Source organism: Enterococcus thailandicus, assembly GCF_001886265.1.
Classification (GTDB): Bacteria; Bacillota; Bacilli; order Lactobacillales; family Enterococcaceae; genus Enterococcus_B; species Enterococcus_B thailandicus.
On record NZ_JXLE01000005.1, the window covers coordinates 57672 to 173014 of the forward strand.

The following is a 115343-nucleotide window of genomic DNA, read 5'->3' on the forward strand; positions in this document are numbered from 1 at the left end:
CGATGGAATTAGCAGTGACTGAAAAAAATATTATGAGCGTCAAGGTACCTGTGATGAACTTTCAATATGATGACCGACTGGGAGAAGCGCCGTTAGAATATGGCTATTTAAACTCCAATGCAGAACTAGATCAAGCAATTGAACAATTTACGAGTGTGTTGCCTAAACTGTTAGCATTAACGGAAATCGAAAAAACGTGTCAGTTGATGGCAAGCGAAATTGAAAAAACACGACGAAGAGTAAATGCTTTAGAGTACATGACGATTCCTCAGTTGGAAGAAACGATTTATTACATTCAAATGAAACTCGAAGAAAATGAACGTGCAGAAGTTACTCGTTTAATCAAAATCAAGGATATGGGAAGTAGCCATTCATAGTAGCTACAATTCCGCGTAAGCGAAAAAAGAGAGTTGATGAAAATCAAGTCTCTTTTTCTCAAAAATGAACTAGCACAAGACGAACAGGAAGGCAGTGAACTTGCTTGAAGACACGATTGATTCAACTTTTTCAAAAATTATCAGCGGTACAATTATTAGCTTTCGGTTTTTTTGCGCTGATTTTTACTGGAGGAAGCTTATTATCCCTGCCATTTTTTAGTCGAAGTGGGGAGGCAACCAACTATCTGGATGCGCTGTTTACAGCGACATCGGCGATTTGTGTTACCGGACTGACTACTTTAAATACTGTCGAACATTGGAATGGTTTGGGACAACTGGTTTTGCTGATTTTAATTGAAATTGGTGGATTAGGCTTTATGATGGTGCCAATTTTATATTTCATGCTTGCTCGAAAAAAGATTAGTTTGAGTACACGTATTGTGTTAAAAGAAGCGTTGAATTTAGAAAAAATGGCTGGTGTAACCGATTTGATGCTTTATATTTTTAAGTTTGCTTTAGTAATCCAGCTAGTAGGTGCCGTGGCATTATCAATCGTGTTTGTTCCTGAATTTGGTTGGATTAAGGGAAGCTGGTATGGTATTTTTCATGCTATTTCTAGTTTTTGTAATGCTGGATTTGATTTGTTAGGCGAGAGCCTGGTTGCACATCAAGAAAATAATTATTTATTACTCGTGATTTCAATATTGATTATTGCTGGTGGATTAGGGTTCATTGTTTGGCGTGACTTGTTGACCTTTCATCAAACGAAAAAAATCAGTTTACACTCAAAAATTGCTTTAAGTATGACGAGTATTTTGTTAGTAGGTAGTTTTTTCGTTTTTCTTTTTACGGAAAAAAATGGAGCAAACTTTTTACAAGGCAATTTTAGTAATCGGATAGTTAATACATTCTTTTTAAGCGTGACACCTCGAACGGCAGGTTATTCGTCGATTGATTATTCTAAGATGAGCCATGCTGGTTTGATCCTAACCATGTTTTTGATGTACATCGGTGGAACTTCTGGTTCAACTGCGGGGGGACTTAAAACAACCACTTTGGGTGTGTTGCTAGCGCAAATGCGTTCAATGTTTAAAGGGAGAACAAGAGCTGAAATTTTTGGACGTACGATACGACAACCAACTATTTTGCGTGCGTTGACTTTATTTTTTTTAACACTGACTCTTTGTGTGGTGGCAGTAATGATTTTATCAATTACAGAATATGTACCAGAAAAAATGGGGCTTGAATATATCGCATTTGAGGTCTTCTCTGCTTTTGGCACGGTTGGTTTGACAATGGGATTGACGCCAGATTTATCAGTTGTTGGGAAAATTTTGATTATGGCATTGATGTATACTGGGCGCGTTGGCGTGTTGACGATTGCTTTTTCATTGATGAAAAAAGTTCATCAGCAAGAAATAAAAATCAAATATCCAGAAGAAAGTGTGATGATTGGGTAAGTCAAATAAAAATAGTACTTTTTTGACGATACTCCAAACAAAAAAGAAACTGGGAAAAAATAAAAAAACCGTCGTTCTTAACACATTTCAAAAAAAACGCCTAAAATCAACGTTTTCAAAACGAATTTTAGGCGTTTTTTCTATCTAGGTTAGCTCTTTTTAAGTGAGTGGATTATCCACGAATAACTTCAATTTTGTAACCATCAGGATCGATAACAAAGTAATAAGAAGGAGCAGTTCCCGGCAATCCTTTTAAGTCAGTTATATTTAAACCAGCAGCTTGGTGTTTCTCATGTAATGCTTCCAAATCATCTGCAGCAATTGCAATATGGCCATAACCGTTTCCTAGATCATATGCTTCATGATCGTAGTTGTACGTCAATTCTAGTTCGTAATCATCTCCCGGCAAAGTTAAGTAAACAAGAGTGAACTTATTTTCTGGAAAATCACGACGGCGACTTTCTTCAAAGCCAAACGCAGTTTGATAAAATTCAAGAGATGCGTCAAGGTCTTTTACACGGACGCAAGTGTGTGCCATTTTCATAAATAAAAACTTCCTTTCTTTTTTATTCATGATAGCAAAGAATAACAAGAAAAATAAATATTGGTGCTTGTTCATGAGAAAACTCTCATGTAAAATAAAAAGAAAAAGGTGGGAAAATGAATGGATTATCCAGTTTTTGGAGAAAAGAAACAGTCAGCCAGCTATCAAACACGCTATGCTGCATATATCATTGTAGAAAAAGAAACAGAAATAGCTTTGGTTGAGGCACCAAATGGCGCATTTTTCCTACCTGGCGGAGAAATTGAGGGACAAGAAACCAAAGAAGAAGCCATTGCTCGTGAGATGATTGAAGAACTTGGCATCACGGTAGTCATTGATTGTTTCTTAGGACAAGCAGATGAATATTTTTATTCCAACTACCGCGCGACCTATTATTACAACCCTGGTTATTTTTATGTTGCTAAAAGTTGGGAAAAAATTGGGGAGCCTACTGAAACAACAAACCGTATTTGGTGGGTAACTCCTGCGGATGCGATTGTGAAGCTGAAGAGAGGTAGCCATCAATGGGCGGTTAAAAAATGGCTAGAGGACAAATATAAAGTTGAACAAGAAATTGAAACAAAAAATTAAAATCGTAAGTACAGAATTAAGTTGTTTAAAACTTCAACGTCTATTTTAGAAGATTTACTTAACAGATGGTTATTAAAAGTTTAGTTCTGGCTTGTGATTCATTGAGGAAAGTAAAAAAGTTGTGGCACAAAGGAGTTAACTTCAAGTAATAAGAACGTCGTTTCTAAAAACAACTTCACATAATTTTAGTAAGGGTAGATTTATTACTTGAAATTGCTTTAGGAACGCCATTTATTCAGCAAAAAAGGCTGTGACAATCCATTTGTCACAGCCCTTTTTGCTGATTCACCTTACTAATTTTTTGGGAATAGTAGTTGCTCAAATAAGTGATGCAGCTGGCTTAGTTTAGCACATATTTTTTGATTGCTTCAGCTACGCCGTGTTCTTCATTTGAAGCTGTTAGTGCGTTGGCTGCTTCTTTTACGATGGTTAAAGCATTTTCCATGGCTACTCCAAGACCAGCATATTCGATCATTGACAAATCATTTTCATTGTCGCCAATTGCCATGACTTCGTCTTGCTTGATGCCAAGATGTTGTGCTAAGTTTGCAACTGCGGCTCCTTTATTGGCTTCTTTATTCAAGACTTCAAAGTAAAAAGGTGCACTTTTAACCGTTGTATATTTATCACGAAATTCTTGAGGAAGACGCGCAATTGCTGCATCTAAGATTTCAGGTTCGTCGATCATCATCATTTTGACAATATTCATGTCAGGTGTCATTTCTTCAGGGGTACGATATTTCAACGGCATGTTTACAAGGCCAGACTCATGGACAGAGTAAGGGCTAATATCACGGTTTGGTGTGTAGATTGCTTTTTCATCAATTGAGTGTAAGTGGCTGCCAACTCGACGCGCCATCACTTCGATTTCTAAAAAGTCTTCGTGAGTCAATCCGTGACGCGCGATGATGTTTCCTGTTTTCGTTTGTTGAACTAAAGCACCATTATAAGTGATGACATAGTCTGTGTCTTTGAATAATTCTAATGCTTCGAGTTGTTCTCTGACACCAGGTAATGGACGACCCGTACATAAGACAATATTTACTCCTTGTTTGTCTGCTTGTTGAATTGCTTCTTTGACTTCCGTTGTTAATTCACGTTGATCATTTAACAACGTGCCATCGATGTCGATAGCGATTAATTTGATAGACATAATTTCCTCCAACATTTTTCTTACTTATTTTCAATTAGTGCGCCATTTTGAATGTGACTGGCAAATTCTTGATATGTTTCATCAAAGAGATCATAATGGTTTCTCAAAGTGGGATCAACCATTTCTTTTGGGAAGAAGAACCGTTCGTCACCTTGTTCTTGACCAGCTAAAGCAGCAACTAATTGGCTAACCTTGGATAATTCTATCAAAGTTCCGTCATTTCTCAAAATCTCAATTTGGGTACGATGTCGGTTTTGCTCTGGACGATAGAAATCATAAGGTAAATCATAACTAGAATTGATTGCGGTGTAGTACACAGGATTGTACCCCACTTTTTCAACTAATAGAGTGAGTTCTTCGATTAGTGGTGAGTTGCGATCACCGGAAAAAGTGGCAGATTTTAATGGTTTTCGATTTAAAAATCGTTTTGCTAAATCATTTAAAATCGGATCAGTTGCTTCTGTCCATTGTGTAAAATAAGTCCCTAATACGCCATCGTCAAGTTTCAAGTAATCATCTAACGTAAATGATTCAGCCAAGAAAGGAAGCAACAGTTGTGCATGCATTTCAAATGCAGCAGAGTCTTCCAAATAAAGTTCATGTGCCCGATGAAGTAGGTGTTCTAAAATGACTTCCATTCCACGAGAAACTGGATGGAAATAAACTTGAACGTACATTTGGTAACGACTAACAATGTAATCCTCCACAGCATGCATTCCATTCATTGAAAAGGCGATACCACCTTCGTAGGGACGAATCACTCGTAAAATCCTAGTCAAATCAAAAGTTCCATATTCAGTCCCTGTGTAATAAGCATCTCTCAATAAATAATCCATACGATCGGCATCGATTTGACTAGAAATCATTTGAACAACCTGTGGATTGGGGTACGTTTTTTGAATCACACTTGCAACTTTTTCGGGAAAGCCATCTTCCACTCGATTCAAGATTTGATAAACTTCTGTTTCTGGTGAAGTAATGATTTCTACGGTAATTGCTTCATGATCCGTATGGAAAATATGTTCAAAAGTATGTGAGTAAGGACCGTGACCGACATCATGAAGAAGTGCCGCGCAAAGCGTAACTAATCGTTCTTTGTCATCCCAGCCATTTTCACCAATTTTTTCTTTCGAGTAGTTCCGTGAAAAGATATCACAAATTCGTCGGGAAATTTCATACACACCTAATGAATGTGTAAAGCGACTGTGTTCTGCACCATGAAAAGTAAATGAAGCTGTACCTAATTGCTTAATGCGTCGTAGTCGCTGGACTTCTTTTGAGTTGATTAAGTCCAAAATAACTTGATGCTGTACATGGACATAATTATGGACAGGATCACGAAATACCTTTTCAATAGGAAGAACTTGGTATTTATAAGGAATTGTCATACTGTTGCTCCTTTAAGATAGAATTTCTGTCAGCCATTCGTGCTAGCTGTGTTTCCCATTCATCTGCTGAAATATAGTTTTGTAACCAATCAGTAGAAGAAAGGGGAATGAGAGGCACAGATTGCCCCATAAGGTTTTGAAAAGCAGTTGCTAAGCGGATTTTAACCTCAGAGACGGTCAATTGTTGCTGTAAAAGGTCGCTAAGATTCGCCATTTTTTCTGGTTTAACAGCAGGATAGCCATCTGTACCAAAAGCTTCTTTTAGTGAGACTTGATAAAAGCTTCGCATCAATTCGCCGCGTGCCTGTTGATTCCCATTGACGCTTAGATACATCATGACGGCAATCCCGTTTTTGATTCGGCGTTGTGCAATTCCAGCAAATTTTTTCCCAGAGATACTCAAATCATACGTTCCAGGACAATAGGAGTCAGAAATTTCAAAAGCTTCAATGGCTGCTTCAGGAAAAGCTTTTCTGGTCAAAGCTAACATTCGTTCGTAACCATCATCAATTGAAATTTTTTTATCATCTGTTTGTGGAAATAGCAAGGAAACATTCAAAATACCAGTATCAGAAACGATACCTAAGCCTCCTGAATTTCGTACGACAGGCGTATATCCCGCTTTGCGAATGGATTGAACACCTTCAGTAAAGAAAGGTGTGCGGGTATCTTTCATTCCAAAAATCACTGTTTTGTTATATTGCCAGAAATGAAGAAATGTTTGTTGCTGTTTCTTCGTTTCAGCGGTTAATAAATCGGTCAATGCAAAAGGGGAAAAGTCATTGCCCTGATAGATGTCTTGATCCAATAAAATAGGAGGATTCATTTCATCAACTCCTTGTTCAGTTAGTTCCCTTAGTTCTCTCCTAGTATACCTCAAAAACAGTCAGAAGTTTTTAGGTACGCTTCTTATTAGAAGAACTAACAGCGGCTAAAGAAGGGTGAAAAAAGCAAAAAGATAAAAAATATACAAGTTGGTTGACAAAATAGCAGAAACTGGGAACAATAAGCCTATGAGAAGTAAAGGAGAATGCGAGATGGATTTATCACAAGGAACACCGATTTCAATAAAACTACGTACAAAAGTGAAACAGCAAGGGGAAGTGCAAGACTTTTATTTTGATTTAACGGGTCAAATGGTAAAAATTGGTGATACGTTATACATACGGTATAAAGAAGTTCAAGAAGAAACAGGACAAGAAGTTCCTGTGACGATCAAAATCATTCCTGATGGTCATGTTCAGTTAATTCGTGCTGGGGAAATGCGAATGCGTCTAAAATTTGGCTACAAAGAACGTTTAGAAACAGCCTATAAGACACCTTACGGAATGATTTTGATTCAAACATTTACCAACGAACTGCATGTTAGTTTAAAAGATCGACCGGCCTCAGGAAATATTGTGATTGCTTACGATCTATTTATGAGCGAAGAAAAACTAGGTGAATATCATTTGACCTTAGATTTTACAGCATAATTTAAAAGAAAAGTTTGATTTTTTATCGTTGATTTTGTATGATAAGGGATAGACTGTGAAAGGACGTGTCCTGATTGGAAATTAGTGTATTTGAAGGTGCAAACAAAAACGAATTATCAATGATCGAAGTTGCACATGCGATTTTAGAACAACATGGTGATGTGATGGATTTTTCTGATTTAGTTAATCAAATCCAAAACTATCTTGGCAAAACAGATGGAGATATTCGTGATTCATTAGCACAGTTTTATACTGACTTAAATATTGACGGCAGCTTTATTTCTTTAGGTGACAACCGTTGGGGCTTGCGCTCATGGTATGCAATTGATTCAATTGATGAAGAAGTAAATCATGGAATTGACGAAGAAGATGAAGATAAACCTCGTCGCCGCAAACGCAAAAAAGTGAATGCCTTTATCAATGATGATGAAGATGCAATCGACTATAACGATGATGATCCAGAAGATACTGACTTGTCTGATGAAGATGACGATGATCTATTTGAAGATGATGATGACGACGATGAAGAAATCGCGGCGTACAACTCTGATTTACAAGAAATCGGTGCGGATGACAATAGCGACGATGAAGAAGTATTACCAGGAAACATTGAAGAAGACTTGAGCATTATCGAAGACGATGACGACGATGATGATGATGAGTATGACAATGAAGAATTTTCTGAAAAAACAGAGTAACGAATCTTTCGCTTGAAGAGCAATGCATTCTAATTGTAGAAATGTATAGAAAGATCAGGACCAACTAGCTGGGAAATAGCTGGTTGGTTTTTTTGTCGATGGTAAAAGAGAACAAACAGAGGCTGTGACAATACTTTTGTCACAGCCTCTGTTTCAATACATGATGTTTCAGACGCGACTTCCTCGAAAGTAAGTCGAAACTCCACAAGAAAAGGAGAAGCCAACTGCTTCTGTCATAACCTCTTCTTTTAAATATAGAAAGCAAAGATGTTTAAATTATGCTAAAATGGCTATTGAACGCGTCCTGAGGGAATCGAACCCCCGTCTCAAGAACCGGAATCTTACGTGATATCCACTACACTAAGGACGCAAGCACTGGCATAATTGTAACCAACCAAAAAATAATTTACAAGGGGATAAGGCAAAAAAATGAAATTTCAACAGAATTTTTCACAAAAACAACAACAAACGCAAAAATTGGCTATGACTCAGCAATTGCAGCAATCAATCCAAATCCTCCAATATAATAGTGAAGAATTATTAGCCTTTGTTGAAAATCAGGCGCTAGAAAATCCTTTGGTTGAAGTAGTCGAGCCTGAATGGCAACCGGACTACAAAAAAACAAGTAACAATTATGATGGAGAAGAGACAAGCTATCTTAATCAAATTCCTGATACAAAAGGCTCGTTGTTTGAATCATTGATCGATCAAGTACATTTGAATTATCGTGACACATTTTTACGTAAAATGATTTTATATTTGATTGAATACATTGATTTAAATGGTTTTTTGACAATTGATTTGGCCGATGCGTCCGAAGACACGGGTGCATCAGCAATCCAACTATTAGATGCATTGACGTTAATTCAACAACTAGAGCCGGCAGGTGTAGGTGCTAGAAATCTTCAAGAATGTTTGATGTTACAAACTGAAAGAGATGATTTTGCTCCAGCTTTAGCTTACATTGTTTTGGAAGAATGCTTTGATGAACTAGTCCAACGAAAATGGAAAGAGATCGCACAAAAATTTTCAATCGAACTTAGTGAAGTTCAAAAAGTATTTGATTATCTTCAAACTTTATCACCAAGTCCAGGTAGGATCTTTGACAACAGTAATGAACTGTATATCATTCCAGATGTGAAGGTTTTGGTTCATAGCAACAACGAAGTGCAAGTAGTTTCGAATCGAGCAAGTCAGCCGAATATTCGTTTTCAAGAAACCTATTTCAAACAAATGAATCAAAAAGCAGACAAAGAAACAGCTACGTATTTAAAAGAACGTAAGCAAGAATTTGATTGGCTAAAAAAAACAATGATGCAACGCGGTGATACTATTTTAAAAGTGGCACAAGTAATCGTTTCTCGCCAAAAAGAATTTTTCACCGATGTTAATCGACCAATCAAACCATTGACCTTAAAAGAAGTGGCTTCTGAAATCAATGTCCATGAATCAACTGTGAGTCGAGCTGTTCACGGAAAATATTTGGAAACAACTTTTGGCATTTTTGAACTTAAAAAATTTTTTACAACCCGCATAGCAAACAACAATACGACTGGGTCGGAAGATTTATCCACAGAAATGGCAAAGAAAAAACTACAAGAGTTAGTTGATCTGGAAGATAAAGCAAAGCCATTATCGGATCAAAAGTTAGTTGAACTTCTAAAAAAAGAAGAAGTTGTGATTTCCAGAAGAACCGTTGCAAAATATCGAGATCTTTTAGGAATCCCGAGTTCATCAAAAAGAAAACGGTATGATAAATAAAAAAAAGAGGGCTAGTAAAAGTATTTTACTTTTCTAGTCTTTTTTAGTTGAAAAGTTAGGAAGAAACTGTTAGACTAACGCATGTGAGGTTGAGGTTTTCCTTTTCATAAAAAAGAAAGTAAAACAATCAATTTTATTTTTTTGTCGTACATGGGTCGTTTTGAGTCTACATTGGACGTTTATCGTCCAACTAAGGAGATCGCTATGCTAGATGAATTGAAAATGATTGAGTCCGTTGCACCAGATATTATCGAAGTTCTTCAAGAACGCTATAAAATTTTACGTAATATTTATTGGATGCAGCCGATTGGTCGACGTAGCTTATCTGAAAGTATGGGGATAACAGAGCGAGTTTTGCGAACAGAAACAGATCTTTTGAAAAATCTTCAACTAATCGATACGTCAAAAAGTGGCATGACGTTGACCACGAAAGGTGAGGAAGTTTATCAAAGTCTTGAAAACTTCATGGATCAGCTTTTAGGAATGCATCAGACAGAAAAAAAACTGGCTGAGTATTTTGGCAATCAACGTTGTATCGTTGTTTCGGGGAATAGTGACGCACAATCAAAAGTGACAGATGCTTTTGGTGAAGCTTTAAATGAATCCTTGAACTTATTACTTCCAGAAGGTGAAAATATCATTGCCGTAATGGGAGGAACCACAATGGCTGTGGTTGCTGAACAGTTGACGAATTTGGAAAACAAGAAACGACATAACTTGTTTGTTCCTGCAAGAGGGGGAATTGGTGAGGCGGTTACCGTACAAGCGAATTCAGTTAGTGCCAGAATGGCAGCTAACACAAATGGGGATCATCGGGCATTGTATGTTCCAGAGCAACTAAGTTTAGCTACCTACAATTCTTTACTCAATGAACCATCTATTCAAGAAGTGTTAAACTTGATAAGTCAGGCAAATTGTGTTATTCATAGTATTGGACGTGCGTTGCATATGGCAGCCCGCCGAAAAATGACTGAAGAAGAGTTAATCATGTTGAAGCAGGCGAATGCTGTAGCGGAATCCTTTGGTTATTTCTTTAACGAAAATGGAGAAGTTGTTTACAAGGTTCCAAGAATCGGCATCGAACTGAAAGATTTAACACAGGTACCAATCATCCTTGCGATTGCTGGTGGAAAAACAAAAGCCAAAGCAATCCGAGCGTATATGAAAAATGCACCAAAACAAACGTGGCTGATCACAGATGAGGCCGCAGCAAATGAGATTTTAAAAGGGGTAACCCTTTAAAATAAAAATTTTTTTGATTTTCATAAGGAGGAAATCTTAAATGACAGTTAAAGTAGGTATTAATGGTTTTGGACGTATCGGACGTCTAGCGTTCCGTCGTATCCAAGATGTAGATGGAATCGAAGTAGTAGCAATCAATGACTTAACAGATGCTAAAATGTTAGCACACTTGTTAAAATATGACACAACTCAAGGACGTTTCAACGGAACAGTTGAAGTTCATGAAGGTTCTTTCAACGTTAACGGTAAAGAAGTTAAAGTTTTAGCTAACCGTAACCCTGAAGAATTACCATGGGGCGAACTAGGCGTAGACATCGTTCTAGAATGTACTGGTTTCTTCACTTCTAAAGCAGCTGCTGAAAAACATTTAACAGCTGGTGCTAAACGTGTTGTTATCTCTGCTCCTGGTGGAGACGATGTTCCAACAATCGTTTATAACACTAACCACGAAACATTAACTGGTAAAGAAACAGTTATCTCAGGTGCTTCATGTACTACTAACTGTTTAGCTCCTATGGCTAAAACATTGAACGACAAATTTGGTGTTGTTGAAGGATTAATGACAACTATCCACGCTTACACAGGTGACCAAATGACTCTAGACGGACCACACCCTAAAGGTGACTTCCGCCGTGCACGCGCTGCTGCTGCAAACATCGTTCCTAACTCAACAGGTGCTGCTAAAGCTATCGGCTTAGTTATCCCTGAATTGAACGGTAAATTAGACGGAGCTGCTCAACGTGTTCCTGTTCCAACTGGTTCATTAACTGAATTAGTAACTGTTCTTAACGAAAAAGTAACAGTTGACGAAGTTAACGAAGCTATGAAAGAAGCTGCAAACGAATCTTACGGATACAACACTGACGAAATCGTTTCTTCAGATATCGTAGGTATGACTTTCGGTTCATTGTTTGATGCAACTCAAACTAAAGTAATGACAGTAGGCGACCAACAATTAGTTAAAACTGTTGCTTGGTACGACAACGAAATGTCTTACACTGCACAATTAGTACGTACTTTAGAATACTTCGCTAAACTATAAGAAACACGTACGAGTGTAAATTTAAACAAGTACACTTAAAAGCGGGGAAGCAATCGCGCTTCTCCGCTTTTTTTGATAACAAGTTTATTTAGGAGGAAACAAAATGGCTAAGAAAACAGTAAAAGATATCGACTTAAAAGATAAAAAAGTTCTTGTCCGTGTTGACTTTAATGTTCCTTTGAAAGATGGCGTGATCACTGATGATACACGTATCAAAGCTGCTTTGCCAACAATCAACTACGTGCTTGAACAAGGCGGAAAAGCAATCCTTTTCTCTCATCTAGGACGTGTGAAAGCTGAAGAAGATAAAGCAGGTAAATCTTTAGCACCAGTTGCTAAACGTTTAGGCGAATTATTAGGTAAAGAAGTTACTTTCGTACCTGAAACTCGTGGAAAAGAATTAGAAGACGCAATCAGCAACATGAAAGACGGCGAAGTTGTTGTTTTTGAAAACACTCGTTTTGAAGATGTTGATGGTAAAAAAGAAAGCAAAAATGACCCAGAATTAGGTAAATATTGGGCTTCATTAGGTGATGTTTTTGTAAACGATGCTTTCGGTACAGCTCACCGCGCACATGCTTCTAACGTAGGAATCGCTTCAACTGGTATTCCAACAGTTGCTGGATTCTTAATGGACAAAGAAATCAAATTTATCGGTGAAGCTGTTGAAGAACCAAAACGCCCAATGATCGCAATCCTTGGTGGCGCTAAAGTTTCTGACAAAATCGGCGTTATCGAAAACTTGATTCCAAAAGCTGACAAAATCTTGATCGGTGGCGGAATGACTTATACATTCTACGCAGCAAAAGGAATTAAAATCGGTAGTTCTTTAGTTGAATCTGACAAAATCGAATTAGCAAAAGAATTGATTGAAAAAGCAGGCGACAAACTTGTATTACCAATCGACAACGTTTGTGCACCAGAATTCTCAAACGACGTAGAAACTCAAGTTATCGAAGGCGACATTCCTGATGGATTGATGGCTTTAGATATCGGACCTGCATCAGTTAAATTATTTGCTGATACATTAAAAGGTGCGAAAACTGTTGTTTGGAACGGACCAATGGGTGTGTTCGAAATGAGTAACTTCGCTAATGGTACAATCGGAGTTTGTGAAGCAATCGCAAACCTTGAAGATGCTACTACAATCATCGGTGGTGGGGATTCTGCAGCTGCAGCTGAACAACTTGGCTTTGCTGACAAATTTACTCACATCTCAACTGGTGGGGGCGCAAGTTTAGAATTGTTAGAAGGTAAAGAGTTACCTGGTCTAGCAGCAATTAACGACAAATAATTCACTTATATCTAGGTGTACACTTTGAAAAGAGTGTACGCTTAGCCTTGTGTTTTGAAAAAGAAAAAGGAGTGTGTGTTCATCATGCGTAAACCAATCATCGCTGGTAACTGGAAAATGAACAAAACTGCATCAGAAGCAAAAGCATTTGCTGAAGCAGTAAAAAACAAAATCCCTTCAAATGAAGTAGTTGATTCTGTTATCGGATCACCTTCATTATTCTTACAAGAATTAATGGCATCTGCTGAAGGTACTGAACTAAAAATTTCTGCACAAAACTGTTTCTGGGAAAACTCAGGTGCATTCACTGGTGAAACTTCACCAGCTGCATTAGCAGATCTTGGTGTTCATTATGTCATCATTGGTCACTCAGAACGTCGTGAATACTTCCATGAAACGGATGAAGATATCAACAAAAAAGCAAAAGCAATTTTTGCAAACGGCATGACACCTATCTTATGTTGTGGTGAAACTTTAGAAACATATGAAGCAGGAAAAACTGCTGAATGGATCGAAGGTCAAATCACTGAAGGTCTTAAAGACTTAACAGACGGTCAAGTAAGCAATATGGTAATTGCTTATGAACCAATCTGGGCAATCGGTACTGGTAAATCTGCTGATGCACAAATCGCTGATGAAATTTGTGGCGTTGTTCGTCAAACAGTTGAAAAATTATATGGTAAAGAAGTTTCAGAAGCTGTACGTATCCAATACGGTGGTTCTGTTAAACCAGAAAATATCGCTGAATACATGGCTAAAGAAAACGTTGATGGTGCTTTAGTTGGCGGAGCTAGCTTAGAAGCTGATTCATTCTTATCTTTATTAGACGCTGTAAAATAATTTTTGAAAATTTGTGAAAAAAAGCAATAAATGTTTGCACTTCATCACAAAATTAACTAAAATCGTATATGAGGGAAATCCCTTAGGATAAAAACAAACTCAAAGGAGAGACAAAACATGTCAATTATTACTGATGTTTACGCTCGCGAGATCTTAGACTCACGCGGTAACCCAACAATCGAAGTAGAAGTATACACAGAAAGCGGAGCTTTTGGCCGTGGAATGGTTCCTTCAGGTGCTTCAACTGGTGAATACGAAGCAGTTGAATTACGTGATGGCGACAAAGCTCGTTACGGTGGTAAAGGTGTTACTAAAGCTGTTGACAACGTAAACAACATCATTGCTGAAGCAATCATTGGCTACGATGTACGTGACCAAATGGCTATCGACAAAGCTATGATCGCTTTAGACGGAACTCCTAACAAAGGTAAATTAGGTGCGAACGCTATTTTAGGTGTATCTATTGCTGTTGCTCGTGCAGCTGCTGACTACCTAGAAGTACCTTTATACCACTACCTAGGCGGATTTAATACAAAAGTGTTACCAACTCCAATGATGAACATCATCAATGGTGGATCACATGCTGATAACTCAATCGACTTCCAAGAATTCATGATTATGCCTGTAGGAGCTCCAACATTTAAAGAAGCTCTACGTATGGGTGCTGAAGTATTCCACGCTTTAGCTGCAATCTTAAAAGGTCGCGGATTAGCAACTTCAGTTGGTGACGAAGGCGGATTTGCTCCTAACCTTGGTTCAAACGAAGAAGGTTTCGAAGTTATTATCGAAGCTATCGAAAAAGCTGGCTATGTACCTGGTAAAGACGTTGTTCTTGCTATGGATGCTGCTTCTTCAGAATTCTATGACAAAGAAAAAGGTGTTTACGTTTTAGCTGACTCAGGCGAAGGCGAAAAAACAACTGACGAAATGATCAAATTCTACGAAGAATTAGTTTCTAAATACCCAATCATCTCAATCGAAGATGGCCTAGACGAAAACGACTGGGACGGATTCAAGAAATTAACTGACGTATTAGGCGACAAAGTTCAATTAGTTGGTGACGACTTGTTCGTAACAAACACTCAAAAATTAGCTGAAGGTATCGAAAAAGGAATTGCTAACTCAATCCTTATCAAAGTTAACCAAATCGGTACTTTGACAGAAACTTTTGAAGCTATTGAAATGGCTAAAGAAGCTGGCTACACTGCAGTTGTATCTCACCGTTCTGGTGAAACAGAAGATTCAACAATCTCTGATATCGCTGTTGCAACAAATGCTGGCCAAATCAAAACTGGTTCTCTTTCACGTACTGACCGTATCGCGAAATACAACCAATTACTTCGCATTGAAGACCAATTGGGTGACGTTGCTGAATACAAAGGCGTTAACTCTTTCTACAACTTGAAAAATAAATAAGCAAACACGCTTGTTTACTTGATTGGAAAAGCCTGTGAGGAGAAATCCTTGCAGGCTTTTTCTTATGCAGTTAGGTTATTTATGAGGTATACCAATTTTTGCGTACTGCCGTTTTTCAAGTATTGCTAAGTACAAAAAGCGTCTAATTCGTCATACCTGGTGATTTAACTTTCTTCTGTTTTTCTTAAGAAAAGGGGCGTAAAAAATGCTATTTCAAGAAGGCGTAGAAGAATTTTTGTTGGATTGTCGGGTAAGAAATTTGTCTAAAAGGACGATTGAAACGTATCGATCCCAAATACGAGTTTTTAGTAGTTACATATTTTCAGAGTTCGAACTAGATAAGTTGGAAGAAATCAAGAAACCTCATGTAAAGAGCTTTATCTTATGGATGAAAGAAGAACGCAGTGCAAATTATATTAATCAGATTCTAAAAGCTCTCAGAACCTTCTATAAGTACCTTTTTACGGAAGAATATATTGATCGTAACTTTATGCTAGACATTCAATATTTGAAATCAGAGAAACGCTTAATCAATACTTTTAACGATCAAGAGGTAGCAGCGATGATTAGCTTCTACAATCACACAGGATTTGTGAATCAGCGGAATCGATTAATCATAGAAATTATGGCTGATTGTGGTTTACGTGCCGAAGAAGTCCGCTGCTTATCAAATGATAATTTCAAAGGAACCTACTTTCAATTAATGGGGAAAGGGCGTAAAGAACGGGTTGTTCCTATTTCGCAATATCTGCAATTGTCCATCAAAAAATACCAGAAAACGAAACGAGGTTACTTTAATAATTTGCGCAATTATCGTGAAATAGATGACTATCTTGTCGTCAATAAATCGGGCAAGAAAATAACTAATAATGTTCTTTTGGAGAAGATAGTCAAAGATGCAGCAAATGGAATTGGGGTCAGAGATGAAGTCAAACGAAGAAGCTGTCATAGCTTAAGACATTATTATGCACAGAAACTATTGAAGAGTGGTGTCAATCTTTATACAATTAGTCGCTTATTAGGGCACTCCAATATCAAGACCACGCAAACCTATCTCAATTCCTTGAGCGATGCGGATATTTTGGAAAATACAAAAGTCACACCATTGGAACGGTTATTAAGAGAGGGAAAGATGTGATGGGGATACAAATGATTGTTACGATGTCTAGACGGATTGCGATTGATTTGTATAAGGAAATCGCGAAGTTACGCTCTAACTGGCACTCAGATGATGATGACAAAGGACGGATCAAAATTGTTATGACAGGTTCATCCAGTGATCCTGAAAGTTGGCAACCATTTATTGGGAATAAAGAAGTGACACTTTATATCGCTTGAAACGTTGATTTTACTGCAATTAGCTAAAACTCATGAGACTAACGGAGACACAAAATGATTTGAATTGTCGCCAAAAATCCTCTCGCTGAATAGTTGTCGGTGGGAGGATTTCTTTTGGCTCTCGCTATATGGTGCAAGCATGTTTAATGCTATAATTTAAGAGATGAACTATTAAGGAGATGACTAGGATGGCAAAGGTTGAGCCGAAAATTTTTGACGAGTTGAAAACAGCTTTGGTATCTTTTGGCGACAAGTATTTTGTCGGGGAAGAATTGAACCGTTCCAAACTTACGGATGATTTGCGAAACTATGATGAAGCACTTTTGAGCAAGTTGTTTGAGGTGGATTTCATCAAGCAACATTTCATTAAGGAAGTGGCAGGGCAAAAGCTCTTTCAAATTGAGCAACTTGAGGAAGCCGTACTCTATAAAGACTATTGGGATACGAGCTACACCAAGTATGAAAACCGTGTTGGCTTGGCTTCAAAAGGAAAATTCCTACAAGATAGCCAAGATGTTGTCTTAGACTTTCCTTTCAAGGATGGCGTTTTGACTGCTTCAATGACTAAAGAAGATAATGAGGACGGCTATGATGACGCCTTCTTAAACGAGGTCATTGAGAAAGACGAGATTGACCGTCTATTTGACAAGAAAGTATTTGTCAATGTCAAACGCTTTGGCGATAATCAGACAGCACAGCACAGCACAGCGGTAGATAATGGGATTGTTTCTTTTGATAAGGAGAAAGACAATCTGATTATCAAAGGAAATAATCTGTTGGCGTTGCATACTTTACGAGAAAAATACACTGGTCAGATTAAACTTATCTATATTGACCCACCTTACAACACGGGTTCAGATTCATTCCTGTATAACGATAGGTTTAATCATTCTGCATGGTTGACCTTCATGAAAAACCGTCTTGAAATTGCCCGCGAGTTACTTACTGATGATGGTTATATCTTTATTCAGACTGACGACTCAGAGCAAGCATATTTGAAAGTATTGATGGATTCAATATTTGGTAGAAATCAGTATGTTAATACAATCTCTGTGTTATTCAAAAATATTGCTGGTGCTTCTGGTGGTGGTCAAGATAAGCGATTGAAGAAAAACATTGAGTATGTAACGATTTATTCTAAAAACCGGGAGTTATCACGGCCATTTAATTCCGTTTACGAATTTAAGAAAATTTCAAATTTGGTTCAGGAGATGCGTGAAGAAGGTGTGAGTTGGAAATACACTAGTATTCTCGTAGATTCAGGTACAGAAAAATATGTTGGCTCAACAATTGATGGTGCTGGAAACGAAATTAAATTATACAAACAAGAGAATCCAGTAATTAAGTCTATCAGCTCTCTTATGAAAGAGGAGAGTCTAACAGAGGAACAAGCTTACGACAAATACGGGAAATTTGCTTTTCAAACAGCAATGCCTCAAAGCTCTATCCGACCACGTGTGATGGAAAAGTGGCAAGAGCTTGGTTTAGGTGAAAATGACTTAATGTCAATTCGTTATGTTCCAAGAACAGGTAAAAATAAAGGAGTTGAATATCAACAATTTTACAAAGGAAATACTTTTAGACTTTTTGCTTGGCTAAAAGACGTATCTGAAGAAATTGATGGCACGTTATATAAGCGAGATGCACTTGGAACATTCTGGAACTTCGTCGGTGAAACTAAAAATGTCAATAAAGAGGGACAAGTTGAATTTCCAAATGGCAAGAAACCTGAACGATTACTTGGTAAGATTATTGAAATGGCAACTGAACCTAATGATCTCGTATTAGATTTCTTTGGCGGTTCTGGTTCAACTGCCGCAGCAACTTTGAAACTTGGAAGAAATTTTATCAGTATAGAGCAGATGGAATCTCAAGTTTCTTTAGAGATAGAACGATTGAAAAATGTAATAGATGGGTCAGACCAGAATGGACTAAGTTCAGACGTCAACTGGCAAGGTGGCGGTTCATTTGTCTATGCTGAATTGTTCCCTAAAAACATGGGCTACTTGCAAGACGTTATCCACGCTAAAGACCTTGAAGGATTGAAGTCAGTCTATGCCCGTATGCTCTCAGGTAATGACACGGATGAACCTGCTGACATTTCCTTCCGTGCTGACCTATCCAAGATTGATTGGTTACAAGGCTTTGATGAAAACAAACGTCTGCTTGTGAAACTGCTGGATAAGAATGGGCTTTACTACAACTATTCAGAAATTGATGATAACAACGTCCGAGACATGATTTCTGATGAGGAATACACCTTCAACAAGAATTTCTATGAGGGTGGTGACTAGCATGGCAAAAGCAAAGAAAACACCTGCTAACGCTCGTCAATTTCCTCTTGTGGATCAGGCAGAGCAAGCTGAAAAGGATTTGTTCAGTCAGCACCAAAGTTATGAAATCCCAGAGTATATTAACGGGAACTTGATTCATACGTTGCGTGCCTATCAGGATAAAGCTATCCGAAATTATCACTATACACAAACAGAGATTAAACCGAACCCTCAACATGTTCTTTTCAACATGGCAACTGGTTCAGGGAAAACCGACTTAATAGCTGGACTCATACTCTACCTCTATCAAGAACACGGCTATCAGAATTTCTTGTTTACCGTCAATACCAACTCGGTCTTGATGAAAACCAAGGATAACTTGGTTAATGAGAACAGTGAAAAGTATCTGTTCCAAAACAAGATTGAGATAGATGGCAAAAACATTTTCATTAAGCAGGTCGAACGCTTCCCACGGATTCAACAAGACAACACCATTTACATCAAGTTGTCTTCGGTTCAAAAGGTATCTGATGACCTATTTGTCTTGAAAGAAAACACCATGGGTCTTGCGGACTATGAGAATCAACCTGTGGCAGTATTGGCGGATGAAGCCCACCATTATTCTGCAAGTACCAAGTCTGAAAAAGAAGCTGAAAACACATGGGAGTCAGCGATTAACAAAATCTTACGGGCCCGCGATGACAAGGAACACAAGAACCTACTCCTAGAATTTACGGCTACCGTAGACTTTGACAAGGAAGTCATCTACAACAAGTATCGGGATAAAGTGGTCTACCGTTATCCCTTAAATCAATTCATGTTTGATGGCTACTCTAAGCAAGTAAAGCGGATTGAAACGTCCGCAAGCGACCAAGATAAAATGCTAAACGTGGTCTTGCTTTCTCAATTTAGGAAATATCGTGCCTATTCTGAGGGTGTCACTGGTACATTTAAGCCCGTGATTATGTTCAAGTCTGCAAAAGTTGCGGTCTCAATGGAAGCCAACAAGGTCTTTAATGAGCTGATTAAAAATTTGAATGTGGCGGATCTGTTAGCCTTCATCAAGCGTCAACAAGTTTTAGACAGCAATGACAGTTCAGCTTTGGAGCTTGCCTATAACTTCTATCTCAAGAATGAAGATGACCTCGCCAAAATCGTTCGTGAGATTAAGCAAGACTTCGACCCTCGGAACGTGCTAAACGCCAATGACACAAGCGGAAACATGCTTGAAAAGGGGCAGTATGAAGCTTTGAACACGCTTGAAAGTCCAAATAACCTCTATCGTGTTGTTTTTGCGGTTGCGAAACTGACCGAAGGCTGGGACGTTCTCAATCTCTATGATATTGTGCGGATTGAACAGGAAGCTGCGACAAACAAAAATGCCACAATGGTCGAAGCGCAACTCATTGGGCGTGGTGCTCGTTATTATCCGTTTGAATTGGATGGTGTGAAAAGCTATCACCGCCGTTATGATGGCGATAGTTCAAACAAACAGCTCTTCCTTGAGACCTTGCACTATCACACTATGAATGAGCCACAATACCTGAAACAGCTTGTCGGCTCATTGAAACAAATGGACTTGCCAACAGGTCAAGATAAAAAGAATCCACCCGTTGAAATCAAGGTTAAACCCGCTTTCAAACGGACGGAGACTTATAAAACAGGGAAAATCTACTACAACGAAGCTGAGGATGTGGCAGACGAGTGGTTTGATTCCATTGAAAAATACGGTATCAATCACAAGACCGATATTTCCAGAAGTCTGAATTATGGTAGCCGTGAGGTATCTTATCAAGCAACCGTTGCTTTGACTGAGACTAAAACAATCAGTATTGCTAAATTTGACGACCGTTATATCAAGAAGGCCATTCAACGTTTAGAGTTTTATCAGTTTGATAATTTGAAAAAGTATTTGCCGTTGGTTAATTCCATGAAAGACTTTATCTATGGCGAAAACTGGCTTAATGCAAGCAAGTTGAAATTGTTCTTAAACGTTCCCAAGGAATACAAATCAAGCGATATTACACCAGACGAAATTTTGAAGGTCACGATTGACCTCTTGAAAGAGTATGAAGTGAAATTTAAGTCTGGCTATGTTAAGAAGCGTGGTACAAACAAATTTATTGGCTATCCAATTAGCGAATACCTAACAAATTACAACAAGCGCGTTCCTGAATATGACACGGCGAACCTCTTGAATGAAGCAACTCAAAAAGTAGCTGTTTATGATATGGCTGAGGACTTCTATGTCTATGACCGTGCAATCGTCAATAAATTGGAATATGAGCTGATAGAGCGGATTAAAGCTCATGTGACGGAGTTGACACAGAAGTATCATAAAGCGGTCTACTTATTCCGTATGGATGAGAATATGCACCGTGAATCAGCTAAGAGTGAGAACCTTAAGTTACACCAATATGGCTCACGGATCAATCGTGCAGGCGAAACCGTGGAAATGCACTTGCAAGGCTTCCAACCTGACTTTATTCTGTTCCTTGAAGATAGCGACTTTTACTTCCAAATCTTTATTGAGCCAAAAGGAATGAGTGGTGAGAGGTTTGTTAGCGAACTTTGGAAACAAGACTTATTGCTGTATATGACAGACCACCAAGCTGAAATGGAATTTGAGGACGGCGTAGATAATGTCAAAATCAGCGGATTGAAATTTTATACAAAAGGCGATGGTCAGAAGACGATGCCTGAATTAATGAATACTGTTGGAGTGGACTATCGTGATGTTTTGACTGAACAAGTTGATTTGACCATGGTTGTGGAAGATACTCCTAAGAATAGTATTGGGGAGAGTGAGTAACTTGGTTAAAGTAGTCAAAGAAAATCCATATCCCAAAACTACTCAATTGATTTATTCGCAAGTTTCAGAACGCATTGATGAAAAATATAATACGTGGGCAGAACGCCAACCAAAACGTCCTGCAAAGGTGGATGTTTATTCCGATGCTAAACTCCTGGCTAATGTATTAGATTATCATATGAACTAATTACTCTCAAAATCGGTAGTTGCAGAAGGTGTTGTTGATATTTATGAATCTCTTGGGTTGGAAAAGCCTGATTTGTCCATTTTATCGGATGAATTTTAGCTGAAGTCCGTGCTTTGCCACAAAAGAATGTTGCGGTAACATTATTGGAACGTTTGTTACGTGGAAAAGTGAAATCTATTCAAAGAACGAATTTGGTTCAGTCTAAAAAGTTCACTGAAATGCTGAATGGTTCCATTGATAAATACAATAAGCGAACCATTGAAACATCGAAAGTCATTGAAGAGTTAATACAAATGGCAAAGGAAATGAGTGAGGCTGTTCAGCGTGGAGAGGACTTGGGGCTTTTTAGAGATGAGATTGCCTTTTATGATGCACTAGCAGACCACGAAACGGCTAAAGAAGTATTAGGGGATGATACTTTAAAAGCAATCGCCCACGAGCTGACTGTTGCAATCAAAAATAATATGAGTGTCGATTGGTCGGTTAGGGAAAGTGCCCGTGCCAAGATGCGAGTGACTGTACGTAGATTGTTGAAGAAGTATGGTTATACACCTGATTTGCAGAAGATGGCTGTAGATAAGATTGTGCAACAGGCAGAGTTGATGGCAAGTATGTTATAGGTAGCGTGGTTCAAAAACTTCAAAATATCGATGTTATTGAACCATGATACACTTTGACTGAAAACTAGGAATATTGTCATTTGATATCTGTTATGTAAAATGAGTATTTTATAAATCATTACCTGGATGGTGAAAGATAATGATTGCCTATCATTCAATACACACGGATGATGGTTTAAAAAAGATGTAGAAGCTATTTTTATCCAATTGATTAGATACGTCTGTTAGTTAGATGGGGATAGGTGGCCCAACATTTTTGGGGATACAGCAGTGTTAAAGCTGCATCTTGCAGATTTAAAAGAATAATATCTATAATCCTAAAGCAAAGTTTTTCATCTTATCGATGGTGAAATAGGGCTGGTCAGAAAACGACCAGCCTTTTTATGTGGGGGATAAATCCCCCACACTTATTAAGCTGTCCCCCTAAAGTGGGGACAGCTTGTTGATACTAATTATTGATATGGTTCGCATTAACTGGGCGTTGCACTCTAAATTTGCAAAATAAAAAAAGACTTTTTTTAGAAAAGACTTTTTTTAGAAAAGACTTTTGGGTATGAAATTTAGGTAGGCTTAAAAATGAAAAATAGGGACTTTTTGTGTATAATAGATGCTGTCGTTTTTTACGTGAAAAAGAGGTTTTGCGAAGTGAAAAAATTGTAGTTAACTAAATTTAAGTTAATTAGTTGCTCATTTTTACTACTCCTTTATACCTATAATTATTTTCCCCCCCGAAAAATAAATACAGGTATAAAGACGCAGTATATTTATGTGGATAGTTATCTAAATTTTAGGGGGATTTTGATTTAGTTACTTCGTAGAACTGTTAGGAGATGTTTATGGCAAAAGATGGAAGAAGAATGACAATGACATATTTTAAAAATCAAATTGATAGAGGAAAAAAATATGTAACTGTCGGAGATAGAAATTATTTCAAAAAAAATGGAAATTATCGATGGTCTGAGATTGAAAAACGTATTATTCAGGATTATGAATTTGTTTATCGGGTGCCAGGAACGACTGGAAAAGACTTAAGTATTATCTTAGGTAGTAAAAATAAGCAAAAAAAACTAATTCAAAATAATGGAAGTGGATCTCATAATGTAAAAAGCTATAATACTGATGCAACGGCTCTAATATGGGATTATATGATTGGAAGAACAAAAAAAGAGAGATATGCGAATAAAGATATAAGGGGATATACTGATTGGCAAATGACTCCTAAGAGATGGCTTATTGCAAGCGGTATTCTTTCACATTCAGTGAAGAATGAAGGGAGGTACAAGTACGCTAAAAGTAGATATTACTATGACAAGTTTTTTGGTAACGTAGAGTATAATGGAGCTAAGCAAGAAGCTATGAAATACTCCTATTGGGAATTTAAAGAACGCCATTTCAATGAGTTATTTAAAACGGTTAAAAGAAATTTAGAGAAACTTATTTCATTTGAGGAGGTATATGTTGGTTCAGAACCACCTTCTCAGGATGTATTGGAATTATGGCTAAAGGCTTTTAAATCGACATTTACATTTAAAGATCTTGATTATGAACTTGAAAAATTTAATGTTGAATTGTTATGTGCAAAGATTCATTACAGATGGCATGAATTGTCGTCAGAAAAAATTGAACAGTTTCTTGAGCTTACTGATATAGATCATGAACAGCTGACGGCTGAGGAATTAAAGGAACAAATTAGAGATTTTTGCTATTCTAAAGTGCAATCACTATATAAGCTCATTGATAAAGAAGCAAAACGTAAGAAATTTTACAAGTATGATCGTATAGAATTGAGCCATGCAGAAAAACAAAAAATTGATGAATTGAAGTCTGAATTTAAGATAAATGAAAATCCAACAAATGATTGGAGATATAGACTCATTTTGCATAATCGTTTTGGAATTACAATTGATTGGATTGAGTATGAAATAAATTTAAATCAGATAATTCAACATAAAAATAAGTATTATTTTGAGTTTGATGAACAGAAAGTTCATTTTCCTTTAGATCATGAGTTGAGAAGTCAATTAATGAAAAGAATGCAATTATTCTGGTTCGAAGACTTTCATAAAAAAAATATTGATAGAGTGTTTAATCATTTAAACATCTGTTTGGTAGATTTTAATAATAATGAAAGAATTTATCCGGATTTTGAGCACAACCGAATGGAATACCAATTAAGGAAAAGTGGTAAAGCAATTTCCTATTTTTGGCAAGAAGATTTACGACATTGTGATTTCGTTAAACATATAAACGTGGAAAACATTACTGAATATTATTCAGAAAAAAGAGACGATTTTCTAAATGGAGATTGCATGGATATAGTTTCCGCATTTTGTGATATAGAAGCCCTTTTTAATGAACTCCATTTAGACTTAAACATAGATTTTAAAATTGAAAATGATTCGATAGGGGAGTAACTTATATTGGAAATTGAAATGATTTGTCCGAAATGTAAAGAAAATGGATTTATACTGAATCACAAATATATAGATGTTATTGACGATTTAGAGAGCAATTACCCTAGCCATCGAGATGCATATGAAGAATTACGTAGACAGGGTATCCACCATAGTATTTGTAAAAATGAAAATTGCAATTTTATTGTAGATAGTATAGAAAATGTTGGTTATGACGAAAAAAAGAAAATAATGTTTTGGAAAAATACTGATTAATCTATTATTGGCTTTTATATAGCTATAAATGGGGAGTTCTCTGAAGAACTTCCTTTTTTATTGGTATATAAAAGATCTGTACTATAGAATTGAGTTATTTAGGTCATCAAAGCTGATATCAGTGAAAATGAGTGTCCAGAAAATTTGTTTAAATAGTAGTATTTCTTATAGAAAAAGTGTTCATAAACTCGTAACAAAATCTATGTTCAGTTATATTCTTTTAATCAAGTTATGTTACACTAGGGGTATCGAGGAGATGACATAATGAAAATAGGGTACGCTAGAGTATCAACTGGATTACAGAATTTAGATTTACAACTTGATAGTTTGAATAAATTTGGGTGTGAGAAAGTTTTTACAGACCATATTAGTGGAGCAAAAAGCCATCGTCCTGGATTGGAATCTGCTATAGATTTTGCTCGTAGTGGAGATGAGATAGTTGTTTGGCGGTTAGATAGATTAGGTAGGAATATGGAAGATCTAATTACTTTGGTAAATAGAATGAATGAACGAGGCGTGAGTTTTCATAGTCTCCAAGAGTCAATTACGATGGATAAATCCAGTTCTACGGGGCAATTAATGTTTCACCTTTTCGCAGCATTTGCTGAGTTTGAGCGAAATCTCATTTTGGAAAGGTCCGAAGCTGGGCGTGCTGCCGCCAGGGCGAGAGGAAGAGTAGGCGGCCGACCTGAAAAGCTAACTGGAAAGGATTTAGAGTTATTAAAAACTCTTGTTGACAACGGAACACCAATAAAAACGATAGCTGAAAAATGGAATGTATCACGTACAACAATTTATCGTTATTTATCCAAGATTGAATGAGTTCAACGATTATCAGCAATTGAAAGTTATCTTTATAAATAGTGTAGTTTCATGATTATTTAAACGTAACTTTAAATCTGTTGAATAGAATCAAGGAAGCATTGAGGTGGAGAATTGTGTTCGAAAGGCCTATCTACTTAAATAAGATGATACAGCTCAAAGATTCTGATGCCATCAAAATTTTGACTGGAGTTCGTGGTTCGGGAAAATCATCCTTAATGAAGCTATATAAAATACACTTGATCAATGAAGGGATACCAGATAGGAATATTGTCTATATGGATTTCGAAAGTTATGACTATCAATCTATCAACAATCAAGAGAGGTTAAGAACGGCTTTAAAAAAATTGAACCTTCAAATCCAAGATGGAATCTACTGGTTGTTTGATGAAATACAATTAGTAACTGGTTGGCAACAAGTGATAAATGATCTAAAAGCCATTTCTGATTGTGATGTTATGATAGCTGGCTCAAATTCTGATATCCTTTCAGAAGAATTAGATGGTGGCTGTAGTGAGATTACAGTTCATCCGTTGTCGTTCAAAGAATTTTTACAGGTGAAACAGATGTCATCAGATTCAAGGCCCATCGATGAAGTTTATGATGAATTTGAGAAGTATGGTGGGATGCCAGCAGTCTTGCTAACACATGACGAATCAAAAAACACAGCCCTTCAAGGAATATTTGCTAGTAGTGTTTTAAGAGATGTTGTATATAAATCATTTATCAAAGATTCAGCATCCTTAAAAGGTGTTATCAGTTTTTTGTTAACGAATATTGGCTCATTTTTGAATGCATCTAAAATCTCGAATACTTTGAATGATAGAGGAGTAGTAACTTCTGTCCCTACAGTAAGACGATACCTAAATCTCTTGGAAACAAGCTATCTGTTTGATAAAGTAAAGAAATATGACATTGAGAATCATGAGTATCTAAAAACAAATAGCAAGTATTTCATGGTTGATTCTGGTTTGAATAGAAGTACGTTTGGACAAGCTGCTGATAACATTAGTTCTATGGAAAGCATTGTATATATGGAATTAAAGCGACGAGGCTATCATGTTGATGTTGGCTATTTGGATAATAGAGAAATAGGATTTGTCGCTACACGGCTAGATGAGACTGTATATATTAGGAGCGTTTTTGATTTGTCAGAGGCTATTGATGCAACGAAAGTTTTCAATAAAATTAATGACAATTGTAAGAAGATGTTGGTTAGCAGCTATTATCAAGAGACGAAACAAGAGAATGATATCGAGATTAAATATATCGTTGACTGGTTATTAGAATAAATTATCAAGTAGCTTGTCCTATTGTGGAAGTAAGCTAATTTGAAGAAGCATAAAATAAACAGTGATAAAGTGATAGTTCCTTTTAGTGAGAAAGCAAATAGGGAACTACCACTTTTTATTTTGGTCATTTATCGGTTAATAATCGGTATTTGGAGGCTTCATTGTCAGAGGTAAGTTGTATTTAAACAGGATAATATACATATCGATTCTAGTGGAGGAGTTTTTATTATTTTACTGGAGATTTATAAAATCCACATTTTATAAATGGTAATTGGTTATTTAAACTAGTCGTAGCGTTGACTTGATTATTGTTTTGTATGGGTTTTTGTTAAATTTATATTTACTATAATCGTTATCTATATTATTCTTTAAATGTGCTAGCATGATTTTACCTAAAAAGAAAATAATTCGTATTAATAGTCTTCAGAAAAATGGGGGGATGATTTTCTCGAAAAGGCTCATTTTTTTATGCCAAGAATTAGGAAGTTGGTTTATTCACTCGCCATAAATATTTACTGGAGTTATGAGTAGTGTAAGAAATTGAAGTAGTAGATATCAGTAAGAAAGGTAGAAAGGAAAAACTAGCCATTGTGGTTCCTGATGAATTAATTAAAACGGTTACCAAAAGGATCCCCAATAAAGCTGGATTAAAACTTTCGATATGATGGTAAAACCTATGCAAATTGATTATGTATCTGATTTACATTTAAGTCATTACGTTTCGCTAAAAAAGAATCCGCAGAAGCAGTCTGATCAAGTCCAAGTATTTATTGAGAAATACTTTATTTCTAATTCCAAGGGTCAAGTATTAGTCCTAGCAGGAGATTATTCGGAGTACAACTTGCAAACTATTACGATGATTGAAACTTTTGCCTTGTATTATCGGCATGTATTGGTTGTCTTTGGAAACCATGATCATTATCTTACATCACAGTCGCAAAGGAAAAAGTATAATTACTGCTCAGAGAATCGCTTGTTAGAAATACAGAATCATTTTAGTGAAATTGATAATGTTCATATTCTTCAGAATCAAGTTATTACAATTGATAACGTAAAATTTGCTGGGACGAGATTATGGTACAACTTAACTTCACCAAAGAGCTTTGAGTTTTATAAAAATCAAAGTAATGACAGCCAATTTATTTTTTCTTGTCGGGATAATTCTACATCTGTTTGGAAGGAATATCATGATCAAGATTTGTCTTTCTATATTTCATTAGCTGATATTGATGTCATGGTTAGTCATATCCCTCCAGTTCAACCTATAAAGAGTTTATTTCCATTTAATGAATGTTACGTTTCTTCAGTAAATGATTTTAAAGCGAAACGATGGATCTGTGGTCATCAACATTTAGTTGATAGTTTTGAAAAAGAGGGAGTTGTCTTTTATATGAATGCGATTGGCTATCCTTGGGAAGAGAATGAATTAACTATTCAATCATTTACTATTTGAAAGTGGTGATCAATCAGTGAAGAGATACGATATTAAACCGAGTCATATCAAAAAAGTTGAAAATACCAATAAAGAGAATCAAGATAAGCAGCGTGATAAGTTGCTGGAGCGGATGAGAGCGAAGGAAAAAAATAGGTCAAAGTCAGAAGGTTCAAAAGGATCCTCTGATTCAATCAAGAAAGATACTAAGAAGATTTTAGACCAATCTAAGCAAGATGAGATAGTTAGACTTAATAATCAAATTTCTAAGTTAAAGCGCGAACTCAACAATTGTAAAAAGGAGACAGCAATCGAGAGGAAAAAATGTAGAATTGCAAAATCTAACTTAAAGGAACTCGAAAAAGCTTCTTCTGAACGTATGAATGATGTGTTAAAAGAAGCTGATGATATTAGAAAATAAGCTAGACATGAGCTGGAAGAAGCAACTCAATTATTGGAAGAATTGCAAGCTGCAGGTTGGGATCGTGATAATGATTCTATCAAGGAACTTGAATTAAGAAATGAAGCAATACTATTTTTAATACATGAGCGGATAAAGGCCAGTAAATATGTAAGTAAGGTTCAAAATCGTGAACAAAATTTCAATAAAAAAGTTAGAAATATTGAGAAAGAATTATCTGACTTAAAAAACAGCAAAATTGAGTATCAGAAGATAGTTACTCGGAAAGATCGACAATTTGAAAAATTGCAAAAGGAAAAAGATTTTCTGCAAGCTAGTTATAATAAATTACAAAAAAGTATTCATAGATTGAAAAGTACTAATGCACAAGATGTTATTCCAAAACTAATCCAACAATTAGATAGTCGTACTTTTCGAAGCTTTAATCAATTGAACACGCTGTTTGAGAAGTACCAATGGATATTTAAGTATAATTCACAGAAACCTAGTGATAATAAGTCTGATGTTCTATACGGATTTTTGGAAGTAAGAAAAGGCGATGCATTGTATTTTCATGATATCAACAATGAAATTATGTTATCAATTAGTGTCCATAAAGGATTTAAAAGAAAAGATTTATTAATAGATGGCATGGCAATCCAAGTATTTCGGAAATTGGAAAATCCTGACTTTGTCTCATTAGGATATTGTTACCCGATTGTTGAAAAAACTAACTCAAGCAAGAAAAACCAAAAAGAGAAAACTGATTTAAGGGCAGGAAAAGAGATAAATCATCCATTTGCTAATGAGAAAGTACAAAAATGGGCTGCTGAAATATCAATATTGGTAGTTGGAAACAAGCATGCAAAAGCTTTTGTTAATCAACTAGCTAAATATGTAAAAAGTGTTGAATATATTGATGCCTATGAAAAAGGAGAAAAATATACTTTTGAAAGGATTCGCTCTGTAGACTATTCTTTTATACTGTTGGACAGTGTTCCGCACACAATTTCAACATTTATTAGAACCTTTGATCCTTTAGAGAAGAAAATTCAGATCTTTAAACTTGCAAATCAGGAGGACGGCTTAATCCGATTGAATTATTTGTATTGGAACCAAGAGGAAGTGTAATGAATTGATTTATTAATCAGATTAAAAATGATTGGGGTTGCTTAAACTGGAGTACAAAAGCATCTTAAACTATTTTGACTATGATACAAGAGGAAATGAATTTAAAGAAATTTCAGAAATAAAAATGCGTGAAATTTTGGAAGACTACTATTTTACAGGAAAAACAATTAAAAAGATTATTGAAGAAAATCAGCTGAGAATAAAAAGTGGTGAGCTGTATAAAAAATTTCCCAAACTAACCAATAAGGCTACGTGTAAATATGATGAACAAAAAATATATTTAACTTTGCCAAGCAGAGAAAACTTTAAACATTTTTCAATTGACATAGAAAAGTTTGAATGTTCAGAATGTGGTCACCGTAACATGGTTGGATGCATGTGTAGAAACTGTCAGGATAGTTACCGAATGAAAATAAAGCAAGCATACTCTTTGGAAACAAAAGTAAGTTTAGAATCCTGTTGTTTGAAGGATAGGCTAGCTCTGGCGACATTATTGCAATATACATTTACAAATTCTTGTGAAGAGGAGATTGGACCAAGTAAACAATATTCAGAAATAGAGGATTCTGCCTTTTTTGATATGAGAATGGAACTTGAACGTCTGATAGCGAAAGGGATTATTGGCGTATCTGCTAGCAGTGATCTATCGTCCTTTCCTATAGATGATCAGTTTCCAAATAGTTTTTATTCTGACAGGGTGAAATATAAGCTTAACTTAGCGATGGAGGACGAGTATTATCTATTTAATTCTTTGAAGTACTTAACGAATACTGTACCAATGGATGACCAGGAAAAAAATGATATTTGGCGATATATTGTAGTTAATGAATTGATTAGATTGACGGAATATCAAATGGATAAATTTGATTTTTTATACCAGCACGAAAATGACAGGGACAAATTATTTAATCTTTTTAATCGACTGCTAGGAAATCTTATTCCAGCACAGATATATGCCCTGATTTGTTGTGGAGTTAGAAGAGCATATATTTCCAAAAAAGAAGCTGTTTGGGAAAATTACAAATACTCTCATGTTGATTTGATTATCGCTAACATCGAGCAGATCTTTTTACTGAAATTCAACAATTACGAAGAAATTAAAAGATATGATTATCCAAATGAAGTCAGACCAATACTCTATACCAAAATATATTTTGAACAAATTTTGTTAAAACCCAATTGGTTTGTTGAAAAAGTCCCTGATGTTGCTATAGGAGGAAATTAATGGAGTCTATTGGTACTAAATTGTATAAGTCATTAGTAGGAGAGTTAAATAATCAAATAATTAAATATCTTAAAGAACAATATCTGGAAGATTTTTCAATAGAGAGGATTGCTGAACGAGTAGTTGCTTTTAAAAAAGTTATTGAATCAGCAAATGAATCTGATGTCGGTATTGATAAGTGTAAGTTAATTATCAGTAAGGAAATAGATGACTTTGAAGAATCTAACGTTTATTGGCATATTTCTCTCATAGATGAAAATGATGATATGTATGCAATAGATTTTATTCCACTCATTGAACTATTGAGTTACCCTGTTGAAGGATATCAAGAAAATGTAGCGCTTATTGGGGATGTAATCTGGGAATTAACCTTTGATGGATGGATAGTGGAGGAGCAACAAAAACGAATATCTGAGATGAAAAAATGGTATGAGGAGTAGTGTAAACTCATTTTAGTTAAATAGACAAGTATTTCTAAAAAGAAATTTACACCTAGTTAGCAATACTACCCACTTTCTATTTTGAAGGGATTGTTGCACCAGTGCTGAAGTGATAATATTCTTTATATAATAGAAGAAAAAAATCACAGGTAAAGCTGACCGTATTGCTAAATACAATCAATTATTACGTATCGAAGACCAACTTGGTGAAGTTGCAGAATACAAAGGTTTGAAATCTTTCTACAACTTGAAAAATAAATAATTTTTATTAATTAACTATTTTTAGACGTGGGGCTTGCCCCACGTCTTTTTTTGTCCATAAAATACTAGGTAGTTAATTGTTTTACAAGCTGGTCGAATTTTTATATGATAAATAGCATCAATAAGTAGCTAAGGAGAGGAACAACATGCATCTTTTTTCAACGATCATCATCACATTAGTAGCAATCGAATTTTTTTATATTATGTATTTAGAGACGTTCGCAACGACATCAGCAACCACTGGACGAGTGTTTCATTTATCAAAAGAAGAATTAGCACGTCCGTCAGTAAATGTTTTATTCAAGAATCAAGGAATTTACAATGGATTGATTGGAGTGGGATTGCTTTATGCGACATATGTTTCTTCCGCAGGTAGTGAGCTAGCAAAGGTTTTGCTAGTCTATATTATTTTAGTGGCTTTGTATGGAAGCATAACGAGTGATAAAAAAATTATTATTACACAAGGCGGATTAGCGATTATTGCTTTTGTTTCACTCTTTTTTTAAGTTAAGTATTTAAAAATTCAACAGTTTTATTTATTAGAATGGTACAATAAAAATGTAGTTTACTTGAATTTTTTTAAAAGAAAAAATCAGTCTTGGTTAATTGATTGCATAGTGAAAAATCAAGGATAGCTGAGTGGTGGAGGTGATTAATTGATTATTATGTTGTATTTTATTTTAGTAATCGTGATTCTTGCTATTATTTTTAATGTTATTTCTTATTCTTATGCAAAAAAGTTGATTACGGTTGGTGTACAACGAGGTCATAACTGGTATGAAACAACAGGACACCTCTTAATGGATCCTGCAGCGACTGAAATTGTCGAAGCAAAACGACAACAGCTAGAAGAAGCGGCAGAATCTTTTTGGCAAACAGGTGTAACAGAAACAATCAAAAGTCACGATGGATTAAAACTAACGGGAAAATGGTTTGTTACAGATCGAAGACAAAAAAATTGGGTGATTTGTATCCATGATTACCGAAGCACGGGCAAGCGTGACATGTCTTTTGTTGGGAAAAAATATGCAGAACAAGGGTTTAATGTTTTGATTCCAGATTTACGTGCCCATGGCGAAAGTGAAGGAGAAATCATCGGAATGGGCTGGTTGGATCGTCTGGATTTGATTGCTTGGATTAAGCAACTGATGAAAGAATATCCGGATGCTTCGATTGTTTTACATGGCGGTTCAATGGGCGCTTCGACGATTATGATGGCTAGTGGTGAGAAGCTGCCTTCTTCTGTGAAAGGCTTTATCTTGGATAGCGGGTATGTTTCTGTCTATGCAGAATTTCGTTATATGCTAAGCAAGTTAACTTCATTTCCAAAGTGGTTGATTATGAGATATGCAAATTCTTACGCCCAAAAATATGCTGGTTATTCTTTGAAACAAGCATCTGCTACACGCCAACTAGGTAGTAATCATTTACCACTATTAATTATCCATGGTGAACACGATTATTTTGTGCCTGTTGAAGCAGCTTACACTGTGCAAAATGCAACAGCGGGGGAAAAAGAATTACTATTGGTTCCAAATACAGAGCATCTAGCGGCAGTATTGAATGAGCCAAAGACTTATTGGACTGTTGTGTTTTCTTTTATCAATGAACGAATTTTAGCTGGGCAATAAATCGTGTTGCATTCTTGAATGATGAGTTGTCAAACTACTAATTAATATAGAAGAAAAAAATTCGCAAAGTTTCCTATAAGCAATTTATATTTATAGTGAACTCCAAGTCAAAAATCTGACGGAGTAGTTACGTGTGATTTATTAAAAAAGAATACTTTATCTGACTACTCCTGTTTGCGAGGATAAATAGTTGCTGGTTTGAAGAGAGATTGTTAGAATGAATTGTACAAAAACACAAGTTATTTTAGGGGTGGTATGATGGGGCAACAGGTGAACAATGAACATTTTTCAACCGAAGAAGAATTGTTTGAAGCTGGTTATCGAAAATATTCGGGTGAAAAGATAGACATTTTTTATAACAAAGAGATTTGTATCCACAGTGGAAATTGTGTTCGCGGGAATGCAGCTGTTTTTGAAGTTGGTCGCAGACCGTGGATCATGCCGGATAATGCAAGTGCTGATGAAAGTAGTCGCGTTATTCAAACATGTCCGAGTGGCGCATTGAAGTTTATTCGAAAGGATGAAGTGTAAAATGGAAATCAAAGAAGAAAAAAATCGTTTTGCTTTATACAATGATGAACAACAAGAAATTGGAGAAATGACTTGGTCTGATGCTGGACCAGATATCATGATTATTGATCATACATTTGTCGAACCTACTTATCGTGGACAAAAATTAGCGGAAAAATTAGTGAATAGCGGTGTTGAATTAGCTCGTCGCGAAGGTAAAAAAATTATTCCACTATGCCCATTTGCTAAAAAAGAATTTGATACAAAACCTGAATATGGAGATGTATTACGCAAATAAATAGAAACAAGTAGAAGAGTTACGTTTGACGTGACTCTTTTTTTTGAATAGATTGTTGAAAGTCGATTTTCATGAGGAGTCTAAACGTATGGAGCTAGCGTTGGAAAGAAAACATTGCTATTTGCGATGAAACATTGGAAGATAAAGTTTTTCGATGTTTCCCAAAAAATTCTCGCAACAAGCCATAGATCAATAAAGTAATGGGAGCTATTTTATCAGACTGTTCACTAGTTTGTAGGAATGAGATGCTTTGCGCCATAATTTTATTCACGGTGTCACCAAAGCAACTTCGCAAAATGATTTATAATTGTTCAAAAATATGAAAAAATACTTTTATCAGTTGCTTCTTATTTTTTCGAGGCTTGAAGCTACAATCTTCTTTTATAACCTTATTTTGAATTTATTTTCATTCTATGGTAAAGTTAAAGAGATGATATTTTTCAAAGAAGGAGGAGCTGAAGCGTATGTATAATTTAATTTTAGGGATCGTAATTGCCTTATCAATCGTCATGATTATCGCAATTATGATGCAGCCAAGTAAACAAAATAGTGCAGCGAGCGCATTTACTGGTGGAGCGGATCAGTTGTTTGGGAAGCAAAAAGCACGTGGCTTTGAAGCCGTGATGCAACGAACAACTGCTGTGCTGGGAGCCGTTTGGATGATTTTATTATTTGTCCTAGCGTTTTTATCTTCAAACTAATCAAGAAACCTCTCGCCGATTTGCGAGGGGCTTTTTTTATTGGTGGAGCAGGTGAAAACAAGAAGTTTCTGAGTGCAACTATGTTAAAATGAAGAGCGAGAGGTGATTGAATTGAAAGGAAGTTTACCAAAATCATTTTATGCGGAACATGGAGAGAAAGCTGTTTTACTTTTGCACGCATATTCAGGTAGCTCAAACGATGTCCGAATGCTTTGCCGTTTTTTAGAAAAAGCAAATTATACTGTTTATGCACCGATGTTTTCGGGACATGGAACGTTGAATCCAGAAGATATTTTACATCAAGACGCCACAACTTGGTGGGAAGATGCGAAAGCAGCACTCGCGTTTTTAAAAGCAAATGGCTTTCATGAGATTGCTGTTTTTGGTTTGTCTATGGGTGGTATTTTTGCGACAAGACTACTTGAAGAAGAAAATGTGATTGGAGGCGGCTTTTTCTGTTCACCAATTTCACCAGTAGAAACGAATGTACCAGAAAACTTTCTCATTTATGCACAACAAGTATTGAATATCGCAGGACTGTCAGAAACAGAAATTCAGCAACAACTTGAAATTTATCGTCCCTTAGTTAAGGAACAATTAACAGATATACAAGAACAAGCAGCTTATGCAAATGAAAAGCTGTCAAAAATTCAAGCACCAATGTTCCTAGCTCAAGCAGGTCAAGATGAAATGATTGATCCAATGGGTGTTTATGAAACGGCTCGTCGTTTGAATAAACAGCGAGTAACGCTTCAATGGTATCCAACCAGTAAGCATGTGATTACGGTTGGAAACGCTCGGCGGGAGTTAGAACGAGATGTCTTAGAATTTTTAGAGAAATTACCCTGGAATGAGGAAAATAAATGACAAAAGAAACAATTAAAGAAAAAATTATTTTTTTTATGGAAAGTAGCCGTAAAAAAAGCTTTTCAATGGAAGAAATTGCAGAAGGCTTAGGCTTTCAAAAAAGTGAAGACTTTAAATTATTAGTTCAAACAATTGCACAAATGGAAAGAGAGCAGAGCATCGTTTTTAATAAGAAAGGTAAAGTGAAATTACCATTACAACCATTATTGATTGAAGGAACATTTCGTGGCAATGAACGTGGCTTTGGTTTTGTAACGATTGATCCCGAAGAAGATGACATCTATATCCCGAAAGAATCAACTGGTTATGCAATGGACGGAGACACTGTAGCAATCGATATTATTAAAACGGCAGATACGGCACTTGATCGAGGAGCTGAAGGAAAGATTGTTGAAATCCGAAAACGTGGAACAACACAACTCGTTGGTGAGTTCGTCGCTTATTCACCTGAGGAAGAAGCAGAAACGGATCTTTATGGTGTCGTGATCCCTAAAGATAAAAAATTAACAAAGTTTAAGGTGTATGCAGCTGCAGAAGGAATCCGCCCAGTAGATGGAAGTATCGTGATTGTAGAATTGACCCATTACCCAGAAAATGGCTATGCTACTAGTTTAGAAGGAATTGTCAAACAAGTAATTGGCCATAAAAATGACCCTGGTATGGATATTTTATCAATCGTTGTAGCAAACGGAATTCCAACAAAATTTCCTGATGATGTAGTGGCAGAAGCAGATAAAGTTCCTGATCATATCAATGAAAAAGATTTGGTTGGTCGACGTGATTTACGGGATCAATTGATTGTAACGATTGATGGTGAAGATGCAAAGGACTTAGATGATGCAGTAACTGTTCGCAAACTAGCAAATGGAAATTACTTTTTAGGCGTTCATATTGCAGATGTTTCTTATTATGTAACACAAGGAAGCCAGCTGGATCGAGAAGCTTATGATCGTGGAACAAGTGTCTATTTGACTGACCGTGTGATCCCAATGATTCCACAACGATTGTCAAACGGAATTTGTTCATTAAACCCACATGTGCCAAGATTGACGATGAGTTGTGAAATGGAAATTGATTCAAGTGGGCACGTCGTTAGTCATGAGATTTTCCAAAGTGTTATTCAAACAACCGAACGAATGACTTATACTGCCGTGAATGAAATTTTAGAAGATGAAGAACCTGAAACAATGAAACGTTATAAACAATTAGTGCCAATGTTTCAAGCCATGAAAGAACTACACGAGATTTTAGAGAGTATGCGGATTCGCCGTGGGGCTATTTCTTTTGAAGATCGCGAAGCGAAAGTGTTAGTGAATCCAGAAGGACATCCATTGGATATTTTGCTGCGAACACGTGGTGTAGGGGAACGCTTGATTGAATCATTTATGCTTGCTGCCAATGAGACAGTGGCGCAACATTATCATGATCTTCATTTACCATTCATCTATCGAATTCATGAACAACCTAAGGAAGAAAAAATGCAACGCTTCTTTGACTTTGCTTCAGCATTAGGAATCCTAGTTAGAGGGACAAAAGGTACGATTACGCCGAAAGACTTGCAAAAAGTAATCGAAGATGTGGAAGAAAAGCCTGAATCTGCGGTAATTAATACGATGTTGTTACGAAGCATGCAACAAGCTCGTTATTCAGAAGAAAACTACGGTCATTATGGCTTAGCAGCAGAGTACTACACACACTTTACTTCACCCATTCGCCGTTATCCAGACTTGATTGTTCACCGTTTGATTCGTTCTTATGGTGAAGATCGTAGTGAAGAAAAACAAGCAATCTGGTCTGCAGAACTTCCAGACATTGCTGAACACAGCTCAAAAATGGAACGCCGAGCAGTGGAAGCAGAACGTGAAGTTGATGCAATGAAAAAAGCAGAATACATGATGGATAAAGTCGGGGAAGAGTTTGATGGCATCATTAGCTCAGTGGTAAAATTCGGTTTGTTTATTGAACTACCTAATACAATCGAAGGTCTGATCCACATCAATGACTTGAAACAAGACTATTTCCACTTTATTGAAAATCATTTAGCATTAGTTGGCGAACGAACGGGGCTAACATTTAAAATTGGGCAAAAGGTCCGCGTCAAAGTGGTCAAAGCAAGTCCAGAAGAACGAGCAGTTGATTTTGAGTTAGTTTCGGCAGAAGAAGTGCCCCAACTTGAACGACCAAAAGCAAAACAAAAAGGGAAAGCATCAGGCAAACAAAATCAAAATCGTGGACGCAAAGCAGCTCCACGAAATAAAAAAGTAGGCGGGAAGAGAAATGACTTCCAGCCTGCTAAGAAAAAAGGAAAAGGTGGTAAAAAACCTTTCTATAAAGGAATTAAGAAAAAGAAAAAATAAGATAGTTTGGGGGAAGTAGAATGCCAAAAGGCGAGGGAAAATTAATTGCACAAAATAAGAAGGCTCGCCATGACTACTCGATTATTGACACGATGGAAGCAGGCATGGTTTTACAAGGGACTGAGATCAAATCGATTCGAAATAGCCGAATCAATCTAAAAGATGGATTCGTACGTGTTCGAAATGGCGAAGCCTTCCTATATAATGTCCACATCAGTCCGTATGAACAGGGAAATATTTTTAACCACGATCCGTTGCGGACACGCAAACTACTTTTGCACAAAAAACAAATTGCCCGACTAGTTGGTGAAACAAAAAATGCAGGGGTAACAATCGTCCCATTAAAAGTGTACATCAAGAATGGGTACGCCAAAGTTTTGATTGGTTTAGCTAAAGGGAAAAAGTCCTACGACAAACGAGAAGATTTGAAGCGTAAAGATGTCGATCGTCAAATTGATCGGACGTTGAAAAATTTCTCCAGATAATTTCAATATCCTTTTTCGCATATTCGGTGCTTTTACTTTTACTTAGTGATAAAATTTGGTAGCATTTAATCTGATAAAGCACGATTACTAAAGGTTTTCCTAGAAAATCACCATCATAATTTAAGTGAAAACTTCATCAAATTAGACTGAAACGAAAAAGTGTCTAATTTTCATGAAAATGTTTTGTATTTTCTGTTTCATGGTGGTATGATACCGATTGGTTATGATCAGATTTTTTCAGAGAAACCAAATGCGCACTTGAAAGTTATTTCATGTGAATTTCAGGGAAAAGAGAAAAGAGGTGAAATGAATTGGATGAACGCTCGCTAACGTTCCACATTGGACCTGTGTGGTTTGATGGTACTGTTTGTATGATGGTGTTATTGACTTGTCTAATCGTTTTCTTTCTAGTGTACTTCTTTACGCGTAACTTAAAGATGAAACCAACTGGAAAACAAAATGCGATTGAATGGGTAATTGATTTTAGTCGAGGAATCGTTACAGATAACTTGCCTAGAAAAGAACTAAGTAATTTCCATTTACTTGCATTTACCTTATTCTTATTTGTATTTATTGCAAATAATATCGGTCTAATGACAAAAATCGTATTACCAGATGAAACGACACTTTGGAAAAGCCCAACAGCTGACCCATTTGTGACATTGACCTTGGCATTTATGATGATTTTACTTACACATTTGTTTGGGGTAAAACGATTTGGGTTGAAAGGCTATTTTGTAAATTCATTCTTGAAACCGTATAGTTTCATGTTACCAATGAAGATCATTGAAGAATTTACAAACTTATTAACACTTGCTTTACGTCTTTATGGGAATATTTTTGCGGGGGAAGTTTTGCTAACCTTGATTGCAAAAATGATGACAAGTCTAGGGTGGCTATCCTTGCCATTAGCGATTCCATTAGAGATGATCTGGATTGCATTTTCATTGTTTATCGGAAGCATCCAAGCATTTGTCTTTGTCACTTTATCGATGGTTTATATGAGCCATAAGATTGAAGTAGAAGAGTAATATTTATTTAAGTAATTTACTATTTATTTTAGGAGGAAAAAATATTATGAATTATATCGCAGCAGCAATCGCAATTTTAGGGGCAGCAATCGGTGCCGGTTATGGTAATGGTAAGGTAATCTCAAAAACAATCGAATCAATGGCTCGCCAACCTGAAATGTCTGGTCAATTACGTACAACAATGTTTATTGGGGTAGCCTTAGTTGAAGCTGTTCCTATTCTTGGTGTGGTTATCGCTTTAATTCTAGTATTCATGTAGAAAGAAGTTAAGTACTATATTATTCTCATTGAAACTAGAGAGACCTCAAAGAAAGGAAGGCTAGCTTATGCTGAATCAATTGGCAATTGCAGAAGTTGGCAATCCGATGTTAGGTAATATCATCGTTGTCAGCGGCTCATTTTTGATCCTACTTGCTCTTTTAAAGCATTTTGCTTGGGGACCAATTAGTGAAATTTTGAAGAAACGTGAAGATAAGATCGCCAATGATTTAGATTCTGCAGAACAATCTCGCATCAACTCAGCGAAAATGGAACAAGAACGCGAACAACAATTGTTAGCTTCTCGCTCTGACGCAGCTGAAATTATTAAAAATGCGAAAGAAAGTGGAGAACTTAGCCGCCAAAATATTTTGAAGGATACACAAGATGAAGTTATTCGTCTAAAAAACAAAGCTAAATCGGATATCACGTTAGAACGTGACAATGCGTTAAACTCTGTTAAAGACGATGTTGCTGATCTTTCACTTCAAATTGCGGAAAAAATCTTGAATAAAGAATTATCTCCAGAAATGCATGAATCATTAATCAACCAATATATCGAAGGTCTAGGTTCTTCAAATGAAACTAGATAAATATACTGTCGGTAGACGCTATGGAAAAGCTTTGTTTGAACTGGCGATCGATTCAAACAAGAGTGAAGAAATCTATCAAGAACTGTTGAGCTTACGTAAAATTTATGAAAAAGTCCCTGAATTAGGGGAAGTGCTCAGTGATGCTCGTTTAGAACCACATGAAAAACGACTTATCATGGATAAGTTGATTAGTGGCTATGACGGTGTTGTTAAGAACTTTTTAGAAGTGGTCTACAATTACAATCGGATGGATGATCTGTTGTTCATGATTGACGAATATGAACATCGTTATAATGAGAATAATGGATTATTACTTGGAACAGTAAAAACTGCCGTTCCTTTATCTGATGAACAGTTAAAAAAATTAGAACAGAATGTAGCAAAAACAATGAACTATCAAACAGTTGAATTAGAAACAATCGTTGATTCTTCTATTCTTGGTGGCGCAATTGTTGAAGCCGACCATCGAGTGATCGACGGCAGCATTCGGACGCAATTGGAAACAATGCGTAATCAATTAAATAGATAGTACAAAGAGGTAGGTGAATCGAATGGCCATCAAAGCAGAAGAAATTAGTGCCTTGATTAAAGAACAAATTGAAAATTATCAAAGCGTGCTTTCAGTTGAAGAAATTGGTACTGTCACATACGTCGGTGACGGGATTGCTCGTGCGCATGGATTGGAAAATGCAATGAGTGGTGAGTTGCTTGAATTTTCAAACGGCTCATACGGAATGGCGCAAAACTTAGAATCAAATGATGTAGGGATTATTATCCTTGGTGATTTCGAATCCATTCGTGAAGGTGATAAAGTAAAACGTACAGGTAAAATCATGGAAGTTCCAGTTGGAGATTCTTTGATTGGACGTGTCGTGAATCCTTTAGGTCAACCGATTGATGGACTAGGAGAAATCGTTACCGATAAAGCTCGTCCCGTAGAAGCAATGGCACCAGGTGTTATGCAACGTAAATCAGTTAATGAACCAATGCAAACAGGTCTAAAAGCAATCGATGCTTTAGTACCAATTGGTCGTGGTCAACGTGAATTAGTTATCGGTGACCGTAAAACAGGTAAAACATCCATTGCAATTGATACAATTATCAACCAAAAAGGGCAAGATATGATTTGTATCTACGTTGCGATTGGACAAAAAGATTCAACTGTACGTACACAAGTTGAAACATTGAAAAAATATGGCGCTATGGACTATACAATCGTAGTCAATGCGGGTGCTTCTCAACCAGCACCATTACTTTACATTGCACCTTATGCTGGTACAGCGATGGGTGAAGAATTCATGTATAACGGCAAACATGTTTTGATTATCTTTGATGATTTATCAAAACAAGCTGTTGCTTATCGTGAACTTTCACTACTACTACGCCGTCCGCCAGGTCGTGAAGCATATCCAGGGGATGTTTTCTACTTGCATTCACGTTTGCTAGAACGCGCAGCAAAATTAAGTGATGAATTAGGTGGCGGTTCAATGACTGCTTTGCCATTCGTTGAAACACAAGCAGGAGATATCTCTGCATATATTCCAACAAATGTTATTTCAATCACTGATGGACAAATTTTCTTAGAAAGTGATTTGTTCTACGCAGGAACACGTCCAGCCGTTGATGCTGGGTTATCTGTATCCCGTGTTGGTGGTTCTGCACAAATCAAAGCAATGAAAAAAGTTGCCGGAACGCTACGTCTTGACTTAGCAAGTTACCGTGAACTTGAAGCATTTACGCAATTTGGTTCAGATTTGGATGCAGCGACACAAGCTAAATTAAATCGTGGTCGTCGTACTGTAGAAATCTTGAAACAAAAATTACATGCACCACTTGCTGTAGAAAAACAAGTAGTCATTTTATATGCATTGACGCATGGTTTCCTAGACAGCATCCCAGTGGATAGCATTCTTGACTTTGAAAGTGAATTATTTGAATACTTGGATACAAATCATCCAAATATCTTTGAAATTATCCGTACAACACAAGATCTTCCAGAAGAAGATGAGTTGAACAGCGTAATCAAAGAATATAAAGACATTTTCTTAGCTTCTAAAGGTAGTACATCCTCGACAGAAGACAAATTGAAATCCATTCAAAATGCATAGTGAGGTGAGATGAATGGGTGCTTCACTAAATGAAATTAAGACACGTATTGCTTCAACGAAAAAAACAAGTCAAATTACGCGTGCCATGCAAATGGTTTCTGCTTCAAAGTTAACGAAGTCGGAAGCTTCATCTAAGAAGTTTCAGGTCTACGCGAACAAAGTGAGAGAAATCGTTACGCATTTAACAGCAACCCAATTAAGTGATATTGCTTCTTCAAACACAAATAATGACATTAATTATAACTCAATGTTGATTAGTCGCCCTGTTAAAAAGACAGGCTATATTGTCATCACAGCTGACGGTGGTTTAGTTGGCGGTTATAATAGTTCAATTTTGAAACAAACGATGTCTATTTTGGAAGAAGATCACCAATCATCCGACGAGTATGTGATGATTGCAATTGGTGGTACTGGCGCAGACTTTTTCAAAGCTCGTGGCATTGACCTTGCGTATGAATTACGTAACTTATCTGACCAACCAAGTTTTGACGAAGTTAGAAAAATCGTAAACATGGCTACAACAATGTATCAAAATGAAGTTTTTGACGAATTATATGTGTGCTATAACCACCATATAAATTCATTAACTAGTCAATTTCGTGTAGAAAAGATGTTACCAATCTCAGATTTAGATCCAGAAGAAGCAACAAGCTTTGAGCAAGAATATATTTTTGAACCTTCAAAAGAAAAAATCTTAGCTCAATTATTGCCTCAATATGCTGAAAGTTTGATTTATGGTGCGATTGTAGATGCTAAAACTGCCGAACACGCAGCAGGCATGACTGCAATGAAAACAGCAACTGATAATGCTGCAAACATTATTGATGACTTGACGGTTTCTTATAACCGTGCAAGACAAGGGGCTATTACCCAAGAAATTACCGAAATTGTTGCCGGAGCTTCGGCACTAGAATAGTATTGAGATTGGAGGAAAAAAGATGAGTTCAGGCAAGATTGTTCAAGTAATCGGTCCCGTTGTCGACGTGGAATTTTCTTTAGACCAATCCTTACCAGATATCAACAACGCTTTAGTTGTTTATAAAAAAGATGAGAAAAAATCAAAAGTTGTTCTTGAAGCAACCCTAGAACTAGGTGACGGTGTAATCCGTACGATTGCGATGGAATCAACAGACGGTTTACAAAGAGGGATGGAAGTTGTCGATACAGGCAAAGCAATCTCTGTTCCAGTTGGTAAAGAAACATTAGGTCGCGTATTCAACGTATTAGGGGATACAATTGATTTAGAAAAACCTTTCCCAGAAGATGCTGAAAGAAGCGAAATTCATAAAAAAGCACCTAATTTTGATGAATTAAGCACAAGTACTGAGATTTTAGAAACAGGGATCAAAGTTATTGACTTATTAGCTCCTTACCTTAAAGGTGGGAAAGTTGGTTTGTTCGGTGGTGCCGGTGTTGGTAAAACCGTACTGATCCAAGAATTGATCCACAATATCGCACAAGAACATGGTGGTATTTCTGTGTTTACCGGTGTTGGTGAACGTACACGTGAAGGGAACGACCTTTACTATGAAATGAAAGATTCTGGCGTTATTGAAAAAACAGCGATGGTGTTTGGACAAATGAATGAGCCACCAGGTGCGCGTATGCGTGTTGCCTTGACTGGTTTAACAATTGCTGAATACTTCCGTGATGTTGAAGGTCAGGACGTATTACTATTTATTGATAATATTTTCCGTTTCACACAAGCTGGTTCAGAAGTATCTGCCTTACTTGGCCGTATGCCTTCTGCCGTTGGTTACCAACCAACTTTAGCAACAGAAATGGGTCAATTACAAGAACGTATTACTTCAACGAAAAAAGGTTCAATCACTTCCATCCAAGCAATCTATGTACCAGCCGATGACTATACTGACCCTGCGCCAGCTACAACATTTGCTCACTTAGATGCAACGACCAACTTGGAACGTAAATTAACTGAACAAGGGATTTATCCAGCGGTAGATCCACTTGCATCATCTTCAAGTGCACTTGCACCGGAAATCGTTGGGGAAGAACACTATAAAGTCGCTACTGAAGTCCAACACGTTTTACAACGTTACCGTGAATTGCAAGATATCATTGCAATCTTAGGGATGGATGAATTATCTGATCAAGAAAAAGTTTTAGTTTCTCGTGCACGTCGAATTCAATTCTTCTTGTCACAAAACTTTAACGTTGCAGAACAATTTACTGGTCTTCCAGGATCATACGTTCCTGTTGAAGAAACAGTTAAAGGTTTCCGTGAAATCTTGGAAGGTAAATATGACGATCTTCCTGAAGAAGCTTTCCGAAGCGTAGGTCGAATTGAAGATGTCGTTGAAAAAGCGAAAAAACTAGGCTACTAGAAAGGGGTGCCCCATGGATCAATTTTTAACAGTTAATGTGGTAACACCTGACGGCTTGGTCTATGATCACCATGCAGCAATTGTCGTTGCACGTACAACTGCTGGAGAATTGGGGGTTTTACCGAAACATGCTCCAATTATCGTTCCTTTAGCCATTGATGAAGTTCGCATCAAAAGAACGGACTCTGATACGCACGTTGACTGGATTGCCGTTAACGGAGGAATCATGGAAGTTCGTGATAATCTAGTTTCAATCGTCGCAGATACTGCGGAACGTGAGCGCGATATTGATGTTTCTCGTGCTGAAAGAGCAAAACAACGAGCAGAACGCCAAATCGAAGAAGCAAAACAAAAAGAAGATACGAATGAATTGAAACGTGCAACTGTTGCATTACACCGTGCAATCAATCGGATTAATGTTTCTAAGCACACGTAGATTCAAATGAACTTATTTTTTGATAAAAACTGTGCCAAAGTCAGTCCTTGATTTTGGCACAGTTTTTTTAATTGCATTTATTTTATGTAAAAAAGGCACAGTTATTTTTCCTTTTAGAAAATTTATGGTATTATCGTTTTATTGAGTTTACAGTAAATAGATGCAAGAAAGGACGTTATGATGCAAGTCTATGGAATTGACGCGATTATTCGAATTGTGAGTCATTTAGCGTTTATTTATTTAGCTTTTTGGTCTTTGCGTTCTTTGCGTACAGAAACGTTTTTTAAATATATGCAGAATACTACGCAAATCAGAATGGTAATTGTCTTTTTTTCAATTTTTTTAGGATACACTGCCAGTAATTTTTTTCTAGAAATCATAGCGTTATGTCGGAATCTTTTTGTTAGTATCTAATTTCAAAAAAGGGTACTATTTTAAAAGAAGAAATGCTATAATAAAAAAGATTTTGAGTAAGAGTATGCTCATTGGAATTTTTTTGGGGGGAACAACATGGAAGAGATCATCGTACAAGGTGGCAATCAATTAACAGGAACTGTCAAAATTGAAGGAGCTAAAAATGCTGTATTACCAATTTTAGCTGCTAGTTTATTAGCGGAAGAAGGAACAACAACATTAACAAATGTTCCAATTCTTTCAGATGTATTTACAATGAATCAAGTGATTCGTCATTTGAATGTAGATGTTGACTTTGATGAAGATCAAAATCAAGTGACACTTAATGCGTCAAGACAATTAGAAATCGAAGCGCCTTATGAATATGTTAGTCAAATGCGCGCATCAATCGTTGTTATGGGCCCATTGTTAGCCAGAAATGGTCATGCAAAAGTGGCAATGCCTGGTGGCTGTGCCATTGGCAAACGCCCAATTGATTTGCATTTAAAAGGATTCCAAGCGCTAGGCGCGAAGATTATCCAAAAAAATGGTTATATCGAAGCAATCGCTGATGAATTGATTGGTAATACTATCTACCTAGACTTTCCAAGTGTAGGTGCAACACAAAATATCATGATGGCTGCTGTGAAAGCAAAAGGTACGACGATTATCGAAAACGTTGCTCGTGAACCCGAAATTGTTGACTTAGCAAATATCTTAAATAAAATGGGTGCCAATATTTATGGTGCTGGTACAGAAACAATGCGTATTGAAGGTGTGGAGCATTTACATGCAGTGACACATTCAATCGTTCAAGACCGTATTGAAGCAGGAACATTTATGGTCGCCGCAGCAATGACAGAAGGAAATGTTTTAATTGCTGATGCAATCTCTGAACACAATCGTCCTTTGATTTCTAAGTTAACAGAAATGGGTGCGACGATTACAGATGAAGAAGGCGGCGTTCGTGTTGTTGGACCAAAACATGTATTACCAACTGACGTGAAAACAATGCCTCATCCTGGCTTTCCAACAGATATGCAAGCACAAATGACAGCCATTCAAATGGTTGCTGAAGGCACAAGTGTCGTAACTGAAACAGTCTTTGAAAATCGTTTCCAACATTTAGAAGAAATGCGTCGTATGAATGCGCACGTTAAAATTGATGGGAATGTTGCAATGATTGAAGGGGCACATGAATTACAAGGTGCAGAAGTATATGCTACGGATCTACGTGCTGCTGCTGCGTTGATTTTAGCTGGATTAAAAGCAAATGGTGTGACACGTGTTCGTAATTTGAAATATTTAGATCGTGGCTATTATAATTTCCATTTGAAATTACAACAACTTGGTGCAAATGTTGAACGTGTTGAAATGGATCAAACACCAACAGAAAAAACTGCACAAACTATCGCTTAAGGACGTGTTTGAATGAGTAACCATCGTTATATTTTAGTCAGTTTGATGAAGATTTTAATTGTAATCATCTTACTTTTTCTTCTTTTTATTGCCGGTACAATGATTGGTTACGGCGTAATCGGTGGCGGAAATCCTTTCCGAGTTTTCCAACTTGATTTGTGGCTTCATATTCGAGACTTTTTTAACTGAGATCTAAGGGGTTGTGGCAAACTTTTGTCGCAGCTCCTTTTTACATAGAATGATTAGTGAGGCAGAGTAGATGAAAAAATTTCTGATTTATTTAGTAAGAGGCTATCAACGATTCATTTCGCCAGCATTTCCACCGAGCTGTCGGTATTATCCAACGTGTTCGAATTACATGATCCGTGCGATTCAAGTACATGGGGCTGTGAAAGGAACATTGATGGGAACAGCACGAATTTTACGTTGTCATCCTTTTGTAAGAGGGGGCATTGACTATGTGCCAAAGAACTTTAAATTAACAAGGAATACAGTCGACAAAGAACAGCCAGATTATGAAGGAAAAGAGTAAAAGGGAAAAGTTTACTCTTTTTTGTCGTTGAAAGGAGAAAGGTTACCGATGATCGAACAATTAAAACCAAATGAACTTCCTTGGGATTTGCTATTGGATGCAGATCCTGAAAAAGAAAAAGTTCTTGCTTATCTTGAGCAAGGAGAAGGAATTGTTTGGAAAGATAATGGAGAAACGCTAGGGGTCTTGATTTTTGTCGCAACAAAAAACGAATTTGAAATCATGAATGTTGCAGTAGCACCACAAAGTCAGGGAAAAGGAATCGGTGGCTTATTATTAGAAGCTGCATTCCGACAAATCATTGAAGAAGTAGACAGTCAAACACAAATCATCATTCGTACAGGCAGCATTACTTCTGCTGCTCTACATTTGTATCAAAAGAAGGGCTTTAGCGAAATTTCCCGAGAAAAGGATTATTTTATCAAAAACTATGCAGAGCCCATTTATGAAGAAGGTATTCGATTAAGAGATCAAGTGACCTTAGCCAGAACGATTCAATCGCTTCGCTAGAATTCCCTAACCATTTACGGAAAAGGCTTTCAAAAATATAAGGATTGTTTTACAATATTTTTAGGAAGCAAAAAGGAGCGAAAATAGTTATGGGAATTCTTGTATTTGATTTTGGTGGTTCGGCAGTAAAATATGGTTATTGGAATGGCCATCAGTTAGAAGCAACCAACCAATTTCCAACACCTGGTACTTGGGAAGAAATGAAACAAAAATTAAGTGAAACATACCAAGCGTTTGCTGAAACAAACGCAATTGAAGGCATTGGTATCAGCGCTCCCGGTGTGGTTAACAGTGAGCGTCAAATTATTGAGGGAATTAGTGCGATTCCTTATATTCACGGATTTAATATTTTTAAAGAATTAGAAGAATTATTTGGATTACCAATTACCATTGAAAATGATGCGAATTGTGCTGGAATGGCAGAATTTTATGAAGGTGCAGCGCGCAATTACCAAGATGTTGCATTTGTTGTTATTGGGACAGGAATTGGTGGTGCAATGTTTACGAAGGGACAAATGAACAAAGGTGCTCATCTTTATGGTGGCGAGTTTGGGATGATGTTTTTAGATGGTGATCAAACATTCAGCCGCTTAGGAACTGCTGTGCAGATGGCTTGGCGTTATTGTGAACGTTTAGGTTTAGACAAGATGACCTATTCTGGAAAAGAAGTATTTCAACTGGCTGAATCAGGTGATGTGATTGCACAAGAAGAAGTGGAAAAATTTTATGATTACTTGGCAAAAGGACTGTTCAGTATTCAGTTTTCATTTGATCCAGAAGTGATTGTGCTCGGTGGTGGGATCTCTGCAAAAGAGGGGCTGATTGATGAATTGAATCAACGCATAGAAAAATTAATGGACAAGTTGGATCTACACGATTTTGTTCCAGAAATCTTATTATGTGACTATCGAAATGATGCAAATTTAGTTGGCGCTGCTGCGAATTACTATGCTCGAAGTCAAAGAGAAGCATGAAAACGAAAAGAAATGAAACAAAAGAATGATTGTATGCCCTGTTGAGTAAACAGGGTATATTTTATTGTGGAGAGTATGCTAAAATAGGTGGGAGGTGAGAATGATGTCAAAAAAGAATAAAGATATTGAAGTACGAGTGGAAGAAATCCAAAAAGTAATTAATGGCAAAAATTATGAGGTTACTCAGTTATTTATTGGTAAAAAAAATATTGGTGAAATTTTAGCATATGGCCCAAAAGAATTCGAAATATTTTTCGGTGAAGAGGATTTTGGGAAAGAAAAAAGTCTTGAAAATGCGATAGAAACAGTAATTCGCCATTGGAATTTACAAGACTAAAAAAATATCAAAAAAGTTTTCAATAAAGGGTTGCAAAAATCTGTGAAATTAGGTATTATAACTAAGTCAGGTTGATACATACCTTTCGGAGGAGTAGCGAAGTGGCTAAACGCGACGGANTCTCAATTTGAGAAAAGAGTAATGAGCTTCTTTCACTCTGGAGAGTTGTCCGAGAGGCCGAAGGAGCATGATTGGAAATCATGTAGATGGTGAACGCTGTCTCAAGGGTTCGAATCCCTTACTCTCCGTTAGTAATATATCTGGCCCGTTGGTCAAGCGGTTAAGACACCGCCCTTTCACGGCGGTAACACGGGTTCGAATCCCGTACGGGTCATACAATTGAATTTGGAGGTTTAGCTCAGCTGGGAGAGCATCTGCCTTACAAGCAGAGGGTCAGCGGTTCGATCCCGTTAACCTCCATAATGAACTGGTTCCGTGGTGTAGGGGTTAACATGCCTGCCTGTCACGCAGGAGATCGCGGGTTCGATTCCCGTCGGGACCGTCATTATTTATTCAATTGATGTAATTTCATATGGCGCGGTAGCTCAGTTGGTAGAGCAACGGATTGAAGCTCCGTGTGTCGGCAGTTCGATTCTGTCCCGCGCCACCATGGAGGAGTAGCGAAGTGGCTAAACGCGACGGACTGTAAATCCGTTCCTTAGGGTTCAGTGGTTCGAATCCACTCTCCTCCATTTTATTAATAGGGGTATAGTTTAAAGGTAGAACAGCNATGAAATGGACGTTTACGAGATAACAGCTTCTGTTATCTCGTTTTTTTTTGCTTACAGTGTCTTGCTTCTTGAAGTATTTGAAGAATTAGGCTAGAGTTAAATTAGGCACTTAAATGGAAAGGGTGAAGAGAATGAAATGGAAAGAAAAAGTCGATGAAACTGCTGAGAAAATATATGATTTGGTTAAATCCGGAAAATATGATGTAGAAGTCGGACTTCCAAAAAATGCAAAAAAAGCAGTCCAAATCAAGTCAAAACGTCCAACCAATCATACGAAAAAATGGTTAGCAAAAAACCGCTAATAATAACAAAAAACTGCCAAACGCTAAAAAAAGCGGCTTGGCAGTTTTTTGTTATCTTTCGACTTCGATTCCTAATACAGTTAGGTGACCGTTTCCTACTAATTTTACGACTAAAGCAGCCAATTGTTCTGCCGACATGTTCGTGTCACTAGTAATCCACCAGTGAAGAGTCCCGATAAAAATCGAAGTCATGTATTCGATGATAAAATCGATGGGCACTTCAAGTTCATTTTCTGTAATTTTCAAGCGATTGAAGATGTTTGCGTATTTATTGTATAAAAGTTCTTCTAGTTTTTTACGCAAAAGCTCGTTGGATGAACCGTCCATGATGGTCAAAAAGAAAGCTTTTCTTTCTTGGATATTTTTGTAAATATTCGTCAGTGCAGCAATGATTTGTTTGACTTTGATCCGGTTGCCATGAACAAGTTGTTCCAAATCTAACACAGAGGTAAAGGCGTTGATCGCCATTTCAAAAATTTGTTCGTAGAGATCTTGTTTGTCTTTAAAATGAGCATAAAAGGTCGCACGATTAATCATTGCTTCATCGGCAATATCTTGCACGGTCACGTTATCATATCCTTTTTCTTCCACCAAGCGAATAAATGCCTCGATAATCATTTTGTGTGTTCGCTTCACTCGAAGATCAATTTTCTTAACCATAAAAAATTCCTCACTTGTTATTCGACATTTTTGATTTGTTTGTTGCTTATCTCACAAATAGGGGGTGTTTGCCAGTTGCAAAACCAATAAATTGTTCCTAAAATATACATAAGTAGTATAACAGACACTTTGTTAGATAATCAACAAACTGTCTGTTTGAGGAGGGTGAAGAACAGATGAACTTACGAGCGGGAATTGACGTTGGGTCTACGACTGTCAAATTAGTATTACTAGATGAACGAAATCAAACAATTTTTTCTAAATATGAACGTCATTATTCAGATGTCAAGAAAGCAACAGCTAAGACTTTACGTGAAGCACAAGCCTTGGTTCAAAACCAACCAATTGCAATGGCAATTACTGGATCAGGCGGTATGGGACTTGCCGATGTATTGAACATTCCTTTTGTTCAGGAGGTGATTGCGTGTACACGCACGGTCGAAGAAATAATTCCTGAAACAGATGTGGCGATTGAATTAGGTGGAGAAGATGCGAAAATTACTTTTTTTGAAGGTGCACTGGAACAACGTATGAATGGTAGCTGTGCTGGCGGGACAGGTGCATTTATTGACCAAATGGCTGTTTTGTTGAAAACTGATTCAAATGGTGTGAATGAGCTAGCCAAGGAATATCGGCAAATCTACCCGATTGCTTCACGGTGTGGCGTGTTCGCTAAAACGGATGTACAGCCATTGATCAATGAAGGAGCAGATAAAGCGGATATTGCAGCGAGTATTTTTCAAGCTGTAGTAAATCAAACAATTGCTGGATTGGCAGCTGGACGAAAAATTAAAGGCAAAGTGGCATTTTTAGGTGGTCCACTGTACTTTATGTCAGAATTACGCAAACGATTTGTTGAAACGTTAGACATTGCGCCAGAAAATGTCATTTTTCCAGAAAATCCGCAGTTATTTGTGGCAATGGGTGCCGCGTTTTACGCTGAAGAAGCACGAGTGACGACAATTGAGGCTTTACTTGCTGCTTTGGAAAATGGTAATCAAGCACAATTGACCCCGTCAACTACGTTAGCTCCGTTGTTCGAAGAAGAGGTAGATTTGACCGCTTTTCGCGAGCGTCATGCACAAGCGACTGCTTCAGAAAAATTACTTTCAGAACATCATGGTGTAGCATTTTTAGGAATCGATGCAGGTTCAACAACGACAAAAGTTACCTTGATTAATGAAGAAGGGGAGATTCTCTTTTCCTTCTATGGTAATAATGAAGGCCAGCCTTTAGAAACAACGATGAAAGTGCTAAAAGAATTATACAGTCAATTACCAGAAGACGTTTTTATCGGAAAAGCAGCAGCAACAGGTTATGGCGAATTATTGATTAAGAATGCTTTAAAAGTTGATATTGGTGAAGTGGAAACGATGGCGCATTACAAAGCGGCAAATTTTTTCCAACCTGGTGTTGATTTTATTTTAGATATTGGTGGTCAAGATATGAAAGCCATGACGATCAAAGATGGTGTGCTTTCTTCAATCCAATTAAATGAAGCCTGCTCTTCTGGCTGTGGTTCATTTATTGAAACATTTGCTAAATCATTGAATTATGATGTACGAGATTTTGCGAAAGCTGCAGTGGAATCCAAAGCACCAGTTGATTTAGGTTCTCGCTGTACAGTCTTTATGAATTCGAAAGTGAAGCAAGTTCAAAAAGAAGGTGCATCTGTAGGAGATATTTCTGCTGGGTTGTCTTATTCTGTTATCAAAAATGCTATTTATAAAGTAATTAAGATTCGTAGACCAGAAGATCTTGGCGAAAAAATTGTTTGCCAAGGTGGAACTTTTTATAACGAAGCGGTGTTACGCGCATTTGAATTGATTAGTGGACGCGAAGTTGTTCGTCCCTCAATTGCTGGACTGATGGGGGCTTACGGAGCAGCGCTGATTGCCATGGAAAATTATGCGTTAGGTGAAGAAAGCACCATTTTGTCAGAAGAAGAGCTTGATCACTTTACTGCAGAAAAGGAATTTACGCATTGCGGTTTGTGTGAAAATAACTGTATGTTAACAGTTACGTTATTTTCTGATGGTCGCCAATTTATCACGGGAAATCGCTGTGAACGTGGCGCTCGAATCAAGATCAAGAAGGAAGATAAAAAAGTTAACCTAGTCGATTATAAGTATCGTCGTTTGTTTAAATACCGTCCATTACGTAAGAAAGAAGCAGTCAATGGTGTGATTGGTATCCCTCGAGTCTTAAATATGTATGAAAACTATCCTTTGTGGCATACTTTCTTCACTGATTTAGGATTCAGAGTAGAATTATCCCCACGCTCAAACAAAGAATTATACGAGCAAGGAATGGAAACAATTCCAAGTGACACAGCGTGTTATCCAGCTAAAATCACACACGGGCATATTCAAGCAATGATTGATGCAGGTATTCCACGAATTTTCTATCCGGGCGTTGTCTTTGAACGACAAGAATCAACTGAAGCGGATAATCATTTCAACTGTCCTATTGTCCAAAGTTATCCAGATGTTATTAAAAATAATGTGGATGACATTCGCGATGGTAAAGTTGATTATCGGAATCCATTTATCAACTTAGCGAACGAATCGGCAGTAGCAAAAGTCTTACATCAAACTTTTGCGGATTTTGATTTTTCGGAAGAACAGATTGCGAAAGCGTTGCATCATGGGTATGAAGAATTAGCAACGTTTAAGGAAGATATTCAGAAAAAAGGTGAAGAAACCTTATTGATGTTGAATCAAAAAAATGAGCGGGGAATTGTTATCTCAGGTCGTCCCTATCATTTAGATCCAGAAATCAATCATGGAATCTCAGAAGTAATTACGCAAGAAGGTTTCCATGTCTTGACAGAAGACAGCATTTCTCATTTAGGTGACGTTGGGAATTTACGCGTCGTGAATCAATGGGTGTACCACTCACGGCTATATGCGGCTGCACGAGTTGTTGCAAAATCAAAAAATCTTGAATTAGTTCAATTGAATTCATTTGGTTGTGGCTTAGATGCCGTAACAACAGACCAAGTCGAAGAAATCATGGAGCAATATGGAAAAATCTATACAGTTCTAAAAATTGATGAAGGTGCAAACCTCGGAGCAATTCGTATTCGGTTACGATCCTTAAAAGCAGCAGTCAATGAACGAGCCAAGCAAAATTTTGTTCCAGTCAAACGATTTGAAGAACCAGAAAAAATCGTCTTTACAAAAGAAATGAAAGAAAAACATACTTTATTGTTGCCAATGCTTAGCCCAATTCACCAATCTGGCTTAGTTGATGTCGCGTTAAACGCTTCTGGTTACAATGTTGTCTGCTTACCAGCAGAGGATAATGAAGCAATCAATGTTGGACTGAAATACGTGAACAATGATGCGTGTTATCCAGCAATCATCTCCATTGGTCAACTAGTGGAAGCCTTGGAAAGTGGTAAGTACGATTTGGAAAATACAAGTGTGATGATGACTCAAACTGGTGGTGGTTGTCGTGCGACAAACTATATTCCATTACTTAGAAAAGCGTTGAATGATGCTGGATTTGGAAATATTCCAGTTGTTTCAGTCTCAATGGGGAACAAGGGGGTTGAATCAAACCCTGGATTTAAATTCACGTTTCCAATGTTGAAACGTTTGGCGATTGCCTTTTTATATGGTGATTTGTTTGAAAGAGTCGTCTATCGTACGCGCCCTTACGAGTTAGAAAAAGGGACAGTCGATCGGTTACATGAAGAATGGCTACAACGAGTTGAAAAAAATGTTCGGAATGGCTCCTTAACGTTGTTTAATAGCAATATGAAAAAAATTGTCAAAGCATTTGATACCTTACCGATTTCTGATGTGAAAAAGCCAAAAGTCGGAGTCGTTGGAGAAATATTAGTTAAGTATTCTCCAACTGCTAATAACGATATTGTTCGCTTACTCGAAGCAGAAGGTGCAGAAGCGGTCGTTCCTGATATTGTTGGTTTTATGAACTATTCCTTATACAACCAAATTTGGAAATATGAAAATCTTGGGATGGCTAAACAAAGTAAGTTGCTCGCGCAATTTGCGATTCGGATGATTGAAATGATTGAAAAACCAATGGATAAAGCCTTGAGAAAATCAGAACGATTTGATGGAATCCAGTCAATTCAAGACTTAGCAGAAGATGCAAGTAAAATTTTGTCCATTGGAAATCAGACAGGTGAAGGTTGGTTCTTAACAGGAGAAATGATTGAACTGTTGAAGCATGATGTGAATAACATTGTTTGTATGCAACCATTTGGCTGTTTGCCTAACCACGTAGTTGGGAAAGGAGTCATCAAAGAATTGCGTCGTCAATATCCTAAAGCAAATATTGCAGCGATTGATTATGATCCGGGCGTTTCGATTGTCAATCAATTAAATCGCATTCGTTTAATGATGGCAACAGCTAATAAAACATTAGCAAAAGAAACGATCTCCTAAACAACTTAACTGTACCAAAAATAAAAGAGGAAAGAGTAGGTTTAAAACTTACTTTTTCCTCTTTTTCTTAAGGAAAACAAGCTGAATGGTTTCAATTACCTAACGGAGAAAATCCTTTTTTTGTTGAGAATCAGGTATATACCAGTTATAATAAAGAAAACGAAAGGAAGGATGAAATCAGATGTCAAATCAGTTACCCGTATATATACAAATTCATGATCAATTAAAAAATGAGATTGAACAAGGGGTCTGGAAAATCGGTGACCGCCTTCCCTCTGAAAGAGAATTGGCTGTGAAATTTAATGTGAGTCGAATGACTTTGCGCCAAGCAATCCAAAATTTAGCAGATGAAGGGATCTTAGAGAGAAAAATTGGTTCTGGGACTTATGTTGCGCGTGAAAAAGTTCAAGAGAAAATGTCTGGAACAACTAGTTTCACCGAAATTATGGAGTCACAAAATCGAGTACCTTCTAGTCGAACGGTTTCTTATTTCTTAACATCACCTAGTTCAAGTGAGATGGAAAAATTACAATTAGAGAAAGAGGACGTGATTCTTCGAATGGAGCGCATTCGTTATGCAGATAACGTGCCAATCTGTTTTGAAGTTGCTAGTATTCCACAGAAAATCATTGACGGCTATAGCAAATCAGAAATTACAGAATCTTTGTATCGAACGTTAGAAGAAAAAGGTGGAAAGAAAATTGGGCATGCAAACCAAACGATTTCTGCTATGTTAGCTTCAGAACAGATTTCTGAATACTTAGAAGTCAAACGTGGGGACGCAGTTCTACGATTACGACAAGTTTCTTATTTTGAAGAAGGAACACCGTTTGAATACGTACGTACGCAATATGTTGGTAACCGATTTGAATTTTACCTAGAAAAATAAAACAAGCTGAAACAATTCGTTGTTTCAGCTTGTTTTATTTTTGCTTATTTTTTATTTAGTGTGATGAGTTTTTCGTGATAAGAAATTGGTCCTTTTTCAAAAGTGACTTGTCCATTCAATAGTTCAGTGACAGTTGCTTTAAACTGTGAGATGTCTGTTTCATCAACCATACAAACAACAATTACTTGATCAGTATAACGAGTTTCCTTGACAGTCACTTGTTGTAGCTCAAGAAAATTTTCTAGCTTTCCTAATTGAGGATAGGTAATGGCAACGGCGAGTTCTTGTTGTAAGGTACCTTCAACAATACCAACCTCAGTTAGACCGTGAGAAACAGCCTGTGTGTAAGCACGAATCAGTCCACCAGCACCTAATTTGATACCACCAAAATAACGTGTGACAACGGCAACGACATTGATGAGTTCATTCTTTTTTAAAACTTCAAGCATGGGGATGCCAGCTGTTCCGCTTGGCTCTCCGTCATCACTACTGCGTTGAATCTCACTTTTGTCACCAATGACAAAAGCACTACAGTTATGATTTGCTTTCCAGTGTTCCTTCTTGACTGCTTGGATAAACGTTTTGGCTTCTTCTTCAGTCGTCACGCGTTTAAAGGAACAAATAAATCGGGATTTTTTTATTTCAATTTCACTTTGGCCATCTTCTTTGACCGTTAGATAACGTTCAATCATTGTTTTACCTCATTTCAAATGAAGAGTTACTTTCTTTAGTATATGAAAAATCTTTTGATGTTTCAACTTCCGAAATGGTTGCGCAAATGCTGGACTATGCGATAATAAAGGAAAGGTAGGTGAAGTTGGGAATGAAAGAACGTGTGAAAAAATATGATGCTATAACCCACTACATAAAAAATAATGGTGGTTCGCAAATTACTTTGACGTTTACTCAAATGGATGAGTTGTTATTTCCTAACAGTGGGCTTCCAAAGTCTGCCAGACAGACGACGGATTGGTGGGCAAATGATTACCGTCATCCGGAAAAAGGTGCTTACGGTTGGTTGAATGCAGGGTATGAAGTTGTTGTTGTTAATTTGGCAAAGGAATATATCGTGTTCAATCAATTAGTAAAATCAAGTTGGTTATTCGATTAGTTAACCGTATTCAGAAAACGTTGACAATTGTTATCTTTTAGCTATAATAGGTTCATAGGGACGAGAAAGCGGTTACGTTCCTTGGCTTAGAAAAGGGGAGATTAACAATGTCAAAAAAAACAATTATGCTTGTCTGTTCAGCTGGTATGAGTACGAGCTTATTAGTAACTAAAATGGAAAAGGCTGCGGAAGCACAAGGGTTAGATACAGACATCTTTGCAGTATCAGCTTCTGATGCAGATAATCATTTAGCAAGCAAAGACGTTGATGTTTTATTATTAGGCCCACAAGTTCGCTTTATGAAAGGCGATTTTGAGAAGCGCGTTGAGCCAAAAGGAATTCCATTAGATATCATCAACATGGCTGATTACGGTATGATGAATGGTGAAAAAGTGTTACAACAAGCTTTGACATTAATTGGTGATAAATAAAGAGTACTGACGAATTAAAAAGTGTGAGGTTTTTTCATTTTGAAAATGCCTCGCACTTTTTTTGCGTATCTTTTTTTAGGGAAGCAAAATGCCATATAAAACAGTTTGGGGAAGGCGACTATTAACGAGAGAAGTCGCCCAACTACCAAAAGAAATACTGAATCAAGCCACCTATCAACGAATTGCAGGTATAGTAAAACAAAATAAACAGATTGTTTGTCAACGATGTGGAAGAACTACGCAGCAACAAGAAGCCAAGCTAAATGAAGAAGACTATTATTGCCCACATTGTTTGCTTTTGGGGCGAAACGATACGACCCAAGAATTATGGCTGTTTGAACAGCCATCACTGTTTCCACGCCAAATAGTTTTTACTTGGGAGCAAACATTGACGACAGAACAAGCCAAAATCGCTCATCGTTTGACTACGCAGGTAACGGATCATCATTTAATCTGGGCAGTGACCGGTGCTGGTAAAACAGAAATCCTGTATCCACTTCTGCAATTGTTGCTAGCAACTGGGAAACGAGTTGCGATTGCTTCACCGCGGGTGGACGTGTGCCAGGAACTATGGCTACGTTTTACTGCAGTTTTTCCAGAAGAAAAAATCATTTTACTTCATGGAAAACTGCAGATTCCCTATGCGTTTAGTTCCTTCGTTATTTGTACGACTCATCAGTTGTATCGTTTTTACCATGCGTTTGATTTGCTAGTGGTTGATGAAATTGATGCGTTTCCTTATGTTAACGATCAAGGACTTCGGTATGCAACAGAAACAGCAAAGAAACCTGAGGGACAATTGATTTATTTGACGGCAACACCGGATGAACGTCTGTTAAAAGATATCAAACGAACGTTTCAGATTCATTACTTACCTCTGCGTTTTCATCAACGATTGTTACCTGAGCCTCGACTCATTTTCTGGAATAATTGGCGCCGATGCTTAAACAAACGAAAAAAAATGGAACCATTAATCAAAGCAATCCAAAAACTAGTAAAAAAAAATCATGTCTTATTGTTTTGTCCAAGTATTGAGTTGATGAATGAGTTGCAAATGAAATTAGCAGAGTGGTTACCAACAATTAAAATTTCATCTGTATCTTCAAAAGATGAAAAGCGTCCAGAGAAAGTACAAGCGATGCGGCAGCAAAAATATGATGTGCTTTTAACTACTATGATTCTTGAACGAGGTGTTACCTTCGAAAATATTTCAGTTATTGTTTTAGGGGCAGAACATGAAGTTTTTACGAAATCTTCATTGGTCCAAATTGCTGGTCGAGCTGATCGCAAGGGAGAATTCAGTAATAGTCAAGTCTGTTTCTTTTATCATGAAAAAACGAGTGCAATCAAAAAAGCGGTGAAAGAAATCAAAAGGATGAACAAAGCGGGGAAACTCTTACAATGAAATGCTGCTATTGTCAAAAATCAATCATTAAAAATTTAACCATTAAGGAACTTCTTCAACCGAAAAAATCGAGTGAACTTTGTTGGCAATGTGCCAAACTATTTACTCCTTTGTCCACAGTAAACAGTTGTGATGGTTGCCAAAAAAGTTTGTTAGAGAGTGAGAAACAATTTGCACAAAGTCAAAAAACATTTTGCACGGATTGTCTTTACTGGAAAAATCGTTACCCGACATATGATTTTTGCCATAGAAGTTTTTTTCAATATGATGAAGCGATGCAAGCTTGGTTCCAACAATACAAGTTTATTGGAGATGTTCGCTTGGCTAAAACGTTTGAAAAGCAGTGGCAAAGTTTACCAAAAAGATTTCCGGATTATCTTTTTTGTCCGATTCCATTATCAAATGAGCGGTTGGCACAACGTGGATTTAATCAAGTGAGTCAGATGTTGACCGAGGCTAGGGTGACTTTTCAGTCATTGCTTGAACGAGTCAAACATCAGTCGACTCAAACACAACATTCTCGGGAAGAAAGACTGGCAATGCCTCAGCCGTTCGCTTTAGGTGTTGAGCCGGAGCAAATCAAGCAATGTAAAATTTTATTGATTGATGATGTGTATACAACAGGACAGACGTTATTTCATGCTGCGGCTTGTCTTGCAGAGCATCAACCAACTAAAATTCGGACGTTTTCTTTAGCACGATAAAAGAAAAACTAAAAAATACGTGAAATTGGTAGCGATTTAGTTTGCAAATAGATTAGAGTTCGATATAATATAAATAAGAAGAGGGAAAGAGTGGTCCTTCTCCTTCTTGATTGTGGTAGACGAAAGGGGTAATTTTTATGTTTAGATATAATGTACGCGGCGAAAATATCGAAGTAACTGAAGCGATTCGTGACTATGTTGAAAAAAAAGTAGGCAAGTTAGAACGTTATTTCAGTGATGCACCCGATGCTACAGCCCATGTAAACTTAAAAGTTTATACTGAAAAAACAGCAAAAGTGGAAGTAACGATTCCATTACCTTATCTTGTATTACGTGCGGAAGAAACTTCACCAGATTTATATGCAAGTATTGATTTGGTTGTTGATAAATTAGAACGTCAAATTCGCAAATTTAAAACAAAAATCAACCGCAAATCTCGTGAAACGGGCATGAATACTGCAAGTGCTGCAGTGTTATTCAATGAAGAAAATGGTGAAGGCGAAAACGAATCTGAATTAGATATCGTTCGTACAAAACGTTTGTCATTGAAACCAATGGATAGTGAAGAAGCTGTCTTACAAATGAATATGTTAGGACACAATTTCTTTATCTTTGAAGATGCTGAAACCAATGGTACAAGTATCGTTTACCGTCGTAAAGATGGAAAATACGGTTTAATTGAAACTGACTAAAAATAACTATTTTTTAAACCCTTGTGGTGTCTGATTAGATACCACAAGGTTTTTTTTACATAAAGAAGCTGTATTTTTATTAAGAATAAAGAAGTTCAGAGAATAATATAGCTAAGATATTTCAATTATCTATAAGTAATGATAAAATGGATAGGAGAGTCTACATAAGCGAGATGGATACTGCAGAAAAAGGAGATTATACAACGAATGGCCAATTTTATACGTTCAATCATTGAAAATGATAAAAAAGAACTAAAACGTTTAGATAGCATTGCTAAAAAAGTTGAATTACACGCTGATAAAATGGCAGCTTTAACTGATGAGCAATTACAAGCAAAAACTGATGAATTTAAAGGTAGATATCAAAAAGGTGAAACTTTGGACCAACTATTGCCAGAAGCGTTCGCCGTTGTTCGCGAAGCAGCGAAACGTGTCTTGGGCTTATACCCTTATCACGTCCAATTGATGGGTGGGATCGTTCTTCATGATGGGAACATTCCAGAAATGCGTACTGGTGAAGGTAAAACGTTAACTGCGACTATGCCAGTGTATTTAAATGCATTGTCAGGTGAAGGGGTACACGTTGTTACAGTAAATGAATATTTAGCAACCCGTGACTCAACTGAAATGGGAGAACTTTATAACTTTTTGGGACTTAGCGTTGGTTTGAATATCAATTCTAAATCAGCTGATGAAAAACGTGAAGCGTATAACTGTGATATTACTTATAGTACAAATAATGAATTAGGATTTGACTATTTGCGTGACAACATGGTTGTTTATCGTAATCAAATGGTTCAACGACCATTGAACTATGCGATTGTCGATGAAGTGGATTCAATTTTGATTGATGAAGCAAGAACACCATTGATTATTTCAGGACAAGCAGAAAAATCAACTGCTTTATACACAAGAACAGATAACTTCGTTAAACGTTTGAAGGAAGAAGAAGATTATAAAATCGATGTTCAATCAAAAACCATTGGGCTAACTGAAGCGGGAATCGAAAAAGCAGAGGAAACTTTTGGATTAGAAAACTTATATGATCTTGAAAATACTGCTTTGACACATCACTTAGATCAAGCATTGCGTGCTAACTACATCATGTTACTTGATATTGATTATGTGGTTCAAGACGGAAAAGTCATGATCGTTGACCAATTTACTGGTCGTATCATGGATGGACGTCGTTACTCTGATGGGCTTCACCAAGCAATCGAAGCAAAAGAAGGCGTGGAAATCGAAGACGAAACAAAAACAATGGCTTCAATCACATTCCAAAACTATTTCCGTATGTACAAAAAACTTTCTGGGATGACTGGTACTGCGAAAACAGAAGAAGAAGAATTCAGAGAAATCTATAACATTCAAGTTATTCAAATTCCAACGAATCGCCCAGTTATTCGTGATGACCGTGCAGATTTACTTTATCCAACATTGGAAAGTAAATTCCACGCAGTTGTTCAGGATATCAAAGACCGTTATCGTAAAGGACAACCAGTCTTGGTAGGTACAGTTGCGGTTGAAACATCTGAATTACTATCAGATATGTTGAACCGTGAACGGATTCCACATGAAGTATTGAATGCTAAAAATCACTTTAAAGAAGCTGAAATTATTATGAATGCTGGTCAAAAAGGTGCAGTTACGATTGCTACCAATATGGCTGGTCGTGGGACAGATATCAAGCTAGGTCTTGGTGTACGTGAATTAGGTGGTTTAGCTGTTATTGGTACAGAACGTCATGAATCTCGTCGTATCGATAATCAGTTACGTGGACGTGCTGGACGTCAAGGAGACCCAGGTATGTCACAATTTTATCTTTCATTAGAAGATGATTTGATGAAACGTTTTGGTTCAGAACGAATCAAAGCTTTCTTGGATCGGATGAAAATTGGGGATGAAGATGCGGTTATCCAAAGTAAGATGCTAACGAAGCAAGTTGAGTCTGCTCAAAAACGCGTAGAAGGAAATAACTATGATACGCGTAAAAATGTCTTACAATATGACGATGTGATGCGTGAACAACGTGAAGTAATCTATAAACAACGTCAAGATGTAATCATGGAAGAAAATAGTTTGTCTCAACCATTGATGAATATGGTCAAACGAACAATTAGTCGAGTAGTAGATGCACACACACAACTAGAAAAAGAAAACTGGAACCTTGAAGGAATCGTCGATTTTGCGGGGAATGCAATTGTCCACGAAGACAGCATCAGCGTGAAAGATCTTGAAGGAAAAACACCAGATGAAATGAAAGTTTATTTAAATGAGTTAGCACAAGACGTGTTTAATACAAAAGCCAACCATTTAAATGGTCCAGAACAACTCTTAGAATTTGAAAAAGTTGTTATCTTACGTGTGGTTGATTCGAAATGGACAGATCATATTGATGCAATGGATCAATTACGTCAATCAATTGGGTTACGTGCGTATGGACAAAATAATCCGTTAGTTGAATATCAAACAGAAGGATACAAAATGTTTGAAGATATGGTCGGCGCAATTGAATATGAAGTAACTCGTTTATTCATGAAAGCTGAAATTCGCCAAAATGTTCAACGAGAACAAGTTTCTCAAGGTGAAGCTTCACATGCCACCGAAGCAAGTGCGGAAGAAAAAAGTAATACAAGTGCAAAAAAACAACCAGTTCAAGTGAATAAAGTTGGACGAAATGATCCTTGCCCTTGTGGAAGTGGAAAGAAATACAAAAACTGCCACGGAAAAAATGAAGCATAATCATTTTTAAATAGAAAGAAGCTGGTGAGAGAAGTTCTTTTTAGAAAGAATTTGTCTCACCTTCTTTCTGTTATCTTTAGATTCTGGTAGACTAGAAAAAGAAGTGAAAAGAAGACGAAAACGATTGTCCAGAGAAAGAAGGAAGCAAACATGGAAATTTTTGAGATTCGTAATTTGTTAGCTGACATGCAAGAGAAGGTCACAAGCTTTAGGGGGTCTCTTTGACTTAGATCAGCTGGAAGAATCGATTGCACAAGCTGAGTACAAAATGGCTGAACCGGGTTTTTGGGATGACAGTGTTGCTGCGCAACAAGTAATTAATGAAAATAATGCGAATAAAGAAGCTTACGACCAATTTCATTCTTTAGCAGGTGAATTGGAAGAGTTAGAACTTTTGACGGAGTTATTACAAGAAGAACCAGATGCAGAAATGCAAACAGAGCTGGAGACACGGTTACATGCATTAAATGAAAAAATGAATACGTATGAGTTAGCCATGTTACTTGATGGACCGTATGATCGAAACAATGCTATTCTGGAATTACATCCTGGAGCAGGCGGTACGGAATCACAAGATTGGGGCAGCATGTTGTTACGCATGTATACACGTTGGTCAGAACAGCATGGGTATCAAGTGGAAATCTTGGATTACCAAGCGGGAGACGAAGCTGGAATCAAGAGCGTCACTTTGTTAATCAAAGGGCATAATGCATTTGGTTATTTGAAATCTGAAAAAGGTGTTCACCGGTTAGTTCGAATTTCACCGTTTGATTCAGCTAAAAGACGTCATACTTCGTTTTGTTCGGTAGATGTCATGCCTGAACTGGATGAGACAATTGATATTGAGATCAATCCAGATGATTTAAAAATTGATACGTACCGTGCCAGTGGAGCTGGTGGACAACATATCAATAAAACAGAGTCTGCTGTGCGAATCACACATATCCCAACTGGAACGGTGGTTGCAAGCCAAGCACAACGTTCTCAGTTAAAAAATAGAGAGCAAGCTATGGGCATGTTGAAGGCGAAACTTTATCAACTTGAAGTAGAGAAAAAAGAACAAGAAGCTGCAGCTTTACGTGGTGAACAAAAAGAAATTGGCTGGGGTTCACAGATCCGTTCCTATGTATTCCATCCTTATTCAATGGTTAAAGATCACCGCACAAATGCAGAAACTGGGAATGTTCAAGCGGTCATGGACGGTGACTTAGACTTATTTATTGATGCTTATTTAAAAATGCATCTGGTATAACATTAGTGGATTATTATTTAATTGACATAAAATTGTAAAATTTTGCAAGCAACTTGAAACATTGCCATGCTATAATGGCTGAAGACTGAAAAAGATATGGAGAGAATGCCATGATTGAAATGAAGGATGTAATGAAGAAGTACTCCAATGGTACGACTGCCATCCGCAATCTCTCGGTCGTTATCGATCAAGGAGAATTCGTTTATGTAGTTGGACCATCAGGAGCAGGAAAATCTACATTTATCAAATTGATGTACCGAGAAGAAAAAGCAACTAAAGGAACATTGACTATTGCAGGACATGATTTGATGGCTATCAAAAATCGTGAAGTTCCTTATTTACGCAGAGAAATTGGAATCGTCTTCCAAGACTATAAATTATTGCCGCGAAAGACTGTTTATGAAAATGTAGCTTACGCTATGCAAGTAATTGGTCGTAAACCACGTGAAATTAAAAAACGTGTGATGGAAGTTTTGGATTTAGTTGGTTTAAAACATAAAGTACGTGTTTTTCCAAGTGAATTATCTGGTGGGGAACAGCAACGTGTTGCGATTGCGCGCGCGATTGTAAACACACCAAAGGTTTTGATTGCAGATGAACCAACAGGTAACTTAGATCCTGAAAATTCATGGGAAATCATGAAACTTCTTGACCGCATCAATGCACAAGGAACGACAGTTGTTATGGCAACACATAACAGTACGATCGTAAATACAATTCGTCATCGGGTAATCGCCATTGAAAACGGCCGAATTATTCGAGACCAAGCGGAAGGGGAATACGGATACGATGATTAGAACCTTTTTCCGCCACTTATTAGAAAGTATCAAAAGCTTGAAACGTAATGGCTGGATGACTGTTGCCTCAGTTAGTGCGGTAACAATCACTTTAGCACTTGTTGGTATTTTTATGGCTGTTATTATGAATGCAACTAAACTTGCACAAGATATTGAAGGAAACGTAGATGTTTCAGTTTTTGTTGATATTGGTACAAAAGAGGCGGATATCAAAAAATTAGGAACAGAATTAGAAAAGCTTGACCATGTTGAAAAAGTATCTTTTTCAAGTAAAGACCAAGAATTGAAAAAAATCCAAGCAGCAATGGGTGATTCATGGAATTTGTTTGAAGGAGATAGCAATCCTTTATATGATGTATACGTGGTAAGTGCAACAGAACCTTCTTACACCAAAGATGTCTCAAAAGAAGCGGCAAAATTGTCTAACGTTTACCGAGCAGATTACGGTGGCACTTCTTCAGACCGAATCTTTGAAATTGCGGGAGCTGTTCGTACATGGGGATTAGCAGCAGCAGCGTTGCTATTATTTGTTGCTATGTTCTTGATCTCTAACACGATTCGAATTACAATTTTATCTCGTCAAAGAGAGATTCAAATTATGCGATTAGTTGGAGCAAAAAATGGCTATATTCGTTGGCCGTTCTTCTTAGAAGGCGGTTGGATCGGTTTGATTGGAGCAATTATTCCAATGTTGATTTTAACATTTGGTTATCGTGAAATTTTCCAATTGGTTAATCCATCGTTACTACGCTCGAACTATTCCTTGTTGCAACCAGCTGATTTTGTTTGGAAAATCAATGTTTTGATGACTGGTATCGGCGTAATCATTGGTTCTTTAGGATCGACGATCTCAATGAGACGATTCTTGAAAATTTAATCAATCATTCAAAGTAAAAGAACATTGTACTCATGAAAAGTGGGTGCAATGTTTTTTTGTTGTGTCGAAAAGAATACTGAAAAATGGTGGATTGAAGCGTGTTCTTTTTTCTCTTTACTTTAAAAAAAAACTTGGTTATGCTTAGGAGGTTAGAAAATGAAGAGGTGAATCCATGAAGGTGATTGTTGATAATTTTTTTACGATCATTTTGATTGCGAACATTTTATTATCGTTAATCATTGTGTTTCGTGAAAGAAGAGAAACAGCACAGACATGGGCTTGGTTACTTGTGTTGATGTTTATCCCGATTTTAGGATTTATTCTATACATTTTTTTTGGTAGGGGAATTTCAAAAGACAAAATTTTTGATTTGAAGATGCAAGGAAAAATTGGGATGAATTTGGAAATTGAAGAAGATAAACGTGCATTAAAACGTGGATTGTATCCCCATCCACCAACAGGACAAGCCGATGTCAGGCAACTGATTTATATGTTGACTGTTTCAGAAGGAACATTATACACGACGCAAAACGAAGTTACGTTGTTTACAGATGGTCGTGAAAAATTTGATGCGTTGATTGATGATATCAATCATGCACAAAATCATATCCATCTTGAGTATTATATTTATCGAAGTGATGATTTAGGCGTAGAACTGCGAGATGCATTGATTGTTGCAGCACAACGAGGCGTAAAAGTGCGGGTTTTATTAGATGCTTGGGGATCGACGCAGGTTTCACTAAGTTTTTTTGATGAATTAAAGAAAAACGGCGGAGAAGTCGCATTCTTTTTTCCATTATTTGTTCCATACATCAATCCGCGAATCAATTATCGAAATCATCGAAAAATCGTTGTAATTGATGGACAGATTGGGTATACAGGTGGATTTAATGTGGGGAATGAGTACTTAGGTTTGGTCAAAAAATTTGGTTATTGGCGTGATAATCATTTAAGAATTTATGGCGAAGCTGTCTACAGTTTACAAAATCGATTTTTGATGGACTGGAATTCTCAACACACAAATGAAGTCAGCTATTCGCCCAATTTTTTCCCAATGATTGATTCAACAGGGGAGATGGCTGTTCAAATCGTAACCAGCGGGCCGGATTCGGAACACGAACAGATCAAGATGACCTATTTAAAAATGATTTCTTTAGCAAAACGAGAAATTTTGATTCAGACGCCTTATTATATTCCCGATGGTTCGATTCATGAGGCACTCAAGCTAGCTTTGCTGGCAGGCGTCAAAGTTCATTTGCAAATTCCCAATAAACCTGACCATCCATTGGTTTACTGGGCAACTTATTCTTTTGCAGCAGAACTGATTGAGTATGGGGCAATCGTTGAAACCTACGAGAACGGGTTTATTCATGCGAAGACGATGATTATTGATGGTGGTGTCGTTTCAGTTGGATCGGCAAATATTGATGTTCGCTCTTTCCGTTTGGATTTTGAAGTCAATACGCTAGTTTATGATGAACGAATGGCTTCGCAAGTACGTAAAGCATTTTTTGATGACTCAAATGTATCGAAACAATTAACCAGAGAAATTTATGAAAATCGAGGAACGGTAATCAAACTTAAAGAAGGCTTAGCGAGATTAGTCTCACCGTTACTTTAAGAAGAATAAGCAAAAAGGACTTGAAGCATAAATCATTGATTTATGTTCCAGGTCCTTTTTTATCGGGGTCACTTCTGAATAAACTCAGAAATGAAGAAAACGTCTCAATCTACTTTCATGAACTTTGGGGTATTTCTTGTTTTTTGGGGAAAGCAAGAAATAAGTTCACTCAAGTCTTTATTCAAGAGACACATTTCAGAAATAGTATAGCATAGTCAAAAATAATGAGATAGTTTTATTTTTATTTTATCAAGAATAACTCATCAATTCGTTATTTAATGATTTTGATTCATTTTCAATAAACAAGGAAAATGTTAGAATAAAATTACTTTATGACTAAAGGAGATTTTTAATGAAAAAATTAAAATTATTATTACCAGTATTGGGATTAGCCGTTCTTTTATCTGGATGTGCGAAATGGATTGATCGCGGGGAATCAATTACAGCGGTAGGTTCTTCTGCATTACAACCGCTAGTTGAAACGGTCGCAGAGAGCTATCAAACAGAAAATCCTGGAAAATTTGTTAATGTCCAAGGTGGCGGCAGCGGAACGGGATTATCTCAAGTTCAATCTGGTGCTGTGGACATCGGTAACTCTGACTTATTTGCGGAAGAAAAGTCTGGGATTGATGCAAAAGCTTTAGTAGATCACAAGGTTGCTGTCGTTGGAATAACACCGATTGTGAATAAAAAAGTGGGCGTTTCAGCTATTTCCATGGAAGAGTTAAAAAAACTATTTACTGGTGAAATCAAAAACTGGAAAGAACTTGGTGGAAAAGATCAAGCAGTGGTTATTTTAAACCGAGCTTCTGGAAGTGGAACCCGTAGTACGTTTGAAAAATGGGTATTGGATGGTGAGTCTGCAATCCAGGCACAGGAACAAGATTCAAGCGGCATGGTTCGCCAAATTGTTGCCGACACACCGGGGGCAATCAGTTATGTTGCCTTTTCTTATGTAACAGACGAAGTAGCAACGCTTAAAATCGATGGCGTGGAACCAACAGATGAAAATGTGACAACAAATGAATGGACCATTTGGGCATATGAACATATGTATACAAAAGGAAAACCAACGGAGTTAACGGATGAATTTTTAGCGTATATTCTTTCAGACGAAATTCAAAATAATATCGTTGGCGAATTAGGCTATATTCCAGTTTCACAGATGAAAGTGGAACGTGATTGGGAAGGAAATATCATTTCTGAATAACCTTTACAAAAAATTTACAAACTTAGCGAAACTTTTACATGTTATTAAAACCAAATTGATGTTTGTTTTGTACACTGAACAAGTATGTTAAACCTGAGCAAGGGGGAGTCATCTGTGGAGGATGTAAAAAAAGTATTATTAACAAAATCGAAGCGTTCAAAAATGGAGCAACGTGGAAAATTTATTAGTTTTCTTTGTATCGCTTTAATTGTTTTAGTGGTATTAGCTATTTTTTATTTTGTTGCAAGTAAAGGGTTAGCGACTTTCTTTGTCGACAAAGTGAATGTGTTCGACTTTTTATTTGGGACGAGTTGGAATCCAAGTCAAGTTGGTCCAGATGGAAAACCGATGGTTGGGGCATTGCCAATGATCACAGGTTCATTTATCGTGACATTTTTATCTGCCATCATCGCAACACCATTTGCTATTGGTGCTGCAGTTTTCATGACGGAAATTTCGCCGAAAAACGGAACAAAAATTTTACAGCCAGTAATTGAGCTGTTAGTTGGTATTCCATCAGTCGTTTATGGTTTTATCGGTTTATCTGTGATCGTGCCGTTTGTTCGTAACGTCTTTGGCGGTACAGGGTTTGGAATCTTAGCCGGAACATTTGTCTTGTTTGTTATGATTTTGCCAACAGTAACAACGATGACTGTAGATGCATTGAAGTCTGTTCCTCGACATTACCGAGAAGCATCATTAGCTTTGGGAGCAACGAGATGGCAAACGATCTATAAGGTAGTTCTTAGAGCAGCTGTACCTGGAATTTTGACAGCAGTTGTTTTCGGAATGGCACGTGCCTTCGGGGAAGCTTTGGCGATCCAAATGGTGATCGGGAATGCAGCGTTGATGCCAACTAGCTTAACAACACCAGCTTCAACTTTGACTTCGATTTTAACAATGGGAATCGGTAATACGATCATGGGCACGATTGAAAATAATGTGTTGTGGTCCTTAGCATTGATCCTATTATTGATGTCATTATTCTTTAATATTGTTATCCGCATGATTGGTAAGAAGGGAGCCTTAAAATAATATGAATGCAAAACGTTCCGATAAAATCGCAACTGGTATTTTATATACCGTTTCTGGAATCATTGTCTTGATTTTGGCTGCTTTGTTACTATATATTTTAGTGCGTGGAATTCCTCATATCTCTTGGTCTTTCTTGACTGAGCCATCAAAAGCTTATCAAGAAGGTGGCGGTGTAGGTATTCAATTATTCAACTCGATTTATTTATTATTGATTACAATGATTATTAGTTTCCCTTTATCACTTGGTGCGGGAATTTATCTATCCGAGTATGCAAGCAAGAACTGGATGACAGATGTGGTTCGTACTTCTATTGAAATTTTGAGTTCATTACCTTCTGTCGTAGTTGGTTTGTTTGGTTTCTTGGTCTTCGTTATTCAGTTTCAATATGGTTTTTCCATTTTGTCTGGTGCGTTAGCGTTGACTGTCTTTAATTTGCCACTTTTGACAAGAACAGTGGAAGAATCATTACAAGCTGTTCATTACACACAACGAGAAGCTGGTTTAGCTTTGGGCTTATCACGTTGGGAAACAGTTTTAAAAGTCGTAGTTCCAGAAGCAACACCTGGAATTCTAACGGGTGTAATCTTAAGTTCTGGAAGGATTTTTGGGGAAGCGGCTGCTTTGATTTACACAGCAGGACAAAGCGCGCCAGCTCTTGATTTTAGTAACTGGAATCCACTAAGTGTTTCAAGTCCGATTAGTATCTTCCGCCAAGCGGAAACATTGGCTGTTCATATTTGGAAAATCAATACTGAAGGAACGATGCCAGATGGCGCTGCTGTGTCAGCCGGAGCATCTGCCGTATTGATCATTGCAGTCTTGCTCTTCAACTTTGGGGCACGTGCGATTGGGAAACGGTTATACCGTAAAATGACTTCAGCCTAAGGAGAAGAAGAAACTATGAAAGAATACAATTTGAATGATACAAATATCATCACGATGCCTCCTGAAAAGAAGATTGCTTTACACACTGAAGATTTACATGTTTGGTATGGTGATAACGAAGCAATCAAAGGTGTTGACTTAGAATTTGAAAAAAATAAAATCACTGCATTAATTGGTCCTTCTGGTTGTGGGAAGTCAACTTATTTACGTTCGTTGAATCGAATGAATGATGGTATTGCAAACACAAAAATCACTGGGAAGATCATGTATAAGGATGTTGATGTCAACGCACCCCAAGTCGACGTTTATGAAATGCGTAAACGAATCGGTATGGTGTTCCAACGTCCGAACCCATTTAGTAAATCCATTTATGAAAATATCACGTTTGCTTTGAAGCAACATGGGGAAAAAGACAAGAAGAAGCTAGATGAAATCGTTGAAACTAGTTTGAAACAAGCTGCCCTGTGGGAACAGGTCAAAGATAACCTTGATAAAAGTGCTTTAGCCTTGTCAGGAGGGCAACAACAACGTTTATGTATTGCTCGTGCGATTGCAATGAAACCAGATATTTTATTACTGGATGAGCCAGCAAGTGCATTGGACCCTATTTCTACTGGGACAGTTGAGGAAACGTTGGTGAACTTAAAAGAAGATTTTACCATCATCATCGTGACACACAACATGCAACAGGCTGCGCGTATCAGTGACTACACGGCATTCTTTTACTTAGGAAAAGTAATCGAATATGATCAAACGAAGAAGATATTTACTAGACCGAAAATTCAAGCAACCGAAGATTATGTGTCCGGTCATTTTGGTTAAAACGGAGGCTTCATTATGACAAAAGAAATTATTTCATCAAAAGATCTTCATTTATATTATGGAAAAAAAGAAGCTTTAAAAGGAATTGACTTAAGTATCAACCAAGGTGAGATTACGGCGATGATTGGTCCTTCAGGTTGTGGAAAGTCAACCTACCTGCGTTCATTGAATCGAATGAATGACTTGATTCCTGGTGTAACGATCACCGGAAGTGTGCTGTATAAAGGAAAAGATATTTACGGTCCTAAAACTGATACCGTTGAACTACGCAAAGAAATCGGCATGGTATTCCAACAGCCTAATCCTTTTCCTTTTTCAATCTATGAGAACGTTATTTATGGATTGAAACTAAAAGGCGAAAAAGACAAAAAAGTGTTAGATCAAGTAGTTGAAGAAAGTCTAAAAGCCGCTTCAGTTTGGGATGATGTGAAGGATAAACTGCATAAGAGCGCTTTGTCTTTATCAGGTGGACAGCAACAACGAGTATGTATCGCACGTGTCTTAGCAGTCAATCCAGAAATTATTTTACTAGATGAACCAACAAGTGCACTTGACCCTGTTTCAACTGGAAAAATTGAAAGTATGTTGTTAGAATTGAAAGAGAACTATACGATGATTATGGTCACACATAACATGTCACAGGCTTCTCGTATTTCAGATAAGACAGCTTTCTTCTTAGATGGTCATTTAATTGAATTCAATGATACAAAGAAAATTTTTATGAATCCAGAAAAGCAAGAAACAGAAGATTACATCTCAGGACGATTCGGATAAGGGGGAAATAAAATGCTACGAACGCAATTTGAAGAGGAATTATTAAATCTTCATAATCAATTTTATGAAATGGGTATGATGGTAAGTAGTGCGGTGCATAAGTCTGTTCGCTCTTATGTGAAGCATGACAAAGCCCTGGCACAAGAAGTAATCGAAAACGATACAAATATCAATGATATGGAAATTCGTTTAGAAAAGAAAAGCTTTGAAATGATTGCTTTGCAACAACCAGTAACGACAGACTTGCGCATGATTATTACCGTTATGAAAGCAAGTTCTGATTTGGAAAGAATGGCGGATCACGCGGTATCTGTTGCAAAATCAACGATTCGTGTCAAAGGACAAACGAGAATTCCTGAAATCGAAAAAGAAATCTCGGACATGTCAGACTATGTGAAGAAAATGGTTGATAATGTGTTGGTTGCCTATGTTAAAACGGACGAAAAAGACGCTCGGACAATTGCCAACATGGATCAACGTGTAAATGAGTATTTCAATCGAATCTACAATGCAACAATCAAAAACATGGAAGCAAATCCAGAAACAGTCATTAGCGGAACAGACTATTTGAATGTTGCTAGTTACTTGGAGCGTATTGGTGACTATGTTACAAATATTTGTGAGTGGATTGTTTACTTGGCAACAGGTAAGATTACGGAATTGAATACGACCCATGATGAGATTTTTTAAAAAGGTTGTGGCGCAAAGCGGTCAGCTCCGAAAAAATAATGAGTAACTAACAAAAATAGCTTTTCATATTTTTTGACAGTTATGAATTATTTCGAGGAGTTGTTTTGGGAACACCGTGAAAAAGGTTGTGAAAGAAGTGCACAGCTCCAATAAATAAGAATAAATTTTCAGAAATTGCTTTTCAAATTTTTGTGAAATTTAGACTTATTTAGCAGGAGTTACTTCTTGAACACCGTGGATAAAATTTGTGACGCAAAGTGTTTAGCTCTGACAAGATAGCGAGTGTTCCAAAAAGTTAGTGTCAAACAATAAAAAATGAACTTACCTTTAAGAGATTGGGGGAAAACGCACTTTGTTTTCTTCCAATCTCTTTTTTTAGTATGATTAGAATAGTAGGGAATGACGGAAGGTGGAGAAAAAGTTACATCTTAAGTCCTATGACATTTTCTTCAAATGAAGGCATAATATGGATGTAAGGAAAAGTTGCAAACAATATTTGCTCAAGGAGGCAATTTCCATGAAAGAAAGAGAACGTATTTTAGACTTAGTAAAAAAAGGAATCCTTTCGACTGAAGAAGGCTTAGATTTGTTAGAAAGTATGGCAACTGAAAAAGACGAAAAGTCAATTAAAAAAGAAGCAGACAAAGTAACTGCTAGTCATAAAGAAAAAGATCAAGTAAGTCAATTGATGGATGATTTAGAAAATGATGCAGAGGAAACCTTCACTGATTCTGAAGTGGATCCAAAGGAAAAAGAAAAACAAGATCAAGAAAACTTAGAAAAAATTCTTGATGAGCTAGCAACAGAAGCAAACAAAGCATCTGCACATTTAGATGAAGTGAATGCTGAATTACAAGAAAATCGACAAGCACGCAATGACAAACAGGAAGCATTGATGCAGTTGAATACAAAAGAAGAACTAGATGAGCTAACCGCAGAAGAACTTGAACAACGTCAAGCGTTGGAAAGTGAAATCCAAACGTTAGAAGCAGAAGGCAATAAGCTAGTTGAGCAACAATTGAAGCTCGAAGCAGAATTAAAAGATATTCGTAAAAATCAATGGTCAGAAACGAAAGATTCAATTGCTGAAAAATTTGACTTACCAGATGATTGGAAAGAACAAGCAACAGACACCTTGAACCAAGTTGGCGAAAAAATGTCTGAAGCGGGTAGCCAATTAGGCAAGTTCTTGAAGAAAACGTTTCAAACGGTTTCTGATTCTGTGAACGACAACATGGAATGGAAAGATGTTAATTTACGTGTTCCTGGTATTGCAACAACGAAATTCGAACATGAATTTTACTATGAAGCACCAGAAGCAAGTATCATCGATATCAAAGCAGCAAACGGAAACGTGCTTTTGAAAACGTGGGATAGTGAAGATGTCAAAGTAGAAGCCAAAATCAAACTCTACGGAAAAATGACAGCTGAACCATTTGATGCCTTTTTAGAAAGAAGCCAAATCGAAGTCAATGAAGACCACATTTCTTTCCAAATTCCGAATAAACGTGTACGAGCAGACCTTGTTTTCTACTTACCAACACGCTTATACGACCATGTAGCAATCAAATTGCTTAACGGAAATATCACAATTAAAGGTTTAGAAACAAAAGACACTTATGCGAAATCAACGAATGGAAATATCCTAATTAATGATTTGACAGCAACTATGTTAGAAATTGAAGGAGTCAATGGCAATATTGACGTGAATCGCGGTCAAATTTTAGACTCAATCATTGAAACGGTCAACGGAACAGTCACCATGGCAACAACGCCTGAAAATGTTTCGGTATCATTAGTCAATGGGGATGTTCGCTTGACATTAACAGAGAACTCATTAAGAAAAGTCGAAGCAAGCTCTGTCAATGGAAACGTGAAAGTAGCGTTACCGGAAACATTAGGTGTCGAAGGACATGCAAAAACAAGCTTAGGCAGTATCAATAGCCGCATGAGTGAGTATGATGTTGTCCGCGAAAAGAAAGAAAGAACCAATCAAATGTTACAATTCCGCCGTATTTCTGATACAGGAATTGCCCAAGTTCAATTATCAACCACAACAGGAAACATCTTTTTGAAAGATGCTGAGTAAGGGAACGCTTATTAAATAGAAAAACAAATGTGAGATGGACACAGGATAGCCCAAAAAAATGGGCTATTCTGGGTTGTTCATTCTAGTCTGTGTAGTCGCCAAAAAATAAGTGGAACAGACTTTTGTTTCCCAATATTTTCGATTAAAATAGATAGGACAGAGGTGAAATAGAATGAAAAAAAAATTAACGAAATCAACTGATAATATTGTATTAACCGGTACACTTGCGGGAATTGCAGAGTTTATTGGTATTGATCCAACAATTGTTCGTGTGGTGTATGTCTTTTTGAGTCTTGTTGCATTTGGCAGTCCAATTATTTTGTACATTTTACTAGCTGTCATCATACCGTCTGGTAAATCTTCTCGTACAAACTATGGTCACAATAATGAATATTACCAAAAAAATAATTATCGCGAACAAACGAATAAACGCAAAGAAGCTGAAAAAATCGATGATGATGATTGGAGTGACTTCTAATGTCTTATTTCCAACGAATCGTTGTGAATACTTTGACATTCATTTCACTAGCAGTCCTTTTTCCCCAAATGATCCATGTGAGTAGCATTTGGACAGCGGTGTTAGCAAGTTTTGTTTTATCGGTGTTAAACATGTTCGTCAAACCGATTTTAACAATTTTATCTTTACCGCTGACCTTAGTTACTTTTGGATTGTTTAGCTTTGTAGTGAACGCAGCAATATTAAAATTGACTTCCTTCTTTGTTGGAGCAGCCAATTTTGGATTTGCATCATTTGGAGCAGCATTTCTAGTAGCAATTGTTATGTCATTAGTAAATGTTGTTGTTAGTGAGCATAATTTAAATCGTCAGTAACTACGAAAAGACACCAACTAAAAAATCATCATTTCTTTATTCAGCAAGAGAAAAAAGAGATTGCAGGGAAAGTTCAATAGACTTTTCTTGCAATCTTTTTTATTTGAAAAAGAAATAAACCGTTTTTTTTATTTGGTAGTAAGTTTGGGTAGACAATGATAAAATGAAAACGAACACCCTAATAGAAATGAGGTAGCATGAATATGGCAGAAGTAGTTAAAGTTAGCCAACTGGTTGAAAAATTATCTTTAGAAATCGTGACCGGCGATGAAAAAAGTTTAGAACGTGTCATAGTCACAGGTGACATTTCACGTCCAGGCTTAGAACTGACTGGTTATTTTAGTTATTATTCACATGATCGGCTTCAATTATTTGGAAGCAAAGAAATTAGTTTTGCAGAGCGCATGATTCCAGAGGAACGTTTGATGATTATGCGACGTTTATGCAGCGAAGATATGCCCGCGTTTATTATCTCCAGAGGTTTATCTGCACCAGAAGAAATGATTCAGGCTGCAAATGAACATGGGATGGCTGTCTTGCGCTCACCAATTTCAACATCACGTTTGTTAGGAGAACTTTCTAGCTATTTAGACGGACGATTGGCACCACGAACAAGTGTCCACGGTGTTTTAGTTGATGTCTATGGACTAGGTGTCTTGATCCAAGGAGATAGCGGAATTGGTAAGAGTGAAACAGCATTAGAATTGATCAAGCGTGGTCACCGTTTGATTGCAGATGACCGAGTGGATGTTTATCAACAAGATGAATTAACCGTGATTGGTGAGCCGCCAAAAATCTTGGAGCATTTGATTGAGATTCGTGGAATTGGCATCATCGATGTCATGAACTTATTTGGTGCAAGTGCGGTACGTGGTTCGATGCAAGTCCAACTGGCTGTCTATTTAGAAGCTTGGGCGAAAGATAAGAAATATGATCGATTAGGCTCAGAGGATACGTCGGTTGAAATTGCAGAAGTCGGCATCCCACAAATCAAAATTCCAGTTAAGACTGGACGAAATGTGGCTATCATCATTGAAGTTGCTGCGATGAACTTCCGTGCGAAAACAATGGGATTCGACGCAACAAAAACATTTGAAGAACGATTAAGTCGTTTAATCGAAGAAAATTCAGGAAATTAATAAATAAGGAGTGACAAAATGCTCGCACAAATCAATCGAGTAGCGTTTGAGCTTGCCGGAATCCCTATTTATTGGTATGCATTGATCATTGTTTCAGGGATCATTATTGCCATGTGGCTAAGCACTAGAGAAGCAGTCAGAGTCGGTATGAAAGCAGATGACGTGACGGATTTTATGCTATGGGGATTACCGCTTTCAATCATCGGTGCTCGTTTATATTATATTCTTTTTGATTTACCTCAATATATTGCAGACCCAATCCAGATTTTTAATATTCGCTCAGGTGGGTTAGCTATTTATGGTGGATTGATTGCTGGTGGACTTACGATGTATTTCTTTACCAAGTATCACTTTATCTCACCGTGGACTTTTCTTGACATTGCAGCGCCTAGCGTGTTGCTTGCACAAGCCATTGGTCGTTGGGGAAACTTTATGAATCATGAGGCTTTTGGGCCGGAAACAACTCGTAGCTTTTTAGAAAGTCTACATTTACCACAGTTTATTATTGAAAATATGTACATTGATGGCGCGTTTCGCCAGCCGACTTTTCTCTACGAATCAGTATGGAGTTTGCTTGGTGTCATCTTATTATTGGTGTTGAGAAAACGACCACATTTGCTTAAAAAAGGAGAAGTTTTTCTTTTATATCTTATCTGGTATAGTTTCGGACGTTTCTTTATCGAAGGGCTTCGAACAGATAGCTTATACTTCCTAAATATCATTCGCATTTCTCAGTTACTCTCAGCAGTACTATTTATTGGAACCATCGTCGTATTCATTTTACGTCGTAAAAAAGATAAAAATTTAACAGATTATGATCGAAGTTTTGGTGATAATCAATCAATTATTTAATGATCAAGCAAACAATGTTCCGTGCAAAGGAGTGGTTAAATGCAACAAAAAATCGCAGTGTTAGGTCCTGGTTCATGGGGGACGGCACTAGCCCAAGTGCTTGCAGAAAATGGTCATGATGTAAGAATCTGGGGACACCGAGCAGAACAAGTAGCTGAAATCAACACAAAGCATACGAATCAACGATATTTACCAGAACTGAAATTAGCAACAGCTATTCGGGCGTTTACCGAAATGGCAGAAGCCTTAGCTGACGTAGACGCTATTTTATTCGTGGTGCCAACGAAAGCGATTCGTTCTGTAGCGCAAGAAGTTGTGATGAAAATGACGCCGAATACGAAACCTGTCATCATTCATGCCAGCAAAGGATTGGAACAAAAGACACATAAGCGTATTTCAGAAATCTTATTAGAAGAAATTCCAGTGGAACAAAGAAAAGCAGTCGTTGTCTTATCTGGTCCAAGTCATGCTGAAGAAGTAGCCAACCATGATATTACGACAGTTACAGCAGCAAGTACGAATACAGAAGCTGCAAAATATGTCCAACGATTATTTATGAATGACTATTTCCGAATTTACACCAACCCTGACGTCATTGGAGTTGAGATGGGGGCAGCGTTAAAAAACATTATTGCAATCGGCACAGGAGCAATTCATGGGCTAGGCTTTGGTGATAATGCAAAAGCTGCAATCATGACAAGAGGATTAGCTGAAATCAGTCGCTTAGGTGTTGCAATGGGTGCTAACCCTTTAACTTTCATTGGGTTAAGTGGTGTTGGTGATTTGATTGTCACAGGGACTAGTGTTCATTCTCGTAACTGGCGTGCCGGCAATTTATTAGGGCAAGGTCAAAAATTACCCGAAGTATTAGAAAACATGGGAATGGTAGTCGAAGGCGTTAATACGACGCAAGCAGCTATGGAATTGGCCAATAGTATGGGTGTGGAAATGCCAATAACACAAACGATTTATGAAGTCCTTTATGAGGGAAAAGACATCAAAAAAGCAGCAAAAGAAATTATGTTACGTGATGGAAAAGTTGAAAATGAATTTTCATTAACTATTTTTTAAAGGAGTCGTCAATCATGAAAGTAAAAAAAGCAGTTATTCCAGCAGCAGGATTAGGAACAAGATTTTTACCGGCTACGAAAGCAATGGCAAAAGAAATGTTACCAATCGTGGATAAACCAACGATTCAATTTATTGTCGAAGAGGCATTGAAATCTGGAATTGAAGATATTTTGATTGTTACTGGAAAAGCTAAACGTCCAATCGAAGATCATTTTGATGCCAATATTGAACTAGAAACAAATCTTCGTGAAAAAGGGAAAAATGATTTATTGAAATTGGTTGAAGAAACAACAGATGTCAATCTACATTTTATCCGACAATCTCATCCTAAAGGGTTAGGACATGCTGTTTTGCAAGCAAAAGCTTTTATTGGGAACGAACCATTTGTTGTAATGCTTGGTGACGACATCATGGAGGACGACATTCCATTAACACAACAACTAATCAATGACTACGAAGAAACCCATGCTTCAACCATTGCTGTAATGGAAGTCCCACATGAAGAAACATCAAAATACGGTATTATCAATCCTGGTGGCGAGCTAGAAAAAGGTCTTTACAATGTGAAAAATTTTGTAGAAAAACCAGATCCAAGCAAAGCACCAAGTGATTTAGCAATCATTGGTCGTTACTTATTGACTCCAGAAATTTTTGAAGTGCTAGAAAACCAAGAACCTGGTGCGGGAAATGAAATCCAATTAACGGATGCAATTGACACGCTGAATAAAACGCAACGTGTCTTCGCTCGTCAGTTTACTGGTCAACGTTTTGATGTAGGAGACAAATTTGGGTTTATGAAAACAAGTATTGAATATGGATTAAAACATCCAGAAGTCGGTGCACCATTAAAAGAATATATTATTGAGTTGAGCAAAACATTAGCAACTCCAGCAAAAGAAACAAAAAAAGTTGAATCAAAAGAAAAATAAGTTACTTTTGCGTAAGTAAGAAAAAGCTTCAACTACTCATAGTTTACTGGTAGTTGAGGCTTTCTTTTTTGATAAAAGTAAGAATCGGTAGTATTTTATTTGTCTAAAAAAAACGTAAATGCTATTCTTAAGAGGAGAGGCAAGGGAAGGAGATTGATTATGACAGGCGGAGAAATCGCAGGATTGATTGCAGCAATAGCTTTTGCAGTGTTAGTCGTGTTTTTAGTACGTATCTTGATGCAAGTATCAAAAACATTAGAAAAAGTTGATAAGACTGTTGCAGAAGCGAATACAACGATTGCAGTTGTAACAAAGGATGTAGATATCCTTTCAAGACAAGTAGAGGGACTACTTGTGAAGAGTAATGATTTGCTTGAAGATGTCAATGGAAAAGTTGCAACGATTGATCCATTGTTTACAGCTGTAGCTGATTTAAGTGAAAGTGTTTCAGAATTGAATTCTTCAAGTAAAAATTTGGTAACAAAAGTTGGCGGCTTAGGAAAAACAACTGCGCAAGCGACAGTTGCTGGTAAAGTCGGTGGAACAGCAATGAAATTTTTTAAAAATAAAAAACAGAATGAACAGACAGGAGGAAAATAAATATGGCTAAAAAAGGTGGATTTCTATTAGGTGCAGTGATTGGTGGAACAGCAGCGGCAGTTGCAGCATTATTGTTAGCACCAAAATCAGGAAAAGAGTTACGCGATGACTTAGCAGCACAAGCAGATGATCTATTAGACGCAGCTTCAGATTATACTGACCTTGCAAAAGAAAAATCTGCAGAGCTAACGGATATTGCAAAAGAAAAGGCTGCTGATCTTTCACAACAAGCTGGTGAGTTAGCCGGCAACATCAAAAACAAAGTTGACCAAACTGCGGAGCAAGCAAGCGATGAATCAGATGATATTTTATTGAATCTGAAAGAACAATCAGCAGATTTATCTGATCGTTTTAAAAAATCAGCAGATGAATTAAAAGCACAAACTGCAGATTTAGGTAGTCTTGCAAAAGACACAACAGCAGATATTGCAGAAGATGTGAAGGATTCTGCAGTGCAAGCAAAGGAAACAGTGAAAGATGGTGTTGCAGAAGCAAAACCTGTCGTTGAAGATACAAAAGATTTAGCAGACATGGCAAAAGAAGATGTGAAAGATGCTGCTAAAAAAGTTGTAGAAGAAAAGTAAGCTACACTGATAAAAAGACGGATCGGAAATTATTCCGACCCGTCTTTTTTGCTAGATATCGTGGTGTTCCCAAAGCAACTCCTCGACATAGCTTACATTCACTTCAAAATATGGAAAGCTATTTTGTGTTTCTACTCGACATAGCTCACACTCACTTCAAAATATGAAATGCTATTTTGAGTGCCTACTCGCTATCTTTTCGGAGCTAATCGCTTGGTGTCACAACCTTATCCACGGTGTTCAAGAAGTAACTCCTTCAAAATAAGCCTAAATTTCACAAAAATTTGAAAAGCAATTTCCGAAAATTTATTCTTATTTATTGAAGTTGGGCACTTCTTTTACAACCTCATACACGGTGTTCCCCAAGCAGCTTCTTCGACAATAAGTTCTCTTTTCTTAAAAATATGGGGAACTATTTTTAGAAAAGCATTCTTATTGCTTGAAGCTAATCGCTTGGTGCCACAACCTTATTCCAAAATCAACAATTCTTTTGGTGTTGTTGTAAATGGCACACAACCATCTTTTGTCACATAAACACAATCTTCAATACGCACACCCACTTGTTCAGGAATGTAAATACCTGGTTCAAGAGAGAAACACATACCTTCCTCAATAACCAAATCATTTCCTTCGACTAAAGATGGGTACTCATGAACAGTTGTACCAATCCCATGTCCTAAACGATGATTGAAGTATTCACCATAGCCATAGCTATCAATTACACCGCGTGCAATCTGATCTAATTCGCCAGCCGTAATTCCAGGACGAACAGCATCATGAGCTGCTAGTTGAGCTTCTAATGTAATATTGTAGATTTTTTCTTGGAATTCAGTTGGTTTTTTGTAAGCAATTGTTCGAGTTGCATCACTACAGTAACCGTCCCAAACAACACCTAAATCAAATAGAACAAGTTCATTTGGTTTAACTTGTGTATTCCCTGGTGCACCATGAGGACTAGCCGCATTTTTTCCAGCTAAAACTAATGTATCAAAAGACATTTGTGAAACACCTTGTTTTTTCAATTGGTACTCAATTTCGGCAATGATTGCTTGTTCTGTAATGCCTTCCTTTGCTGCTTTAAATCCAATTTCAAAAGCAACATCTGCCCATTTTCCAGCTGCAATTAATTTATCTTTTTCTTCCACTGTTTTGATCAATTGTAAACGTTGAATAACCGGAGTCAAGTCAGTAAAGAAATCTGTTCCAGATAAAATATCCGACATATAATCAAAACGTTCAACAGTCAAAGCATTTTTTTCAATTCCAACATTGCCGGGTTGACCATAACGCGTACGAATTTCTTTGCCAATGATTTCCCAAGGGTTTTCACTATCAAGGTAACCGCGAACATCAAAAGTCCAACCACTATTTTTGGCATCATCAACTTCTAAAGCTGGTGTGAATAAAAATGGGTCTTGTTCTAATGGAATAAATAACGCAAGCACACGTTCATGTGGATCACTTTCGTAACCTGAGAAATATGCGATGTGTCCAGGGTCGCTGATATAAGCAAGCTCAACCTGATTATTTGCCATCCATTGACGCAATTCATTGATTTTTACATTGTTCATTTAGCTTCCTTCTTTCTGATAATTCAAACTATTTATCATTGTAACATTAAATTTTTCGAAAGACCATTCCGATAAATTGAAAGAAAAACATAATTTTCATGAAAACACTGTTAAAACGGTTGCAATCCATAAAATAATTTGATATTCTAATTTAGAAATGTAAGTCGTATTTTCAGAAAAAATCAGATAAATAAGAACGGGAGAACACAAATGGAAAAACAAACAATTACTATCTACGATGTAGCTAGAGAAGCAAATGTGTCAATGGCAACTGTTTCACGCGTTGTGAACGGAAACCCAAATGTTAAACCTGCGACACGAAAGAAAGTTTTGGAAGTAATCGATCGTCTTGATTATCGACCAAATGCTGTTGCGCGTGGATTAGCAAGCAAGAAAACTACTACTGTTGGTGTAATCATTCCTGATGTCAGCAATATGTTTTTCGCTTCATTGGCTCGAGGAATCGATGATGTTGCGACAATGTACAAATACAATATTATTTTGGCTAACTCAGATGGTAATGACCAAAAAGAAGTAAACGTACTAAACAACTTGTTAGCAAAACAAGTTGATGGTGTAATTTTTATGGGACATCATATTACTGATGAAATCCGTGGCGAATTTTCTCGCTCAAAAACACCAGTTGTTTTAGCGGGCTCAATTGACCCAGATGAACAAGTAGGTAGCGTAAACATTGATTATACTTCTGCAACAAAAGATGCAGTGAATCAATTAGCAAAAAACGGCAACGAAAAAATTGCGTTTGTTAGTGGTGCACTAATTGACCCAATCAATGGTCAAAACCGTTTGAAAGGTTATAAAGATGCATTGAAAGAAAATAACTTACCTTATAGTGAAGGTCTGATTTTTGAAGCAAGTTATAACTTCAAAGATGGCTTGTCATTAGTTGATCGTATCCATAACAGTGGAGCAACTGCTGTATATGTTTCAGATGATGAACTAGCAATTGGTATCTTGGATGGCATGCTGGATAAAGGAATCAAAGTTCCTGAAGAATTTGAGATCATCACAAGCAACAACTCATTATTAACTGAAGTAGCTCGTCCTCGTTTGACAAGTATTACACAACCTTTATATGATATTGGTGCGGTTTCAATGCGTTTGTTGACAAAAATGATGAACAAAGAAGAAGTTGAAGAAAAAACAATTGTTTTACCTTATGGAATTGAAGAAAAAGGTTCAACAAAATAATTTTTGATTGAAAAAGTAGCCATGAGCAATCATTTTGATTGTTCGTGGCTTTTTTGATAAAAGGTTGTGGCGCAAAACGCTTAACTCCGACAAGATAGCGAGCAAGTACTCAAAATAGTTTTACATATTTTGAAGTGAATGCAAGCTATATGGAGGAGTTGTTTTGGGAACACCGTGGATAAGGTTGTGGCGCCAAGCGTTTAGCTTCAAGCAATAAGAAGGCTTTTCTAAAAACAGTTCCCCATATTTTTAAGAAAAGAGAACTTATTGCCGAAGAAGTTGCTTTGGGAACACCGTGGATAAAGCTTGTAGCACAAAACACTGCACTCAAAAGATAGCGAACAAGCACTCAAAAAATAGTAAACAAACATAAAAAACACCCACTTTTGAGAGCACAGTAGTTAGGAATTAAAAATAAGGACCAAAAGAAAATAGAACCAAAAGAAAAGCCACAGCATATGCCGTGGCTTTTCTTTTAGTCATTGTTGTTTCGTGCATTTTTTGTCTTGGAAGTTGTACGTGCATAAGTAGAAGCTGTCTTCCAATAATCAGTATAATTGTCATCTGTTCCACCAATACCGAATTTAAAGGTACTCTTTTCTGGTTCATTTTTTGCCCAAAGAGATTCAACCGTATTACTTGGTGTTTGAATCGAACGCTTATTGACTGTGACTTTTCCAGGAAGTTGACCAGTAAAGGAAGCCACTTTTTCTTTTTTCACATCAGAGGAAAGTTCGAATTTTTCTTGTGTTGCAAAAACAGTTGGATTGGTCTGATAGACACGGTTAATTAAATAGGCTAAATAGTTTGCGGAACGTTTTCCAGCCTGATTATCCATTGGCGTGTTATCATCGTGTCCCGACCAACTACTAATTGTAATTGATGGCGTTGAAACAATTAACCAAGAATCACGATATTCATTGGTCGAACCAGTTTTCCCAACCCAATCAGCATTTCCTAATGTACCATCTAAATTCGTAATCACTTCTTTAAATGGTGTAGTGATTTTTTGATCTAATACACTACGCATTAAGTTATTCATAATTGAAGCGGCTGCTTCTGAATAGACGCGAACAGGTTTTTCTTCATGTTGGTAAATAACGTTACCTTCGTTATCTGTAATCGAGTCGATTAGGTAACCTTCTTGGTAAATTCCATTATTAGCTAATGTTTGAAACCCATTTGTTTGCTGAAGGGTAGTCACTTCTACAGTTCCTAGTGGTGCAGATTCAACACCCCAATTATCATTTTTTGGATAATTCATTTTGGCTAAATAGTTATCATAAGCAGCTTGCTTTGAGCCACCTGAATCAAGTACATCTTGATATAAATGATAGGCAGGTATGTTATTTGACCAATCTAAAGATTCGCGAATCGTTTGGAAAGTGTTGAGATGTTGATTTGTCGCATTCACGATCTCTTCACCAGAGTTTGCGCCTTCTTTCCAAGTTGTGGTGTAGTTGGAAATTCGTGATTCGGAACCAACTAAGCCCATATCAATCGCGGGTCCATAAACCAATACTGGCTTGATTGACGAACCAGCTTGGCGCATCATATCAAAGGCATGATTATTTTGACTTTGCGCGTAATCACGACTGCCAACGAAGCCATAAATCCGACCCGTTCGATTGTCCATCAATACATTCCCAGTTTCGACACGAGTACCAGAAACGTCATCTAATAAATAACCGTAATTTGCAACGGCATCTTGCATAGCTGCATAAATATCTTTATCAATGGTTGAATGAACTGTATATCCTTTGTTTTGAATCGTTTGTTGCGCTTTTTGATAGTAAGCATCATACGTTTTGCTGTCGGCAAGATCAGCATTGTCTTTTTCGGCTAGTTGCTTCGTTACGATTTCAGTTGCGTTGTTCATAACAGTGTAGTAGAGAAAACCCCGATCATTTTGTTCAGCAATTTGCTGCGGTAAGAAATCTTTGGTCAAATCGTAAGCTTTCGCCGCTTCGTATTCATCTTTCGTAATTTTCTTTTCACGATACATACTAAACAAAACAAAATCTTTTCGGTCAAGTCCGTCTGAAACGTCTTCTTTCAAAGCACCAGTATTAGTGTAAGGGCTATAAGTAATTGGGCTTTGTGGCAGTCCAGCAATAAAGGCAGCCTGTGGTAAAGAAACATCTTTTGCATCTACCCCAAAAATCCCTTTCGCTGCTTCTTGTACACCGGCGATGTTTTGTCCTTTGTTATTTCGGCCAAAAGGAGAGACATTCAAATAAGTTGAAATAATCTCGTCTTTAGAAAAATATTTCTCGACTTGTGCCGAAAGTAAAATTTCATTGGCTTTTCTTTTAAATGTTGTTTCGTCAGTTAAAATTTGTTGCTTAACTAATTGTTGTGTCAACGTTGATCCACCAGAAGAACCAATTCCAGTAGCTTCAGAAACTAAGGCACGTAAGACTGCTTTAGGTACAAAGCCGTCATGTTCATCAAAATACTCATCTTCTGTACTAATAATCGCTGTTTTTAATAAGGGAGAAATCTTGTCTGAAGCGACGGTTGTTCGCATCAAATCTGTTTGAATGGTTGAAATCTCACTGTTATCTGAATAGACAAGTTTGGATGTTTCTGTGATATTGCCTAAGTCAGCTTGCAATTCTTCTTTTGTTGGTGTCTGGGTGTCTTCAACAAGGTAAGCAAAATAACCAGCTCCAATCCCGAGACCAAGTGCACCAGCTAGTAATAAAAGTACGACAATCACGACTGCTAACGACTGAAAAACTCTAAAAATAATTTTAGGAATGAACCATCTTTCAGTGTTGGCGTGTTTCTTCCTTTTTTTAATATCTTTTTGTGGCAAAAGAGTCACCTCAACTATTGAATTATTTCGCTAATTATAGCAAAAAAACGGGCAAAAAAACAGACTACGCATTTTTTAGGTTAAAATTACCAGTTTTAATTGAAAATAAGCAATCATTTTGAAGAATTTCTCCAACAAACAATCCTTAAACTTTTCTTTATGTACAGTTTCGGTTAAGATGAAAAAAGGGCTCAAAAGGGATCGATCATCTGGAGCAAACGACTGGAAATTAGGAGGAAAAATACATGTTACTAGGCTCACATGTTAGTATGAGTGGGAAAAAAATGCTTTTAGGCGCAGCTGAAGAAGCAGCAAGTTATGGCGCTTCAACTTTTATGATCTATACAGGTGCACCACAGAATACGAGAAGAAAAGCAATCGACGAAATGAATATTCCTGCAGGAAAAGAGTTTATGGCTGAAAACGGTCTTTCAAATATTGTGGTTCATGCACCGTATATCATTAATTTAGGAAATACGATAAAGCCGGAAATGTTTCCTTTTGCAATCCAATTTTTAAGAGAAGAAATCGAACGTGCTGAAGCATTAGGTGCGACTCAAATCACTTTACATCCAGGCGCACATGTTGGTGCTGGCCCTGAAGCCGGAATTGCGCGCATTGTCGAAGGATTGAATGAAGTATTGACGAAAGACCAAACTGCTCAGATTGCTTTAGAAACGATGGCAGGTAAAGGAACAGAGATTGGTCGCACATTTGAAGAGCTTGCAAAAATTATGGATGGGGTTACTTTGAATGAAAAATTATCTGTCACTTTCGATACTTGTCACACAAATGATGCAGGATACGATGTGAAAAATGATTTTGATGGTGTAATGACTGAATTTGATCGAGTAATCGGGCTGGATCGCTTAAAAGTGTTGCACATCAATGATTCTAAAAATCCACAGGGCTCACATAAAGATCGTCATGCAAATATTGGTTTTGGAACGATTGGCTTTGATGCGTTGAACACAATTGTTCACGATTCTCGCTTTGAACATGTATCAAAAATTTTAGAAACACCTTACGTTGGAAAAGATAAAAAGAAAGCTTATGCACCGTATGGTAAAGAAATCACAATGTTCAAAGAACAAAGATTTGAGCCAACTCTCTTTCCAGAACTACTTGAAGAAGTATAAACTCAATTGTAAAATTATAAAATAGATAGTATGAAACAAAAAGAATCCGCAAAATCAAACGATTTTTGCGGATTCTTTTTTGTGATTTAAATGAAGCATTGTGACAAATTTCAAGATGTTGAAATTTGGTCGTAGCTAAATGTTTTGTACTGTAACGCTTTGTGCTACAACCTCATTTACGGTGTTCAAGAAGTAACTCCTTCCAAATAAGTCTAAATTTCACAAAAATTTGAGAAGCAATTTCTGAAAATTTATTCTTATTTATTGGAGTTGAGAACTTCTTTTACAACCTCATTTACGGTGTTCCCCAAGCAACTCCTCGAAATAGCTTGCACTCACTTCAAAATATGAAGAACTATTTGAGTGACTGCTCGCTATCTTGTCGGATCTGAACGCTTGGCGCCACAACCTCATTTACGGTGTTCCTAAAGCAGCTTCTTCGGCAATAAGCCCACCTTTCATAAAAATATGCGAAACTATTTTTAGAAAAGTTTCCTTATTGCTTGAAGCTGAACGCTTTATACCACAGCCTTATTATCCTTCTTCTTGCATAACTTCTTTTAGATATTGTTCATGTTTCTTGTTTCCTTGATACAATTCAATGATGGTCCAAGCTAGCAATAACAGGACTGCCACAATAATTGCATAGGCAATATTGTCAGCCAACGAGATTTCTGAAATCGTTGCTTGGCTACCAAAGAAACTTTCGATTTGTCCGGGTAATCCTCGTAAATTGAGATAAGTCAGACTAATGACAGAAAACCAACCTAAAATTTTGATTACGAATGAATTTTTGAATTGTTTCCCCATTTCTACTTGACTATTAGTCATCATCAATAAAGGAATCATTGAGAATGGTAAAGCAAAAGCCAAGAAGACTTGTGATTCATTCATCAGATTATTTAATGCTTCATGTTCAGCAATGGCACTTTTTCCGCTAGTTAACATGACACAGATCAGAACAGGAATAACTGAAAGTAAACGAGTTACTAAACGACGCAACCAAACTGGAATACGCATATGGATAAAACCTTCCATAATAACTTGTCCAGTCAAAGTACCCGTAATCGTTGAGTTTTGACCAGAAGCAAGTAGGGCAACCGCAAATAAAGTAGAAAGGATTCCTGATTTTGCAACTTCACCCAAAATCCCATTACTCATCGTGGCCGGATTTGATAAGGCTTCATAAAGGCCAAAGAAAGAGGGGTCTTCTACAGTTCCAGTTTTGAAAACAGCAACACCCATAATCAATAGAAGAGCGTTAACAAGAAAGGCCATGGATAATTGAATGTTAGAATCCCAAGTAGTAAAGCGCACTGCACGAGCTACATCTGCGTTGTCATCATGGTTGATTTTTCTTGTTTGTGAAACAGCTGAATGGAGATATAAATTGTGTGGCATCACTGTTGCTCCAATGATACCTAAAGCACCAGTCAATGGTGTCTGTCCACCAATTGCAGGACTGTCAGCAAAAGTGCGACTGTTTGGAATGAAGCCTGCAAATAAAGCTTTCCAATCGGGATCAGACAAAGCAACTTGATAAACGAAAACGAATAAAATCACGAAAATCAAGCAAACAACAATTGCCTCAATTTTTCGAAAACCAACTTTCGTTAACAATAAAAGTAAGAAGACATCAAAAACAGTAATGAAAACAGCAACGACTAATGGAATTCCAAAGAGAAGATACAGAGCAATTGCTGCACCAATGACTTCAGCAATATCAGTTGCCATGATAGCTAATTCTGTCAGTACCCAGAGGATAATACCTAATGTTTTACTGGTACGAGCTCGAATGGCTTGTGCTAAGTCCATTTGGCTAACAATACCTAATTTGGCTGCCATGTATTGAAGAAGCATGGCAATCAAACTTGACATTAAAATGACTGACATGAGTAAATATTGGAAATTTTGTCCACCTGTAATAGAAGTTGACCAGTTACCTGGATCCATATAGCCAACAGCTACTAAAGCGCCAGGGCCTGAATAAGCAAGTAAAGTTTTGAAAAAGCCTTTTCCCTTCGGTACTTCAACTGTACCATTGACTTCGGCCAAGGATAAGCCGTTTGTATGTTCAATTAAACGGTGTTTATGTTGGTTTGAATTTTCCACAATCAAACCACCTTTCTGTTTTGATTTTACGACTACATTTTACACCTAATTAAATAAAATTCAAGAAAAAAATTCGGTTAGCCTAAAATTAATAATAAGGCGCACCTTCTTAGGGGAGGATGGGAAAAATCCGAAAGAAAATGGGTGTACAAGGAATTTTTATCCAATTTTTTACGCATTATTCAGAAAACAGCTTTTCTTTTTATAAAATCTTTAGTAAAATGTTTTATTGAGAGCAATTCGGAAAAGGAAAGGAGAGATTTACATGGTATCAACAGGTATTGTCGTACTTATCGCTGTAATCGCGTTACTAATCGGCGCAATAGGTGGATTCTTTTTTGCGCGCAAATATATGCAAGACTATTTAGAAAAAAATCCTCCCGTTAATGAGGACATGTTACGATCAATGATGATGTCAATGGGGCAAAAACCATCTGAAAAGAAAATTCGTCAGATGATGCAGCAAATGAAGAACCAAGGCAAAAAATAGGTTCTCCTTCCAAAATGACACACGTTAAGCGGGCTGATTTTTTTCAGCCCGCTTTTTTTGATTGCAGTTGTTAGAAAATTCAGATAATTAAAACTGGATGCTCTTGAGAAAAAACAAAGGAGGCATAAAATGTCGATTTTTAGAAAACTTGGTTGGTTTTTTAAACAAGAAAAAAAGCATTATTTCGTAGGCGTATTCTCGTTGATGATTGTTGCACTTGTCCAACTAGTTCCACCAAAAGTCATCGGACTAATCATTGATGAAATCGCAGATAAAAAAATTTCATTTTCGACGATTGCCTTTTGGATTGCCATCTTATTAGTGGCAGCCGTTCTTCAATATCTTTTTCGTTACATTTGGCGTATGAACATTTGGGGAAGTGCCGCACGACTTGAGAAAGAGTTGCGTCAACGTTTATTCAAGCACTTTACTAAAATGGATACCCTCTTTTATCAAAAATATCGAACGGGTGACCTGATGGCACACGCAACCAATGATTTAAATGCAATCCAAAATGTGGCTGGTGCAGGAATTTTGACTTTTGCAGATTCAGTAATCACTGGAGGTGCGACAATCATTGCGATGATTTTATTTGTTGATTGGCGACTGACGCTGATTGCACTGATTCCGTTACCGTTGTTGGCTGTAACGTCGCGTGTATTGGGTACCAAGCTTCATGATGGATTTCGTGAAGCACAAGAAGCCTTTTCATCGATTAATGATAAAACACAAGAAAGTATCACGGGGATCAAAGTAATCAAAACGTTTGGTCAAGAACAAGAAGATTTGGTGGATTTTGAAACAAAGATTGCAGAGGCAATTGAAAAAAATAAACGAGTGAATTTTTTAGATGCCTTGTTTGATCCATTTATTACACTGATTATTGGTATTTCTTATGTTTTGACGATTATTCTTGGAGGAAAATATGTTTTAGAAGGAACGATTACAATTGGCCAGTTGGTTTCTTTCATTAGTTATATTGGGATGCTGGTGTGGCCAATGTTTGCGATTGGACGTTTATTCAATGTGTTGGAAAGAGGAAATGCTTCTTACGATCGTGTAAACGAGCTACTACATGAGAAAACGCATATTGTTGAGCAAATAGGCGCCATTCAAACACCAGCCAAAGGTGAGTTGACTGTTGCAATTGATTCATTCAGTTATCCTGAAGAACAAGGACCTGCATTAGAAAAAATTGATTTTACAGTTCATGAAGGGGACACTTTGGGGATTGTAGGAAAAACAGGTGCTGGGAAAACAACGATTATTAAACTTTTGATGCGCGAGTACGACCAATATCAAGGAAAATTGATGATTGGTGGAAAGGATATCAAAGAGTACTCTTTGGATGCTTTATTGCAATCAATTGGCTATGTTCCACAGGATCATTTCTTATTCTCCATGACGATTCGTGAAAATATTCGTTTTTCTAATCCAGCATTGCCAGAAGATGCAGTAGAAAAAGCTGCAACTATGGCATTTATTAATAATGAAATCAAAGAGTTACCAAAAGGGTATGACACATTGGTTGGTGAACGTGGCGTGTCCTTGTCAGGAGGACAGAAGCAACGAATTTCCATTGCACGAGCATTAATTCAAAATCCAGAGTTGTTGATTTTAGATGATGCGTTATCGGCTGTCGATGCTAAAACAGAAGAAGCGATTCTTCAAAATTTAAAGTCGAATCGTAAAGAAAAAACGACAATCATTGCTGCCCATCGCTTAAGCAGTGTGATGCATGCCAAAGAAATCTTAGTTATCGATCAAGGAAAGATTGTAGAACGTGGAACACACGAGGAGCTATTAACGTTAGGTGGCTGGTATCAACAAATGTGGGACAAGCAACAACTAGAAGCAAAAATTGAGGGAGGTGAGGCGTAATGGACGAAAATTATCAATCGGAATGGACCAAATCCATTCCTTTAAAAGAACAGAAACAGATTATCAAGCGATTGCTGGTTTTTGCCAAACCATTTAAGCAAACATTCATTGTGGCTATCTTATTTGCGTTAGGTTTATCTGTTATTAATGTCATTTTGCCAAGGATCATCCAGTCGTTTATGGATAACCATTTAGCAAATCAATCAGCGACAACCCAAGTCATCTTGTTTTTTGCGGGGTTGTATTTATTCGGAGTTATTGTCAAAAGTATTATCTGGTTTTTCCAGTGGTATTTATATTCAATGGCTTCATTAAAGACCTTCCAGCATATTCGGGTAAAACTATTTGAAAAGCTTCATACATTAGGTATGCGCTATTTTGACCAGACACCAGCAGGTTCAATCGTGTCGCGTGTCACGAATGATACAGAAACATTATTTGAATTCTGGTATGTATTCTTGATGGTTCTGACGGGAATCTTTGCAGTGATTTCTTCATTAGTTGCAATGATTCAGATCAATGTGAAAATTACACTTTGGACATTAATCTTTTTACCAATTTTAGGTGTAGTTATTTGGTATTATCAAAAATTCAGTTCTCGGATTTATCGGAACATGCGTGAAAAACTGAGTCAGTTGAATACCAAGTTAAATGAATCAATTTCTGGAATGAAAATCATTCAGCAATTTCGGCAAGAAGCTCGTTTGGCCAATGAGTTTGAAGAAGTAAATGATGATTATTTGGCGACTCGCTATGCGATGATCAAAACGAATTCAATTTTGTTGAGTCCAATCATCAATTTTTTATATGCGTTAGCGATTGCGCTTGTCTTAACTTTATTTGGGATCGATGCCCTACACTCTCCAGTGGAAGTGGGATTGATTTATGCGTTTACGACATATGTTCAAGGTTTCTTTAATCCAATGTCACAAATGATGGACTTTTTAAGTGTCTTTACCGATGGAATCGTTGCTGGAAGTCGAATCTTAAAAATTATGGATACGACAGAATATGCGCCACAACAAGAGGAACATGCCAGCGGTGAAATTATCAATGGCAAAATCGAATTTAGAAATGTTAGTTTCTCTTATGATGGAAAAAACAATGTTTTAAATAATATTTCGTTTGTTGCAAATCCTGGTGAAACAGTGGCTTTAGTTGGACATACCGGTAGTGGGAAAAGCTCAATCATCAATGTTTTGATGCGCTTTTATGAATTTTATGAAGGTGAAATTTTGATTGATGATCGTGACATCCGATCTTATCCAATCAATGAACTTCGAGAAAAAATGGGGTTGGTTCTCCAAGACGCATTTTTATTCTACGGCGACATTGCTGGGAATATCCGAATGTTTAACGACAAGATCACAGATGAACAAATTCGCGAAGCGGCTGAGTTTGTCCAAGCGAATCGATTTATTGATGACTTGCCGCAAGGGTATCATTCGAAAGTGATTGAACGAGGCGCGAGTTACTCCAGCGGGCAACGCCAGTTGATTACTTTTGCACGGACGATTGTGACAGATCCTAAAATTCTTGTGTTGGATGAGGCGACAGCAAACATTGACACGGAAACAGAGGGTTTGATTCAAGAAGGTTTGGCTAAAATGAGGCAAGGACGAACAACAATCGCTATTGCTCACCGACTGTCGACCATTCGTGATGCAGAACTTATTTTAGTTTTAGATAAGGGAAAAATTGTTGAACGGGGAAATCATGAAGAACTGTTACAAATTGGCGGTTTATATGCAGATATGTATCAACTACAAAGCAGTTAACCAATAGTAAAAATAAAGCAAGCAATGAAGAAGGCCTAAACAGGTCCATTCATTACTTGCTTTTTTTATTGCAAAAAAGAAACATTTTTTGCGTAAAGGATCAATTGGGTAAAAAGGAATCCTTCACTTGAAAGTTTTCCCCGTGGTTCTCTTGCATGATCGCAGAGCTGATTGGACGTTTATCAACTTTTTGTCCAACAGCGATCAGATGGTTCAAGTTTTGTTGATAATTTTCAGCAAAGACACAGCCATAAAGTACATCTAGCAAATAGCAGATTGACGTATTGATTGTAAAATTCCCGATTTTTGAATAGAGTCGTTCCCGAGTTGTCAAACGTAGGACAACGGTACTTAAAGTGGAAAGACTGCACTCGCCGATGCTGGTCAAAGCTAAAATTGGCACATTTTTTTCGCGTAAAATGTGCGCGGTTTTTAAAATCATCTGATTCTCACCAGTATAAGAAATCAGTAAAGCACATGTGTCTTCATCACAGTTATACGCTTCATAAGATGATTCACCAAATGTGGTAACAATATGAACATCCATTTTGATACGTTTCATTTTTAAAATGAAGTCTTGGGAGATTAATGTATTGGCATTGCTGGCAAAAATGACGATTTTTTTTGCTTTGAGTAGTAACTGTTTTGCTTGTTGTAAGTCATCATGATGAATCAATGAAAGCGTATCTTGAATCGTTGTTTGTTCCAAAGAAGCTAATTTGTTTGCGATTGTCATGATTCCTTCCTCACCTGTAAAAGGCAGATTGGCATCAACTTCTTGAAAGTTTCTTTCTAAATATTCAGCTTCAGCTAAAAAAGTATCACGTAATTCAAGCCAGCCATTGAATTCCAGTTTTTTTGCCACGCGAATCAAAGTTGAAGGATGAACGAAAGATTGATTCGCAATTTCTTGAATCGTCAGTTGCGCAACTTGTTGCGTGTTCTCAAAGAGGAAGTGAACAACTTGTGTTTCGGCAGGTGAAAAAGTAGTTTGTTTGATTTTTTCTCGTAAAAGCATCGAACGCCTCCTTTTTACATGAATTATATCTTTTTTGTGAATGGATTGTAAACGTTTTTAAATTATTCTATAGAGAAATCAGTAAAGTTTAAGAAATATTAAGCGCTAGACAAAGTGGTATTTACAAAATAAACCAAAAAAACCTCGATTTTTGTAAATGATTCTGCAAAATCAAGGAGGTGTCTTGAGAATTTCTTTTACAAAAATGATAATGAAGATGTAAACAAAATTGAAGGAGTGAGCACATGACAAAAGGAATCAAGATTGCGACGATTGGCGGCGGCAGTAGTTACACCCCTGAATTAATGGAAGGCTTTATCAAACGCTATGAAGAATTACCAATACGTGAAATTTGGTTGGTTGATGTTGAAGCGGGGAAAGAAAAACTAGAAATTGTTAGTAAAATGGCCCAACGGATGTGGGATGCAACCCCTTATGATGTGAAAATCTATGCGACACTTGACCGTGAAGAAGCGTTAAAAGATGCCGATTTTGTAACAACTCAATTTCGAGTGGGTCAACTAGATGCACGTGTGAAGGATGAACGAATTCCTGCTTATTATGGCATGATTGGTCAAGAAACAAATGGCGCTGGCGGGATGTTTAAAGCTTTTCGTACCGTTCCTGTGATTTTGTCTGTGGTTGAAGACATGAAACGTTTATGTCCGAATGCATGGCTCATCAATTTTGCGAATCCAAGTGGTATGGTAACGGAAGCAGTTGTTCGTTATGGAAAATGGGATCGGGTCATTGGTTTATGTAATGTGCCTGTTATGGCGATGATGACTGAACCAGAAATGCTGGGTGAAAAGAAAGAAGATTTGATTTATAAATTTGCAGGTTTAAATCACTTCCACTGGCATAAAGTTGCAGATAAAACGGGGAAAGACATCACAGACCGCCTGATTGACCGACTTTATGATGAAGATAATGGTTTGCCAAAAAACATTTTCGATATTCCATTTTTCAAAGAACAATTAAAACAAATGCAAATGGTTCCTTGTGGCTATCACCGTTATTATTATCGCGAAGAAGAAATGCTAGCTCATGCACTGGAAGAATATCGGACAATCGGTACTCGTGCCCAACAAGTGAAAGAAACAGAGGCAGAGTTATTTGAGCTTTATAAAGATCCAAAACTTGACCATAAACCTGAGCAGTTACAAAAACGCGGAGGCGCTTATTATTCAGATGCGGCTTGTGAAACGATTGCCTCAATTTATGGAAACAAAGAGACTCAAATTGTCGTTTCCACGAAAAATGAAGGCGCTGTTCCTGATCTGCCAGCAGATTGTGTCGTAGAAGTAACTGCTTATGTTGGTGCTCAAGGTGCGCGAAATGTTGCCTTTGGTTCATTAGCGCCAGCTGAAAGAGGCTGGTTACAAGTAATGAAAAATATGGAATTGCTAACCATTGAAGCTGCCGTAACTGGCGACTATGGAACGGCATTGCAAGCATTTACAATCAATCCGTTGGTGCGTTCAGGAGAAACAGCGAAACGAATCATGGATGAACTGTTTATTGCACATCAAGAGTATTTACCACAATTTAGTGAAACAATTGAACGATTAAAACAAGAAGGCATTGAGGTACAAGATGAAGTAGCTCGTGAGTTAGACGCAGTGAAAGTTTGAGGGGAATCGTCATGACGAAAAAAATCGTCTTTTTAGATGTAGATGGAACGCTAGTGAATTACGAAAATGATTTGCCTGTGTCAGCCATCAAAGCTATTCAAGAGACACGAAGAAAAGGAAATTTAGTTTTTACCGTAACGGGTCGCAGTAAAGCCGAGATGTATCAAGATATATTGGATATTGGCTTTGACGGGTATATTGGCGGTAATGGGAGCTACATTGAGTTTGAAGACAAAGTGCTAAAAGAAGCGACCTTGACCTTGGAAGACACAACTAAAATTGTTGATTGGTTAAAGCAAAAGGGCCTGGAATTTTATTTGGAAGCGAATAGCGGACTGTACGCTAGTGACTTTTTCGAAGACCGTGGTGAAAAGACGATTCAAGAGTATTCACAACGAAAAGGGAAAGGACAGGCGACTGTTCGAGAAGTTTTTCCAGAGATGCTCTTTGGCGCAGACCTATACCGAGAAGATGTGAATAAAATCAGTTTTATCTTGGATAGCTATGAAGACTATTTAGAGGCAGTAGCAACCTTCCCAGAATATAAGCTTGGTACTTGGGGCGGCGCTGGTGAAACAGCTTTGTTTGGTGATATTGCACTAAGTGGTATCAACAAAGCAGTAGCAGTAGATGAACTATTAACTCATTTGCATATTGCTATAGAGAATAGTTTCGCATTTGGTGATGCGAAAGTTGATATTCCGATGCTAGAGCATTGCGGCACTGGGATAGCGATGGGGAATGGTGGCCCAGAAATCAAAGAAATGGCTGATTACATTACGGAATCTGTTGATAATGATGGCATTTGGTTAGCATTCAAGCATTTTGAACTGATCTGAGAACAAGAAGACAAGATGATGAATGGAATAGTTGAAAAGAAAAGGGGAAAGACAAATGGGTTTTAGAAAAGATTTTTTATGGGGTGGCGCAACAGCTGCCAATCAATGTGAGGGTGGCTACGATGAAGGTGGACGTGGCCTAGCTAATGTGGATGTGGTACCAATTGGTGAAGATCGTTTTCCAGTTATTACAGGTCAAAAATCAATGCTTGAATTTGACGAAGAACATTTTTATCCCGCAAAAGTAGCAATTGATATGTATCATCGTTATAAAGAAGATATTGCCTTATTTGCAGAAATGGGCTTTAAAACATATCGTTTATCAATTGCTTGGAGTCGGATTTTTCCAATGGGTGACGAAAAGGAGCCAAATGAAGAAGGACTAAAATTTTACGAAGATGTGTTTAAAGAATGTCAAAAGCATGGTATAGAACCACTAGTGACAATCACTCACTTTGACTGCCCAATGCATTTGATTAAAGAATATGGTGCATGGCGTTCACGTGAAGTAGTTGGTTTCTATGAAAATCTATGCCGAGTTATTTTTAACCGTTATAAAGGGTTGGTCAAATATTGGCTAACTTTTAATGAAATCAATATGATTTTACATGCACCGTTTATGGGCGCAGGTCTTGTTTTTGAAGAAGGCGAAAATGTTGAACAAGTAAAATATCAAGCAGCACATCACGAATTAGTAGCAAGTGCAATTGCAACAAAAATTGCGCACGAAGTGGATCCAAATAACCAAGTAGGTTGTATGTTAGCCGCAGGTGCAAATTATCCATACACATGTAAGCCAGAGGATGTGTGGGCATCACGCCAAGCAGACCGCGAAAATTATTTCTTTATTGATGTTCAGTCACGTGGAGAATATCCTGCTTACGCATTAAAAGAAATGGCACGTGAAGGTATCGAATTAAAAATGGAACCTGGTGATTTGGACTTACTTAAAGAACATACGGTGGACTTTATTTCCTTCTCTTATTACTCTTCTCGTGTATCGACAACAGATCCTAAATTATTAGAACAAACTGCAGGAAATATTTTTGCTTCTGTTAAAAACCCTTATTTAGAAGCAAGCGAATGGGGGTGGCAAATTGATCCATTAGGGTTAAGAATTACAATGAATGATATCTATGATCGTTACCAAAAGCCACTTTTTATTGTTGAAAATGGCTTAGGTGCGGTAGATGAACCTGATGAAAATGGGTATGTTGTTGATGATTATCGCATTTCTTATTTAGCAGCTCATATCCAAGCAATGAAAGATGCTGTTGAGTTAGATGGAGTAGATTTATTGGGCTACACGACTTGGGGCTGTATCGATTTAGTATCAGCCGGAACAGGTGAAATGAAAAAACGCTATGGCTTTATCTATGTAGATCGAGATAACTATGGTGAAGGAACGTTAGCCCGTACGAAGAAAAAATCATTTGATTGGTATAAAAAAGTAATTGCCTCAAATGGTGAAGACTTAGCGAATGAATAATTAACTGAAAAGTCTATTGTTTTTGCGCCTTTTGTTCGAGTATAATGTACATATTCGAAAAGGTAAGCAGAACAATAGACTTTTTTTGATGTTGGCTGTAAAGTAAGCTTACTTGATTTTAAACGGAGGAATGTACATATGTATGATGTAATTGTCATTGGCGCAGGCCCTGCTGGAATGACAGCTGCCTTGTATGCTTCACGCTCAAATTTATCAGTTGTGATGATTGAGCAAGGCGCGCCTGGTGGTCAAATGAATAACACAGCAGAAATCGAAAATTATCCAGGATTTGAGTCAATTATGGGCCCTGATCTTGCGTATAAAATGTATGAAGGCGTCTCAAAATTTGGTACAGAAAATGCCTATGGGATCGTCCAAGATATCAGAGATCATGGTACGTACAAAGAAGTCATCTGTGAAGATAAAACGTATGAAGGAAAAACAGTCATCATTGCTACTGGCTGTGTCCACCGTAAACTTGGTGTTTCTGGTGAAGAAGAGTATGCAGGTCGCGGCGTTTCTTACTGTGCAGTGTGTGACGGTGCGTTTTTCCGTAATAAACGATTAGTTGTGATCGGTGGTGGAGATTCTGCAGTTGAAGAAGCGATTTACTTAACGCAATTTGCTTCTGAAGTTGTGATCGTTCATCGTCGTGATGAATTACGTGCACAAAAAATTATCCAAGAGCGTGCCTTTGCCAATGAAAAAATTTCATTTGTTTGGGACACAGTTGTTGATGAAATCATTGGAAATGAAATGGTGGTAACAGGTGTTAAAGCACATAATGTGAAAACAGGGAATGAAGTAGCTTTAGCAGCTGACGGTGTCTTTATCTATGTTGGTCTTGATCCACTAACAGATCCGTTCAAACAAACTGGCTTAACCAATGCCGCTGGTTGGATTCCAACTGATCAAGAAATGAAAACGAATATGCCAGGTGTTTTTGCTGTAGGGGATGTGCGTGAAAAAGATTTACGACAAATCACGACAGCAGTTGGTGATGGTGGGATTGCTGGGCAACAAGTGTTCAAGTATTTAGAAACTTTAGCAGAATCCACTACACAAGCATAAACTTATTATGTTAACAAAATAAAAAAGCTCAATCAAAAGTGTATCCTCATTTTTGGTTGGGCTTTGTTTTTATTTATCCATTGAAAATCCTAACTGATATCATTTTTTCTCGTTGTGACTTTCATCTAATCTTAGTGAATGCTATACTAAAACAGAATTCATATTTTAGAAAGAGGTGTTATTTTCATGTCTTGGGAACAAGTTTATGAACAATGGGCAAATGAAGTGAACCTAGAAGAAAATTTAAAACAGCAATTAACTGTATTGAGTCAGGATTCTAAACAATTAGAAGATGCTTTTTATGCGCCTTTAGGATTTGGTACAGCAGGAATGCGTGGTATTTTAGGCCCTGGTATTAATCGTATGAATATTTACACAGTCCGCCAAGCAACTGAGGGACTCGCTCGTTTTATGGATGCACAAGATCCTGAAACAAAACGTCGTGGTGTAGCAATCGCATATGACTCACGTCATCAATCACCGGAATTTGCGATGGAGGCTGCGAAGACCTTAGCCAAGCACGATATTCCATCTTTTGTTTTTGAAAGTTTACGACCAACACCAGAATTATCTTTTGCTGTTCGTCACTTGAATGCGTTTACTGGCATCATGATTACGGCTTCTCATAATCCTGCTGCTTATAATGGTTATAAAGTTTATGGCGAAGATGGTGGACAAATGCCACCAGCAGATGCCGATGCATTGACTAAATATGTACGTGAAGTTAGCAATCCGCTGAAAGTCGAAGTGATGTCAGATGAAGAAGTGGAACACAGTGGTCTGATTTCAATTATTGGCGAAGAAGTAGACAACGCCTATTTAGCAGAAATGAAGGCTGTAACGATTGACCACGAATTGATTGAAGAAATGGGTAAAGACTTAAAATTGGTTTATACACCTCTTCACGGAACCGGGAAAATGTTAGGCGAAAAAGCCTTAAAACAAGCTGGTTTTGAGCAATTTGTTTTGGTGCCTGAACAAGCCATTCCAGATCCTGATTTTACAACGGTTAAATCTCCGAATCCGGAAGAACATTCTGCTTTTGAATATGCAATCCGTCTAGGTGAAAAAGAAGGCGCTGATTTGTTGATTGCAACAGATCCAGATGCCGATCGTCTTGGTGCTGCCGTTCGTTTACCTGATGGTTCGTACGAAGTATTAACAGGAAACCAACTTGGCGCAATCATGATTCAATACATCTTAGAAGCACATCAAGCAAGAAAGACGATGCCAGCGAATCCAGCGGTGTTGAAATCGATCGTATCAAGTGAATTACCAACTGCAATTGCAAAAAACTATGGTGCAACGATGTTCAATGTGCTAACTGGGTTCAAATTTATTGCTGAAAAAATCCAACAGTTTGAAGAAGACCATTCACATACATTTATGTTTGGCTTTGAAGAAAGCTATGGCTATTTAGTTAAACCATTTGTACGTGATAAAGACGCAATCCAAGCATTAGTTCTATTGGCAGAGGTTGCTGCTTTTTACAAGAAACAAGGAAAAACATTGTATGATGGGTTACAATCAATTTTTGAAACGTATGGTTACTATGCAGAAAAAACGATTTCTGTTACCATGAGTGGTCAAGAAGGATCAGCTAAAATCGCAGCGTTAATGGAGAAATTCCGTCAAGAAGCACCAACTGAATTTGCAGGTGCCAAAGTATTGCAGACAGAAGACTTCAAGAAATTAACAAGAACAGATGCAGCTGGAAATGTTGAAGCATTAACAACACCACCTTCTGATGTCTTGAAATATATGTTAGAAGAACAAGGTTGGGTAGCAATTCGACCTTCTGGTACAGAACCAAAGATCAAATTCTACATTGGAGTTAAAGGAAACTCGCAAGACGATGCTGAAGCAAAAATTGCAGCTTATGAAGCAAGCATCCAAGCAATTACAAAAGACTGAGGAATTTGAGACTGACGGAAAAAGTGGTAAACTTTAGAAGTCAGTCTTTTTGGATAGTTGGAGGTGAAGCCTTTGTCAGAGGTTCAAGGAACAAAAATTGAAAAGATCAGTCAGCTATTTAAAATGTTAAGCGATCCAACACGTTTAAAAATTTTATTGTATCTAAAAAATGGTGAACAAAATGTGACAGCTATCAGCCAAGCGGTGGAAATGGAACAATCAGCTGTTTCGCATCAGCTGCGATTACTCCGAGAAAATAAAATCGTTCGTTCTCGCCGTGAAGGAAAAGCAATCTTATATGTGCTGGATGACTCCCATGTTTTAGATATCTTAGAGCAGACTGTCAAGCATGTGGAGCATGACTAAGTCAGAAAACAAAAAGTATTTGAAACAGTAATCCAGTCTAAGAAATAAAAGCCAAATGATTTTGCTCGAAAAAAGGTGAGCCCAAACCGTTATCGGATGTGGGCTCACCTTTTTCGTTGGTGCGAATTAAAATAAGAATCAGGGAATCAATCGGAAGTTTCAGAAGACTCTGTTCCATAATAGCTGTGGTCTTCTAATTCAAGTGCATTTAAAATCAGAGAAGCAGTTTCTTCAATAGAAAGCGAGGCGACATTGATTACTACACAGCCCAGTTTTTGATAAAGATCATTTGCGAAGTCTAATTCTGCACGAATCTTTTCAATATCAGAATAAGCAGTATCTGGATTTAACCCATAAGAGCGCATGCGTTCCTTACGAATGCTGTTTAAAATATCGGGATCATTGGTTAGACCGACAATTTTTTTAGGATCTACTTCCCACAATTGCTTTGGAATATGTGCTTGTGGAATCAAAGGTAAATTTGCAACCTTTAAATTTTTGTTGGCTAAAAATAGACTCAAAGGTGTTTTGGAAGTACGAGAAACGCCAAGCAAAACAACATCTGCTTCTAAAAATCCTCGAGGGTCTTTACCATCGTCATATTTCACTGCAAATTCCATTGCTTTGATGCGTTTGAAATAGTTTTCATTCAACAAATGAAGTGCGCCGGGTTGACGCGTTGGTTGAATCCCGGTTCGTCGTTCGATTTCGGCTACAGGTGGCGTCATGATATCAAAGCTGAACAATTCGTTTTCATCACAAAATGTTCGAGCTGTGTCGATCAATTCTTGATTGATCAAGGTGTGGAGAACGATGGCTTGTTCTGTCAAGGCATCATTTAATGCATTGAGTAAAGTTTCTTTGTCAGTGACAAATGTTCGACGAAATAAATTGAATTCGACACTTGGATACTGAGCCATTGTTGCTTGTGCTAATTTGGTTGCTGTTTCACCAGCAGAGTCAGAGATGACAAAAAAAGTAACTAATTCAGTTGAATCTGAAGCCATAAGAAAAACCTCACTTGCTTTTTTTTTTGCTTTATTATACCATACTCTGGAATGCGTACTTCGTAATCGTTTTGATTTGGAGGAAGAGGAATGAAAAAGCAAACATTAATTGAACAATCTTTGGAAACACTCAAAAATAACGGATTTAAATACACGAAAAAAAGAGAAGCTTTGTTGACTTACTTGGTAAAGCGTAATCGCTATGTCTCTGCTAAAGAAGTCTTTGACTATATGAACGAAACATTCAAAGGTGTAAGTTACGATACGATTTACCGCAACTTGCATGATTTTGCTGAACTTGATTTATTGGAAGAAACCGACTTGAATGGGGAAATGAAATTCCGCTTTCATTGTTGTCAGGGCGAAATCGGTCACCATCATCATTTTATCTGCACTGTATGTGGGAAGACGAAAGAAATCCATATGTGCCCAATGAACTATTTTGAAGAACAACTTGGTGGGTGCACGATTGAAGGTCACCGATTTGAAATCTTTGGGCGTTGTGAAGATTGTCAATGATTCGATAAAATAAAATAACAACTAATAAATCAAAAAAAAAGAAAGAATCCCTTGACGGTCAAAAGAGCATTAGCTATAATGTTTAAAGGACAGTTTGTTTTTTGGGATAATTATTTCAATAGCACTACGGTTACTTTTTAAGCTCGGAGGGAGGGAATTAACATGTCAAAAACAGTCGTTCGCAAAAACGAATCACTTGACGATGCTCTTCGTCGCTTCAAACGTTCCGTGTCAAAAGCGGGTACTTTACAAGAATCTCGTAAACGTGAATTCTACGAAAAACCAAGCGTGAAACGTAAGAAAAAATCTGAAGCAGCTAGAAAACGCAAAAAATTCTAGTTCTTTGATGAATTGGAGCTGGTAGTGTGTCACTACTAAGTAGATTGAACGATGACATGAAAGCAGCGATGAAGGCAAAAGAGAAAGAAACTTTGCAAGTCATTCGTATGATTAAGTCATCAATACAAAACGAGCAAATCAAAGTAGGCCACGACTTGACGGAAGATGAAGAATTAACAGTGTTGTCTCGTGAGATGAAACAACGTCGTGATTCTTTACATGAGTTTGAGCAGGCAGGACGCGATGATTTAGCTGATAAAGTAAAAGGCGAAATTGTAATTGTCGAAAAGTATATGCCAGAACAACTTTCTGATGATGAAATTCGACAACTTGTTCAAGACGCTATTGCACAAACTGGTGCTTCATCTGTTAAAGAATTTGGCAAAGTAATGGGAGTTATCATGCCTAAAGTCAAAGGAAAAGCAGACGGAAATCAAGTAAATGCAATCGTAAAAGAACTATTACAAGCTTAATTTTGTAATCTGAACCGCAGACAGAAATGTTTGCGGTTTTTTTCTGTTGTTTGAGTTTGAAGAAAAAGGTGTGTCAACGCCCCGCTTTTTATTTGCTATATAGTTTTCTATGAGTGTGGTAAAATAGACAAGAAATGAAAGAGATAAAGGAGATGTCTATTTTTGACAGAAGAGTCCATTTCTTTAGAGATTAGATTAACAGCGGCTGACGATGCCAGCTTACTTTTTGGTGCGCACGATAAACACATCAAACTTATAGAAGATGCAACCGACACCGTTATCAATACGCGTGGTGAAACAATTCAACTAATTGGAACAAATGAACAAGTGAAATTGGCTAGTTCAGTTATCCGCACACTACAAGAACTGATCAAACGCGGAATCCATATCAGTACACCAGATGTGGTAGCGGCGATAAATATGGGGCGAAAAGGTACCTTAGATTACTTCATCGAGATGTATGAAGAAGAAATTGTGAAAGACAGAAATGGTAAACCTATCCGGGTAAAAAATAGTGGACAAAAGAAATACGTTGAGTCCGTCAAACATCATGACGTCGTTTTTGGTATTGGACCTGCTGGAACTGGGAAGACTTTCTTAGCGGTTGTGTTAGCAATTGCCGCATTAAAAAAAGGCGAAGTCCAAAAGATTATTTTGACTCGACCAGCTGTTGAAGCAGGGGAGAATCTGGGCTTTTTACCCGGGGATCTGAAAGAAAAAGTTGATCCTTATCTACGTCCTGTTTATGATGCACTTTACCAAATCTTCGGGTTGGAACATACGAACCGTTTAATGGAACGAGGCGTAATTGAAATTGCACCTTTGGCGTACATGCGTGGTCGAACATTGGATGACGCATTTGTTATTTTAGATGAGGCACAAAATACGACTGTGGCTCAAATGAAGATGTTTTTGACTCGTCTTGGTTACCAATCGAAAATGATCGTCAATGGAGACACTAGTCAAATTGACTTGCCAAGAGGGACAATGAGTGGCTTAGTTCATGCTGAACGTACGTTGAAGCAAATCAAAAAAATTGATTTTGTTAATTTCGAAGCCAGCGATGTTGTGCGACATCCAGTAGTTGCTGAAATTATTCAAGCGTACGAAAAAGCCGATCTTCATCAAGAATAAGCTTTGCTTAGGAGGATAAGCACATGTTGAATAAAACAATCCAGCAACTGCAAGCAAAATTAGGAAAGGCGTTTTTGCCCTTGCTGTTAGCTGTGTTTTTTGTGATCGTTTGTGGGGTGACTTTTAGTAGTGTCAAACAAAAAGCAAACGATTTTAGAGAAGGACAAGTAGCTGAAGAAAGTATTCGTGCAACCAAAACGATTGAGAATACAGAAGAGACCGAGCAAAAGAGAAAATTGGCAGCCGAAGCAGTCACACCAGAGTACACCTATCAACAAGATTTAGCAGCTGATCAAAATGACCGAATCAAGCAACTGTTTGATTTGATTAACAAAACAAATGATACAATCGACAAGGCGTATGATGAGAAAGTCAAAAAGGCCAGTGACGATGCTAATATTCCTAAACCAACGATTGATGAAAGAATTGCAGCACTGAAGAAGAATTTTGAAACAGTGAACGTAGAAGATGTCGCGTTTTACCAAAAGTTACCTAGCAATTTTTATACACTCATTTTCGGTATGACAGAGGATGAATTGTCGACTGTTCGTGATGAAAGTCTGAAATTAATCGATGAACAAATGAGTAAGCAAGTAAGAGAAAGCGATGTTGACACATTTAAGCAAGAGGCACAGGATAAAATCCAATATCTCAATGTTACCTCTGCGCAACAACAAGTACTGAACTACTTGGTGGATCAAGGAATCGTAGTGAATGATGTTCTTAATGAGAAGAAGACCGAAGAACTGAAAGCTACTGCACGGGAAGCTGTTCAGCCTGTAATGATTTTCCAAGGAGAAATCATTGTACGCGAAGGAAATCAAATTGATGCAGCCGCAATGAAAAAATTAGAATTATTGGGACTAACCAATCAAACAACTTCGATTTTTCCGCTAGTTGCAATGATTTTAGCCGTGTTGCTTCAAATTGTTGTTTTGACTTACAATTCATTGCAATTTCAAGATTCAGATAAACGGACGGAATATGTGTTGTTTTATGTAACAGCAATGTCTTTAAGTATTATCATGATGAAATTTTTCCAATTATTCCAAACGGAACAAGCAACTTATATCCCGTTGTTTTACCCAGCGGCGTTTACCCCATTGGTCTTAAATTTCTTCCTTAATCGAAGAGCCGGGATTATGGCAGCACTTTTCCAAGCGGTAACAGCGTTATTTATCTATTATGGTTCTATTGGGACAAATACCTTAACCGTGTTATTAGTTTCGTATCTGTTTTCTGGTTTGATGGGGACAATCGTTCGTCGTCAACGAATTTCTGAACAAGGATTACCAGCGGTTTTATGGGTAATTATCTTCCCAACGTTGATGAATATCATCTTGATTGTTTATCAAGGTATGAGCTTTAGTGATGGAACAACTTGGTTGACTTTAGTTTGTGGTGTAACGGGCGCACTGTTATCTTTCTTATTAACGATGGGCTTGCATCCTTACATTGAATTAATGGTGACAGATGATAGTGTGATTGTCTTAAATGAACTAAGTAACCCAAATCATCCACTATTGAAACAACTATTAGAAGAAGCGCCGGGAACGTATCATCATAGTATGATGGTAGCTAATCTAAGTGCAAATGCAGTAGCAGAAATTGGTGGTCGCTCGCTATTAACCCGAGTGGCTTGTTACTATCATGATATTGGTAAAATTAAACATGCTAGTTTTTTTGTTGAAAACCTACCGTCTGGTGCTGAAAATCCACATAATTTCCTGTTGCCAGAAGATAGTAAACAAATTATTTTTGGTCATGTGACTGATGGTGCTAAAATTTTAGAAGAATATGGTATGCCTGAAATGGTCATTGACATTTGTAACCAACATCACGGAACGACATTGATGCGGTATTTTTACGTGAAAGCAAAGGAACGTAACCCTGAAATAACAGAGGAGCAGTTCCGCTATCCGGGGCCAAAACCACAAACAAGAGAAGCTGGGATTGTCAATATTGCCGATAGCTGTGAAGCAGCTGTACGTGCAATGGATCATCCAACAGGTGAAAAAATCGAACAATTTGTTCATAACTTGATTGCAGAACGCATTTCAGATGGTCAGCTAGACGAGACTGGTTTAACATTGAAAGAAATTCGCAAAGTTGAGAAATCATTGATTAGTGGATTAAGTAGTACGTTCCACTCGCGAATCAAGTATCCAAAAATGAAATCAGAAGCTGAAAAATTAAAAGAAGAGCAAGCACAAACACAAGAATAATCTAAAAAGTGAGTAAAGAAAGAAGCGATGACTAATGGATATTACATTCATGGATGAAACAAACAAAGTACCTGAGGAGAAGATGCAAGAAATCGACGAACTACTCCAGTTTGCAGCCGATTATTTAAAATTGCCTGAAGAAACTGAAATGTCAGTGACTTTCATGGATAATGATGCGATCCAAGTAATCAATCGTGATTATCGAGGAAAAGATGCACCAACTGACGTCATTAGTTTTGCTTTGGAAGAAGAAGGCGAAGACGAGATCCCAGTTATTTTTGAAGATGGAGAGAATCCAATGCCACGTGTTCTTGGCGACATTATGATCTCAATCGAACGCGCTGCAGAACAAGCAGAATCATATGGCCATTCATATGATCGCGAATTAGGTTTCTTAGCAGTACATGGTTTCTTACACATCAACGGGTATGACCACATGACCCCTGAAGACGAGAAAGAAATGTTTGGGTTACAGAAAGAGATTTTGGATGCTTATGGACTTAAAAGATAAACAGGTTGAGAAGAATAAACATTTTATGACTTCTGTGGAATTTGCCATTCAAGGAGTAAAAACGGTTTTTGATGAAGAACGCAACATGAAAACTCATGTTGTGTTCGGCATCTTTGCATTGATTGCTGGCGTTATTTTTCAGCTTAGTCAGAATGAATGGCTGTGGCTGTTTTTAGCTATTTTTTTAGTGTGGATCGTTGAAATTTTAAATACTGTTTTTGAAAATGTTGTCGATATGTTTACGGACTTTCATTTTCACCCGATCGGGAAAAAAATTAAAGACATGGCTGCGGGAGCGGTTTTATTGACGGCTTGTTTTGCGGTGATCGTAGGTTTGATTTTATTTGTTCCCAAAATTTATCAATTATTTTTTTAAAGAAGAAGGAGAAACAATATGCCAGAACATAAATCAGGATTTGTTGCCATTGTTGGACGCCCTAACGTTGGTAAGTCAACACTTTTGAATCGAATCGTTGGTCAAAAAATTGCCATCATGAGTGACAAAGCACAAACAACTAGAAATAAAATCCAAGGAGTCTACACGACACCAGAAGCACAATTGATTTTTATTGATACGCCAGGAATTCATAAACCCAAACATCGCTTAGGTGACTTCATGGTCGAAGCAGCTTACAGCGCACTGAAAGAAGTAGATGCTGTATTATTTATGATTAGTGCGGATCAAAAGCGTGGCCGTGGGGATGATTTTATTATTGAACGACTAAAAAATGTAACCTCACCTGTTTATCTAGTTATCAATAAAATTGATAAAATCCATCCAGATGAGTTGCTAAGTATTATCGAAGATTATTCTTCACAGATGCCATTTGCTCAAGTAGTGCCGATTTCTGCAACTGAAGGAAACAATGTGGATCGTTTGATGGAAACTTTAGTGGATGAAATGCCAGAGGGTCCGCAATATTTCCCAGAAGATCAAATAACAGATCATCCAGAATATTTTGTTGTTTCAGAATTGATTCGAGAAAAAGTACTGGTATTGACTCGTGACGAAGTTCCTCATTCCGTAGCAGTCGTTGTTGATTCGATGAAACGTAATGAAAATGATAAAATTCAAATCCAAGCAACGATCATTGTTGAACGTGATAGCCAAAAAGGAATCATCATTGGCAAAGGCGGAAAAATGTTGAAACAAATCGGAACAAAAGCGCGTAAAGATATTGAAAGTTTACTCGGTGATAAAGTTTTCTTGGAACTTTGGGTAAAAGTTCAAAAGGATTGGCGTGACAAAAAAGTCTATCTCCAAGACTTTGGTTACCGTAAAGACGAATACTAAAATCAGTAAAAAAGAACGGATCTGGACAGGTAGCAATACTTTTTCCAGATTTCTTTTTTTGAGGAGGGGAATCGATTGAGTCAATTGGTTGAATCAAAAGGCTTGATTATTTCTAGTCGCAACTATAAAGAAAAAGATAAATTGGTCAAGATTTTTACAGAATCAGCGGGGAAAATGATGTTTTATGTCAAAGGTATCCATCGACAAAACCAGCCATTAGCACCTGCTATTCGACCGTTTACTCAAGCTGTTTATATTGGCACCTTTAAAAGTGAGGGTCTATCTTTTATCACGAGTGTCAAAGATGTTCATGCCTATCGTAAAATTCAAGAAGATATTTTTTTGAGTGGCTATGGGACTTATTTGTTAAGTTTGGTTGATGCAGCAATTGAAGATCACCAATATGATCCGAATCTTTTTCATTTTACGCAACAAGCGTTGGAAAGAATGAATCAAGGAGACGATGCAGAAATCATCACCAATATTTTTGAGATCCAAATCCTACAACGATTTGGGATTGCACCGATTTGGACGCATTGCGCGGTTTGCGGTGAAACACAAGGAAAATTTGATTATTCTTCAAAATATGGCGGTGTGATTTGCGAACGTCATTGGTCCCTTGATCCAAGAAGGTATCACGCGGATCCTCGAGCTGTTTATTTTGCACGTATGTTTTCTGCTATTTCTTATGAGAGAATCAACGGAATCCATTTAAAAGAAGAAACGAAGCAAGTGATTCGTCAATTGATTGATCAGCTTTATGAAGAATATGTGGGGATTCATCTTAAAAGCAAAAAATTTATTGATCAAATGAAATCATGGGAGCATGTGCTCAAACCATTAGAGAAAAAAGGTGACGCCCCAGCGACTGAGCAAGAAGAAGTAGCTGAGGAACCCGAGTCACCCTTGTCAGCTGATCCTACAGATCATGAGTGAGCCGAGAAAAAAAGAAATTTAATTGGTCAATAAAAAAATTTGACAAAAGAGTAACGAAACGGCTATTATTAACCGTAGATAAAAATAGTACGTTGATCAAGAAGAGTAAAAAATACGTGGGTAAAAGCGAGTTCGGGAGAGTGTGAGCCGAATACAATCGATTTTTGAAGTGGCGCTTGGGAGTACGTGAAACGAAGCTGCCGAATGTTTATTCGGAAGTAGGGTGGAACCGCGAATTTATTCGTCCCTATGTCTGTAGTCAGACATAGGGACTTTTTGTATTTTTAGGAGGAAATCAAGATGCAATTTGACATGGAAATCCCGGCAACAGAGTTTAAAGAAAACCGAATCAAAATTCTTTCAAGTGTCGCATTAGCAGTCAGTGTTGTTGATGACCAAGAACAAGTGAAAGAAAGCTTTACCACCAGACCAGAAGAAACGATTTATTCAATTACTGCACAATTAGCTGAGACAGACGTTGTTCGTGTGAAGTTGATTCCAGGTTCAGTCGTCGCATTTTATCCAGTCGTGCAAGCTTTGTAAGAAATGAAAGGGGTACTATACTATGAGTGAAAAATTAAGCGTTCAAGACATGATTTTAACATTACAAAAATTTTGGGCATCAAATGGTTGTATGCTGATGCAAGCCTATGACACAGAAAAAGGTGCCGGAACAATGAGTCCTTACACATTTTTACGTGCCATTGGACCAGAACCTTGGAATGCAGCTTATGTGGAGCCTTCACGTCGTCCTGCAGATGGTCGTTACGGTGAAAATCCAAACCGTTTGTATCAACATCATCAATTTCAAGTCGTGATGAAGCCTTCACCAGAAAATATCCAAGAATTATATTTAGAAAGTTTACGTTTATTAGGAGTCGACCCACTGGAACACGATATTCGTTTCGTTGAAGATAACTGGGAAAATCCTTCAATGGGTTGTGCTGGTGTTGGTTGGGAAGTTTGGTTAGATGGAATGGAAATTACACAGTTTACGTACTTCCAACAAGTAGGTGGCTTACCATGCAAACCTGTGACTTCAGAAATCACTTACGGGTTAGAACGTTTAGCTTCTTATATCCAAGAAGTGGAAAGTGTTTATGATCTTGAATGGTCGGCAGGCGTGAAATATGGTGAGATTTTCAAACAACCTGAATATGAGCACTCAAAATATTCATTTGAAGTCAGTGACCAAGAATTATTGTTACAAAATTTTGATCGTTTTGAAAAAGAAGCGAATCGCTGCATTGATGAAAACCTTGTTCATCCAGCATATGATTACATCTTAAAATGTAGCCATACGTTTAATCTACTTGATGCACGTGGCGCTGTTTCAGTTACAGAACGTGCTGGCTATCTTTCTCGAATCCGAAATATGGCTCGCGCGGTAGCAAAAATCTTTGTTGCAGAGCGTGAAAAATTAGGATTCCCACTATTGAACAAGAACACAGCAAATCCAGAAACAGTTAAGGAGGCTGAATAAGATGGCAAAAGACTTATTATTAGAAATTGGACTAGAAGAAATGCCCGCTCATGTAGTAACACCAAGCATGAAGCAACTAGAAGAAAAAACAGCAAAATTTTTAGATGAACATCAATTGACTTATGATTCAATCGAAACATTTTCAACACCGCGTCGTTTAGCAATCAAAGTAGTAAATGTTCCTGAACGCCAAGCAGACAGTGAAGAAGAAATCAAGGGACCTGCAAAAAAAATTGCATTAGATGCTGATGGAAATTGGTCAAAAGCAGCCGAAGGATTTGTTCGTGGGCAAGGACTAACAACAGCTGATATTACTTTTAGAGAATTAAAAGATGTTGAATATGTTTATGTTACAAAATACACGCACGGAAAACCTGCAATTGAAGTTTTAGCTGGGTTGGCAGATGTAATTAAAAGTTTAACTTTCCCTGTAACAATGCACTGGGCAAATTTTGATTTTGAATATATTCGTCCAATTCATTGGATCGTTGCGTTGTTAGATGATGAAGTCATTCCATTTAGCGTATTAGATGTTGAAACAGGTCGTACTTCTCGTGGACATCGTTTCTTAGGCGAACCAATCACTTTTGACCATGCGAAAGAATATGAAGATAAATTGAATGAGCAGTTTGTGATTGCTTCACCACAAAAAAGAGAAGCAATGATTGTTAGCCAAGCACAAAAATTAGCAGAAAAAAATCATTGGGTAATTGACCTTGATCCAGAGTTGCTTGAAGAAGTAAATAACTTGGTAGAATATCCAACTGTTTTTGCTGGTGATTTTGAAGAAAAATATCTTTCTGTACCAGAAGAAGTCTTGGTAACTTCAATGAAAGAGCATCAACGTTACTTTGAAGTTCGAAATGACCAAGGAATGTTATTACCTCACTTTATTTCCGCTCGTAATGGAGATGCTGTCAAATTAGACAACGTTATTAAAGGAAATCAAAAAGTATTGACTGCACGTTTAGAAGATGCTGAATTTTTCTACAATGAAGACAAGAAAGTTTCAATCGCAGAAGACGTAGAAAAACTGAAATCAGTTACTTTCCATGAAAAAATCGGTAGCATTTATGAAAAAATGCAACGTGTTCAAATCGCTGCCCGCATTATTGGGGAAGAAGTTGGGTTATCTGAATCAGAATTAACAGACCTTCAACGAGCTGCCGAAATTTATAAATTTGATTTAGTGACGAATATGGTCGGTGAATTCCCTGAACTGCAAGGAATCATGGGTGAAAAATATGCGTTACTTGAAGGTGAAAAACCTGCAGTTGCGAAAGCGATTCGTGAACACTACATGCCAATTTCAAGCGAAGGTGAACTACCAGAATCAGTTATTGGTTCGGTTTTAGCAGTTGCAGACAAGTTAGATAGTATCTTTTCTTTCTTTGCTGTAGGAATGGTACCAAGTGGATCAAACGATCCATATGCTTTACGTCGCCAAGCTTATGGTGTGGTTCGTATCGTTGAATCAAAAGGATGGAGCTTCCCGTTAGCTAAATTGCAAGAAGTTATTGATGAAGAAATCAGTAAAGATCTAACACGTTTTGGAATTGACTTAGCCAGTGGTCAAGGCGAAGTTCTTTCATTTATCAAAGGACGTCTACGCCAATTATTAGTCACTAAAGAAATTCGTCACGATGTGATTGACGCAGTATTGAATGCGGAACAAAAAGATTTAACAAAAGTCTTTAGCGCAGCACAATTATTTAAAGAACATTTGAATGATGCAGATTTCAAACCATCTATGGAAGCTTTGACACGTGTCATCAACTTAGCGAAAAAAGCAGAAACAACAGAAGTTGGTGTAGTAGACCCCGCATTATTTGAAAATGAAGCAGAATCAGCATTGAATGAAGCTGTGAATGAGTTAAAAGCTAATTTTGCAACACAAACATTAGGTGAAAGCTATGAAAGCTTAGTCCAATTGCGCCCATTGATTGAAGAATATTTTGATCAAACAATGGTTATG

110 protein-coding genes, 7 tRNA genes and 2 pseudogenes (2 of these 119 cut by a window edge) are annotated in these 115343 nt (G+C 37.3%); 107 read left to right on the forward strand and 12 right to left on the reverse strand.

The window, feature by feature from the left end; genetic code table 11:
* Window positions 1-377, forward strand: the 3' portion of a protein-coding gene (locus RV17_RS04675) for a V-type ATP synthase subunit D (RefSeq protein WP_067483725.1). It extends 262 nt beyond the left edge of the window; only the last 377 of its 639 coding nucleotides appear in the window; its start codon lies off the left edge, out of view; its stop codon occupies window positions 375-377.
* Window positions 378-481: 104 nt separating this feature from the next.
* Window positions 482-1837 carry a TrkH family potassium uptake protein gene (locus RV17_RS04680; RefSeq protein WP_071868662.1) on the forward strand — a complete coding sequence of 452 codons (1356 nt, stop codon included), beginning with the start codon at window positions 482-484 and terminating at the stop codon, window positions 1835-1837.
* Between the two features lie 172 nt (window positions 1838-2009).
* Here RV17_RS04680 and gloA read toward each other — a convergent pair whose 3' ends face one another.
* On the reverse strand, window positions 2010-2381 hold the full coding sequence (gene gloA, locus RV17_RS04685) for a lactoylglutathione lyase (RefSeq protein ID WP_067484141.1): 372 nt from the start codon (window positions 2379-2381) through the stop codon (window positions 2010-2012).
* A gap of 120 nt (window positions 2382-2501) precedes the next feature.
* Here gloA and RV17_RS04690 point away from each other — a divergent pair, with 120 nt between their 5' ends.
* Complete coding sequence (locus tag RV17_RS04690; protein ID WP_067483727.1) at window positions 2502-2972, forward strand: NUDIX hydrolase; 471 nt, start codon at window positions 2502-2504, stop codon at window positions 2970-2972.
* A gap of 340 nt (window positions 2973-3312) precedes the next feature.
* Here RV17_RS04690 and yidA read toward each other — a convergent pair whose 3' ends face one another.
* Genes yidA through RV17_RS04705 form a run of 3 tightly spaced genes read right to left on the reverse strand, consistent with a single transcriptional unit; the run spans window position 3313 to window position 6339 of the window.
* Window positions 3313-4125: a sugar-phosphatase gene (gene yidA, locus RV17_RS04695; RefSeq protein WP_071868663.1), complete on the reverse strand. Its 813-nt coding sequence runs from the start codon at window positions 4123-4125 to the stop codon at window positions 3313-3315.
* 20 nt (window positions 4126-4145) lie between these two features.
* The gene (locus RV17_RS04700) at window positions 4146-5513 is read right to left on the reverse strand and encodes an HD domain-containing protein (RefSeq protein ID WP_067483731.1); all 1368 of its coding nucleotides are present in this window, start codon (window positions 5511-5513) and stop codon (window positions 4146-4148) included.
* The gene (locus tag RV17_RS04705; protein ID WP_071868664.1) at window positions 5497-6339 is read right to left on the reverse strand and encodes a lipoate--protein ligase family protein; all 843 of its coding nucleotides are present in this window, start codon (window positions 6337-6339) and stop codon (window positions 5497-5499) included. Before RV17_RS04705 ends, RV17_RS04700 begins: the two co-directional genes overlap by 17 nt.
* Window positions 6340-6550: 211 nt before the next feature.
* On the opposite strand from RV17_RS04705, the gene RV17_RS04710 reads away from it, so the two are divergent.
* Both RV17_RS04710 and rpoE read left to right on the forward strand, forming a co-directional pair.
* The gene (locus RV17_RS04710) at window positions 6551-6988 is read left to right on the forward strand and encodes a YwiB family protein (RefSeq protein WP_071868665.1); all 438 of its coding nucleotides are present in this window, start codon (window positions 6551-6553) and stop codon (window positions 6986-6988) included.
* Between the two features lie 74 nt (window positions 6989-7062).
* Window positions 7063-7686: a DNA-directed RNA polymerase subunit delta gene (rpoE, locus tag RV17_RS04715; protein WP_071868666.1), complete on the forward strand. Its 624-nt coding sequence runs from the start codon at window positions 7063-7065 to the stop codon at window positions 7684-7686.
* Between the two features lie 298 nt (window positions 7687-7984).
* On the opposite strand, the gene RV17_RS04720 is transcribed toward rpoE, so the two are convergent.
* Window positions 7985-8056: transfer RNA gene (locus RV17_RS04720), tRNA-Arg, on the reverse strand.
* 59 nt (window positions 8057-8115) lie between these two features.
* Between RV17_RS04720 and rpoN the strand changes: the two genes are divergently transcribed.
* The 52 genes and pseudogenes from rpoN to RV17_RS13420 all read left to right on the forward strand — a co-directional run bounded on the left by rpoN (window position 8116) and on the right by RV17_RS13420 (window position 51001).
* Window positions 8116-9447 (forward strand): RNA polymerase factor sigma-54, encoded by a 1332-nt coding sequence (gene rpoN / locus RV17_RS04725; protein WP_071868667.1) that lies wholly within the window; start codon window positions 8116-8118, stop codon window positions 9445-9447.
* Between the two features lie 150 nt (window positions 9448-9597).
* On the forward strand, window positions 9598-10689 hold the full coding sequence (locus RV17_RS04730; RefSeq protein WP_176694879.1) for a sugar-binding transcriptional regulator: 1092 nt from the start codon (window positions 9598-9600) through the stop codon (window positions 10687-10689).
* A gap of 40 nt (window positions 10690-10729) precedes the next feature.
* Window positions 10730-11731 (forward strand): type I glyceraldehyde-3-phosphate dehydrogenase, encoded by a 1002-nt coding sequence (gap, locus tag RV17_RS04735; protein ID WP_067483741.1) that lies wholly within the window; start codon window positions 10730-10732, stop codon window positions 11729-11731.
* A 103-nt stretch (window positions 11732-11834) separates the two neighbouring features.
* Window positions 11835-13025 (forward strand): phosphoglycerate kinase, encoded by a 1191-nt coding sequence (locus RV17_RS04740; RefSeq protein WP_067483742.1) that lies wholly within the window; start codon window positions 11835-11837, stop codon window positions 13023-13025.
* Window positions 13026-13109: 84 nt separating this feature from the next.
* The gene (tpiA, locus tag RV17_RS04745; RefSeq protein WP_071868669.1) at window positions 13110-13865 is read left to right on the forward strand and encodes a triose-phosphate isomerase; all 756 of its coding nucleotides are present in this window, start codon (window positions 13110-13112) and stop codon (window positions 13863-13865) included.
* 117 nt (window positions 13866-13982) lie between these two features.
* Window positions 13983-15281, forward strand: coding sequence for a phosphopyruvate hydratase (gene eno, locus RV17_RS04750; RefSeq protein WP_071868670.1), 1299 nt, complete (start codon window positions 13983-13985; stop codon window positions 15279-15281).
* A gap of 205 nt (window positions 15282-15486) precedes the next feature.
* On the forward strand, window positions 15487-16419 hold the full coding sequence (locus tag RV17_RS04755) for a tyrosine-type recombinase/integrase (RefSeq protein WP_071868671.1): 933 nt from the start codon (window positions 15487-15489) through the stop codon (window positions 16417-16419).
* A complete protein-coding gene (locus RV17_RS04760) occupies window positions 16419-16619 on the forward strand; it encodes a hypothetical protein (protein WP_071868672.1) in 201 nt (66 codons plus the stop codon). The genes RV17_RS04755 and RV17_RS04760 overlap by 1 nt, the downstream gene beginning before the upstream one ends.
* A 188-nt stretch (window positions 16620-16807) precedes the next feature.
* On the forward strand, window positions 16808-18913 hold the full coding sequence (locus RV17_RS04765) for a DNA methyltransferase (RefSeq protein ID WP_071868673.1): 2106 nt from the start codon (window positions 16808-16810) through the stop codon (window positions 18911-18913).
* A gap of 1 nt (window position 18914) precedes the next feature.
* Entirely contained in the window at window positions 18915-21704 is a 2790-nt protein-coding gene (locus RV17_RS04770; protein WP_071868674.1) for a DEAD/DEAH box helicase family protein, read from the forward strand.
* A gap of 1 nt (window position 21705) precedes the next feature.
* Window positions 21706-21891, forward strand: a complete 186-nt coding sequence (locus RV17_RS13115; protein WP_083571966.1) for a hypothetical protein — start codon at window positions 21706-21708, stop codon at window positions 21889-21891.
* A 57-nt stretch (window positions 21892-21948) separates the two neighbouring features.
* Window positions 21949-22511, forward strand: a pseudogene (locus RV17_RS04775) (DUF3387 domain-containing protein).
* Between the two features lie 836 nt (window positions 22512-23347).
* On the forward strand, window positions 23348-24925 hold the full coding sequence (locus RV17_RS04780; RefSeq protein WP_071868675.1) for a hypothetical protein: 1578 nt from the start codon (window positions 23348-23350) through the stop codon (window positions 24923-24925).
* Between the two features lie 6 nt (window positions 24926-24931).
* A complete protein-coding gene (locus tag RV17_RS04785) occupies window positions 24932-25180 on the forward strand; it encodes a hypothetical protein (RefSeq protein ID WP_071868676.1) in 249 nt (82 codons plus the stop codon).
* 264 nt (window positions 25181-25444) lie between these two features.
* Window positions 25445-26002: a recombinase family protein gene (locus tag RV17_RS04790; protein WP_071868677.1), complete on the forward strand. Its 558-nt coding sequence runs from the start codon at window positions 25445-25447 to the stop codon at window positions 26000-26002.
* A 146-nt stretch (window positions 26003-26148) separates the two neighbouring features.
* Complete coding sequence (locus RV17_RS04795; protein WP_249024347.1) at window positions 26149-27294, forward strand: ATP-binding protein; 1146 nt, start codon at window positions 26149-26151, stop codon at window positions 27292-27294.
* A 676-nt stretch (window positions 27295-27970) separates the two neighbouring features.
* Window positions 27971-28747: a metallophosphoesterase family protein gene (locus tag RV17_RS04800; protein WP_249024346.1), complete on the forward strand. Its 777-nt coding sequence runs from the start codon at window positions 27971-27973 to the stop codon at window positions 28745-28747.
* 16 nt (window positions 28748-28763) lie between these two features.
* Window positions 28764-29147, forward strand: coding sequence for a hypothetical protein (locus RV17_RS04805; protein WP_071868680.1), 384 nt, complete (start codon window positions 28764-28766; stop codon window positions 29145-29147).
* A 33-nt stretch (window positions 29148-29180) separates the two neighbouring features.
* Window positions 29181-30257, forward strand: a complete 1077-nt coding sequence (locus RV17_RS13235) for a hypothetical protein (RefSeq protein WP_071868681.1) — start codon at window positions 29181-29183, stop codon at window positions 30255-30257.
* Window positions 30258-30294: 37 nt separating this feature from the next.
* Window positions 30295-31482: a hypothetical protein gene (locus RV17_RS04815; protein ID WP_143139927.1), complete on the forward strand. Its 1188-nt coding sequence runs from the start codon at window positions 30295-30297 to the stop codon at window positions 31480-31482.
* Window positions 31482-31922 carry a DUF6557 family protein gene (locus tag RV17_RS04820; protein WP_071868683.1) on the forward strand — a complete coding sequence of 147 codons (441 nt, stop codon included), beginning with the start codon at window positions 31482-31484 and terminating at the stop codon, window positions 31920-31922. Before RV17_RS04815 ends, RV17_RS04820 begins: the two co-directional genes overlap by 1 nt.
* Before the next feature lie 151 nt (window positions 31923-32073).
* Window positions 32074-32184: pseudogene (locus RV17_RS04825) on the forward strand (hypothetical protein); the annotation flags it as partial.
* A 145-nt stretch (window positions 32185-32329) separates the two neighbouring features.
* Window positions 32330-32689, forward strand: coding sequence for a DUF1304 domain-containing protein (locus RV17_RS04830; RefSeq protein ID WP_067483746.1), 360 nt, complete (start codon window positions 32330-32332; stop codon window positions 32687-32689).
* A gap of 153 nt (window positions 32690-32842) precedes the next feature.
* On the forward strand, window positions 32843-33814 hold the full coding sequence (locus tag RV17_RS04835; protein ID WP_071868709.1) for an alpha/beta hydrolase: 972 nt from the start codon (window positions 32843-32845) through the stop codon (window positions 33812-33814).
* Between the two features lie 255 nt (window positions 33815-34069).
* Window positions 34070-34345, forward strand: coding sequence for a (4Fe-4S)-binding protein (locus RV17_RS04840; RefSeq protein WP_067483748.1), 276 nt, complete (start codon window positions 34070-34072; stop codon window positions 34343-34345).
* Window position 34346: 1 nt separating this feature from the next.
* On the forward strand, window positions 34347-34622 hold the full coding sequence (locus RV17_RS04845) for a GNAT family N-acetyltransferase (RefSeq protein ID WP_067483750.1): 276 nt from the start codon (window positions 34347-34349) through the stop codon (window positions 34620-34622).
* Between the two features lie 464 nt (window positions 34623-35086).
* Window positions 35087-35323 (forward strand): preprotein translocase subunit SecG, encoded by a 237-nt coding sequence (gene secG / locus RV17_RS04850; protein WP_067483752.1) that lies wholly within the window; start codon window positions 35087-35089, stop codon window positions 35321-35323.
* Window positions 35324-35434: 111 nt separating this feature from the next.
* Window positions 35435-36190: an alpha/beta hydrolase gene (locus RV17_RS04855; RefSeq protein ID WP_067484143.1), complete on the forward strand. Its 756-nt coding sequence runs from the start codon at window positions 35435-35437 to the stop codon at window positions 36188-36190.
* The gene (gene rnr, locus RV17_RS04860) at window positions 36187-38547 is read left to right on the forward strand and encodes a ribonuclease R (RefSeq protein ID WP_067483754.1); all 2361 of its coding nucleotides are present in this window, start codon (window positions 36187-36189) and stop codon (window positions 38545-38547) included. Before RV17_RS04855 ends, rnr begins: the two co-directional genes overlap by 4 nt.
* A gap of 20 nt (window positions 38548-38567) precedes the next feature.
* Complete coding sequence (smpB, locus tag RV17_RS04865) at window positions 38568-39032, forward strand: SsrA-binding protein SmpB (protein ID WP_067483756.1); 465 nt, start codon at window positions 38568-38570, stop codon at window positions 39030-39032.
* Between the two features lie 311 nt (window positions 39033-39343).
* Complete coding sequence (gene atpB / locus RV17_RS04870) at window positions 39344-40063, forward strand: F0F1 ATP synthase subunit A (protein WP_067483758.1); 720 nt, start codon at window positions 39344-39346, stop codon at window positions 40061-40063.
* Window positions 40064-40109: 46 nt separating this feature from the next.
* Window positions 40110-40322, forward strand: coding sequence for an ATP synthase F0 subunit C (atpE, locus tag RV17_RS04875; protein ID WP_067483760.1), 213 nt, complete (start codon window positions 40110-40112; stop codon window positions 40320-40322).
* A 67-nt stretch (window positions 40323-40389) separates the two neighbouring features.
* Complete coding sequence (gene atpF, locus RV17_RS04880; RefSeq protein WP_067483762.1) at window positions 40390-40914, forward strand: F0F1 ATP synthase subunit B; 525 nt, start codon at window positions 40390-40392, stop codon at window positions 40912-40914.
* Window positions 40901-41443 carry an ATP synthase F1 subunit delta gene (gene atpH / locus RV17_RS04885; protein WP_067483764.1) on the forward strand — a complete coding sequence of 181 codons (543 nt, stop codon included), beginning with the start codon at window positions 40901-40903 and terminating at the stop codon, window positions 41441-41443. Before atpF ends, atpH begins: the two co-directional genes overlap by 14 nt.
* Window positions 41444-41465: 22 nt before the next feature.
* The gene (atpA, locus tag RV17_RS04890) at window positions 41466-43022 is read left to right on the forward strand and encodes a F0F1 ATP synthase subunit alpha (protein ID WP_067483766.1); all 1557 of its coding nucleotides are present in this window, start codon (window positions 41466-41468) and stop codon (window positions 43020-43022) included.
* 13 nt (window positions 43023-43035) lie between these two features.
* Window positions 43036-43938, forward strand: coding sequence for a F0F1 ATP synthase subunit gamma (locus tag RV17_RS04895; RefSeq protein WP_067483768.1), 903 nt, complete (start codon window positions 43036-43038; stop codon window positions 43936-43938).
* 22 nt (window positions 43939-43960) lie between these two features.
* Window positions 43961-45367, forward strand: coding sequence for a F0F1 ATP synthase subunit beta (gene atpD, locus RV17_RS04900; RefSeq protein WP_067483770.1), 1407 nt, complete (start codon window positions 43961-43963; stop codon window positions 45365-45367).
* Window positions 45368-45380: 13 nt separating this feature from the next.
* Window positions 45381-45803 (forward strand): F0F1 ATP synthase subunit epsilon, encoded by a 423-nt coding sequence (locus RV17_RS04905; protein WP_071868684.1) that lies wholly within the window; start codon window positions 45381-45383, stop codon window positions 45801-45803.
* A gap of 180 nt (window positions 45804-45983) precedes the next feature.
* Window positions 45984-46217, forward strand: a complete 234-nt coding sequence (locus tag RV17_RS04910) for a DUF1146 family protein (protein WP_067483774.1) — start codon at window positions 45984-45986, stop codon at window positions 46215-46217.
* A 96-nt stretch (window positions 46218-46313) separates the two neighbouring features.
* Window positions 46314-47615, forward strand: a complete 1302-nt coding sequence (gene murA, locus RV17_RS04915; protein ID WP_067483776.1) for a UDP-N-acetylglucosamine 1-carboxyvinyltransferase — start codon at window positions 46314-46316, stop codon at window positions 47613-47615.
* Window positions 47616-47627: 12 nt separating this feature from the next.
* The gene (locus RV17_RS04920; protein ID WP_067483778.1) at window positions 47628-47804 is read left to right on the forward strand and encodes a DNA-directed RNA polymerase subunit beta; all 177 of its coding nucleotides are present in this window, start codon (window positions 47628-47630) and stop codon (window positions 47802-47804) included.
* A gap of 70 nt (window positions 47805-47874) precedes the next feature.
* Complete coding sequence (gene yidD, locus RV17_RS04925) at window positions 47875-48147, forward strand: membrane protein insertion efficiency factor YidD (protein WP_067483780.1); 273 nt, start codon at window positions 47875-47877, stop codon at window positions 48145-48147.
* A 48-nt stretch (window positions 48148-48195) separates the two neighbouring features.
* Window positions 48196-48657: a GNAT family N-acetyltransferase gene (locus RV17_RS04930; RefSeq protein WP_067483782.1), complete on the forward strand. Its 462-nt coding sequence runs from the start codon at window positions 48196-48198 to the stop codon at window positions 48655-48657.
* An 89-nt stretch (window positions 48658-48746) separates the two neighbouring features.
* A complete protein-coding gene (locus RV17_RS04935; RefSeq protein ID WP_071868685.1) occupies window positions 48747-49631 on the forward strand; it encodes an ROK family protein in 885 nt (294 codons plus the stop codon).
* Between the two features lie 100 nt (window positions 49632-49731).
* A complete protein-coding gene (locus RV17_RS04940; protein WP_172843719.1) occupies window positions 49732-49968 on the forward strand; it encodes a DUF2969 domain-containing protein in 237 nt (78 codons plus the stop codon).
* Window positions 49969-50127: 159 nt separating this feature from the next.
* Window positions 50128-50216: transfer RNA gene (locus RV17_RS04945), tRNA-Ser, on the forward strand.
* Window positions 50217-50230: 14 nt separating this feature from the next.
* Window positions 50231-50302 (forward strand) — tRNA-Glu (locus RV17_RS04950).
* Between the two features lie 13 nt (window positions 50303-50315).
* Window positions 50316-50388 (forward strand) — tRNA-Val (locus RV17_RS04955).
* Between the two features lie 9 nt (window positions 50389-50397).
* Window positions 50398-50470, forward strand: a tRNA-Asp gene (locus tag RV17_RS04960).
* 32 nt (window positions 50471-50502) lie between these two features.
* Window positions 50503-50578 (forward strand) — tRNA-Phe (locus tag RV17_RS04965).
* Between the two features lies 1 nt (window position 50579).
* Window positions 50580-50660: transfer RNA gene (locus tag RV17_RS04970), tRNA-Tyr, on the forward strand.
* A 170-nt stretch (window positions 50661-50830) separates the two neighbouring features.
* The gene (locus RV17_RS13420) at window positions 50831-51001 is read left to right on the forward strand and encodes a hypothetical protein (RefSeq protein WP_086270628.1); all 171 of its coding nucleotides are present in this window, start codon (window positions 50831-50833) and stop codon (window positions 50999-51001) included.
* Between the two features lie 51 nt (window positions 51002-51052).
* Here RV17_RS13420 and RV17_RS04975 read toward each other — a convergent pair whose 3' ends face one another.
* Complete coding sequence (locus tag RV17_RS04975; protein WP_067483786.1) at window positions 51053-51661, reverse strand: TetR/AcrR family transcriptional regulator; 609 nt, start codon at window positions 51659-51661, stop codon at window positions 51053-51055.
* A gap of 176 nt (window positions 51662-51837) precedes the next feature.
* Here RV17_RS04975 and RV17_RS04980 point away from each other — a divergent pair, with 176 nt between their 5' ends.
* A complete protein-coding gene (locus tag RV17_RS04980; protein ID WP_071868686.1) occupies window positions 51838-56079 on the forward strand; it encodes a 2-hydroxyacyl-CoA dehydratase in 4242 nt (1413 codons plus the stop codon).
* Window positions 56080-56260: 181 nt separating this feature from the next.
* On the forward strand, window positions 56261-56968 hold the full coding sequence (locus RV17_RS04985) for a GntR family transcriptional regulator (RefSeq protein ID WP_067483789.1): 708 nt from the start codon (window positions 56261-56263) through the stop codon (window positions 56966-56968).
* A 44-nt stretch (window positions 56969-57012) separates the two neighbouring features.
* Here the strand turns inward: RV17_RS04985 and RV17_RS04990 are convergent, their stop codons facing one another.
* The gene (locus RV17_RS04990; RefSeq protein WP_067483791.1) at window positions 57013-57660 is read right to left on the reverse strand and encodes a YigZ family protein; all 648 of its coding nucleotides are present in this window, start codon (window positions 57658-57660) and stop codon (window positions 57013-57015) included.
* A gap of 131 nt (window positions 57661-57791) precedes the next feature.
* Here RV17_RS04990 and RV17_RS04995 point away from each other — a divergent pair, with 131 nt between their 5' ends.
* From RV17_RS04995 to RV17_RS05115, 25 genes are all read left to right on the forward strand, one after another.
* Window positions 57792-58079: a DUF7662 domain-containing protein gene (locus RV17_RS04995; RefSeq protein WP_067483793.1), complete on the forward strand. Its 288-nt coding sequence runs from the start codon at window positions 57792-57794 to the stop codon at window positions 58077-58079.
* Between the two features lie 107 nt (window positions 58080-58186).
* On the forward strand, window positions 58187-58510 hold the full coding sequence (locus RV17_RS05000; protein WP_067483795.1) for a PTS sugar transporter subunit IIB: 324 nt from the start codon (window positions 58187-58189) through the stop codon (window positions 58508-58510).
* A gap of 88 nt (window positions 58511-58598) precedes the next feature.
* The gene (locus tag RV17_RS05005; RefSeq protein ID WP_071868687.1) at window positions 58599-59915 is read left to right on the forward strand and encodes an ATP-dependent helicase ComFA; all 1317 of its coding nucleotides are present in this window, start codon (window positions 58599-58601) and stop codon (window positions 59913-59915) included.
* Window positions 59912-60619 (forward strand): ComF family protein, encoded by a 708-nt coding sequence (locus RV17_RS05010; RefSeq protein WP_071868688.1) that lies wholly within the window; start codon window positions 59912-59914, stop codon window positions 60617-60619. Before RV17_RS05005 ends, RV17_RS05010 begins: the two co-directional genes overlap by 4 nt.
* 137 nt (window positions 60620-60756) lie before the next feature.
* A complete protein-coding gene (hpf, locus tag RV17_RS05015; RefSeq protein ID WP_067483801.1) occupies window positions 60757-61311 on the forward strand; it encodes a ribosome hibernation-promoting factor, HPF/YfiA family in 555 nt (184 codons plus the stop codon).
* 207 nt (window positions 61312-61518) lie between these two features.
* On the forward strand, window positions 61519-64053 hold the full coding sequence (secA, locus tag RV17_RS05020) for a preprotein translocase subunit SecA (RefSeq protein WP_071868689.1): 2535 nt from the start codon (window positions 61519-61521) through the stop codon (window positions 64051-64053).
* A 150-nt stretch (window positions 64054-64203) separates the two neighbouring features.
* A protein-coding gene (gene prfB / locus RV17_RS05025) for a peptide chain release factor 2 (RefSeq protein ID WP_179189241.1) occupies window positions 64204-65305 on the forward strand; the annotation gives its coding sequence in 2 pieces (ribosomal slippage) (window positions 64204-64275 and window positions 64277-65305; 1101 coding nt in all).
* A 110-nt stretch (window positions 65306-65415) separates the two neighbouring features.
* Complete coding sequence (gene ftsE, locus RV17_RS05030; protein WP_067483807.1) at window positions 65416-66102, forward strand: cell division ATP-binding protein FtsE; 687 nt, start codon at window positions 65416-65418, stop codon at window positions 66100-66102.
* On the forward strand, window positions 66095-66979 hold the full coding sequence (ftsX, locus tag RV17_RS05035; protein ID WP_067483808.1) for a permease-like cell division protein FtsX: 885 nt from the start codon (window positions 66095-66097) through the stop codon (window positions 66977-66979). Before ftsE ends, ftsX begins: the two co-directional genes overlap by 8 nt.
* A 172-nt stretch (window positions 66980-67151) precedes the next feature.
* A complete protein-coding gene (gene cls, locus RV17_RS05040) occupies window positions 67152-68600 on the forward strand; it encodes a cardiolipin synthase (RefSeq protein ID WP_067483809.1) in 1449 nt (482 codons plus the stop codon).
* Window positions 68601-68952: 352 nt separating this feature from the next.
* Entirely contained in the window at window positions 68953-69810 is an 858-nt protein-coding gene (locus RV17_RS05045; protein ID WP_067483810.1) for a phosphate ABC transporter substrate-binding protein PstS family protein, read from the forward strand.
* Between the two features lie 114 nt (window positions 69811-69924).
* Entirely contained in the window at window positions 69925-70845 is a 921-nt protein-coding gene (pstC, locus tag RV17_RS05050; RefSeq protein WP_067483811.1) for a phosphate ABC transporter permease subunit PstC, read from the forward strand.
* Between the two features lies 1 nt (window position 70846).
* Window positions 70847-71731, forward strand: coding sequence for a phosphate ABC transporter permease PstA (gene pstA / locus RV17_RS05055; protein ID WP_067483814.1), 885 nt, complete (start codon window positions 70847-70849; stop codon window positions 71729-71731).
* A 15-nt stretch (window positions 71732-71746) separates the two neighbouring features.
* Window positions 71747-72553 carry a phosphate ABC transporter ATP-binding protein PstB gene (gene pstB / locus RV17_RS05060; RefSeq protein ID WP_067483816.1) on the forward strand — a complete coding sequence of 269 codons (807 nt, stop codon included), beginning with the start codon at window positions 71747-71749 and terminating at the stop codon, window positions 72551-72553.
* A 15-nt stretch (window positions 72554-72568) separates the two neighbouring features.
* On the forward strand, window positions 72569-73327 hold the full coding sequence (gene pstB, locus RV17_RS05065) for a phosphate ABC transporter ATP-binding protein PstB (protein WP_067483817.1): 759 nt from the start codon (window positions 72569-72571) through the stop codon (window positions 73325-73327).
* A 12-nt stretch (window positions 73328-73339) separates the two neighbouring features.
* Complete coding sequence (phoU, locus tag RV17_RS05070) at window positions 73340-74017, forward strand: phosphate signaling complex protein PhoU (RefSeq protein ID WP_067483819.1); 678 nt, start codon at window positions 73340-73342, stop codon at window positions 74015-74017.
* 517 nt (window positions 74018-74534) lie between these two features.
* Window positions 74535-76106, forward strand: a complete 1572-nt coding sequence (gene liaX, locus RV17_RS05075; RefSeq protein ID WP_067483821.1) for a daptomycin-sensing surface protein LiaX — start codon at window positions 74535-74537, stop codon at window positions 76104-76106.
* 172 nt (window positions 76107-76278) lie between these two features.
* The gene (locus RV17_RS05080) at window positions 76279-76584 is read left to right on the forward strand and encodes a PspC domain-containing protein (protein WP_067483823.1); all 306 of its coding nucleotides are present in this window, start codon (window positions 76279-76281) and stop codon (window positions 76582-76584) included.
* Complete coding sequence (locus RV17_RS05085) at window positions 76584-76937, forward strand: phage holin family protein (protein ID WP_067483825.1); 354 nt, start codon at window positions 76584-76586, stop codon at window positions 76935-76937. Before RV17_RS05080 ends, RV17_RS05085 begins: the two co-directional genes overlap by 1 nt.
* 203 nt (window positions 76938-77140) lie before the next feature.
* Window positions 77141-78076: an HPr(Ser) kinase/phosphatase gene (gene hprK / locus RV17_RS05090; protein ID WP_067483827.1), complete on the forward strand. Its 936-nt coding sequence runs from the start codon at window positions 77141-77143 to the stop codon at window positions 78074-78076.
* An 18-nt stretch (window positions 78077-78094) separates the two neighbouring features.
* Window positions 78095-78928, forward strand: a complete 834-nt coding sequence (gene lgt, locus RV17_RS05095) for a prolipoprotein diacylglyceryl transferase (protein ID WP_071868691.1) — start codon at window positions 78095-78097, stop codon at window positions 78926-78928.
* A gap of 39 nt (window positions 78929-78967) precedes the next feature.
* Window positions 78968-79999 carry an NAD(P)H-dependent glycerol-3-phosphate dehydrogenase gene (locus tag RV17_RS05100; protein ID WP_067483831.1) on the forward strand — a complete coding sequence of 344 codons (1032 nt, stop codon included), beginning with the start codon at window positions 78968-78970 and terminating at the stop codon, window positions 79997-79999.
* Between the two features lie 14 nt (window positions 80000-80013).
* Entirely contained in the window at window positions 80014-80928 is a 915-nt protein-coding gene (gene galU, locus RV17_RS05105; protein WP_067483833.1) for a UTP--glucose-1-phosphate uridylyltransferase GalU, read from the forward strand.
* Between the two features lie 159 nt (window positions 80929-81087).
* Window positions 81088-81528 carry a DUF948 domain-containing protein gene (locus tag RV17_RS05110; protein ID WP_067483835.1) on the forward strand — a complete coding sequence of 147 codons (441 nt, stop codon included), beginning with the start codon at window positions 81088-81090 and terminating at the stop codon, window positions 81526-81528.
* 2 nt (window positions 81529-81530) lie between these two features.
* On the forward strand, window positions 81531-82112 hold the full coding sequence (locus RV17_RS05115) for a YtxH domain-containing protein (RefSeq protein WP_071868692.1): 582 nt from the start codon (window positions 81531-81533) through the stop codon (window positions 82110-82112).
* A 467-nt stretch (window positions 82113-82579) separates the two neighbouring features.
* Here the strand turns inward: RV17_RS05115 and RV17_RS05120 are convergent, their stop codons facing one another.
* Complete coding sequence (locus tag RV17_RS05120) at window positions 82580-83683, reverse strand: aminopeptidase P family protein (protein WP_071868693.1); 1104 nt, start codon at window positions 83681-83683, stop codon at window positions 82580-82582.
* Window positions 83684-83893: 210 nt separating this feature from the next.
* Between RV17_RS05120 and ccpA the strand changes: the two genes are divergently transcribed.
* Window positions 83894-84895, forward strand: a complete 1002-nt coding sequence (ccpA, locus tag RV17_RS05125; RefSeq protein ID WP_067483841.1) for a catabolite control protein A — start codon at window positions 83894-83896, stop codon at window positions 84893-84895.
* 475 nt (window positions 84896-85370) lie between these two features.
* Here the strand turns inward: ccpA and RV17_RS05130 are convergent, their stop codons facing one another.
* Window positions 85371-87725 carry a transglycosylase domain-containing protein gene (locus tag RV17_RS05130; RefSeq protein ID WP_379903985.1) on the reverse strand — a complete coding sequence of 785 codons (2355 nt, stop codon included), beginning with the start codon at window positions 87723-87725 and terminating at the stop codon, window positions 85371-85373.
* 236 nt (window positions 87726-87961) lie between these two features.
* Between RV17_RS05130 and RV17_RS05135 the strand changes: the two genes are divergently transcribed.
* Window positions 87962-88855, forward strand: coding sequence for a deoxyribonuclease IV (locus RV17_RS05135; protein WP_067483845.1), 894 nt, complete (start codon window positions 87962-87964; stop codon window positions 88853-88855).
* A 534-nt stretch (window positions 88856-89389) separates the two neighbouring features.
* Here RV17_RS05135 and RV17_RS05140 read toward each other — a convergent pair.
* Complete coding sequence (locus tag RV17_RS05140) at window positions 89390-90967, reverse strand: Nramp family divalent metal transporter (RefSeq protein WP_379903989.1); 1578 nt, start codon at window positions 90965-90967, stop codon at window positions 89390-89392.
* A gap of 265 nt (window positions 90968-91232) precedes the next feature.
* Here RV17_RS05140 and RV17_RS05145 point away from each other — a divergent pair, with 265 nt between their 5' ends.
* From RV17_RS05145 to RV17_RS05155, 3 genes are all read left to right on the forward strand, one after another.
* Window positions 91233-91457: a YneF family protein gene (locus tag RV17_RS05145; RefSeq protein ID WP_071868695.1), complete on the forward strand. Its 225-nt coding sequence runs from the start codon at window positions 91233-91235 to the stop codon at window positions 91455-91457.
* A gap of 129 nt (window positions 91458-91586) precedes the next feature.
* Window positions 91587-93338, forward strand: a complete 1752-nt coding sequence (locus tag RV17_RS05150) for an ABC transporter ATP-binding protein (protein ID WP_071868696.1) — start codon at window positions 91587-91589, stop codon at window positions 93336-93338.
* The gene (locus tag RV17_RS05155; RefSeq protein ID WP_067483851.1) at window positions 93338-95116 is read left to right on the forward strand and encodes an ABC transporter ATP-binding protein; all 1779 of its coding nucleotides are present in this window, start codon (window positions 93338-93340) and stop codon (window positions 95114-95116) included. The genes RV17_RS05150 and RV17_RS05155 overlap by 1 nt, the downstream gene beginning before the upstream one ends.
* A 100-nt stretch (window positions 95117-95216) precedes the next feature.
* On the opposite strand, the gene RV17_RS05160 is transcribed toward RV17_RS05155, so the two are convergent.
* Complete coding sequence (locus RV17_RS05160; RefSeq protein WP_067483853.1) at window positions 95217-96134, reverse strand: MurR/RpiR family transcriptional regulator; 918 nt, start codon at window positions 96132-96134, stop codon at window positions 95217-95219.
* Between the two features lie 245 nt (window positions 96135-96379).
* Here RV17_RS05160 and RV17_RS05165 point away from each other — a divergent pair, with 245 nt between their 5' ends.
* The 6 genes from RV17_RS05165 (at window position 96380) to RV17_RS05190 (ending at window position 103447) form a co-directional block, all read left to right on the forward strand.
* Window positions 96380-97768, forward strand: a complete 1389-nt coding sequence (locus tag RV17_RS05165) for a 6-phospho-beta-glucosidase (RefSeq protein ID WP_067483855.1) — start codon at window positions 96380-96382, stop codon at window positions 97766-97768.
* 11 nt (window positions 97769-97779) lie between these two features.
* The gene (locus tag RV17_RS05170; RefSeq protein WP_071868697.1) at window positions 97780-98607 is read left to right on the forward strand and encodes a Cof-type HAD-IIB family hydrolase; all 828 of its coding nucleotides are present in this window, start codon (window positions 97780-97782) and stop codon (window positions 98605-98607) included.
* A gap of 55 nt (window positions 98608-98662) precedes the next feature.
* Window positions 98663-100096: a 6-phospho-beta-glucosidase gene (locus tag RV17_RS05175; protein ID WP_067483859.1), complete on the forward strand. Its 1434-nt coding sequence runs from the start codon at window positions 98663-98665 to the stop codon at window positions 100094-100096.
* 138 nt (window positions 100097-100234) lie between these two features.
* Complete coding sequence (trxB, locus tag RV17_RS05180; RefSeq protein WP_071868698.1) at window positions 100235-101167, forward strand: thioredoxin-disulfide reductase; 933 nt, start codon at window positions 100235-100237, stop codon at window positions 101165-101167.
* Window positions 101168-101353: 186 nt separating this feature from the next.
* Window positions 101354-103081, forward strand: a complete 1728-nt coding sequence (locus RV17_RS05185) for a phospho-sugar mutase (protein WP_067483863.1) — start codon at window positions 101354-101356, stop codon at window positions 103079-103081.
* 123 nt (window positions 103082-103204) lie between these two features.
* Window positions 103205-103447, forward strand: a complete 243-nt coding sequence (locus RV17_RS05190; RefSeq protein ID WP_370629926.1) for an ArsR/SmtB family transcription factor — start codon at window positions 103205-103207, stop codon at window positions 103445-103447.
* Between the two features lie 146 nt (window positions 103448-103593).
* On the opposite strand, the gene RV17_RS05195 is transcribed toward RV17_RS05190, so the two are convergent.
* Window positions 103594-104454, reverse strand: coding sequence for a pyruvate, water dikinase regulatory protein (locus RV17_RS05195; protein ID WP_067483867.1), 861 nt, complete (start codon window positions 104452-104454; stop codon window positions 103594-103596).
* Between the two features lie 90 nt (window positions 104455-104544).
* Between RV17_RS05195 and RV17_RS05200 the strand changes: the two genes are divergently transcribed.
* From RV17_RS05200 to glyS, 12 genes are all read left to right on the forward strand, one after another.
* Entirely contained in the window at window positions 104545-104973 is a 429-nt protein-coding gene (locus RV17_RS05200; RefSeq protein WP_067483869.1) for a Fur family transcriptional regulator, read from the forward strand.
* A gap of 162 nt (window positions 104974-105135) precedes the next feature.
* The gene (gene rpsU, locus RV17_RS05205) at window positions 105136-105312 is read left to right on the forward strand and encodes a 30S ribosomal protein S21 (RefSeq protein WP_002356740.1); all 177 of its coding nucleotides are present in this window, start codon (window positions 105136-105138) and stop codon (window positions 105310-105312) included.
* A gap of 26 nt (window positions 105313-105338) precedes the next feature.
* On the forward strand, window positions 105339-105785 hold the full coding sequence (locus RV17_RS05210; RefSeq protein WP_071868699.1) for a GatB/YqeY domain-containing protein: 447 nt from the start codon (window positions 105339-105341) through the stop codon (window positions 105783-105785).
* 162 nt (window positions 105786-105947) lie between these two features.
* A complete protein-coding gene (locus RV17_RS05215) occupies window positions 105948-106919 on the forward strand; it encodes a PhoH family protein (protein ID WP_067483873.1) in 972 nt (323 codons plus the stop codon).
* Between the two features lie 23 nt (window positions 106920-106942).
* On the forward strand, window positions 106943-109144 hold the full coding sequence (locus RV17_RS05220) for an HD family phosphohydrolase (protein WP_067483875.1): 2202 nt from the start codon (window positions 106943-106945) through the stop codon (window positions 109142-109144).
* Window positions 109145-109178: 34 nt separating this feature from the next.
* Window positions 109179-109655, forward strand: a complete 477-nt coding sequence (ybeY, locus tag RV17_RS05225; RefSeq protein WP_067483877.1) for an rRNA maturation RNase YbeY — start codon at window positions 109179-109181, stop codon at window positions 109653-109655.
* Window positions 109639-110031 (forward strand): diacylglycerol kinase family protein, encoded by a 393-nt coding sequence (locus tag RV17_RS05230; protein ID WP_172843720.1) that lies wholly within the window; start codon window positions 109639-109641, stop codon window positions 110029-110031. Before ybeY ends, RV17_RS05230 begins: the two co-directional genes overlap by 17 nt.
* 18 nt (window positions 110032-110049) lie before the next feature.
* Entirely contained in the window at window positions 110050-110949 is a 900-nt protein-coding gene (gene era / locus RV17_RS05235; RefSeq protein WP_067483882.1) for a GTPase Era, read from the forward strand.
* 75 nt (window positions 110950-111024) lie between these two features.
* Window positions 111025-111885, forward strand: coding sequence for a DNA repair protein RecO (recO, locus tag RV17_RS05240; RefSeq protein WP_071868700.1), 861 nt, complete (start codon window positions 111025-111027; stop codon window positions 111883-111885).
* 300 nt (window positions 111886-112185) lie between these two features.
* Window positions 112186-112428, forward strand: coding sequence for a hypothetical protein (locus tag RV17_RS05245; RefSeq protein WP_067483886.1), 243 nt, complete (start codon window positions 112186-112188; stop codon window positions 112426-112428).
* A 22-nt stretch (window positions 112429-112450) separates the two neighbouring features.
* The gene (gene glyQ / locus RV17_RS05250; RefSeq protein ID WP_071868701.1) at window positions 112451-113368 is read left to right on the forward strand and encodes a glycine--tRNA ligase subunit alpha; all 918 of its coding nucleotides are present in this window, start codon (window positions 112451-112453) and stop codon (window positions 113366-113368) included.
* Window position 113369: 1 nt separating this feature from the next.
* On the forward strand, window positions 113370-115343 hold the 5' portion of the coding sequence (gene glyS, locus RV17_RS05255; RefSeq protein WP_067483890.1) for a glycine--tRNA ligase subunit beta. The gene runs 102 nt beyond the window's last position; only the first 1974 of its 2076 coding nucleotides appear in the window; the start codon lies at window positions 113370-113372; the stop codon falls past the right edge of the window.

Excerpts from the sequence above, each read along its gene's own strand:
- gloA (WP_067484141.1), bottom strand. The coding sequence starts at position 2,381 with ATGAAAATGGCACACACTTGCGTCCGTGTAAAAGACCTTGACGCATCT.
- RV17_RS04690 (WP_067483727.1), top strand. The coding sequence starts at position 2,502 with ATGGATTATCCAGTTTTTGGAGAAAAGAAACAGTCAGCCAGCTATCAA.
- yidA (WP_071868663.1), bottom strand. The coding sequence starts at position 4,125 with ATGTCTATCAAATTAATCGCTATCGACATCGATGGCACGTTGTTAAAT.
- RV17_RS04700 (WP_067483731.1), bottom strand. The coding sequence starts at position 5,513 with ATGACAATTCCTTATAAATACCAAGTTCTTCCTATTGAAAAGGTATTT.
- RV17_RS04705 (WP_071868664.1), bottom strand. The coding sequence starts at position 6,339 with ATGAATCCTCCTATTTTATTGGATCAAGACATCTATCAGGGCAATGAC.
- RV17_RS04710 (WP_071868665.1), top strand. The coding sequence starts at position 6,551 with ATGGATTTATCACAAGGAACACCGATTTCAATAAAACTACGTACAAAA.
- rpoN (WP_071868667.1), top strand. The coding sequence starts at position 8,116 with ATGAAATTTCAACAGAATTTTTCACAAAAACAACAACAAACGCAAAAA.
- RV17_RS04730 (WP_176694879.1), top strand. The coding sequence starts at position 9,598 with ATGGGTCGTTTTGAGTCTACATTGGACGTTTATCGTCCAACTAAGGAG.
- gap (WP_067483741.1), top strand. The coding sequence starts at position 10,730 with ATGACAGTTAAAGTAGGTATTAATGGTTTTGGACGTATCGGACGTCTA.
- RV17_RS04740 (WP_067483742.1), top strand. The coding sequence starts at position 11,835 with ATGGCTAAGAAAACAGTAAAAGATATCGACTTAAAAGATAAAAAAGTT.
- tpiA (WP_071868669.1), top strand. The coding sequence starts at position 13,110 with ATGCGTAAACCAATCATCGCTGGTAACTGGAAAATGAACAAAACTGCA.
- eno (WP_071868670.1), top strand. The coding sequence starts at position 13,983 with ATGTCAATTATTACTGATGTTTACGCTCGCGAGATCTTAGACTCACGC.
- RV17_RS04755 (WP_071868671.1), top strand. The coding sequence starts at position 15,487 with ATGCTATTTCAAGAAGGCGTAGAAGAATTTTTGTTGGATTGTCGGGTA.
- RV17_RS04760 (WP_071868672.1), top strand. The coding sequence starts at position 16,419 with ATGGGGATACAAATGATTGTTACGATGTCTAGACGGATTGCGATTGAT.
- RV17_RS04765 (WP_071868673.1), top strand. The coding sequence starts at position 16,808 with ATGGCAAAGGTTGAGCCGAAAATTTTTGACGAGTTGAAAACAGCTTTG.
- RV17_RS04770 (WP_071868674.1), top strand. The coding sequence starts at position 18,915 with ATGGCAAAAGCAAAGAAAACACCTGCTAACGCTCGTCAATTTCCTCTT.
- RV17_RS04780 (WP_071868675.1), top strand. The coding sequence starts at position 23,348 with ATGGCAAAAGATGGAAGAAGAATGACAATGACATATTTTAAAAATCAA.
- RV17_RS04790 (WP_071868677.1), top strand. The coding sequence starts at position 25,445 with ATGAAAATAGGGTACGCTAGAGTATCAACTGGATTACAGAATTTAGAT.
- RV17_RS04795 (WP_249024347.1), top strand. The coding sequence starts at position 26,149 with ATGATACAGCTCAAAGATTCTGATGCCATCAAAATTTTGACTGGAGTT.
- RV17_RS04800 (WP_249024346.1), top strand. The coding sequence starts at position 27,971 with ATGCAAATTGATTATGTATCTGATTTACATTTAAGTCATTACGTTTCG.
- RV17_RS04820 (WP_071868683.1), top strand. The coding sequence starts at position 31,482 with ATGGAGTCTATTGGTACTAAATTGTATAAGTCATTAGTAGGAGAGTTA.
- RV17_RS04830 (WP_067483746.1), top strand. The coding sequence starts at position 32,330 with ATGCATCTTTTTTCAACGATCATCATCACATTAGTAGCAATCGAATTT.
- RV17_RS04840 (WP_067483748.1), top strand. The coding sequence starts at position 34,070 with ATGATGGGGCAACAGGTGAACAATGAACATTTTTCAACCGAAGAAGAA.
- RV17_RS04845 (WP_067483750.1), top strand. The coding sequence starts at position 34,347 with ATGGAAATCAAAGAAGAAAAAAATCGTTTTGCTTTATACAATGATGAA.
- secG (WP_067483752.1), top strand. The coding sequence starts at position 35,087 with ATGTATAATTTAATTTTAGGGATCGTAATTGCCTTATCAATCGTCATG.
- rnr (WP_067483754.1), top strand. The coding sequence starts at position 36,187 with ATGACAAAAGAAACAATTAAAGAAAAAATTATTTTTTTTATGGAAAGT.
- smpB (WP_067483756.1), top strand. The coding sequence starts at position 38,568 with ATGCCAAAAGGCGAGGGAAAATTAATTGCACAAAATAAGAAGGCTCGC.
- atpE (WP_067483760.1), top strand. The coding sequence starts at position 40,110 with ATGAATTATATCGCAGCAGCAATCGCAATTTTAGGGGCAGCAATCGGT.
- atpF (WP_067483762.1), top strand. The coding sequence starts at position 40,390 with ATGCTGAATCAATTGGCAATTGCAGAAGTTGGCAATCCGATGTTAGGT.
- atpH (WP_067483764.1), top strand. The coding sequence starts at position 40,901 with ATGAAACTAGATAAATATACTGTCGGTAGACGCTATGGAAAAGCTTTG.
- atpA (WP_067483766.1), top strand. The coding sequence starts at position 41,466 with ATGGCCATCAAAGCAGAAGAAATTAGTGCCTTGATTAAAGAACAAATT.
- RV17_RS04895 (WP_067483768.1), top strand. The coding sequence starts at position 43,036 with ATGGGTGCTTCACTAAATGAAATTAAGACACGTATTGCTTCAACGAAA.
- atpD (WP_067483770.1), top strand. The coding sequence starts at position 43,961 with ATGAGTTCAGGCAAGATTGTTCAAGTAATCGGTCCCGTTGTCGACGTG.
- RV17_RS04905 (WP_071868684.1), top strand. The coding sequence starts at position 45,381 with ATGGATCAATTTTTAACAGTTAATGTGGTAACACCTGACGGCTTGGTC.
- RV17_RS04910 (WP_067483774.1), top strand. The coding sequence starts at position 45,984 with ATGCAAGTCTATGGAATTGACGCGATTATTCGAATTGTGAGTCATTTA.
- murA (WP_067483776.1), top strand. The coding sequence starts at position 46,314 with ATGGAAGAGATCATCGTACAAGGTGGCAATCAATTAACAGGAACTGTC.
- RV17_RS04920 (WP_067483778.1), top strand. The coding sequence starts at position 47,628 with ATGAGTAACCATCGTTATATTTTAGTCAGTTTGATGAAGATTTTAATT.
- yidD (WP_067483780.1), top strand. The coding sequence starts at position 47,875 with ATGAAAAAATTTCTGATTTATTTAGTAAGAGGCTATCAACGATTCATT.
- RV17_RS04930 (WP_067483782.1), top strand. The coding sequence starts at position 48,196 with ATGATCGAACAATTAAAACCAAATGAACTTCCTTGGGATTTGCTATTG.
- RV17_RS04935 (WP_071868685.1), top strand. The coding sequence starts at position 48,747 with ATGGGAATTCTTGTATTTGATTTTGGTGGTTCGGCAGTAAAATATGGT.
- RV17_RS04940 (WP_172843719.1), top strand. The coding sequence starts at position 49,732 with ATGATGTCAAAAAAGAATAAAGATATTGAAGTACGAGTGGAAGAAATC.
- RV17_RS13420 (WP_086270628.1), top strand. The coding sequence starts at position 50,831 with ATGAAATGGAAAGAAAAAGTCGATGAAACTGCTGAGAAAATATATGAT.
- RV17_RS04975 (WP_067483786.1), bottom strand. The coding sequence starts at position 51,661 with ATGGTTAAGAAAATTGATCTTCGAGTGAAGCGAACACACAAAATGATT.
- RV17_RS04980 (WP_071868686.1), top strand. The coding sequence starts at position 51,838 with ATGAACTTACGAGCGGGAATTGACGTTGGGTCTACGACTGTCAAATTA.
- RV17_RS04985 (WP_067483789.1), top strand. The coding sequence starts at position 56,261 with ATGTCAAATCAGTTACCCGTATATATACAAATTCATGATCAATTAAAA.
- RV17_RS04990 (WP_067483791.1), bottom strand. The coding sequence starts at position 57,660 with ATGATTGAACGTTATCTAACGGTCAAAGAAGATGGCCAAAGTGAAATT.
- RV17_RS04995 (WP_067483793.1), top strand. The coding sequence starts at position 57,792 with ATGAAAGAACGTGTGAAAAAATATGATGCTATAACCCACTACATAAAA.
- RV17_RS05000 (WP_067483795.1), top strand. The coding sequence starts at position 58,187 with ATGTCAAAAAAAACAATTATGCTTGTCTGTTCAGCTGGTATGAGTACG.
- RV17_RS05005 (WP_071868687.1), top strand. The coding sequence starts at position 58,599 with ATGCCATATAAAACAGTTTGGGGAAGGCGACTATTAACGAGAGAAGTC.
- RV17_RS05010 (WP_071868688.1), top strand. The coding sequence starts at position 59,912 with ATGAAATGCTGCTATTGTCAAAAATCAATCATTAAAAATTTAACCATT.
- hpf (WP_067483801.1), top strand. The coding sequence starts at position 60,757 with ATGTTTAGATATAATGTACGCGGCGAAAATATCGAAGTAACTGAAGCG.
- secA (WP_071868689.1), top strand. The coding sequence starts at position 61,519 with ATGGCCAATTTTATACGTTCAATCATTGAAAATGATAAAAAAGAACTA.
- ftsE (WP_067483807.1), top strand. The coding sequence starts at position 65,416 with ATGATTGAAATGAAGGATGTAATGAAGAAGTACTCCAATGGTACGACT.
- ftsX (WP_067483808.1), top strand. The coding sequence starts at position 66,095 with ATGATTAGAACCTTTTTCCGCCACTTATTAGAAAGTATCAAAAGCTTG.
- cls (WP_067483809.1), top strand. The coding sequence starts at position 67,152 with ATGAAGGTGATTGTTGATAATTTTTTTACGATCATTTTGATTGCGAAC.
- RV17_RS05045 (WP_067483810.1), top strand. The coding sequence starts at position 68,953 with ATGAAAAAATTAAAATTATTATTACCAGTATTGGGATTAGCCGTTCTT.
- pstA (WP_067483814.1), top strand. The coding sequence starts at position 70,847 with ATGAATGCAAAACGTTCCGATAAAATCGCAACTGGTATTTTATATACC.
- pstB (WP_067483816.1), top strand. The coding sequence starts at position 71,747 with ATGAAAGAATACAATTTGAATGATACAAATATCATCACGATGCCTCCT.
- pstB (WP_067483817.1), top strand. The coding sequence starts at position 72,569 with ATGACAAAAGAAATTATTTCATCAAAAGATCTTCATTTATATTATGGA.
- phoU (WP_067483819.1), top strand. The coding sequence starts at position 73,340 with ATGCTACGAACGCAATTTGAAGAGGAATTATTAAATCTTCATAATCAA.
- liaX (WP_067483821.1), top strand. The coding sequence starts at position 74,535 with ATGAAAGAAAGAGAACGTATTTTAGACTTAGTAAAAAAAGGAATCCTT.
- RV17_RS05080 (WP_067483823.1), top strand. The coding sequence starts at position 76,279 with ATGAAAAAAAAATTAACGAAATCAACTGATAATATTGTATTAACCGGT.
- RV17_RS05085 (WP_067483825.1), top strand. The coding sequence starts at position 76,584 with ATGTCTTATTTCCAACGAATCGTTGTGAATACTTTGACATTCATTTCA.
- hprK (WP_067483827.1), top strand. The coding sequence starts at position 77,141 with ATGGCAGAAGTAGTTAAAGTTAGCCAACTGGTTGAAAAATTATCTTTA.
- lgt (WP_071868691.1), top strand. The coding sequence starts at position 78,095 with ATGCTCGCACAAATCAATCGAGTAGCGTTTGAGCTTGCCGGAATCCCT.
- RV17_RS05100 (WP_067483831.1), top strand. The coding sequence starts at position 78,968 with ATGCAACAAAAAATCGCAGTGTTAGGTCCTGGTTCATGGGGGACGGCA.
- galU (WP_067483833.1), top strand. The coding sequence starts at position 80,014 with ATGAAAGTAAAAAAAGCAGTTATTCCAGCAGCAGGATTAGGAACAAGA.
- RV17_RS05110 (WP_067483835.1), top strand. The coding sequence starts at position 81,088 with ATGACAGGCGGAGAAATCGCAGGATTGATTGCAGCAATAGCTTTTGCA.
- RV17_RS05115 (WP_071868692.1), top strand. The coding sequence starts at position 81,531 with ATGGCTAAAAAAGGTGGATTTCTATTAGGTGCAGTGATTGGTGGAACA.
- RV17_RS05120 (WP_071868693.1), bottom strand. The coding sequence starts at position 83,683 with ATGAACAATGTAAAAATCAATGAATTGCGTCAATGGATGGCAAATAAT.
- ccpA (WP_067483841.1), top strand. The coding sequence starts at position 83,894 with ATGGAAAAACAAACAATTACTATCTACGATGTAGCTAGAGAAGCAAAT.
- RV17_RS05135 (WP_067483845.1), top strand. The coding sequence starts at position 87,962 with ATGTTACTAGGCTCACATGTTAGTATGAGTGGGAAAAAAATGCTTTTA.
- RV17_RS05145 (WP_071868695.1), top strand. The coding sequence starts at position 91,233 with ATGGTATCAACAGGTATTGTCGTACTTATCGCTGTAATCGCGTTACTA.
- RV17_RS05150 (WP_071868696.1), top strand. The coding sequence starts at position 91,587 with ATGTCGATTTTTAGAAAACTTGGTTGGTTTTTTAAACAAGAAAAAAAG.
- RV17_RS05155 (WP_067483851.1), top strand. The coding sequence starts at position 93,338 with ATGGACGAAAATTATCAATCGGAATGGACCAAATCCATTCCTTTAAAA.
- RV17_RS05160 (WP_067483853.1), bottom strand. The coding sequence starts at position 96,134 with ATGCTTTTACGAGAAAAAATCAAACAAACTACTTTTTCACCTGCCGAA.
- RV17_RS05165 (WP_067483855.1), top strand. The coding sequence starts at position 96,380 with ATGACAAAAGGAATCAAGATTGCGACGATTGGCGGCGGCAGTAGTTAC.
- RV17_RS05170 (WP_071868697.1), top strand. The coding sequence starts at position 97,780 with ATGACGAAAAAAATCGTCTTTTTAGATGTAGATGGAACGCTAGTGAAT.
- RV17_RS05175 (WP_067483859.1), top strand. The coding sequence starts at position 98,663 with ATGGGTTTTAGAAAAGATTTTTTATGGGGTGGCGCAACAGCTGCCAAT.
- trxB (WP_071868698.1), top strand. The coding sequence starts at position 100,235 with ATGTATGATGTAATTGTCATTGGCGCAGGCCCTGCTGGAATGACAGCT.
- RV17_RS05185 (WP_067483863.1), top strand. The coding sequence starts at position 101,354 with ATGTCTTGGGAACAAGTTTATGAACAATGGGCAAATGAAGTGAACCTA.
- RV17_RS05190 (WP_370629926.1), top strand. The coding sequence starts at position 103,205 with ATGTTAAGCGATCCAACACGTTTAAAAATTTTATTGTATCTAAAAAAT.
- RV17_RS05195 (WP_067483867.1), bottom strand. The coding sequence starts at position 104,454 with ATGGCTTCAGATTCAACTGAATTAGTTACTTTTTTTGTCATCTCTGAC.
- RV17_RS05200 (WP_067483869.1), top strand. The coding sequence starts at position 104,545 with ATGAAAAAGCAAACATTAATTGAACAATCTTTGGAAACACTCAAAAAT.
- rpsU (WP_002356740.1), top strand. The coding sequence starts at position 105,136 with ATGTCAAAAACAGTCGTTCGCAAAAACGAATCACTTGACGATGCTCTT.
- RV17_RS05220 (WP_067483875.1), top strand. The coding sequence starts at position 106,943 with ATGTTGAATAAAACAATCCAGCAACTGCAAGCAAAATTAGGAAAGGCG.
- ybeY (WP_067483877.1), top strand. The coding sequence starts at position 109,179 with ATGGATATTACATTCATGGATGAAACAAACAAAGTACCTGAGGAGAAG.
- RV17_RS05230 (WP_172843720.1), top strand. The coding sequence starts at position 109,639 with ATGGACTTAAAAGATAAACAGGTTGAGAAGAATAAACATTTTATGACT.
- era (WP_067483882.1), top strand. The coding sequence starts at position 110,050 with ATGCCAGAACATAAATCAGGATTTGTTGCCATTGTTGGACGCCCTAAC.
- RV17_RS05245 (WP_067483886.1), top strand. The coding sequence starts at position 112,186 with ATGCAATTTGACATGGAAATCCCGGCAACAGAGTTTAAAGAAAACCGA.
- glyQ (WP_071868701.1), top strand. The coding sequence starts at position 112,451 with ATGAGTGAAAAATTAAGCGTTCAAGACATGATTTTAACATTACAAAAA.